The following is a 115,343-nucleotide window of genomic DNA, read 5'->3' as shown; positions in this document are numbered from 1 at the left end:
CTGACGGCGCCTGGCGCCGCCTGACGCCGCCTGACGCCGCCTGGCGCCGCCTGGCGCCGTCGCGATACGAAAAAAAAACGCTAACACAGGAATGAAGGCGCCTCTGCCCTGGTATTACAGGAGCGTACCGCCTCCTCGCTCGCGTCTTTGATGCCCTTCGAAGCGGCACGAGATCCCGGCGCCAACTGCGTGATTCGCGTGGCGTCGGGCATGTCATACACCATGCTGGAGAATACGATGAAAACTCTGACTTTGATCCCTATTGCCGCATTGGCGTTGTGCACCACGCTGGCCTATGCGGGCGACGACGCCGGCACATCCAGTACGGCAACCGACAGCAACGCAGCTATGACGTCGGACGCAGTCGGCGGTACGTCCGTGGGCAGTAGCGATAGCGGTGCCTTGCATGGCAAGACTCGCGCGGAGGTCAAACAGGAATTGCAGCGCGCCCAGAAGGACGGCACGCTGGACCGCCTGAACGCGCTCTACGGCGGGCAGTAAGCAGATGCGCCGGGATGCCTGACACTGATTGCTCACCGCAATGATGGTTATTGCCGGCTAGTGAACGAGTTCTGGCATCACGGCGTTCACAGACTTTGTCATGCTTCGCTGGTGGTTCAACGTGTAGGCGTCCGAATCGAAGGTTACCCGATGATCAAGACGTTCACTGTGCTTCTCGGCTATCAGTGCCTTGGGGAGTTGATCGCATACGCAGGAAACCTGCCGATTCCCGGGGCGGTGATAGGGATGGTCCTGTTGCTAGCCACCCTGAGCCTCCGCCCGGGATTTTCAGCAGCCATTGAAAGCGACGCTCTGGCCTTACTCAGGTTCTTGCCTCTTTTGTTCGTTCCAGCAGGCGTGGGCATCATGGTCTTTGCCGGCCGCGTGGCTCAAGACCTGCTCCCGATAGCCGTGTCCATTGTTGTGTGTACGGCGCTCACCATCGTCGTTACCGCGCTTGTCGGTCAAGGCTTGTGCGCTTTATGGCCCCCGAGCGCTGCTGCGCGTGCACCGCTGACAACACCATTTGCATCGCCGCTCCATGCCGACGAAAAGACAGCACCTGCGGCTGCCGACATTGCGAAGGTTGAGACACCGTGAACGCTCATCAGAACATCGCGTCCGCGTGGCGATTTCTCGGAACAACACCGCTTCTTTGGCTGACCCTCACGTTCCTCGCATACGCAATCGCGCAGGTCGTCCACGGTTCGCTAAGAAAAAATACCCTCGCGAATCCCGTGTTAATTGCAATAGCGCTTGTGATACTTGCCTTGCGTGAGTCGAATACATCGTATGTCACCTACATGCAAAGCGCCCAGCCCATTCAATTTTTGCTCGGACCGGCAATCGTCGCGCTCGCCATACCGATGCACCGACAATTGCCTAAATTGCGCCGGCTAGCCCCGCAACTGGCTGGCGCACTTATGGCGGGGTGTGCGACGGGCATCTCATCGGCCGTTTTGATCCCAAGGCTCCTGGGCGCCACGGGTCAGATACTTGCCACTATTGCTCCGAAGAGCGTTACGGCAGGAATCGCGATCCGTATTTCCGAGAAAATCGGCGGGTTGCCATCGCTGACGGCCGTCCTCGTGATCATGACCGGCATCACTGGCGCGGTGATTGGCAGCGGCCTTTTGAGGTTGATTCACGTGCCGAGGCATGATCTGGGTGGCTTCGCACTGGGTGTCGCGTCCCATGGAATCGGCACGGCTCGCGCGCTGCAGATGAGTGAAGAAGCCGGCGCATTTGCAGGTCTCGGGATGGGTTTGAACGGCATTCTGACGTCTTTTATCCTGCCAATCATTTATCCAATTCTGAGCGGTTTTTTTTGACGCGACGGACTCACCTCGCTGCGACATTGCGCGATATATTCTGGCAATGTCGGTTCCCTGAATGCTCCCATACGCAATACCTGCGGGACAGCGAACGAAATCATTCGGTCGGCCCGCCATCCTCAGCTTCAAAGGACAGGGTCATGAGTCAGCAGACGCTCTATTTCGACGACATCAAGGTCGGCGACACCTTCACCACCGGTACGCATGAAGTCAGCGCTGCCGATATCAAACGGTTCGCCGCGGAGTTCGATCCGCAGCCGTTCCATCTCGACGATGAAGCCGCGCGCGGCACGATGTTCGGCGGACTCGCCGCGAGCGGCTGGCATACCGCAGCGGTCACGATGCGTCTGCTCGTCTCCGGTGGCCCGAAGCTGGCCAACGGCGTGCTCGGCGCCGGCGCCGAGATCGAATGGAAGATGCCGACGCGCCCCGGCGACGTGCTGCATGTCGAAAGCGAAGTCGTGGAGCTGATCCCCTCTCGTTCGCGCACCGATCGCGGAATGCTGGTGCTGCGCTCCAGAACGATCAATCAGCATGGCGATGTCGTGCAGAACCTGAGCGCAAAGCTGATCGTCGCGCGCCGGTCCGCCTGACACCGAACACGCGGTACGAAGATCGCGGAAGGCAAGATCGCTCACGTGGCGATCCATCATCGCCCGCCCGGCGGCGCGCTGAAATTCCCGGCCGAACTCGGCCGTGTCCGGCAAGGGCAGATCGATGCAAGCGTCTTCTAACGTCTCTTCACGACAACGAGGCAAGCATGATCGACAATCTTCTGATATGAGCCTTGAACGCGTCGCTCGCTTGTCGATCGGTTGTCGGATTCAGGTGCGAAGTCCCGGCGAGTTCGACTTGTTCATGAAAATCGTTGGCGACCGTGCGTCGTATGTCCGGTGGTAACGACCGTACGATGGAGACCAGTAAAGCCTCTTCGGCGTGAATCATGCCCAGAATCGCATGAGTATCCATGGAAGAACCTCCGTTGAAGGCGTCGTAAGTACACTCTAGTACACGCCGGTCAATCGTTTCAGGCTACCTGGGAGGTTTCATACTGGTGGGGCGTCGGACAGTAAGCGAGTATCACCGCCCGACATCGTTACGGGGCGCGTAAGGTACCCTTTCCTCCTCGTACAACCGATAGATGAGTTCAAGCAGTTCCTGAAGGTCCCGCGACTCGTCGAGCATTCGCATGCTCATGATGATTGGGGATACCAGCGTGGGGTCGTCCAGTTCTTTGTAACTCACATCGTCTCGCTTCAGGCCATACACGCTGCTCGGAACGACAGAAATTCCCTCCCCCGCGGCGACGAGGCCTAGCGCAATCTGCAACTCCCGTACTTCATATATCCGGCGAGGCTTGAGGCCACGGTCTGCGAATGCCGACAGCACCTGGTCCGCATAACTGGGCCGCGGCGCCTTAGGGAAAATAATCAGTGTCTCGTTGACCAGGTCGCTGAGAGCGAGGACAGGCTTACCCAGTGAGAGTGCATGGCCCTCCGGGAACGCGACAATCATCTTCTCCTCGCGAAGAATCACCCGACGGATGTTTGCGTCCTCATGCCGGATACGGCCGAACCCGACATCAATCTGACCGTCTTTCAGCGCCCGAATCTGGTCCATCGTCGACATCTCATGGAGGCTGAGTTCGACGGTCGTGTTCTCGTCGCGAAAGCGCCGGATGATTTTTGGCAGCATTCCGTACAACGTCGAACCCACGAAACCGACAGAGAGACTGCGCTCGATGTTGCCCACGCGCCTCGTCATTGATTCGAGTTCGGACGTCTGAGCCAGCAGTTGGACGGCATGAGCATAGAAAAACTTACCCGTCTCCGTTAGCTTCAACGGGCGCGAGTCGCGCTGGAATAACTGCACCTCAAGAATCTCTTCAAGTTGCTGTATCTGACGGCTCAAAGGCGGTTGGGCCATGTTCAGCCGCTGTGCCGCGCGCGTGAAATTGCGTTCCTCGGCTACGGCGACGAAATAGCGAAGATGCCGCAACTCCATTTCAATACCTCGTGGATATAGACCGATACTAAATCAGTGTTGGACGGCGCCTTCCGGCGTCCATTATTCTGCATTCACACTCTTTTTCAGCACCCATTATACCTCTCAGGCATATTCAATCGGGCGCCAAACCAAGGGTTTACCCAGAGAAAATAGAGATTCAGGAGAAGACATGAGCGTCAAAGTGTTCGATACGAAGGAAGCGCAGGACCTGCTGAAGGCTGCTGCTAACGTCGGTAGCCAGGACGGCAGTGCTCGCGCCAGGCAGATCGTCCATCGCCTGCTGGGCGATCTGTTCAAGGCCATCGACGACCTCGACATGACGCCCGACGAAATCTGGGCCGGCGTTCATTATTTCAACAAGCTCGGCCAGGACGGCGAAGCGGCGTTGCTTGCCGCGGGTCTCGGTCTGGAGAAGTATCTCGACATTCGCATGGATGCCGCGGACCAGGCGGCCGACATCGGTGGCACGCCACGTACTATCGAAGGTCCACTGTATGTCGCCGGTGCGCCGGTGCGCGATGGGGTGTCCAAAATTGACATCGATCCCGACCCGGATGCAGGCCCGCTCGTCATCCGCGGCACCGTAACCGGCCCGGACGGCAAGCCCGTCGCAGGTGCGGTGGTCGAGTGCTGGCACGCCAATTCAAACGGCTTCTATTCGCACTTCGACCCGACCGGCGCGCAGAGCGAGTTCAATCTCCGCGGTGCGCTCAGCACGGGTGTCGACGGCAAGTACGAATTCCGTACGCTCATGCCGGTGGGCTACGGTTGCCCGCCGCAGGGCGCGACTCAGCAGTTGTTGAACGTGCTCGCCCGCCATGGCAACCGTCCGGCGCATGTGCACTTCTTCGTCACCAGCGACAAGTACCGCAAGCTGACGACGCAAATCAATATTGAGGGCGACCCGCTGATCTGGGATGACTTCGCCTACGCGACCCGCGAGGACTTGATTCCACCTGTCGTCGACAAGACCGGCGGCACTGCGTTGGGTATGAAGGCTGACGCGTACAAGGAAATCGAGTTCAACATCGAGTTGACTCCGCTGGTTCAGGGCAAGGATAACCAGGTCGTCCATCGTCTGCGTGCGTCTGCTACCACCTGACCGCTGAACGCGGCGGCTACGTCGTACCCCTGCTGCCGCTCAATCTTTCGCAAGAATCTTTCGACACCGATGCGCGTGCTCCATCACCTGGCGCACGCGTAGGGAGAGCACTCATGTCTGCAATTATCGACAAAGCCTCGCAACTGGATGAACTGCTGCATACCGCCGTTCAGGACGACAAGCAGAACGGTGTATTCCGTTGCCGCCGCGATATTTTCACCAACGCCGATTTGTTTGAGCTCGAGATGAAACACATCTTCGAGAGCAACTGGGTGTACCTGGCTCACGAAAGCCAGATTCCCGACAACAACGACTACTACACCACCTGGATCGGCCGTCAACCCATCGTGATCACGCGCGACAAAAACGGCGAACTGCACGCGGTCATTAACGCCTGCGCGCACAAAGGCGCGATGCTTTGCCGGAAAAAGCACGGCAACAAAGGCACTTTCACCTGTCCGTTCCACGGCTGGAGTTTCGCTAACACCGGCAAGCTACTGAAAGTGAAGGACGTGAAGACCACCGAATACCCGGTGCAGTTCAACACCAACGGCTCGCACGACCTGAAAAAAGTCGCACGCTTCCAGAGCTATCGCGGCTTCCTGTTCGGCAGTCTCAACGCGGACGCAATGCCGCTGGAGGACTACCTCGGCGAGACCAAAGTCATCATCGACCAGATCGTCGACCAGGCCGCGAACGGGCTGGAAGTATTGCGGGGCAACTCCTCGTACATCTACGACGGCAACTGGAAGATGCAGATGGAGAACGGCTGCGATGGCTACCACGTCAGCACCGTGCACTGGAACTACGCCGCGACGATGGACCGCCGCAAGGTCGATGGCACGAAGGCGGTGGACGCGAACAGCTGGAGCAAGTCGGTAGCCGGCGTGTACGGGTTCGACCACGGCCACATTCTGTTGTGGACCCAGACGATGAACCCGGACGTGCGACCGGTCTATCAGTACCGCGAAGAAATCAAGGCACGCGTCGGCGAAGTCAAGGCGGAATTTATCGTCAACCAGACTCGAAACCTGTGCCTGTATCCGAACGTGTTCCTGATGGACCAGTTCAGCACCCAGATTCGCGTGGTACGCCCGCTCGCCGTAGACAAGACCGAAGTCACCATCTTCTGCTTTGCCCCGAAGGGTGAGAGCGCAGCCGACCGGGCTACCCGCATTCGCCAATACGAGGATTTCTTTAACGTCACGGGCATGGGCACCGCAGATGACCTTGAAGAGTTCCGCGCTTGCCAGGCGGGCTATGCCGGCACCACCGCGTTGTGGAACGACCTTTCGCGCGGGGCGCCGTTGTGGGTCGATGGTCCGGACGAGAACGCGAAGACGATGGGTATCAAGCCGGTTATCTCAGGCGAGCGCAGCGAAGACGAAGGCCTGTTTGTATGCCAGCACGAATACTGGGTTCAGGTGATGCGCGACGGACTGAAAAAAGAACAAGAGGAGACCATGGCATGAGCTTCGACTACCAGACAATCTGCGCGGTGCTATACCGCGAAGCGCGCCTGCTCGATGACCGCCAGTGGGACGATTGGCTAGCCTGCTATGCCGAGGACGTCACCTACTGGATGCCGGCGTGGGATGACGACGACCAGCTCACCGATGACCACGAGAGTCAGATTTCGCTGATGTACTACCCGGACCGTGGCGGCCTGGAAGACCGGGTGTTCCGCATCAAGACCGAACGCAGCAGTGCTTCGATGCCAGAACCGCGGACCAGCCACAACGTCACCAATGTGGAAGTGCTGGCCGACCGCGGCAACGAAGTGGACGTGCGCTACAACTTCGACACGCTCAGCCACCGCTACAGAATCAACGACCATTTCTTCGGCACGATGTTCGTTACTTTGCGAAAGGTCGACGACGCCTTGTTGATCGCCAGCAAGAGAATTGTGCTGAAGAACGACTACATCCGCCAGGTGCTCGACATTTACCACGTTTGATGTCGGGCGGCGTGAGGAAACTGGAAGTAGAGGAGACAACATGTCCATGTACAACATTGCACTGAACTTCGAGGACGGCGTGACCCGCTTCGTCGCATGCAAGCCGGGCGAGAAGGTGCTTGATGCCGCCTTTCGCGCGAAAATTAACCTGCCAATGGATTGCTCCGATGGCGTGTGCGGTACCTGCAAATGCCGCGCCGAAAGCGGCAGCTATGACCTTGGCGACGACTACATCGAAGACGCGCTGAGCGACGACGAGAAAGACAGTGGCCTTGTACTCACCTGCCAGATGGTGCCGCAAAGCGATTGCGTGATTGCAGTGCCCGCCTCTTCCACTGCGTGCAAGACTGAACAGAGCAGGTTCGCCGCGACGGTATCGAAGGTGGAGCCGCACAACGATGCGGCCATCGTGCTCGAACTGGACGTGGATGCGACCGCGCCGGCCTTCCTGCCGGGTCAGTACGTCAACATTGACGTTCCGGGCAGCGGCCAGCATCGTTCGTATTCCTTCTCATCGGCACCGGGGCAATCGAAAGTCAGTTTTCTGATCAAGCGGATTCCTGGTGGCGTGATGAGTACCTGGCTCGACTCCGCACAGCCAGGCAACAAGTTGGAGCTGACTGGCCCGCTCGGTAGTTTCTATCTGCGCGCCGTGCAGCGGCCATTGCTGTTCCTCGCAGGCGGCACGGGCCTGGCTCCGTTCCTGTCGATGCTGGAAGTGCTGGCGCGTGCTGATTCGCAGCAGAAGGTCCACCTGATTTATGGCGTGACCCGGGACCTCGACCTGGTGCAGGTCGAGGCAATCGAAGCGTACCTGGCGAAGTTGCCGAATTTCACCTACACCACCGTCGTGGCCGACACGGATTCGACCCATCCCGCCAAGGGTTGGGTGACGCAGCACATGCCTGCCGAGGCCTTGAACGAGGGTGATGTCGACGTTTACCTGTGCGGGCCACCACCGATGGTCGATGCAGTGCGCAAGTATTTCGACGATAACGGCGTGAAGCCCAACAGCTTCCACTACGAGAAGTTCACGCCTAACGCAGCACCGAGGACCGCATGAGCACGCAACGATTTGCTGGCAAGGTCATGGTCGTCACCGGCGCGGCACAGGGCATTGGTCGCGCCGTAGCGCTTCGTGCGGCCACCGAAGGCGGCAAGGTGCTGTTCGTCGACCGCGCCGAGTTCGTCTGCGAAGTTGCTGCCGAAGCACGTGGCGCACAGACGGCAGGCTTCGTCGCCGACCTCGAGACGTACGAAGGCGCGGCATCGGCGATGGCTTTTGCCGTGCGCAAGTTTGGCGGCATCGACATACTCATCAATGGCGTCGGTGGCGCGATTCGCATGCGACCATTCGCTGAGTTCGAACCCGAGCAGATTGACGCGGAAATTCGACGCTCCCTGATGCCGACGTTGTATGCGTGCCATGCCGTCCTGCCTTACCTGCTAAAGCGCGGCGCCGGCACTATCGTCAACGTCTCCTCGAATGCCACGCGCGGTATCCGCCGCGTACCGTATTCGGCGGCCAAGGGTGGTGTCAACGCGATGACGCAGTCACTGGCGATGGAGTACGCGGAGCACAACATCCGTGTGGTCGCCACCGCGCCGGGCGGGACCGACGCACCGCCGCGACGCGTCCCTCGCAATACGGCCGGCGACAGCGAGCAGGAGAAGGTCTGGATGGGCGATGCGGTGAAGCAGGTCACCGAATCGGCCTTTTTCAAGCGTTATGGAAGCATCGACGAACAGGCCGCGCCGATTCTGTTCCTCGCTTCAGACGAGGCAAGCTATATCACGGGCACGGTGTTGCCGGTAGCCGGCGGTGACACCGGCTGACCCATGAATGAACATCCCAGCAAGCGGCATCAACACGGATGCACGCCGGCACAGAGGGTCGCTCTGGTATCGAACATGCGTTGGTGCCAAGGGATGAACGGCACCATCGCATCCAGCCATGAGTCGTCACCCTAACTGGCTGTAGCCGCTGCTTTAGCCCTCGCCTTGTGCAATTTTTGGTAGCTGTCGATCAGGCGGTGGTGCCTATCGAGACCCTCCAGTTTCATACTCGTTGGCGTTAGCCCAAAGAAGCGCACACTGCCGTCCACTGACCCCAGTACCGCGTCCATCCGGGCGTTACCAAACATCCGGCGGAAGTTGACCACGTAGTCGTCCAGTTCCAGGTCGTCATCGAGCATCACCTCCAGCACCACATTCAAGGCCTGGTAAAACAATCCGCGCTCGACCGTGTTGTCGTTGTACTGCAGGAAAGCGCCCACCAGCTCTTGCGCTTCCTCAAATTGCTTCAAGGCGAGATGAATCAGCAGTTTCAACTCGAGAACGGTTAGCTGCCCCCAGTCCGTATTCTCGTCAAATTCGATGCCGATCAACGTGGCAATATCGGCGTGCTCGTCCAGCTCATTGTTCTCCAACCGCTCAAGCAGTGCTGCCAAGGCGGCATCGTCCAGGCGATGCAAGTTCAAAATATCGGCGCGGAACAACAGCGCCTTGTTTGTGTTATCCCAGATCAAATCCTCAACCGGGTAAACTTCCGAATAACCAGGCACCAGAATCCGGCAGGCTACGGCGCCCAACTGGTCATACACCGCCGTGTACACCTCTTTGCCCATGTCTTCGAGAATACCGAACAAGGTTGCGGCTTCCTCGGCATTGGAGTTTTCACCCTGGCCGGAAAAATCCCACTCCACAAACTCGTGATCCGCTTTGGCGCTGAAAAAGCGCCACGACACCACGCCGCTGGAATCAATGAAGTGCTCAACAAAGTTGTTTGGTTCAGTCACGGCGTTACTGACAAAGGTGGGCTGAGGTAAATCGTTCAGGCCTTCAAAACTACGCCCCTGCAGCAATTCCGTCAGACTCCGTTCCAGCGCCACCTCGAAGCTTGGGTGCGCGCCGAACGAGGCAAAGACACCGCCTGTGCGCGGGTTCATCAAGGTGACGCACATCACCGGGTAGGTCCCACCCAGCGACGCATCCTTCACCAGCACGGGAAAGCCCTGCTCTTCCAATCCCTGAATCCCGGCCAGAATGCCAGGGTACTTCGCCAGCACTTCGTGCGGCACATCAGGCAAGGCGATTTCACCTTCCAGAATTTCGCGCTTCACCGCGCGCTCAAAGATTTCCGACAAGCATTGCACCTGGGCTTCGGTCAGCGTATTACCGGCACTCATGCCATTGCTGACGTACAGGTTCTCGATCAGGTTGGATGGGAAATACACCACCTCGCCATCCGACCGGCGCACATACGGCAGCGAACAGATACCGCGCTGCACGTTGCCGGAGTTGGTGTCGATCAGATGCGAGCCATGCAACTCGCCGTCGGGGTTGTAAATTTCCAGGCAGTACTCATCCAGAATCCCAGCCGGCAGTGCATCTTTAGGCCCAGGTTTGAACCAGCGCTCGTTCGGGTAATGGACAAACGCCGCGTTCGCGATGTCTTCGCCCCAAAACGTGCCGGCGTAGAAATGGTTGCAATTCAGTCGCTCGATATACTCTCCCAACGCCGACGCCAACGCGCTTTCTTTGGTCGCTCCCTTGCCATTGGTAAAACACATCGGGGAGTGCGCATCGCGGATATGCAGCGACCACACATTGGGAACAAGATTGCGCCACGAAGCGATTTCAATCTTGATGCCCAGGGCCGCCAGAATGCCCGACATATTGGCGATGGTTTGCTCTAGCGGCAGGTCCTTGCCCAGGATATAGGTGCGGGCATCGGAATCGGGATTTAGAGTCAGCAACGCCTGGGCATCGGCGTCCAGATTCTCCACCTCTTCAATCACAAACTCGGGCCCGGCTTGCACCACTTTTTTGACCGTACAACGGTCGATGGAACGCAAAATACCCTGGCGGTCTTTGTCGGAGATGTCCGCCGGCAACTCAACCTGAATCTTGAAAATCTGTTGGTACCGGTTTTCCGGATCAACAATATTATTCTGCGACAGGCGGATATTTTCGGTAGGAATATTGCGAGTTACGCAGTACAACTTCACAAAGTAAGCCGCACACAAGGCCGACGAGGCCAGAAAATAATCGAAGGGACCCGGCGCCGAGCCATCGCCCTTGTAACGGATAGGCTGGTCGCTCACTACCGTGAAGTCATCGAACTTGGCTTCAAGACGTAGCTTGTCGAGAAAGTTGACTTTAATTTCCATGGGGAAATTCCAAAAATGGTGCTCAGAACAAAATATAAAGCCCTGTAAAAGAACAGGGCTTTTTTAGTCAATCAACTAGCGAATGATGTTTCCTGGCGGGAATTCTATTCCCACTCGATCGTTGCCGGCGGCTTACCCGAGATGTCATAAACAACCCGGTTAATCCCACGCACTTCATTGATGATGCGGTTCGACACATGCCCCAGCAACTCGTGCGGCAGATGCGCCCAATGCGCGGTCATGAAGTCCAGCGTCTGCACGGCACGCAGCGCAACCACGTACTCGTAAGTCCGGCCGTCGCCCATCACGCCAACGCTCTTCACCGGCAGGAATACCGCGAACGCCTGGCTCGTCAGGTCGTACCACGACTTGCCGGTTTCCTTGTCGATGAAGGTGTGCAGCGTTTCGATGAAAATCGCATCCGCGCGACGCAGCAGGTCGGCAAAATCACGCTTCACTTCGCCGAGAATCCGCACGCCCAGACCCGGGCCCGGGAATGGGTGGCGATACACCATTGCCGGCGGCAAACCGAGCTTCACGCCGAGTTCGCGCACTTCGTCCTTGAACAGTTCGCGCAGCGGCTCGAGCAGCTTCAGATTCAGCGTCTCAGGCAGGCCGCCCACGTTGTGGTGGCTCTTGATAGTCTGCGTCGCCTTCTTGCCCTTGCCGGCCGATTCGATCACGTCCGGATAGATCGTGCCTTGCGCCAGCCACTTCGCATCAGTCAGCTTGTTGGCTTCGGTCTGGAACACTTCGACGAATTCCGCGCCGATGATCTTGCGCTTCGCTTCCGGATCGGTCACGCCGGCCAGCTTCGACAGGAACACTTCGCTCGCGTCGACGTGGATCACCTTCACGCCAAGGTGATCGGCGAACGTTGCCATCACCTGCTCGGCTTCGTTCAAACGCAAGAGGCCGTGATCGACGAACACGCAGGTCAGTTGATCGCCGATCGCGCGATGCAACAGCGCCGCCGCCACCGACGAGTCCACGCCGCCCGACAAGCCCAGAATCACTTGCTCGCTGCCGACCTGCTCGCGAATCTTCGCGACCGCTTCGTCGATGTAATGGCCCATTTCCCAGTCGGGATTCGCGCCGCAAATCTGCAGCACGAAACGTTCGAGCATCGCGCGGCCCTGCACGGTGTGCGTCACTTCCGGGTGCCATTGCAGGCCGTAGAAATGGCGCTGCTCGTCGGCCATCGCCGCGATCGGGCACGATTCCGTCGAGGCCATCAACTGGAAGCCCTCAGGCATTTCCAGCACCTTGTCGCCGTGGCTCATCCACACCTTCAGCATGCCGTGACCTTCCGGCGTGGTGAAGTCGCTGATGCCTTCGAGCAGGCTCGTATGGTTGCGCGCGCGCACTTCGGCATAACCGAACTCACGCAGGTGGCCGATATCGACCTTGCCGCCGAGCTGCTCGGCCATGGCCTGCATGCCGTAGCAAATGCCCAGCACGGGCACGCCGAGTTCGAACACTGCTTGCGGCACACGCGGTGCATCCGTTTCGGTCACCGAACTCGGGCCGCCGGAGAGGATCACGCCCTTCGGCGCGAAGTCGCGAATGAACGACGCGTCGACGTCGTGGGGATGAATTTCCGAATACACGTTGGCTTCGCGAACGCGACGTGCAATCAGTTGGGTGACTTGCGAACCGAAGTCGAGGATCAGGATCTTGTCATGCATGGCAGCGGACGGAGTCAAAAGTGAACGGATACGGGATGCCGCGCACGAAGCGCGGCGTTGAATTCAAAGCGGTCCACGTGGGGACGACCGTGCATGAAGCGTAACGATGAAGCGCGCTGAACCTGCGGGCGCCGTAGGCATTCACCGGCGGCGCGCACGAACGGAAAATCCGGTAGCTTCGGCGGGCGTTCTGGCGCTCGAGGCGTCAACCATGAATCAACCATGAATCAACCATGAAGCGGCGGCCGCGGCGCGCCAGGCGCATCGGCGGCGGCGTTACGGGCATCGTCGCGCGCGGCGGCAGCCTCACGCTCAGACGCCGTCAGCCCCGGTTCCTCAACGGCCGAAACAGAACTCACGGGCCGTGTGAGCGGCATGACGGGCTCGGCTACAGGGTCAACTACAGGGCGGCCCACTACAGGCTCGGCACGATAGGCAGGGAAGCCCGCTGTCACGCGGCCGGCGTCGCGCTTGTTAGCAGCCTCTTTGGCGGCATCTTTCGCGGCCTGCTTGTCGGCGCGCTCGGCGGCAGCGGCCTCAACCAGCCGCACCTTTTCGCGCCGCCGCACCGCGCCCGACAGACGCACACCGCCCAGGCCGACCACCAGCAGCACCACACCGGTCAGCACCGCGATGATCTGCCCGAAACCGGTCAGCGCCGGCGTATGCAGCCCGAGCAGCCAGACCAGCATCAGCACGCCGGTCAGCCAGTTCACATGACCGACGACCTTGGCGACCGTCGACGTGAGCGAACCGTCGATCGAAGCGTGCAAAGCGAGCCACGCGAGTCCGATCAGCGCCACGCCAAACCCCTGGCCGACCAGAGCCGGCTGGGTCTGCACCAACAGCAGCGCGTTGTACAGCGACGTCCAGGGCGTCAGCAGAAACAGCAGGCCGAACGCAAGCAGCAACAATGCATCGAGGATGAGTACAGCGCGCAGCAATGGCTTCATTGGCGTTTAGTCCACGTGGTAGTTGGGCGCTTCCTTGGTGATCTGCACGTCATGCACATGCGACTCGCGCAAGCCCGCGCCCGTGATCTGCACGAACTCGGCCTTGTCGTTCATCTCCGCGATCGTGCGGCAACCGCAGTAGCCCATGCTGGCGCGCACGCCGCCGATCAGCTGGAACAGGATCGCATTGACCGAGCCCTTATAGGCGACGCGGCCTTCGATCCCTTCCGGCACCAGCTTGTCGATGTTCGCGGAGTTGTCCTGGAAGTAGCGGTCTGCCGCGCCGTCCTTCATCGCGCCGACCGAACCCATGCCACGGTACGATTTGTACTGACGCCCTTGGAACAGGAACACGTCGCCCGGCGCTTCTTCGGTGCCGGCGAACATGCTGCCCATCATCACGGAATTCGCACCGGCGGCCAGCGCCTTGCTGACGTCACCGGAGAAGCGCACGCCACCGTCGGCGATGACCGGCACGCCCGTGCCCTTCAGCGCTTCCGACACGTTGGCGATTGCCGTGACTTGCGGCACGCCAACGCCCGCGACGATACGCGTGGTACAGATCGAGCCCGGGCCGATACCGACCTTCACGCCGTCTGCACCGTATTCGACGAGCGCCTTGGCCGCCGCAGCGGTAGCGATATTGCCGCCGATCACTTCGACATGCGGGAATTTCTGTTTGACCCACTTGACGCGCTCGAGCACGCCCTTGCTGTGGCCGTGCGCCGTGTCGACGACGATCACGTCAACACCCGCCTGCACCAGCAGCTCAACACGCTCTTCGTTGTCTTCGCCCACGCCGACCGCAGCGCCTGCGCGCAGCTTGCCGTGTTCGTCTTTACACGCGTCCGGGTGTTCGGTTTGCTTGGTGATGTCCTTGACGGTCATCAGGCCGCGCAGTTCGAATGCGTCGTTGATGACCAGCACGCGCTCGAGGCGGTGGCTGTGCATCAGCGCCTTGGCTTCAGCGAGCGGCGTGCCTTCCTTGACGGTGACGAGGCGCTCGCGCGGCGTCATGATATTGCGCACCGGCTCGTCCAGACGCTCTTCGAAACGCAGGTCGCGGTTCGTGACGATACCGACCAGTTGCGCGCCTTCGACAACCGGGAAGCCTGAAATGCCATGCTGGCGCGACAGCGCGATGACGTCGCGCACCTTCATTTGCGGCGGCACGGTGATCGGATCGCGCACGACGCCCGATTCGAAGCGCTTGACCTTGGCAACTTCACGCGCCTGTTCGGCCGGCGTGAGGTTCTTGTGGATGATGCCCACGCCACCCATTTGCGCCATCGCGATAGCAAGGCGGGCTTCGGTGACGGTGTCCATGGCGGCGGACACGAGCGGCATATTCAGGGAGATGTTGCGGGTCAGCCGGGTCTTGAGGCTGGTGTCGCGCGGCAGAACATCAGAAAAGGCCGGGACGAGGAGCACGTCATCGAACGTGAGTGCTGTTTGGATCAGACGCATGGCAAATCCTATAGGCGCAAAAGCGAATTATACGCGATACCTCCCCGGTTTTCACTGCACTAACAGCAGCTTAGCGAATTTCCGGGGATTTTTTTCACGACTTTACCCCCCTCGATTTCGCTTCCACGTTCGCCTCGGGTTCGATCCGGTTTCGTTTGCGCGTTCGGGTGCATGGAGGCGCCGCCGGGTTCGTGCGCGGGCAATTCGGGCGGCTTCCACACCGTCGAGCCGCCAGGCGGGCGCAAATTGGTACCCGACACGCGGCATAAAACCGCTGGAATGCAGAATCAAACAAGACACCCTGCGCGCCTAACGGCTATTCTGCCGACCATTCCAGTTTTTTTCTTGCAGGGGCAGTCAATGCAGCGCGGTGTGGCATATGGAGTAATGGCCGGGGCCCTCTGGGGCATGGTATTTCTGGTGCCGCGCGTGCTGCCTGACTTCTCGCCGCTGCTGCTGAGCGCCGGCCGCTACACGATGTACGGCATCGTCTCGCTGGCCGCTGCGCTGCCGATGGCGCGTTCGCTCGTCAAACGACTGACCCGCGAAGATCTCGGCGCGCTGGTCAAACTGGCGCTGGCCGGCAACCTGCTCTACTACCTGCTGCTGACCGCAGCGGTCCATATGATCGGCATCGCGCCGGCATCGCTGATCGTGGGCGTCCTGCCGGTCACGGTGACGCTGCTTGGCCGGCGCGATCACGGCGCCGTGCCGCTCACCCGCCTCGTTTGGCCGCTTTCGCTGGTGGTGGCCGGTATCGCCTGCATCAATATTGACGTGTTCACGGTAGCGGACAGCACGCCTGTGAGTATCGCAACGAAGCTCCTCGGCCTCGCCTGCGCAGTGGGCGCGCTCGCCTGCTGGACCTGGTTCGCGGTCGAAAACGCCCGCTACCTGCAGCGCCAGACGCATTTCAGCGGTAACGAATGGTCGGTCCTGTGGGGTGTCGTGACAGGCGCGCTCGGCGCTTTGTTGTGGCTGGCGATCGGCGCCCTGCCGTCTGTCAGCCTGCAGGGGACGCTTGGCGACGCGCGCTGGCACACCTTCTGGATGCTGAATCTGGGCCTCGCAGTCGGCGCGTCGTGGCTCGGCAACGGGCTGTGGAATGCCGCGTCGAAACGGCTGCCGCTCACGCTCTCCGGCCAGATGATCGTGTTCGAGACGCTATTCGCGTTGCTCTACGCGTTCATCTACGACCAGCGCCTGCCGCGTCCGCTGGAAACGGCGGCGATCCTGCTGCTGGTGGCGGGGGTGTGCTGGTCGGTGCGCCAGCATGCGGATGACGATTCGTCCGGCGCGACCTCGATAGAGGAAAAGGCGCAGCCTTCGGCGCATTGAGCCGGCGGCCGGCCAGTGGCGCGATCGCCCCCGATTCGCCAGGGCCCGCCGCCTGCCAGCAGCAACCGCCGCAAGACAAGCCTAGCGTGAATCCTTGTTCTGCCAGCGGCGCCCTTCAATCGAGCCCGCCTTGCGGGTCTTCTCGACGCGCCGTTGCCGGGACAGTTTCGGATCCACCAGCAGCGGCCGGTAAATCTCGACGCGGTCGTGGTCGGCGAGCACCGCATCGAGCGGTTTGAGCTTGCCGAACACGCCGACCTTCTGCGTGCCCAGATCGATCTGCGGATAACGCTGCAAGATGCCGCTCGCCTCGATCGCCTGCCGCAGCGTGGCGCCTTCCTGCAATTCCACGGCGATCAGCGTCTGCTCGTTGGCGAGCGCGTAGCAGACTTCAATCGACAAGCGCGCGCTCATGCCTTACCGTAGCGCTGATCGGCGCGCTTCACGAACGATTCGACGAAGGTATTGGCAATGTGACTGAACACGGGCCCAATGATCTTCTCGAGAATGATGTTGGTGAATTCGTAGTGCAGCGCGAATTCGATCTTGCAGGCATCCGCGCGCAAGGGTGTGAAGCGCCAGAAACCGGTGAATTTGCGAAATGGGCCGTCCGCGAATTCCATATCGATGCGCGTGGGCCGCTCCATGGTGTTATGCGTCGCGAAGTGCTGCTTGATGCCCTTGAAGTTGATATCGATCTTCGCCTCCATGCCGGTTTCGTCCTGGCGGCGGATTTCGACACCCCCGCACCAAGGCAGGAAGTTGGGGTAATCGGCGACGTCGGTGACGAGGTCGAACATCTGTTCCGCCGAATGGCGGATCAACACGGTTTTCTGGACATCTGCCATAAATTGAACAGCGCGTGGCAAGGGTGGACAAGCGCCGCGGGCTTTCCTTGCCCCGCTTTGCTAAAATCGTGATTTTAAACGAGTTGGGCACTTTCCATTCATGAGCATCATCGACAACAGAAAAGCCTTCTACGACTACTCGGTCGAAGAACGCTATGAGGCAGGGCTCGTGCTCGAAGGATGGGAGGTCAAGGCGCTGCGCGCCGGGCGCGGCCAGATCAAGGAAGGTTACGTGGTCATCAAGAACAACGAACTGTTCCTGATCGGCACGCACATCAGCCCGCTGCCCGAAGCCTCGACCCACATCCATCCGGACCCGGTGCGCACGCGCAAGCTGCTGCTGCATAGCGAGGAAATCAGCAAACTGATCGGCAAAGTCGAGCAGCGCGGTTACACGCTCGTGCCGCTGAACTTCCACTACAAAGGCGGCCGGGTCAAATGCGAGATCGGGCTGGCCAAGGGTAAGAAGCAGCACGACAAGCGCGAGACCGAAAAGAAGCGCGACTGGGAGCGCGAGAAGGCGCGCTTGATGCGTTCGCCGTCGTGATCTGACGGGCGTCCGCGGCGTCGGCGTCAAGTCATGCGCGGATTTGCCGCGCCCGGCTTGACCACCAGCGTCACCGAAAGAAAAAGGCCCGCACAAGTCGCGGGCCATTTTTTTTTGGCAGTTCCAGGCAACGGACGGCTTAAGCAATGGAAATCGGGCTCAGGCCGCGTCAGCCAGCCTCGCCGCCATTTCAGCGCGCTTCGGTCGCGCCCTTTCCCTTGTTCACGATCGTCAGCGCCGAGGCGATCATCGAACTCATATCCGCCAGGTTACCCGGTACGATCAGCGTAGTGCCCTGCTTCGCAAGGTTGCCGAACGCGTTCACATACTGCTCGGCCACCTTCAGGTTCACGGCTTCCATCCCGCCGTTCGACTGGATTGCCGCGGCGATCTTCTGAATTGCCTGCGAGTTGGCCTCAGCCACCGCCAGAATCGCCGACGCCTGCCCCTGCGCCTGATTGATCGCCGCCTGCCGTTCGCCTTCCGACTTCTGGATGGCCGCCTCGCGGCCACCCGAGGCAATATTGATCTGCTCCTGCTTACGCCCTTCAGATGCCGCGATCAGCGCGCGCTTCTCGCGCTCGGCAGTGATCTGCGCTTGCATGGCGTGGAGAATTTCTTTGGGCGGCGTCAGGTCCTTGATCTCGTAACGCAGCACCTTGACGCCCCAATTCGACGCCGCTTCATCGAGCGATGAGACGATGCTGTGATTGATGAAGTCGCGCTCTTCGAAAGTCTTGTCGAGTTCGAGTTTGCCGATCACCGAGCGCAGCGTGGTCTGTGACAACTGCGTAATCGCGAACACGAAGTTGCTCGAACCGTACGACGCCTTCATGGGATCGGTGACCTGGAAATACAGCACGCCGTCTACCTGCAGTTGCGTGTTGTCGCGCGTAATACACACCTGGCTCGGCACTTCGAGCGGGATTTCCTTGAGGATGTGCTTGTACGCGATCCGGTCGACGAACGGAAACGCGAAGCTCAATCCCGGTGTCAGCGTACGGTGATAACGGCCGAGCCGCTCCAGCACCCACGCATGCTGCTGCGGCACGATCTTGAGCGTCTGTGCCGCCAGCACGATCACGATAATCAGAAGCACCGCCCCGACGATGGTTGAGTCCATTACTGCCCTCCGGTCCGTAGTTCGAATAGTTGTGCGTAATTCTGCGCACGCGCTGGTGCGCGCTCAGTCCGCGGTTATCCTGGCTTTAGCCTGCCGGCTGGCTACGACGACAAGACAACTGCCGCGCATCTCGGCGATTTCATAAAGCTGCGCATCCTCCGGCTCGCCAGCGGCCAATTCGACGTCCCATGCCGCCCCGCGGTAATTGGCGCGCGCCCGGCGCTCGTGCCACGCCGGCACACTCAACGTCTGGCCGATGTCCAGATTGACGTCCGGATTCTTCGACGCCTCCTTGCGCGTCTTGCGGCCAAAGCGCGAGCGCCTCAGCAACAGGACTGCCGCCAGCGCCACGACGGCGGCAATCGCGAACTGCAGGTCGGCGTTGACGCCCGCCATGTGCGCGATGGCAGCCGCGATGCAGCCCAACGCGATCATTAGCAAATAGAAGGTGCCGCTGATCAACTCCAGCACGACAAGCACACCCGCCCCGATCCACCAGAACAATCCACCTGGCGCCACGTCGACCTCCACAAAGCAAAACACCCCGGATCTACCGGGGTGTTTATAGCACGAAGCGGGTGCATTTATTGGGCGGTACAGCACGCTCTTATGTACTTTTTACATTCCATTGACGTACCGCACCACTCTTTATGCAAACCGCTTATCGGGCAACTGCCCGGCGCCGATTTACTTCGATTACTTCGCCAGCGATTTCGCCAGTTGCTGCCACGTCTCGATGATCGAATCCGGGTTCAGCGAGATCGACTTGATGCCTTCATCGGTCAGCCATTGCGCAAAGTCCGGGTGATCCGAAGGACCCTGCCCGCAGATACCGACGTACTTGTCCAGCCGCAAGCAGGTTTCAATCGCGCGCTTGAGCATGAACTTCACCGCCGGGTCGCGCTCGTCGAAATCGACTGCCAGCAGTTCCATGCCGGAGTCGCGGTCGAGGCCGAGCGTGAGCTGCGTCAGATCGTTCGAACCGATCGAGAAACCATCGAAGAATTGCAGGAATTCTTCGGCGAGAATCGCATTCGACGGCACCTCGCACATCATGATCAGGCGCAAGCCCTTCTCACCGCGCTTCAGGCCGAACTTCGCCAGCAGCCCGATCACGCGCTCCGCCTGCTTCAGCGTACGCACGAACGGCACCATGATCTCGACGTTGTCGAGGCCCATCTCTTCGCGCACCTTCTTCAGCGCGATACATTCCATCTGGAATGCTTCGGCGAAGTCGTCAGCGATGTAACGCGATGCACCACGGAAGCCCAGCATCGGGTTTTCTTCGTCCGGCTCGTAACGCGAACCGCCGATCAGCTTCTTGTACTCGTTCGACTTGAAGTCCGACAGACGCACGATCACCGGCTTCGGATAGAACGCCGCCGCGATCGTGGCGATACCTTCGGTCAGCTTGTCGACGTAGAAGGCGCGCGGCGATGCGTGACCACGTGCCACACTTTCCACCGCCTTCTTCAGGTCCTGATCGATGTTCGGGTACTCGAGAATCGCCTTCGGGTGAACGCCGATGTTGTTGTTGATGATGAACTCGAGCCGCGCCAGACCCACGCCTGCGTTCGGCAGTTGCGAGAAGTCGAACGCGAGTTGCGGGTTGCCGACGTTCATCATGATCTTCACCGGAATCGGCGGCAGTTCGCCGCGCTGCACTTCGGTGATTTCGGTTTCGAGCAGACCGTCGTAAATCTTGCCTTCGTCGCCTTCCGCGCACGACACCGTCACCAGCGCGCCTTCCTTCAGCACGTCGGTGGCGTCGCCGCAGCCGACCACGGCCGGCACGCCCAGCTCACGCGCGATAATTGCCGCGTGGCAGGTACGGCCGCCACGGTTCGTGACGATTGCGGCGGCGCGCTTCATCACCGGTTCCCAGTTCGGGTCGGTCATGTCGGCCACCAGCACGTCGCCCGGCTGCACACGGTCCATTTCCGACGGATCGTGGATCACGCGCACCGGACCCGCGCCGATCTTCTGGCCGATTGCACGGCCGGTAGCCAGCACGTTCGATTGACCCTTCAGCTTGAAGCGTTGCTCGGCCTTGCCCGCGGCCTGGCTCTTCACCGTTTCCGGACGGGCCTGCAAGATAAAGATCTTGCCGTCGCGGCCGTCCTTGCCCCACTCGATGTCCATCGGACGCTCGTAGTGCTTTTCGATAATGACGGCGTATTTCGCGAGCTCGATCACGTCTTCGTCGGTGATCGAGAAGCGGTTGCGCTGCTCGTGCGCGACGTCGACGGTCTTCACACGGCCTTGCTCGCCGGCCTTGGTGAATTCCATCTTGATGAGCTTCGAGCCGATCGAGCGGCGGATGATCGGGTACTTGCCTTGTGCGAGCGTGGTCTTGAAGACGTAGAACTCGTCCGGATTCACGGCGCCCTGCACGACCGTTTCGCCGAGACCGTAGCTCGACGTGATGAAGACGGCGTCCTTGAAGCCCGATTCCGTGTCCAGCGTGAACATCACGCCAGCCGCACCAACGTCCGAGCGCACCATGCGCTGCACGCCCGCCGACAACGCGACTTCAGCATGGGTGAAGCCCTTGTGGACGCGATAGGAGATGGCACGGTCGTTGTACAGCGACGCGAACACGTGCTTCATGCGATCGAGCACCTCGTCGATGCCGACCACGTTGAGGTAGCTTTCCTGCTGACCCGCGAACGATGCGTCCGGCAAGTCTTCTGCCGTTGCCGACGAACGCACGGCAAACGACAGCTCTTCAGGCGAGCTTTTTTGCAGGATGTCGAAACCTGCGCGGATATCCGCCTCGAGACGCGGCTGCATCGGCGCGTCGACGATCCATTGACGGATCTCTTTGCCCGCTTCGGCGAGCGCTTTCACGTCGTCGATATCGAGCGTTTCGAGACGTTTGGCGATGCGTTCAGTCAGATCGTTGTGATGCAGGAAGTCACGGAAAGCCAGCGCCGTGGTGGCGAAGCCGGTCGGCACGCGCACGCCGGCTTCGGCGAGCTGACTGATCATCTCGCCAAGCGACGCATTCTTGCCGCCGACAATCTCCACATCGGTCATCCGCAACTGCTCGAACGGAACTACATACGCCTCTTCCTTTGCGACGGTAACTGCGTTAGTCATACAAGCCCCTAAGTGTGAAAGAAATTCACGGCTGTGCAAGTGGGCTTGAACGCGAGACGCCCATTGGAAGCGTGACCTCGCGTCTTGCACAACCTGTTGGAGAAACAATCGCTACAAATGGCCGCGTGGGCCAAAAAAGCGCCGGATGCGCGACGTAGAAAGCGGTTGGACGAAATTACCGATCGATCCGCCCCAATCTCTCAATTTGCCGCAAGTTACCGGCTGAAAGCGTGGCGTTGACCGACCGTTCGCGGTAAGTTAGACGCCAATCGCCTGCAATTGCTTATCCAACAGGTTGCCGCTATTCTACCGTGCCGACTCTCAAAATGTGACAGTCGGACGAGAATTGCGCCTCGAATCGCGCCCCAGACCGGCTGACGGGCTTTTGCGAGGCCCCCGCCGTCATCCGGGCGCGGTTACGGTGTGCCCATGGCGCGCTGAAATGACGCCGCTGCAATCTCCGGTTAGCCACCGTGCAGCGACATCCATGCAGCGATGTTTCATTCGAGCGCTTTATCCTGCTCACGTTCCCCAGCCCCACTGATGCCGCCCACCGTATTCATCGTCTCCGACGGTACCGGGATCACTGCCGAAACCTTCGCGCATTCGATCCTCTCCCAGTTCGACCAGAAATTCCGCCTGGTTCGCGTGCCCTTCGTCGACTCGACGGACAAGGCCTACGCCACGCTCGAAAAGATCAACGAAGCGACCGAGCAGGACGGCCGTCGTCCGATCGTCTTCACGACGCTGGTGGACAGCGCCTCGAATCAGATCGTCAAAGGTTCGAATGCGCTTGTGCTGGATATGTTCCAGACCTTCGTCGAGCCGCTCGAACAGGAACTGGAACTCAAATCGAGCCACGCGATGGGCCGCGGCCACCAGAACGCCGACACCGAGGAATACAAGAACCGGATCGAGGCGATCAACTTCTCGCTCGCCCACGACGACGGTCAATCGAACCGGAATCTGGCCGATGCCGATGTGATTCTGGTGGGCGTATCGCGCAGTGGCAAGACACCGACGAGCCTGTATCTGGCCATGCAGTACGGTGTGAAAGCAGCCAACTATCCGCTGATTCCGGAAGACTTCGAGCGTGGCAAGCTGCCTACGCCACTATTGGCGCATCGGCAGAAGATGTTTGGATTGTCGATCGATCCGCAGCGGCTGTCGGAGATACGCAACGAGCGCCGACCGGGCAGCAAGTACGCCGCGCCGGAAAATTGCCGCTACGAAATCAATGAAGCCGAAGCCATGATGCGGCGTGAAGGAGTCAAGTGGTTATCGTCGACGCATAAGTCGATCGAAGAGATCGCGACGACGATCCTGCAGGAGATCAAGCTGGACCGGCCGGTTTATTGAGCGTGGCCTGTTTTGCATGCGCTGGTGGCGCTGAGGGGTCCGCGAAGGCCGCCTCAGTCCCAGATCAGTGCAATGTCACGCGCGGCGCTGCTGGCGGCATTGTTCGAACACGCAGACAGCCGCCGCGGCCGCCACATTGAGCGATTCCATGCCACCCGGCTGAGGAATCGTCACCCGCAACGAAACCGCATCGCGCCAGGTCTGCGATACGCCCGCCCCTTCATTGCCGAACACCCACGCGAGCGGCCCGCTCAGATCGCAGTCGTAGATCGCCTCGGCACCGTGCGAATCCGTAATGACGACGGGCACCGCGAGGCGCTCGATCAGTAGCGGCGCTTCGACATCCTCGTGGATTTGCAGCAGAAAATGCGCGCCCATGCCCGAGCGCAGTACCTTCGACGACCATGCGTAGGCGGTGCCCGGTGCGCAAAACACCTGCTGAATACCGGCGGCCGCCGCGCTGCGCAGAATCGAGCCGACGTTGCCCGCGTCCTGTACGCCATCGAGTACGAGGCACGTTTGCGCGACCTTCTCCGGCAGCGGCGTGTCGAGTTTCTCGACCAGCAGCAGGATCCCGACACCGTGCACGACGTTCGACAACTGTCCGAACAACGCGTCCGGCAGCGTGACTATACGATGCTCGTCGATGCGCGAGACGATGGCCTGCGCTTCGTCGTGGCGCAGCGCACCCTCGGTAACGATGCACATTTCCGGTTGCCCTGCGACGTCGAGATACGCGCTCGCGAGATGGAACCCTTCGAGCAGCGCGTGGCCACTGCGGCGCTGCTGATGCGTCGAGCCGGCCAGTGCCTTGAGACGCTTATAGAGCGGATTGTCCCGCGAGGTGATGGCTTTCACAGGCAGCGAAGACAGAAAAAATGAGGAAAGAGTGGACGATGCGCCAGGCCACACATGGCGCTCAGGCGCCGCTGCGTTCGCCGAAGGCGTCGTCGTCGAGCATGGCGCGGGAGAGCGCTCCGGAGACGACGATCACGTTGCCTGCCGGCAGTTGCTTCGACGCCGTGCCGAAACGCTGATGCGCTTCACGCACTGGCGCGAACGAACGACGATGATGCTCACAAGGTCCATGTTCGCGCAGCGCCGCGAGATGCTGCGGCGTGCCGTAGCCCGCATGCGCGTCAAAACCGTAGACCGGATAGGTTTGATGCAATTCGAGCAGCATTCTGTCGCGCGTGACTTTGGCAAGAATCGACGCCGCCGAAATGCTCTTGACGAGAGCATCGCCGCCGATTATCGCCTCGCTGCGAATGCTCAGCGTCGGGCAGCGATTGCCGTCGATTTTCACCAGGGTCGGCACGACTGACAGCCCTTCGACTGCCCGCTTCATCGCCAGCATGGTGGCGTGCAGGATGTTCAGCGTATCGATTTCTTCGACGGTAGCCGACGCGATGCAGTAAGCCAACGCCCGGTCGACGATCTTGTCGTACAGTTCGTCGCGCTTTCTGGCGGTGAGCGCTTTCGAATCGTCGAGGCCGCGAATCATCGGCTTCGACCGATCAAAAATCACTGCGGCGGCGACCACCGGACCGGCCAGAGGCCCGCGCCCGGCTTCGTCGACGCCACAGACAATGTCATCCGGCGTCTCGAAGTCCAGACCGACCTGCCGCCCCGCCACGCCTGCAGCGTTCGCAGCCTTGCGGCGTGATGAGCGCGCAGTGGTCACGGCCGCGCCTTCCGCTTCTCGATGACGCTCGCCACGACTTCCGCCGCACGCTGCGCGGTGTTCTGCTTCAGCACGTGATGCATCTCCGTGAAGATTTCCGTCAGCGTGCGCCGGTTGGCCTCGTCGCGCAACTGTTTCAGCGTGGCCTCGGCGAGCGCCTGGGGCGTTGCGAAGTGCTGCAGAATTTCGGGCACGACAAAACGCCCCGCCAGAATGTTCGGCAAACCGACATACGGCAGATAGCCTTGCCGGCGCATGATCTGGCCGGTCAGCCAGGGCACCTTGTACGAGATCACCATCGGCTTTTTCAGCAGCGCGGCTTCCAGCGTCACCGTGCCGCTCTTGACGAGGATCGCGTCGGCCGCCGTCATCGCGATTTGCGACTGGCCGTCGGTGATGGTCAGCGCGAGACCGGGATGCGAATCGACCAGCGGCCGCAGCATTTCCCGCAGTGCGGGCGTGGCCGCCGGCATCACGAAACGCAAACTCGGCTCCTGGTGCTGCATCATCTCCATCGCGGCAAAGAACGTCGGACCGATCAGATCGATCTCCGAGCGCCGGCTGCCCGGCAGAACCGCGATGATCGGACCGCTTTCAGCGAGGCCAAGCGTGCGGCGCGCACCGAGCGTATCGGGTTCGAGCGGGATCTCGTCAGCAAGCGGATGGCCCACGTAGGATGCCGGGACGCCAGCCTTTTCCAGCAGCGCCGTTTCGAACGGGAACACGCACAGCATGTGGTCGACCGCCTTGGCGATCTTCTTGATGCGCCCGCCCCGCCACGCCCAGATGGACGGACAGACGAAGTGAACAGTCGGAATGCCCGCGTCGCGCAACGGGTGCTCGAGGCCGAAGTTGAAATCGGGTGCATCCACGCCGACGAACACCGATGGCGGCTCAGCCAGCAGTTGGCGCTTCAGTTCGTTGCGGATGCCGAGGATCTCGGGAATATGCCGCAGCGCTTCGACATAGCCGCGCACCGTCAGCTTTTCCATCGGCCAGTGGGCGTCGAAGCCCGTGGCGATCATGCGTGGGCCGCCGATCCCGTAATACTGGGTACCGGCGGGCAGACGGCTCGCGAGGCCGTCCAGCAGCGATGCCGCCAGCAGGTCGCCGGACGGCTCGCCAGCCACCATCGCGACGCGCAGCGGACTCGGGTTCAAGGCCATCGGTTAGCGGATGATGCCGCGTTGCGACGCTTCGACAAACGCGAGCAGCGTTTGCACCGGCGCATCGCCATCGCCACCCGCGGACGCGAGTTCGCGCAACTGCACCTTCGCTTCTTCGAGCGACAGGCCGTTCTTGTACAGCACGCGGTACGCCGAGCGCAGCGCCGAGATCGCGTCCGCCGAAAAACCGCGGCGGCGCAGACCTTCGACGTTGATACCGTGGGGCTCCGCCTTGTTGCCGGCGGCGATCACGAACGGCGGGATGTCCTGCACGAGCGCCGAAGCGCCGCCCAGCATCGAATGCTCGCCGATGCGCACGAACTGATGCACGCCCGACATGCCGCCGACGATCGCGTGGTCGCCGATGGTCACGTGGCCGGCCATCTGCGCATTGCTCGACAGAATGACGTTATTGCCGACGTGGCAGTCGTGACCGATGTGCACGTAGGCCATGATCCAGTTGTCGTCGCCCAGCGTGGTGACGCCCGCGTCCTGCACCGTGCCGGTGTGGATCGTGGTGAACTCACGGATCGTGTTGCGGTTGCCGATCACGAGCCGGGTCGGCTCGTCCCGGTACTTCATGTCCTGCGGACGGCCGCCGACCGATGCGTAGTGGCCGATCCGGTTGTCTTCGCCGATCGTGGTATGACCTTCGATCACGCTGTGCGAACCGACCGTGGTCCGTGCGCCGATCGTCACATGTGCGCCGATAACGGCATATGGTCCGATTTCGACGGATTCGTCGACTTGTGCGCCCGGTTCGACGATCGCAGTGGGATGAATCCTGCTCATGCGTCCTCGCTTCTGATTCTGTTGCGTTGTCTGGATGGACGTGGCCGGAGCTTGCAGGGCTCAGAGTAAGCCGCCGATTGCCCGGACATCGATCGTTAAGCGTCTTTGTCCGTGTGCCGCACCGCGCACATCAGGTCGGCCTCCGCCGCCACGACACCATCCACTTCGGCGCGCGCCTTGAACTTCCAGATGCCGCGCATGTGACGCTCGAACGTGCAGTTCAGGATCAGCTGATCGCCCGGTTCCACCACGCGTTTGAAACGCGCATTGTCGATGCCCACGAACAGATACAGCGTGTTCGACGGATCGCTCGGCTCTTCTGAAAACGTCAGCAAGGCTGCCGTTTGCGCGAGCGCTTCGAGGATCAGGACGCCGGGCATCACCGGACGGGTCGGAAAGTGACCCTGGAAATACGGCTCATTGATCGACACGTTCTTCAACGCTTTGATGCTCTTATGCGGCTCAAGTTCGAGCACCCGGTCAACCAGCAGGATCGGGTAGCGATGCGGCAGCAGCGTGAGAATCTTGTGAATGTCGAGATTGATTTTTTCGGTGCTCATGGTGTTTCTACTCACGCATTGACTGCGCGATGATGACTGCGGATGCTGGTGCAGGTGGGTTGGTAACGCGCGCTGCCGGCGCTTGCCGGGACCGGCGGCCATGCCACCCGGTCACGGCAACCGACTTTGCTTCCTGATGCTTGCCCGCCATTTTACGCGGTGCCGGCAGGTTGCCCTACGGATTGGCCCAATACCTCAGGTTTTGTCGTTTGCGGATTGGTTTGCTACGCCGGCCGGCTTGCCTGCCGACGCGGCGTTTTCCAGCGCCTTGATACGGTCACGGAGTTTGTCGATGTTACGCAGCAAAGCGGCGCTCTTGTTCCAGTCCAGGTGATTCACTGCCGGGAACGCGCTGGTGTACATGCCGGGCTTCAACAACGACTTCGACACGCCCGACTTCGCCGTGACGATCACATAGTCAGCCAGCGTCACGTGACCGGCAATCCCGACCGCCCCGCCGATCATGCAGTGACGGCCAATCGTCGTGCTGCCCGCGATGCCCGCGCAGCCGGCGATCACCGTGTAAGCGCCAACCTTGCAGTTGTGACCGATCTGCACGAGATTGTCGATCTTCACGCACTCTTCGATGATCGTGTCGGCCATCGCGCCACGGTCGATCGTCGTGTTCGCGCCGATTTCGACGTCTGCCGCGATCGACACACCGCCGACCTGCGGAATCTTCACCCAGCTGCCGGTACGCGCATCGCCTTCGCCCACGAAGTCCGGCGCGAAGCCAAAACCGTCCGAACCGATCACCGCACCCGCATGCACGATCACGCGCTCGCCGAGCTTGCAGCCGTAGTACACCGCGACATTCGGATACAGGTGCGAGTCCGCGCCGATCCGTGTGCCGCGGCCGATCACCACGTTGGCATCGAGGCGCACGTTTTCGCCGATCACCGCGCCCGCTTCCACCGTGACGTGCGGACCGATCACCGCGCTCGCGGCAATCTGCGCGGACGGGTCGATGGTTGCGCTCGGATGCACGCCGGGCACCGGCTTCGGCGCGGCCATGTCGATGAAGGTCTGCGCGACGCGCGCGAAGTAAGCGTACGGATTCGGCGTGACGATGAAGTTACGCGCGGCATGCAAATGCGCGGCATGCAAATCACTCTCGCCCGACGCGAGCTTCGCGAGATCGTCGGCGTTGATCAATACCGCGCCGGCACGGGTCGTCTCGACCTGCGACAGATACTTCGGATTGGCGAGGAACGCCAGCTGGTCCGGACCTGCCTGGTCAAGCGGCGCCAGACTGCCGACGCGCTGCGAACCATCTCCGACTACTTCACCGCCGAACCGATGGACGATGTCCTCGAGCGTAAATGCCATGCCTATCGTGTCTCCTATGTCGACCAGAGTTAGCGCTTCAGCGCTTACTCGGGTCCCATGCAACGCTGTCGACCAGAGTTAGCGCTTTAGCGCTTACTCGGGTCCCATGCAAGGCCGTCGACCAGAGTTAGCGCTTTAGCGCCTACTCCGGTCCCATGCAACGCCGTCGACCAGAGTTAGCACTTGCGGGCCTACTCCGGTCCCATGCAAGATGGTTGCTGCAACATCAGTCCAACTTGTCAGTTCTACGGCCTCATGCTGCGATCCGGCGACCCTGCGTGCGCGTTCAGTTGCCCGATGCCGCGAGGGCCTTGAGCACCTGATCGGTAATGTCGATGCGCGGGCTCACGTACACCGCTTCCTGAACGATCAGGTCGTAGTGCTGCTGCTCGGCGATCTGTTTGATGACCTTGTTGGCCCGGTCGAGCACCGCCGCCAGCTCTTCATTGCGGCGCTGGTTCAGGTCCTCGCGAAACTCGCGTTGTTTGCGCTGGAAATCCGTATCCAGCTGCGACAGGTCACGCTGCTTCTGCGCGCGATCGGCGGCCGACATCGACGCGCCGCTCTTGTCGAGCGAGTCGGACATCGACTTCAGCTTCTGCGCCATGTCGGCCAGGTCTTTGTCACGCTTGGCGAACTCCGCCTCGAGCTTGACCTGCGCAGCCTTCGCGGCAGCCGATTCACGCAGGATACGGTCCGAATTCACCGCAGCGATCCTGGCTTCCTGCGCGTGCGCTGCGCCCGCTACGCCGACACCCAGCGTCATTGCCAGCGCAAACGTACACGCCACACGTTTCGAAAACATACCGGTTAGCAAAGTCATCCTCTCGATACTGTAATTTGGCCGGGGCCGCCGCCGGGAGCCGCTCGTGGCCAGACCGGCAGCCGCCGGATCGCCGGCCGCCGGATCGCCAGCCGCCGGATCAGAATGCCGTGCCGATCTGGAACTGGAACTTCTGATACTGGTCGCCGGTGTGCTTCACAAGCGGGAAACCCAAGCTGAGCTTGAGCGGGCCGATCGGTGAGATCCACGCAAGACCGACACCGTAGCCGTAGCGCAAGCCGTTCGCGCCCGTCGACGTAGCGGCAGTGCTCGCGTCCGCCCAGACGTTACCCGCGTCAAGGAACGTAAACACCCGCAGCGTGCGGTCATATCCCGTGCCCGGCAACGGAAACGTTAACTCGATGTTACCCACCAACAGCTTCGAACCACCAATCGGGTCGTTCGTTGTCGCGTCACGCGGACCCAGCGAACTCGGCTCGTAGCCACGCACCGAACCGATACCGCCAGCGTAGTAGTTCTTGAAAATCGGATAGGGCTTGCCGCTCAGGCCGTTACCGTAACCACCCTGGAAATTGAAGCCCAGCACGAAGCCGCGCGCAAACGAATAATAGTACTGCGCGTTGATGTCGGCCTTGTAGTACTGCGTGCCGCCGATCGGTGTGCCGTATTCGGCATTGGCCTGCGCGAAATAACCGCGGCTCGGCACCAGTGCGCTGTCACGCGCGTCGCGCGACCACCCCACCGTGATCGGCACGTTGTTCGACACACGTCCGAAATCGGCAACGTACTGCTTATAGGACGCAGGCGTATTCGCGTCGACGTCCAGCTGGTTCTGCTCGAGGCCGGCACCGAAGTACACCGTATCGACTTCGGAGAACGGAATACCAAACTTCAGGTCGCCACCGATCGTGACGATCTTGAAGCTCGAATCCGTCGAGTAGTACAGCGGCTGGTACGTACGGTAGTAGACGTCGGTAATCCGCTTGATGCCGTCGACCGTGAAGTACGGGTCGACCTGCGTGACCGTCAAGGTACGGTACGTCTTCGCGGTATTGATGTTCACCGCGAGGCTCGTGCCCGAACCGAACACGTTGTCCTGCGACACGCCCGCGGAGAGCACCACCTTGTCGGTCGACGAGAAGCCCGCGCCCAGCGTGATCGCGCCGGTCGGCTTTTCGGCCACCTTGACGTCCACATCGACCTGGTCCGGCGTGCCTTCGACCGGCACCGTGGTCACGTCGACATCGGTAAAGTAGCCGAGACGGTTGATCCGGTCTTTCGACAGCGCGAGACGGTTCGAATCGAACCACGAGCTTTCGAGCTGACGCATTTCGCGGCGCACCACTTCGTCGCGAGTGCGCGTGTTGCCGACCACATTGATGCGGCGCACGTACACACGACGGCTCGGGTCCACTTGCAGCGTCAGGTCGACCTTGTGGTGTTCCTGATCGATCTGCGGCTGCGCGTTGACCGTGGCGAATGCATAACCATATTCGCCCAGCTTGTCGACGATCGCCTTGGTGGTGGCTTGCAGCTTTTCAGCCGAGAAGCGGTCACCCGGTTTGATCTTGATGAGCTTGGCCAGCTCCGGCTCGCGGTCGAGCAGGTTGCCGGCCAGCTTGATGCTGTTGATCGTGTACGGCTCGCCTTCGTGAAGCGTGACCGTCAGATACATGTCCTTCTTGTCCGGCGTGATCGACACCTGGGTCGATTCGATGTTGAACTCGAGGTAGCCGCGATTCAGGTAATACGAGCGGACGTTTTCGAGGTCGCCGGTGAGCTTGTCTTTCGCGTACAGGTCGTTCTTCGTGTACCACGAGAACCAGTTCGGCGTGGACAGCTGCATTTCGTCGCGCAGCGTACCCGTGCTGAACGCCTTGTTGCCGATGAAGTTGATCTGGCGGATCTTCGCGCTCGGACCTTCAGCCACCGAGAACAGCACCGACACGCGGTTGCGGTCGATCGGCGTGATCGTGGTGGTGACTTCGGCGGCATAGTAGCCACGCGTCAGGTACTGGCGCTTCAGTTCCTGCTCGGCCTTGTCGACGAGTGCCTTGTCGTAGTAACGGCCTTGCGACAACCCGACCGCGCGCAGCGCCTTGGTCAGGTTCTCCTTGTCGAACTCGTGAATGCCGGAGAAGTCGATCGTGCCGATGGCCGGACGTTCCAGCACCTGCACGATCACGACATTGCCTTCGGTCGCGATCTTGACGTCGTTGAAGAAGCCCGTGGCGTACAGCGCGCGAATGGCTTCAGAAGCCTTGTCGTCGCTAAAGGTGTCGCCTTGCTTGATGGGCAGGTACGCGAACACGGTACCAGGTTCGACGCGTTGCAATCCCTCGATCCGGATGTCTTGCACCACGAAGGGCGTCGTTGCGTGAGCAACCAGCCCATGCGCGGCGAATGCCGCGGCTATAACCGTCTTTGGAACAAAGCGATGAGGTTTAAACAACGTGCTTCCCCAGTGTGTATAGCTGCATCAGGTCAGACGGTCGCCATCGTGAACGCCGCCAGACACTTTAAAAATGGATTAAACGAGCCAGATCGTTGAACAGCGCAATCGCCGACAACGCGACGATGCAGGCGAGACCCGCCCTCTGAAAAACGAGTTGCCAGCGATCAGAGACAACTTTGCCGGTTACAGCTTCAACCAAATAATATAACAGATGACCCCCGTCCAATACCGGAATTGGTAACAGGTTCAGTACGCCGAGGCTAATACTGACAAGGGCCAGGAACGACAGGAATGCAGAAGGACCTAGACGTGCGCTCTTTCCTGCGTAATCGGCGATCGTGACAGGACCGGAAAGATTCTTCAGCGAAGCCTCGCCAACGATCATTCTTCCGAACATGCGCACCGAATAAACAGCCAGATCCCACGTACGGCGCGTGCCCAGCTGCAGACTTTCGAGCGGCCCATAGCGCACGTCGATCGAGGGCACCTGGGTGGCGAGTTCCGCACCGATACGGCCGATCTGCTGACCCGTTGTGTCATCGCGCTGCGACTGCGGAACGATGCGAACGTCTTCCAGCTTGCTTGCCGTTTGTCCGCCACGCTCCACCTGCAGCGTCACGGGCACACCGGCGTGCGATTTTACATAAGCGATGAAGGCTGTGGCATTGTCGGTAGGAACACCGTCGACCGCGCGCAGACGGTCACCCACTGCAATACCCGCCTTTTGCGCTGCGCTACCCGGCTGTATGCCCGCAACCGTCAGCTTGCCGCCACCCGGTTCGAAGCCGAGATGCGACATAAAGTCGTCGTCGACGTCTTTCTCGGTGATACCGCGCAGGTCCAACTGGAAATCCGACGTACCGTGGGCATCTTTTGCGCTCAGCACGACGCGCTTGTGATCGAATGCCGCACCCAGCAGTTTCCAGCGCAGGTCGGACCAGGAGCGCACATGCTCGGATTCACTGGCATTCTCGGCACGCACCGCGACGATAGTTTCGCCGCCGTCGAAACCGGCCAATGCCGCCGGCGTATTCGGAGCAGGCGCAGCCACCACGGCCGCCGGCTCCGTCACGCCAGTGGCGAATACAAGGGCGAACAGCACGATGGCGAGCAGGAAGTTCGCGACCGGACCGGCCGCGACAATCGCGATACGGCGCCACACCGACTGCCGGTTGAATGCATACGGCAAGGACTCAGCGGGAATCGGCGCGCCGCCGGTCTCGCGCTCGTCGAGCATCTTCACGTAGCCGCCCAGCGGCAGCGCGGCAATCGTCCATTCGGTGCCCGTCTTCGGGCTCACCCGCTGGAACAGCGGCTTGCCGAAGCCGATCGAAAAGCGCAACACCTTGACGCCGCACAAACGCGCCACGCTGTAATGTCCGTACTCGTGGACGACCACGAGTACGCCAATCGCGACCGCGAAGGCAAGCAGTTCGATCAGCAGGTTCATAGGCGCCTCACTGGACGGCGCGTTCCGTGCGACGGGCGCCGTCCGGCAGACGCGCGATGAAGTCGGCAGCGGCGCGACGCGCGGCGGCGTCGGCCTCGATCACGTCTTCGAGGGCATGCGCACTGCTGTTCGGCAATGCGTTGAGTACGCTATCGACGACCTGAGCGATCGCCATGAAGCCGATCTGGCGCGACAGGAACGCTTCAACCGCGACTTCGTTCGCCGCGTTCAGAGCCGCGCTTGCCAACCCACCTTCGGCCAACGCCTTCACCGCGAGCGCGAGACACGGGAAGCGCGTGTAATCGGGTTTTTCGAACGAGAGCGACGCGACCTGCAGAAGATCGAGTTGCGCCACGCCCGAATCGACGCGATCCGGAAACGCCAGCGCGTGCGCCATCGGCGTGCGCATGTCGGGGTTCCCCAATTGCGCGAGCACCGAGCCGTCGACGTACGACACCATCGAATGAATCACGCTTTGCGGGTGAATCAGCACTTCAATGCGCTCGCCTGGCAGATTGAAGAGCCAATGCGCCTCGATCACTTCGAGGCCTTTATTCATCATCGTGGCCGAGTCGACCGAGATCTTACGGCCCATGACCCAGTTCGGATGCTTGCAGGCCTCGTCAGGCGTGACGTCGACCAGCGTGGCCGGTTCGCGCGTGCGGAACGGACCGCCCGACGCGGTCAGGATGATCTTCGAGACACCGCCGTGCAGTTCGGCTTCGCGCGGCAGGCATTGGAAAATAGCGTTGTGTTCGCTGTCGACCGGCAGCAGCACGGCGCCGTTGTCACGCACCGCGTCCATGAAGATCGCGCCGGACATCACCAGCGCTTCCTTGTTGGCGAGCAGAATGCGCTTGCCGGCGCGCGCGGCGGCCAGGCTGGGCGCGAGGCCCGCGGCACCGACGATTGCCGCCACCACCGTATCGCAGCCATCGCTCTTCGACACGTCGACAAGCGCTTGCGGCCCGTACATGACTTCGGTCTTGCAGCCCGCTTCGCGCAATTTCGCCGCGACCCGCGCGGCGGTCCCGGCGTCGCCGACTACCGCGACTTCCGGCCGAAAGCGCAGGCATTGCTCGACGAGCTTGTCGCCATTGCGATGCGCCGTGAGCGCATACACCGAAAAGCGCTCGGGATGACGCGCGACGACGTCGAGCGTGCTGTCTCCAATCGAGCCCGTGGAACCGAGCAATGTCAGACGTTTTTGCATATCTCTTTCTCTAGCCTAGCAGCAGCATGGCAAGCGGCAGCACCGGCAACAATGCGTCGATGCGGTCGAGTACGCCACCGTGCCCAGGCAACAGGCCGCTTGAATCCTTCACTCCGGCCTGGCGTTTCATCATCGATTCGAACAGGTCGCCCACCACGCTGAATGCCACCAGCAGGGTCAAAGCGAGCAGCGTGCGTACGGCGCCTAATTGCGCCAGCAGCGCAGAATACAGGGTCGGCTCGAACGCATGTAAAAAAACCGCAGCAGCGGCAACGATCATCACGACCAGCCAGCCGCCGATCGCGCCCTCCCAGGTCTTGCCCGGGCTGATGGCAGGCGCCAGCTTGTGTTTCCCGAAAGCCTTTCCAGAGAAGTATGCGCCGATATCGGCCAGCCATACGAGGAGGAGCAGCGACAGCACGAACGGCACGCCCTTCATACGCGCGGCGACGAGAGCATGCCAGCACGCGACGAATACCACAATGCCGGCAAGGAATAGAAAAGCGCGCCAGGCGCCTTGCGCGAGGGTCGGCTTGCGCAGAAGCACATACGGACCCGCGATCACCCAGAAAATAGCGGCCGCCTGAAACAGCGGCCGGGGCCCTTCGACGCCGGTACCGAGACGTGTACTCGCAACCAGCGCAACGGCGGCCACCAGCGCATAAATGACCGGGCCCGCGCCGCCTAGCTTCAGCAGGCGCGCCCATTCCCACGCGGCGAACACGACGACGAAGGCGATCAGCGCGCCGAACGCGCCCACCGGCGCGAACAACGTGACCGGCAGGAAGATCGCCAGCAGGATGATCGCCGTGATGACACGGGTTTTTAGCATGGAAGCGAATCGACGTTTTGCGATTGCGGCTCGAGTTGAGCACTGGTGCGGCCGAAGCGGCGTTCACGCTCCGCGTAGGAAGCGATAGCGTGGCCGAGCGCGTCGGCGTCGAAATCCGGCCAGAACGTGTCGGTGAAGTAGAACTCGGTGTAGGCGAGTTGCCACAGCAGGAAGTTGCTGACGCGGCGCTCGCCGCCGGTGCGGATAAAGAGGTCCGGCTCCGGCGCATAGGCCATCGACAGGTGTTCGGCGAACGAGTCTTCGTTCACCTCGACCGCCTTGCCCGCCAGTGCCGACTGCTCGGCGAGCTTGCGGGTGGCCTGCATGATGTCCCACCGGCCGCCATAGTTGGCAGCGATGGTGAGCGTGAGACGGGTATTGCGCGCGGTTTTGGTTTCCGCGCGCTTGATCAGATCGCGAATACGCGTATCGAATCGGGACAGATCGCCGACCACACGCAGACGGATGCCGTTCGCGTGCAGTTTGCCGATCTCGCGCTCCAGCGCGGTGACGAACAGGCGCATCAGGAACGACACTTCGTCGTTCGGGCGGCGCCAGTTTTCCGAGCTGAAGGCAAACAGCGTCAGATATTCGACGCCCTGCCGGGCGCAGGCCTCGACGGCCGCACGCACCGCGTCCACGCCGCGCGTATGACCGGCCACGCGCGGCAGACGGCGCTGGGTCGCCCAACGGCCGTTGCCGTCCATGATGATCGCGATATGTCGCGGCACCGTGGCGACATCAGGCACGCGCACGGTTGAGCTGGTATAGGTCATGGCCGTCGGGACAGTGACTGCAAAAAAAGAAGTGGAAATCTTGAAGGTGCTGAGCGAGCGGCCTCAGACCGTCATGATCTCGGCTTCTTTGGTCACGACCAGTTTGTCGATTTCCGTGACGAACTTGTCCGTCAGCTTCTGAACGTCGTCACCTGCACGGCGTTCGTCATCTTCCGAAATTTCCTTGTCTTTCACGAGCTTTTTCAGTTGCTCGTTTGCGTCACGGCGCAGGTTACGAACCGCGACCTTGGCCGTTTCCGCTTCGCTCTTGACCACTTTGGTCAGTTCGCGGCGGCGTTCTTCGGTCAGCGCGGGCATTGGCACGCGGATCACGTCGCCTTGCGTAGCCGGGTTCAGACCGAGGTCCGACTCGCGGATCGCCTTTTCGACGACCTGGACCATCTTCTTTTCCCACGGCTGCACGCCGATCGTGCGTGCGTCGATCAGCGTCAGGTTCGCAACCTGCGAAATCGGCACCGGCGAACCGTAGTAATCGCACTGGATGTGATCGAGCAGGCCCGTGTGTGCACGGCCCGTGCGGATCTTCGACAGGTCGTTCTTGAACGCGTCGATGGAACGCTGCATTTTTTGTTCAGCGCCCTTCCTGATATCAGCCACAGACATTTTTAAACCTCCGAACCTTCAAAACGGTGCGAACCGGCCAGCGCGCGCACTATGCGGCGGCCAGGGCTCGCGTTAAAGCCCACGTTATGTGAACGAGAGTTTACACGTGGACGAGGGTGCCCTCGTCCTCGCCCAATACGATGCGCTTGAGCGCACCCGGCTTGACGATCGAAAACACCCGGATCGGCAGCTTCTGGTCGCGGCACAGCGCGAACGCCGTGGCGTCCATCACCTGCAGATTGCGGCCGATCGCTTCGTCGAAGCTGATCGTGGCGTAACGGGTCGCGCTCGGATCCTTCTTGGGATCGGCCGAATACACGCCGTCTACCTTGGTGGCCTTCAGCACGACTTCCGCGCCGACTTCCGAACCGCGCAGCGCGGCGGCCGTATCCGTCGTAAAGAACGGATTGCCGGTGCCGGCCGCGAAAATCACGACTTTGCCTTCTTCGAGCTGGCGAATCGCGCGGGGCCGGATGTACGGCTCGACCACCTGGTCCATGCGCAGCGCGGATTGCACGCGCGCTTCGATACCGGCGTGGCGCATTGCGTCCTGCAGCGCCAACGCATTCATCATGGTGGCCAGCATGCCCATGTAGTCAGCCGTGGCGCGATCCATACCGGCCGCGCCGCCCGCGACGCCGCGGAAAATATTGCCGCCGCCGATCACCACGGCCAGCTGCGTTCCGAGACGGACCACTTCGGCCACGTCCGCTACCATTCGTTCGATGGTTGCGCGATTGATGCCGAAGGCATCGTCGCCCATCAGAGCTTCACCGGAGAGTTTGAGCAGGACGCGTTTATAGGCAGTGGGCATAGGGGTATCCAGATCGCGCAGAACAGGGCAACAACAAGGGACTAATGTAGGGGTGAAATACTGATTCGGGCAAGCGCCGCCAAATTGACGAACCCTGGGGTTCGCCAGCGGCGTGCGCCACGAGGATCAACCCGCGCGCAGCCTTGCGGCGCCGCCGACCGCGGCAAAGTCTTGCTCCGCCGCGGGTCCAACGGTACTAACTGAAGCTTAAGCGAGACTTATTGTTGCTTTGCAGCAGCGACTTGAGCGGCCACTTCAGCTGCGAAGTCGTCCTGCTTCTTCTCAATGCCTTCGCCGACCACGAACAGCGCGAACTTCTGCACGCTCGCATTGCCAGCCTTCAGCATCTGTTCGATCGTCTGCTTGTCGTTCTTAACGAACGTCTGGTTCAGCAGCGACACTTCCTTCAGGTACTTCTGCACGCTGCCGTCGACCATCTTGGCGACGATTTCAGCCGGCTTGCCCGATTCGGCAGCCTTCTGCTCAGCAATGCTGCGTTCCTTGGCGATCAGATCCGCCGGCACGTCGTCCGACGACAGCGAGACCGGCTTCATTGCGGCAATGTGCATGGCCACGTCCTTGCCGACCTGCTCGTCCGCGCCGGTGTACTCGACCAGCACGCCGATACGCGTGCCGTGGAGGTACGCCGCCACCTTGTTCGCGGTCTCGAAACGCACGAAACGGCGGATCGACAGGTTTTCACCGATCTTGCCGACCAGTGCCAGACGCACTGCGTCGACCGTCGAGCCGTCCAGCGGCAGTGCCGACAGAGCCGCGACGTCAGCCGGGTTTTGCGTAGCGACCAGTTCAGCGACCGTCTTCGAGAAAGCCAGGAAGTCGTCGTTCTTCGAAACGAAGTCGGTTTCGCAGTTCAGTTCGACCAGCGAACCCGCGTTGCCGCCGATGAACGATGCGACCACGCCTTCAGCCGTCACGCGCGACGCTGCCTTGCTGGCCTTGTTGCCCAGCTTCACGCGCAGCAGCTCTTCAGCGCGCTCCATGTCGCCTTCGGCTTCCGTCAGCGCCTTCTTGCATTCCATCATCGGCGCGTCGGTCTTTGCGCGCAGTTCTGCAACCATGCTTGCGGTAATTGCCGCCATCATTTGCTCCTTGAGTTCCGTCTGTCACACGCCGCCCGGACTTCGATACCGGCGGCAAGAATTCGTTTCAACGTCGCACGTATTTTTTACGAACTACGTTTCAGCACTGCACACAGCACATCACTACTTTGTCGCGGCTTAAAAAAAGGGGGCCTGTAGAAAGCCCCCTTTTTTGCCGGACACGGGGCAGCTTTACGCTTCCGGGTTGACCTCGACGAACTCGTCGCTGTCGCCGCCACGTGCAGCTTGCACCACTTCGTTGACCGCATTGGCACGGCCTTCGACGATCGCGTCAGCCACGCCAGCCGTGTACAGAGCGACAGCCTTCGAAGCGTCGTCGTTACCCGGGATCACGTAGTCGATGCCTTCCGGCGAGTGGTTCGTGTCGACCACGGCGATGACCGGAATGCCGAGCTTGTTAGCTTCGGTCACGGCAATCTTGTGGTAACCGACGTCGACCACGAAGATCGCGTCCGGAATGCCACCCATGTCTTTCACGCCGCCGATCGACTTTTGCAGCTTGGTCATTTCGCGTTCGAACAGGAGCGCTTCTTTCTTGCTCATGCGTTCGGTTTCGCCTGCTTCCAGCGCTGCTTCCATGTCCTTCAGGCGCTTGATCGAGACCTTCAGCGTCTTGAAGTTGGTCAGCATACCGCCGAGCCAGCGTGCGTTGACGAAAGGCATGCCAGCGCGTTGCGCTTCTTCAGCGATCGTGTCGCGCGATTGACGCTTCGTGCCGACGAACAGGATCGTGCCGCGATTCGCTGCCAGTTGACGCGCGTACTTCAGCGCGTCGTTGTACATCGGCAGCGTCTTTTCGAGGTTGATGATGTGAATCTTGTTGCGATGACCGAAAATGAAGGGGGCCATCTTCGGGTTCCAGAAGCGCGTTTGGTGACCGAAGTGGACACCGGCTTCCAGCATTTGACGCATGGTAACTGCCATGAAATTCTCCGCGAGGGTTAGGTCTTAAGCCGGCTGCCGTATCTGCCGCGCCGCCAGTGGTGCTCATTGCACCCTCTCTGGCTGGAACGCGACGGACACCCTGGGTGCGCCGGCTTGCGAGTCTGCTGCCTTGGTGCTGCTCTATCCCGTAGCGCAGGCAACTATCGCCACGAGAAGCCTTCCCGCCAGAGTTTGTGCCCATTCCGCCATCGGAACTTATTAGAACAGCGGATAGAGCAACAAAATAAGACAGAGATCGACTTAGCCAAAGATTATAGCACGTGACTATTGCCCGACTCAACCCGCCCGGTAGCTCCTGCTTGCCGCAGGCGGTTGCACCCGGGCGCTTGCCGGCGCCCTCGCCAAGGCACCTGCGGGCGCCCGCAACCCGCCGTAAACACAAGGGCAAAAGGCGCCGCCCCTCTCGCAAAACCCTGCGGCAGGTGGAATATGGTGCGATAATCTTGCAATAAATTGCATTTCAGGCCCGACTCATGGCTATTACGCTCAAAAACGAACACGATATCGCGCAGATGCGCGTCGCCTGCAAGCTCGCCAGCGAAGTGCTCGATTACATTACGCCGTTCGTCACGGCCGGCATCACGACCGGCGAACTCGACCGGCTGTGTCACGAGTACATGCTCAAGGAGCAAGGCACGATTCCGGCGCCGCTGAATTATCAGCCGCCCGGCTATCCGCCATACCCAAAAGCCACCTGCATTTCGGTCAACGACGTGATCTGCCACGGCATCCCGGGCGATAAGACGGTGAAGAACGGCGACGCGTTGAATATCGACGTCACGGTGATCAAGGAAGGCTATTTCGGCGACACCAGCCGGATGTTCATCGTCGGCGAAGGCTCGATCATGGCCAGGCGCCTCGTGCAGACCACCTTCGAATGCATGTGGCTCGGCATCGATCAGGTGCGCCCGGGCGCCCATCTCGGCGATATCGGCTACGCCATCCAGAAACACGCCGAAGGGCAAGGCTACAGCGTGGTACGCGAATATTGCGGCCACGGCATCGGCACGGTGTTCCACGAAGACCCGCAGATTCTGCACTACGGCCGTCCCGGCACTGGGCTCGAGCTGCAGACCGGCATGATCTTCACGATCGAACCGATGATCAACGCCGGTCGGCGCGACATCCGCACCATGCCGGACCAGTGGACCGTCAAGACCAAAGACCGCAGCCTGTCGGCACAGTGGGAGCACACCATCCTCGTCACCGAAACCGGCTACGACGTGCTGACTGTCTCGGCCGGCACGCCCGCGCGTCCGCCGGTTGTCGCAGCCACGGCCTGACCGACTTCCGACCTCACCCGCCCGCCTGCCAATGAGTAGTGTTCCAGCCGTCGCCCAATCCCATGCCTCGTCGCTCAAGGCGGACTATAAAGTGGCCAAAGCCCAGTTGCTGGAACGCTTCAGGACCGCCTCCAACGTCGACTCGCTGATGGCCGCGCTCGCGCACGTCACGGACGAGTCGCTACGCGCCGCCTGGAACACCTGTCAGCTGCCGCCCGAACTGGCGCTACTGGCCGTCGGCGGTTACGGGCGGGGCGAACTCGCGCCCCACTCCGACATCGACATTCTGGTCCTGCTGCCCGACGCGCCAATCGAGCATCTCGAAGCGCGCATCGAACGCTTTATCAGCCTCGCGTGGGATTTGGGGCTCGAACTCGGCAGCAGCGTGCGCAGCGTCGCGCAGTGCGTCGAAGAGGCCGCCAACGACGTCACCGTGCGCACCTCGCTGCTTGAAGCGCGGTGCATAACGGGCAGCGCGTCGCTTTTCGACGACTTTGTTGCGCGCTACCGCGAAACGCTCGACCCGCGCGCATTCTTCCAGGCCAAAGTGCTGGAAATGCGTCAGCGGCACGCCAAGTTTCAGGACACGCCGTATTCGCTCGAACCGAACATCAAGGAAAGCCCGGGTGGTCTGCGCGATCTGCAACTGATTTTGTGGATTACACAGGCGGCCGGTTTCGGCAGCAGCTGGCGCGAGCTCGAAGCACGCGGCCTGATCACCCAGCGTGAAGCGCGCGAACTGCGCCGCAACGAAGGCTTCCTGAAAACGCTGCGTGCCCGGCTGCATGTGATCGCCGGCCGCCGCCAGGACATCCTGGTATTCGACCTGCAAACGCCCGTAGCCGAAAGCTTCGACTACAAGCCGACGGCCACCAAGCGCGCCAGCGAACAACTGATGCGCCGCTATTACTGGTCCGCCAAAGCCGTTACGCAGCTTGCCACCATCCTGATCCAGAACATCGAGGCGCAGCTTTTCCCCAACACGAGCGGCATCACACGCGTGCTGTCGGAGCGTTTCGTCGAGAAGCAGGGCATGCTGGAGATCGCCAGCGACGACGTATTCCAGCGCGAGCCGAACGCGATCCTCGAGGCTTTCCTGCTCTATGAGCAGACGCCGGGCGTGAAAGGTTTGTCGGCGCGCACGCTGCGCGCGATTTACAACGCCCGCGACGTGATGGATCAGCATTGGCGGCGCGACCCGGAAAACCGGCGCCTGTTCATGGACATTCTGAAGCAGCCGGCCGGCATCACGCACGCACTGCGGCTGATGAACCAGACCAGCGTGCTCGGCCGTTATCTGCTGAATTTCCGGCGCATTGTCGGACAGATGCAGCACGACCTGTACCACGTCTACACCGTCGATCAGCACATCCTCATGGTGTTGCGCAATCTGCGCCGCTTCGCGGTAGCCGAGCATGCGCACGAATATCCGTTCTGCAGCCAGTTGATCGCCAATTTCGACCGGCCGTGGGTGTTGTACGTGGCGGCGCTGTTTCACGACATCGCCAAGGGCCGAGGCGGCGACCATTCCACGCTCGGCATGGCGGACGCGCGGCGCTTCTGCCGTACCCATGGCATCGAGGGCGAGGACGGCGAACTGGTCGTCTGGCTGGTTCAGCAGCATCTGACCATGAGCCAGGTCGCGCAGAAACAGGACACCAGCGACCCCGAGGTCATCAAGCGGTTTGCCGAACAGGTCGGCAACGAGCGCCGGCTGACGGCGCTTTACCTGCTGACCGTGGCCGACATTCGCGGCACCAGCCCGAAAGTCTGGAACACCTGGAAAGGCAAGCTGCTCGAGGACCTCTACCGCGCAACGTTGGCGGTGCTCGGCGGCGCACGGCCTGACGCGCACTCCGAACTGAAGTCGCGCCAGGAAGAGGCGTTGGCCCTGCTGCGCCTCGAAACCGTGCCGGAAGGCGCGCAGAAGGCGCTGTGGGACAAGCTGGACATCGGCTACTTCCTGCGCCACGACGCGGCGGATATCGCCTGGCAGACCCGCGTCCTGTACCGGCACGTCGAGACCGCGACGCCGATCGTGCGTGCGCGTCCTTCGCCGATCGGCGAAGCGCTTCAGGTGCTGGTGTACGTGAAAGATCAGCCCGATCTGTTCGCCGGCATTTGTGCGTATTTCGACCGCAATGGCTTGTCAGTGCTCGATGCGCGGGTCAGCACGACCCGTCACGGATACGCGCTCGATAATTTCCTCGTCGCGCATACCGAAGAAGACGTGCATTATCGCGATATTGCCAATCTGGTCGAACAGGAACTGACCGCACGCCTCACGGGCGACGGCACCCTGCTCCCGGGACCGTCGAAAGGCCGTTTGTCACGGCTGTCGCGGACCTTCCCTGTTACGCCGCGCGTCGATCTTCGGGCCGACGAGCGCGGCCAATACTACATCCTGTCCGTGTCGGCGAACGACCGGCCAGGCCTTCTTTATTCGATCGCGCGCGTGCTGGCCGAGCATCGGGTCGGCGTCGCTTCGGCGCGGATCAATACGCTCGGCGAACGCGTCGAAGACGTGTTCCTGCTGGATGGACACGGCCTGTCTGACAACCGTCTGCAAATTCAGGTCGAGACCGAACTGCTGCGCGCGATTGCAGTGTGAGATTTCATGCGAGTCAAATTAACAGCCAAGCACCCGCGGCCGGCTTCGTCCGAACGCGCCCCTGTCCGTACCGGAAGCACCTCGGCGCGTAAGCCGACGCGCCCGGCCGGGCCGAAGCCGTCCACGTCGACGGCGGGTTTTAGCGGGGCACGGGGTGAAGGCGCTGGTGCAGCCGGTGGCGGCAAGCGGCCGGCGGGCGCGGGTAAGCCGGCGGGCGCCGGTGCGCGTGCACCGCGGGCTGAAGGATCGTTTTCCCGCGAGCGGGATGCGGGCGGTGCTGGCGCTGCGCGCCGCGCGCCGTCGGATCGGCCGCCACGGCGTGAAGGGGCCGGCGGTGCGCCGCGCCGCTTCGAGGGCAGCGGTGATCGTGCACCCCGTCGGGACGAGGGTGCTCGTGCGCCCCGTAAATTTGAAGGTGGCGGCGACCGCAGCGAACGCGCTCCGCGCCGGTTTGAGGGCGATCGTCCGCCGCGTCGGGACGATGGTGAGCGCGCACCCCGTAAGTTTGAAGGTGGTGGTGATCGTAGCGAACGCGCTCCGCGTCGCGCTGACGGTGAACGCAGCCAGGGTGCTCCGCGTCGATTCGAAGGCAGTGGCGATCGTGGTCCGCGTCGTGATGATGGTGAGCGTGCACCTCGCAGGTTTGAAGGCGGTGGTGATCGTAGCGAACGCGCTCCGCGTCGTGCTGACGGTGAGCGCAGCCAAGGCGCTCCGCGTCGATTTGAAGGCAGCGGCGATCGTGCGCCGCGCCGCTTTGAAGGCGGTGCGGATCGTGGCGAGCGCAGTCAAGGCGCACCCCGCCGGTTCGAAGGAAGTTCGGACCGAAGCGAACGCGCACCCCGCCGCTTCGAAGGCAGCGCAGATCGCAGCGAACGTGCACCACGAAGTTTTGAAGGCAACCGCGCCCCGCGTCGCGACGACGGCGAACGCCGCCCGTTCAGTGGTCCGCGCCCGGGCGCAGGCCGCCCGTCGGAAGACCGCCCGCGTGGCGAGCGTCCGGCGCGCGACGCCTCGGATCGGTCTCGCTTCGGCAGCGATCGCGGCGCACCGCAAGAACGCCGTAGCGGCGAGCGCGGGCCGCGCAGCGACAGCGCACCGCGCCGTTTTGAAGGCGAGCGCGGCGCGTCCGAGCGTGGCGAGCGCACTTTCGCGAAGCCCGTCAAGAGTGGCTACGGTGACCGCACGGACCGTCCGGCGCGCGCGCCGCGCGACGAGCGCGGCGAACGAGCACCGGCCAGGCGTGAATTTGGCGATCGTCCGGCGCGTGCCGGCGAGCGTAGTGAACGTAATGACCGTGGCGAACGCCCAGCTCGCAGCTTCGACAAGGCGCTGCCGGCCGCAGGCCGCCGCTTTGGCGATGACAACCGCCCGGCCCGCGCCGACAAGCCGCGTGGCCCCGCACCGGCAGCCAGAGCCGAACGCGACACCGATGCCGCCCCGCGCACGCCGCGCCGCGATTACGAAGACGCACCGGGCACCGTGCGCCTGTCCAAACTGATGTCGGAACTCGGCATGTGCTCGCGCCGCGAAGCCGACGAGTGGATCGAAAAAGGCTGGGTGCTGGTCGACGGCGAGCGGATCGACACGCTCGGTACCAAGATTCGCCCGGACCAGCGCATCGAGATCGACCCGGCCGCCGAAGCCGCCCAAGCGAGCCAGGTGACGGTCCTGATCCACAAGCCCGTGGGCCTTGTATCGGGCCAGGCGGAAGACGGCTACCAACCGGCGATCACGCTGGTCACGCCGGAAAATCGCTGGGAAGGCGACAGTTCTGACATCCGCTTCTCGGTCTCGCATCTGCGCCAGCTCGCGCCGGCCGGTCGCCTGGACATCGATTCGACGGGCTTGCTGGTGCTGACGCAAGACGGCCGCATCGCCAAGCAGTTGATCGGCGGCCATTCGGAGATCGACAAGGAGTATCTGGTGCGCGTGGCGTTCGGCGAGCACACCACCGACGTCGAAAGCCACTTCCCGCCGGAAAGCCTCGCGCTCTTGTGCCACGGCCTCTCGCTCGACGACGTGCCGCTGAAACCCGCACAGGTCAATTGGCAAAACGGCGAGCAACTGCGTTTCGTGCTGCGCGAAGGCAAGAAGCGCCAGATCCGCCGGATGTGCGAGCTGGTCGGCCTCGATGTGATCGGCCTGAAGCGCGTGCGGATGGGCCAGGTGATGCTGGGTGCGCTGCCGCCGGGCCAATGGCGCTATCTGTCGGCGGACGAGTCGTTTTGATGCCGAGGGCCTGAAGCCCAAACAGCGAAACATTCACGGTGCCTGCGCCGTAATGTTCGCCCAACAAAAAACCCACACCGCGAGGTGTGGGTTTTTTGTTTCCAGCGGCACTCGCGACAAGGCAACCGCCGCAGCCCCCAAGATTGACCGTCAGTCGTCGCTACCCAGGTCCATATCCGGAAACAGGACTTCCGTGAAGCCAAACTTCGCGAAATCGTTGATCCGCATCGGGTACAGCTTGCCGATCAGATGGTCGCACTCATGTTGCACGACACGCGCGTGGAAACCTTCGGCGACGCGGTCGATCGGTTTGCCGAATTGATCGAAGCCGTGATACTTGATCATTGAAAACCGGCTCACCGCGCCTCGCAGGCCCGGCACGGACAGGCAGCCTTCCCAGCCCTCTTCCATATCCAGCGACACCGGCGTGATAGTCGGATTGATCAACACCGTCTCCGGCACCGGCGGCGCATCCGGATAGCGCTCGTTGTGCCCGAAACCGAAGATCACGACCTGCAGATTGACGCCGATCTGCGGCGCGGCGAGCCCCGCACCGTCCGCGTCGTGCATGGTTTCGAACATGTCTTTGACGAGTTCATGCAGTTCGGGCGTGTCGAAGTGATCGACCGGATCGGCAATGCGCAAAAGACGCGGATCGCCCATCTTGAGAATTTCGCGAATCATAGATGCCCCTCCAGGAGCTTACGCATACCATCTTCGTCGAGTACCGGGATGCCGAGTTCCTCGGCTTTCGCCAACTTGCTGCCCGCTTCGGCCCCCGCCACCACGTAATCGGTTTTCTTCGACACCGAACCTGCCACTTTCGCGCCAGCCGCTTCGAGCATTTCTTTCGCCTCTTCGCGGGCAAGCGTCGGCATGGTACCGGTCAATACGACCGTCTTGCCGGCCAGCACGCCCTGCGGCGCCTTGGGAGCGGGCGGTCCTTCCGGCCATGTGACCTTGCCCGGCGCGCGGAGTTGCTCGATCACCGTCCGATTGTGCTCTTCGGCGAAAAACTGATGAATCGACTCGGCCACCACAGGACCCACGTCGTTCACCTCAAGCAATTCTTCGACCGAGGCATCCATGATCGGATTCAGCGAGCCGAAATGTTTGGCCAGATCTTTCGCCGTCGATTCGCCCACATGCCGGATACCAAGCGCGTAAATGAAGCGCGCGAGCGTGGTGTGCTTGCCTTTTTCGAGCGAGTCGAGCAGATTCTGCGCGGACTTTTCGGCGAAGCGGTCGAGTTCAGCAAGTGTCGCAAAGCCAAGGTTGAACAGATCGGCCGGCGTGCGCACCAGATTCTGCTCGACGAGTTGATCGATGATCTTTTCGCCGAGCCCGTCGATATCCAGCGCCCGCCTCTGCGCGAAGTGCCACAGCGCCTGCTTGCGCTGTGCCGGGCAGAACAGGCCGCCCGTGCAGCGCGCAATTGCCTCGTCCGGCAGCCGTTCGATGCTCGAACCGCACACCGGGCAATGCGTGGGCATGACGAACTCGCGGGCGTCGTCCGGGCGGCGGTCGAGCAGCGCGCTCACCACCTCGGGGATCACGTCGCCGGCACGCCGCACGATCACCGTGTCGCCGATGCGGATATCTTTGCGGCGCACTTCGTCTTCATTGTGCAACGTGGCGTTCGTCACCGTCGCGCCACCGACGAACACCGGTTCCAGCCGCGCAACCGGCGTGATTGCGCCGGTGCGGCCGACCTGCACGTCGATCGCGACCAGTTTGGTCAGGGCTTCCTGCGCGGGAAATTTGTGCGCCAACGCGAAACGCGGCGCGCGCGAGACAAAGCCGAGCGCGTCCTGCTCATCGCGCCGGTTGACCTTGTAGACGACGCCGTCGATATCGTAAGGCAGCGTATCGCGCTTCTCGCCTACAGCGTGAAAAAATCCCAGCAAGCCCTCGGCGCCTTGCACCACCGCCCGCTCGCCATTCACCGGCAAGCCCAGTTCCTTGTACCAGTCGAGCAGTTCGCTATGCGTGGCCGGCATCTCGCCGCCTTCGAGCACACCGATTCCATAAGCGAAGAAGGACAGCGGACGCTGTGCGGTGATCTTCGAATCGAGCTGGCGCAGGCTGCCCGCGGCAGCGTTACGCGGATTGGCGAATTCCTTCTGCTCAGCCGCCCGCTGGCGCTCGTTCAGGCGTTCAAAATCGCGCTTGAACATGAGCACTTCGCCGCGCACGTCGAGCACATTCGGCACACGTTTGCCCTTGAGCTTGAGCGGAATGGAACGGATCGTGCGGACGTTCTCGGTGACATTTTCGCCGGTGGCGCCGTCGCCGCGCGTGGATGCCTGGACGAACACGCCGTCGACGTAACGCAGCGAGATGGCTAGGCCGTCGAATTTCAGTTCAGCCGCGTACTCCACCGGCACCGGCGGTTCGCTCGCGTTCTTGCCGAGCGCGTCGCCAACGCGCTTGTCGAACGCGACGATGTCTTCGTCCGCGAAGCCATTGTTCAGCGAGAGCATGGGTTGATCGTGCACGACCGGCTCGAAGCCACTTGAGGCCTCGCCGCCCACGCGCTGGGTGGGCGAATCCGGCGCGATCAGATCCGGATGCTCCGTCTCGATTCGCTCCAGCTCCTTGAAGAGCTTGTCGTATTCCGCGTCCGGCAGGTCCGGCTGGTCGAGCACGTAGTACGCGTAATTGGCGCGTTCGAGTTCCGCGCGCAGCCACGCGGCCCGCTCTGCCGGAGCGCTGGTTGCAGGGTTTGAGGCGGGGGTTCGGGCCATGCTGTCGGAAGCTTCTTCAATGAAATTCAGACATAGGATTATCGCAGGAAAGCGTGCCCCTTTACATCGGCCGAATGGCCAGTTTCGTGGGTTCGATGCACACGCCGAAACGCTGCCCCAAATGCCAACGGCCGCACAATGTGCGGCCGTCGAATCCAGCATAACAAGGCGGTGCCCTTACTGGCTGAACAAACGCCGGGTGGCCGGCGAACCCGCCGGAATACCCGCCTGTTCGAGCTTCGCGTAGAGCGTCATCAACTGCTTTTCGATCGCCAGCAGCGCGGTTTCCGGCAACGGACGGCGCCCATCGTCGACCACCCGTCCGCCAATACGCTCAGCCAACGATTTCGCGTAGTCGCACATCAGGCGGAACGGCAGGATGTCTTCGTCCGCGACCGGCACGTCGAGCACCAGCGTGATCATCTGGCCGCCCTTGTAGGTCAGGTCGTCACGCAGGAAATTGGTGTCGCCGAATTGCAGCATGAACACCGGGCTCTGCTTCGCGTCGAGCTTGACGAAGCGCGTGCCGTCGCGCGAAAGCAGCAAACCGTCCTGCGACGCGACGGCCTGGACATAGTTGGCCGACCACGGCGCGCCGTCGGAGAGTACGTTGATCGACAGTTGCGCATCGCACTGCGCGGCGAAGCCGTCGAGCTCGCGCGCCATGGCAACCGTTTCGAGCATGTCGGGAAATTCCGGCGACGCGTCAAGCGCATCGGCAAACTGCTGCACGCCCGTCACGAACTCCGAAAACTCCAGTTCGTTGAGCGCCCCGCTGCGATTGGCCAACTGCGCGGCCGCGCGCAGCTCTTCATAGCGTGCGCCGTTTTGCAATAATTCCCACGCACCGCCTTCGAGCTTGCCTTCGATATGCACGGGCTTGCTGCCGGCGCGGCGCAGACGCTGCGCAAGCGGAATCACCTTGTCGCCGGCCACCGGGCCGTTCAACCGAATCGGCACGATGCAGTCGATGCGCCGATCGACGATAGCCGGCGGCGCCGACGAAATCGTCGTGGCAGCGGGCAGGATCGGCTCGGCCGGTTCGGCGGCCTTCGCAGCCTGGCCGCCTTCGGCTTCAGAAATGCCTTCGGCTTCGGGATAGCCGTTCGGCGTCGTCATCTCGGCCTGAATATCGGCCGGCGTATCGAGCGGCGCGGCAGTCGCGCCAAAAGTCGGCTCAACGCGCGCCGCTGCGCTTTCCGCCGCCGCCTCCGAACCCACTACCGGCTCGCGCCGTGTGGTCGGCCGGGCCGGCTCGATAAACGGGCTCTGTTCTTCCTGATCGTCGCGCGCGAAACTTTCGGCGGTATCGGCCGGCATCGGGCGTGGCATCTTGCGGCGCACTTTCGCGCCCTGCCATGCGTTGTACACGACCACGCCCCCGACCACCACGGCACCCGCGCCGATCAAACCGAGTGTCAACTCGTCCATGCATGCTCCATCAGCAATTCTTTTGTCTGCGCGGCTATGCGCCCACCCCACGTGTCGCGCGGCCGATGGCCGCTGCGCTGAACGCGGGCGCCCGCGATGATCAATCTAAACGAAAACTTAAACGATATTCTGGGCGAAACCAGCCGCCGATTCCATGTCGACCGCAACGATCCGCGATACGCCCTGCTCCTGCATGGTCACGCCGATCAGTTGCTGCGCCATTTCCATCGCGATCTTGTTGTGCGAAATGAACAGGAACTGCGTCTTGTCCGACATCGCGCGTACGAGGTTCGCAAAACGTTCCGTATTGGCGTCGTCGAGCGGCGCGTCCACTTCGTCGAGCAGACAGAACGGCGCGGGATTCAACTGGAACATCGCGAACACCAGCGCGGTGGCGGTCAGTGCCTTTTCGCCGCCCGACAGCAGGTGAATCGTCGAATTCTTTTTGCCCGGCGGTTGCGCCATCACCTGCACGCCGGCGTCGAGAATCTCGTCGCCGGTCATGATCAGCCTGGCCTGGCCACCGCCAAAGAGACGCGGGAACAGCTCGCCGAAATGACGGTTCACTTCGTCGAAAGTGCCTTGCAGCAACGTACGCGTTTCGCCGTCGATCTTGCGGATCGCGTCTTCCAGCGTTTCGATCGCGTTGGTCAGGTCGGCCGATTGCGAATCGAGGAACGTTTTGCGCTCGCTCGCCGCCTTCAGCTCGTCCAGTGCGGCCATGTTGACCGGGCCGAGCGCCGTGATCGCGTTGTTGATCCGCGTGACTTCGCCTTGCAGGTAGGACGGCTTCATGTCCGGCGTGAGCTTGGCCTGCAATTGCGCCTCATCGACACCGGCCGCGGCCAGTTGCTCGATGAACTGCTCGCCGTTCAGGCGCGCGGCCTGTTCCTTCAGCTGCAATTCGTTGATGCGGTCGCGCAGCGGTTGCAGCGCACGTTCGGCGGTCAAACGGGTTTCGTCGGCGGCACGCAGCTTGGCGGTCAGGTCGTCCAGTTCGAGACGTGCGGCGTGCAGCGCTTCTTCCTTGACCGCGCGGATATCGAGCGCGTCCTGCAAGCCGGTATGCGCGGTTTGCTCGTTGATCGTTTCCAGCTCGGCGCGCGCGTCTTCCAGCGACGCGGCGACGCGCTCGCTCTGCTCATGCGAGACCTGGATGCTGCGCTTCAATTCGTCGATACGGTTCGCCATATTGCGCGCGGCGAAACGCGCGTCGGTGGCGGCCCGGTCGAGATCACGCGATTGCGCGCGCGCGGCGGTCAGCGATTCGTCGAGTGCTTCGAAGGCCAGTTGATGATCTTCGAAACGCGCTTGCAATTCCGCGAGTTCGGCGTCGTGACGCTCGAAGTTCGCTTCCGATTCGGCGCGCAAAGCGCGCTGCTCTTCGATCTGCGCGGTGATTTCTTCAAGCTCTTCGCGGATCTGCGTGCTGCGCTGCGTGTAGCGTTCATGTGCCTGTGCGAGCTTCAGCACGTCCATCTGCAATGCGTGCACGCGTTGCGTCGCGCGCTCCGACTGTTGACGCACATCGGTCAACACTTGTGCAGCCTGCGTATGCGCGGCTTCGGCGCGGATCGCGGCGGACTTGGCCTCATCGGCGAGCAGGGCTTGCGCACGCACCTGACGCGTCAGGTTTTCAATTTCCTGCTGACGGGCCAGCATGCCGGCCTGTTCGGAGTCGGCGGCATACAGCTGGACGCCGACCCGCGTCACTACGTGGCCGGCCTTCACGACGAACGATCCGCCTTCCGGCAGTTGCGCGCGCATGGCGAGCGCCTGCTGCAGATCGTCAGCGGCGAAGGCGAGGCCGAGCCATTCGTTCAGCACGGCGCGAATGCCCGCGTCGTCGATACGAACCAGCGACAGCAGCGGACGCAAAGCCGGCGGTGCGGCGACCGGCTGACCGGCTGCCGGCGGTGCGTAGAACGCGAGCTTGGCGGGCGGCGCATCGGTGGCGAATGCCTTGACCCAGTCGAGGTTCGACACCTCCAGCGCAGCGAGCCGCTCGCGCAGCACCGCTTCGAGCGCGGCTTCCCAGCCTGCTTCGACGTGCAGCTTCTTCCACAGACGCGGCAAGCCGCTCAGCTCGTGCTTTTCAAGCCACGGCTGAATCTTGCCTTCGGTCTGAACGTTTTCCTGCAATTGCTTGAGCGCGGCAAGGCGAGCGTCAAGCTGATGAATCTGTGCACTTTCCGACTGCACGCGTTCCTGGGCCGCACGCCGTTCGCCGTCGAGACGCGGCAGCGTTTCCTGCGCGTCGGCGAGACCGGCCTGCGCGTCGTGCAGGATTTCTTCGTGCTCGGCGAGCTGCATGCGCAGGTCTTCGAGTTGCGCTTCGTCGGGCGCGTCGAGACCGCCCGCTTCCAACTTCAGCCGCTCGTGACGCTGCTGCAGTTGCTGCAATTGCTGATCCGCATTGCGCTGATGCGCGGCTTCGAGCTTGATGGCCTGTTCGGTCTGCGCGATCCCGCCGCGCTCGGCGTTCAGTTCGGTCTGCGCGTCGCGCCAGCGCGCTTCCAGCGCCGGCATCGCATCGTGCTTCGCGGCGGCTTCGTCTTCGGCCAGCGCGGCTTTTTCTTCGGCGACTGCGAGTTGTTCTTCGGCGTCTTCGAGATCGCCTTGCGCTTTCTGGGCTTGCGATTGCCACTGTTCACGCTGCGCGGTCAACGCGGCGATCTGCGCCTGCACGCGGTTGCGCGATTCGACGATGAACTTGATCTCGGCCTCGAGGCGGCTGACTTCGGCATTCGCCTCGTACAACGCGCCCTGCGCACCCTGCATTGCGTCACTGGCGGAATAATGCGCGACGCGCAGCGTTTCGAGCTGCGCTTCGACTTCGCGCAGCTTCGCGGTTTGCGCTTCGAGGTCGATCTGCGCCTGTTCGATGGCGCGTTGCTGGCGCTCCTGCTCGCCGCCGGCTTCGTTCTTGCGCAACAGCCACAACAGACGTTGCTTCTCTTCGCCGTCGGCCTGCAAATCCTTGTATTTGGTCGCGACGATTGCCTGCGCCTCGAGCTTCTCGAGGTTCGCACTGAGTTCGCGGACGATGTCTTCGACGCGGATCAGATTCTCGCGCGTGTCGTGCAGACGGTTCTCCGTCTCGCGGCGGCGTTCCTTGTACTTCGACACGCCCGCGGCTTCTTCGAGGAACACGCGCAGCTCTTCGGGCTTCGCCTCGATCAGGCGCGCGATCATGCCCTGCCCGATGATCGCGTACGCACGCGGCCCGAGGCCGGTACCGAGGAAGATGTCCTGAATGTCGCGGCGGCGAGCCGGCAGGTTGTTGATGTAGTAGCTCGAGGTGCCGTCGCGCGTGAGCACGCGCTTGACGGCGATTTCGGCATACTGCCCCCACTGCCCGGCGGCCCGGCCGTCGGCGTTGTCGAACACGAGTTCGACGCTGGCGCGGCTACCCGGCTTGCGCGCGGTCGAGCCATTGAAGATCACGTCCTGCATCGACTCGCCGCGCAGCTCGGAAGCGCGCGATTCGCCGAGCACCCAGCGCACGGCGTCGATGATATTGGACTTGCCGCACCCATTCGGTCCGACCACGCCGACAAGCTGGCCCGGGACCTGGAAATGCGTGGGATCGACGAATGACTTGAAGCCAGCGAGTTTGATCGAGGTCAGACGCACGGCGATTTCGCTGTTTGAAAAGGGAAAATAAAAGGTGGCTCGTGAAGTTCGCGCCAGCCGTTCGCCGATGCAGCGAAACGGCCCGCGAAACCCCGCGACACGGGCGCCAATCGCACGCGGTGAAGCATGCGCCGGCTAATGAGGGGCAATCATACCATCGCGCGCGAGCGGTTCTTAGCGTCCTTACGGTCTGTGCTGTCGCCGGTGTCGAGACCCGTGTCCTGATTGGCCGGATCAGGCGGCAAAGCCTTGGTCCGGTGCACCCAGCTGGATAGCGCCGACGCCAGCACGATGCACGCGCCGCCGGCCCATTCGCGCGGGCCCGGCGTCTCGCCGGCAAAGAGCCACGCGGACAAGGCCGTGACCACGATCTCGAACAGCATGATGATCGAGGCCCGATTGGCCGGCACGCGCGAAAGTCCATACTGCACGAGCATATTGTTCGACGCGAGCAGAAAACCGAGGCCGAGCACCAATAGCGCGGCCGTGCCGAGATGCGCGCCGGTGGGCGGTGCGGGCATTGCCTCGAACAGCGATGCAAAGGCGCTGAAAATCGCCGCGCCGCCGAAGATCGTCGCGGTGCGCATTTCCGGTTTCATCTCAGGCAGCACCCGGCTTGTCTTGAGAATCAGCACGTTGCTCATCGCGAAGCCCATGCCGCCCGCAAGCCCGGCCCATTCGGCCAGGTTGCCGGGCACCGGGATGCCCAGTTGCGGCGACCACAGCATGGTCATCGCGCCAGCGAGCGATAGCGCGGCGAGGCCGGCGCCCGCCCAGGTGAGCCGTTCATGCAGGATGAAGTGCGCAAAGAGCGCGGTCCAGGCAGGGGTGAGATAGAACAGCAACAGAACGCGCATCACCTCGCCATGGATCGAACCCCACACGAAGCCGAGATTGGTGATGCCTGCGGCCAGCGCCAAGGCCGGCAGCAGCCAGTGCCAGCGCACGGTCCTGAGCGCGCGATAGCGCACCAGCAGGACGAACAGGCAACCGGCGCCGCTAGTGAGCGCGCTCGCGGCCGTACCGGTTACGCCGAGCGCATTCAGCATGCGCAGCGGGTACCAGATCATGCCCCACACCGAGGCGCCCAGCATGATCGCGAGGGTAGGCCAACCCGTCGGCCAGCTATTGCGAAGCCAGTTGCTCATTGCGCGGTCCTCCCGCGGCCGTGGCTGCGCTTGCGGCTAGTGCTGCCGAAGGCGGCGTCCTCGCGCCCGCTTCGTCCGGATGTGTCCATTGCTGCTACGACCATTACTGCTCCTGCTTATTTTTTACGCGCACCGTCCGCGGTTCGCGTCGTTTCCGCTGCGTCGCATTGCCTGCGCCGCCTGGCGGGTTGCGCCGCGCCGGTCCGCGAACGGCTGCGCGCCACGCTATAATCATCCGCTCGCCGCCGCTGCCACCCTTTTCGCGTCATTTCGCGTCATTCATGCGTTTTGCGATCAGCGCGCGTGCCCAGCGTCTCCCTGCATCCGTCTGCGCCCATCCTCGATCAGGCTCGATCCGCCCAGTGAACCCTCTACTCGACTCCCTTCAGCCCTATCCGTTCGAAAAGCTGCGTGCGCTTTTCAAGGACGTCACGCCGCCGGCCGGCCTCGCGCATATCAGCTTCGGCATCGGCGAACCGAAACATCCCACGCCCTCGCTGATTCGCGACGCGGTGATTGCCTCGCTCGGCGGTTTGTCGTCGTATCCGGCCACCATCGGAACGCCTGCCCTGCGCGAGTCGATCGCGAAATGGGTGACGCAGCGCTACACCCTGCCCCCGGTCGATCCGGCTACCCAGGTGCTGCCGGTGGCGGGCTCGCGCGAGGCGCTTTTTGCGCTCGCACAAACGGTCATCGCCCCCAGACAGAATGCTGACGGCGAGCCTGCGATCGTACTCTGTCCGAACCCGTTCTACCAAATCTACGAAGGCGCGGCGATTCTCGCCGGCGCGCAGCCGTACTTCGTCAATAGCGACCCGGCGCGCAACTTTGCCTGCGACTATTCGGCGGTCCCGGCCGACATCTGGGCGCGCACTCAGCTGTTGTACGTGTGCTCGCCGGGCAATCCCACCGGCGCCGTGCTCACGCTCGACGACTGGCGCGAACTGTTCGCGCTGTCGGACCGTTACGGCTTCGTGATCGCCTCGGACGAGTGCTACTCGGAAATCTACTTCGACGAAGCCCATCCGCCGCTCGGCGGCCTGGAAGCGGCCCACAAGCTCGGTCGCGGCTTCGAGCGCCTTGTCATGCTGTCGAGCCTGTCCAAGCGCTCGAACGTGCCAGGCATGCGCTCGGGCTTCGTGGCGGGCGACGCGGCGATCCTGAAAGACTTCCTGCTATACCGGACATACCACGGCGCGGCCTTGTCGACCGTGTTCCAGAGTGCCAGCATCGCGGCCTGGAATGACGAAACGCACGTGCGCGAGAACCGCGCGAAGTATGTGCAGAAGTTTTCCACCGTGACGCCGATGCTCGCCGAGGTGCTCGACGTACGCCTGCCGGACGCGGCGTTCTACCTGTGGGCGGACGTCTCGCGCACGGGCCTGTCGGACACCGAGTTCGCCCAGCGCCTCTACGCCGACTATAATGTGACGGTTCTGCCGGGCTCCTTCCTCGCGCGCACTGCGCACGGTGTGAACCCCGGCCGCAATTTCGTGCGCATGGCGCTCGTCGCCGATGTCGACGAATGCACGCAAGGCGCACAACGGATCGTCGATTTTTGCCGCGCGCTCGCGGGCTGAGTTTTTCGTGCGTTTTTCGTGCGTTTTTCGTGCGTTTTTCGTATTCGGCAGCCCCGCGCACCGCATTCCCTTCTTCAGACTTCAACTCTTCAGAAAAGCACGCATATGTCGCAACAACTTCAGCAGATCATTGATACCGCCTGGGAAAACCGCGCCGACCTGTCGCCGAAGGCCGCTCCGGCCGACGTGCGTGAAGCCGTCGCCCATGCGATCGAGCAACTGGACAAGGGCGCGCTGCGCGTGGCCGAAAAGAAGGACGGCGACTGGGTCGTCAATCAATGGCTGAAGAAGGCCGTTCTGCTGTCGTTCCGATTGGAAGACAACGTGGTGCAAGCGGCCGGTGGCTACTCGCAGTTCTACGACAAGGTGCCGTCGAAGTTCGCCAACTACACCGCTGAAGACTTCGCCGCCGGCGGCTTCCGCGTGGTGCCGCCCGCCATCGCGCGCCGCGGCTCGTTCATCGCGAAGAACGTGGTGCTGATGCCGTCGTACACCAACATCGGCGCTTACGTGGACGAAGGCTCGATGGTCGACACGTGGGCCACGGTCGGTTCGTGCGCGCAGATCGGCAAGAACGTCCACCTGTCGGGTGGCGTGGGCATTGGCGGCGTGCTGGAGCCGCTGCAGGCCAACCCGGTCATCATCGAAGACAACTGCTTCATCGGCGCGCGCTCGGAAGTGGTGGAAGGCGTGATCGTCGAAGAAAACTCGGTGATCTCGATGGGCGTGTACCTCGGCCAGAGCACCAAGATTTACGACCGCGAAACCGGTGAAGTCACGTACGGCCGCATTCCGGCGGGCTCGGTGGTGGTGGCGGGCAACCTGCCGTCGAAAGACGGCTCGCACAGCCTCTACTGCGCCGTGATCGTCAAGAAGGTCGACGCCAAGACACGCGCGAAGGTCGGCCTGAACGAGCTGCTGCGAGGCGACTGATGGCACGCGGCACCAAAACCGTGGTCTACGGCATTCCGAATTGCGACACCGTGAAGAAGGCCCGTGTGTGGCTGGAAGAGCATGACGTCGAGTTCGAATTCCACGACTTCAAGAAACACGGTGTGACCGAGCCGCTCGTGCAGGACTGGCTGAAGGACGTGAAGCTCGACGCGTTGCTGAACCGTCGCGGCACGACCTGGCGCGGCCTGTCCGACGACATGAAGGCGGCGGCGGACACGCAGTCCGGCGCGATCGCGTTGATGATCCACAAGCCGTCGGTGATCAAACGGCCGGTGCTCGTGGTCAATGGAAAGGTCAAGTCGCTCGGTTTCTCCGCGGACGAATACACGGCGTTGTTTGCCTGATTGCCGGTTCTGAAGCCTAACGCCCAGGGTTGGAAGCAAAAATCGAACGCAACAAGCAGTAAAACGTGGCCTCGCCGCGTTGCTTAAAAAAGCTGTTGCCGGCTGCGGTGTCCAACCGCCAGCCGGCATTTTTTCATTTCAAAGTGGCTTGTACTGAATCCATGTCCGGCACCCTCGCCCTTACCGAACAACTGATCGCGCGCGCCTCTGTCACGCCCGACGACCAGCATTGCCAGCGCCTGCTGATCGAACGCCTGTCCGCGCTCGGCTTCGAGCACGAGACGATCGAATCGAACGGCGTGACCAACCTGTGGGCCGTCAAACGCGGCGCCGACGGCACGCGCGGCAAGCTGCTCGCATTCGCCGGCCACACGGACGTCGTACCGACCGGGCCGCTCGAACAATGGCACTCGGCGCCGTTCGAGCCGACCCATCGTGACGGCAAGCTCTACGGCCGCGGTGCGGCGGACATGAAGGCCTCGATCGCCGGCTTCGTGGTGGCAAGCGAGGAGTTCGTCGCGGCGCACCCCGCGCATCGCGGCTCGATCGCTTTCCTGATTACGAGCGACGAAGAAGGCCCCGCTACCGACGGCACCGTCAAGGTCGTCGAAGCGCTGCAGGCGCGCGGCGAGCGCATGGACTACTGCCTCGTCGGCGAACCGACCTCAAGCGCGCAGTTCGGCGATATGGTCAAGAATGGCCGTCGCGGTTCAATGTCGGGCAAGCTGATCGTCAAGGGCGTGCAAGGCCATATCGCCTACCCGCATCTGGCGAAAAACCCGGTGCATCTGCTCGCGCCCGCGTTGGCCGAGCTGGTTGCCGAAAGCTGGGACGACGGCAACGAGTACTTCCCGCCCACCACCTGGCAGGTGTCGAACCTCCATAGCGGCACCGGCGCGACGAACGTGATTCCCGGCCATGCGGATGTGATGTTCAATTTCCGCTTCTCCACGGCCAGCACGGTGGAAGGCCTGCAGGCTCGCGTCCACGCGATCCTCGACAAGCACAATCTCGAATACGACCTGCAATGGACCGTGAGCGGCCTGCCGTTCCTCACGCCGCGCGGCGATCTGTCGAACGCGCTGGCTCAGGCGATCAAGGACGAAACCGGCGTCACGGCAGAACTGTCGACCACCGGCGGCACTTCGGATGGCCGCTTCATTGCCCGCATCTGCGAGCAGGTGATCGAATTCGGTCCGCTGAACGCCAGCATCCACAAGATCGACGAACATATCGAAGTCGCACACATCGAGCCGCTGAAGAACGTGTATCGCCGCGTGCTCGAACAACTGATCGCCTGACCAAGGAATTTCCGCGATGACGCTCCCGTTTTCAACTGTCCGCGACCTGCTGCGTTTTGCGGTGTCGCGCTTCAATCAGGCCGAGTTGTCGTTCGGCCACGGCTCGGCCAACGCCTACGACGAAGCCGCCTATCTGATCCTGCAGACGCTGCACCTGCCGCTCGATCTGCTGGAGCCATTCCTCGACGCGCGTCTCTCCGCCGCAGAAATCGACGCCGTACTGAACGTGATCGAGCGCCGCGCCGGTCTGCGCGTGCCGGCGGCCTACATCACGCAGGAAGCGTGGATGCACGGCTTCCGCTTCTACGTGGATGAACGCGTGATCGTGCCGCGCTCGTTCATCGGCGAGTTGCTGCAGGACGGCCTGCAACCGTACGTCGAAGATCCCGAACAGGTGGCCGCCGTGCTGGAACTGTGCACGGGCTCCGGCTGCCTCGCGATCCTCGCGGCGCACGCATTCCCGAATGCGGATATCGACGCAGTCGATCTCTCCGCACCCGCGCTGGAAGTCGCCACACGCAACGTGACGGATTACCGGCTCGACGACCGCGTCGCCCTCTTCGAAGGCGATCTGTACGCGCCGCTCGCCGAGCGCCGCTACGACGTGATCATCAGCAATCCGCCGTATGTGAACGCCGCCTCGATGAAGGAACTGCCCGCCGAATACAAGCACGAGCCCGACATGGCTCTGGCAGGCGGCGCGGACGGCATGGATATCGTGCGCCGGATCATCGCCGAAGCACGCAACTGGCTGACCGAAGACGGCGTGCTGGTGGTCGAGATCGGTAACGAGCGCGCGAACGTCGAAGCGGCATTCGGCGGTCTCGATCTGGTGTGGCTGTCGACGAGTGCCGGCGACGACAACGTGTTCCTGATCCAGGCCGCGGATCTGCCAGTCTGACGTTTTCTTGCTGGATCCTCGAGGCGTGCGGCAGGCATTCAGTGCTTGCGGCGCGCTTCGTCCGTGGGTCGCCTGTGAATTATCCGGGGGCCGCCCACGTGTCTTCTGCCTCTGGCCCGTGAGTCAGGCCACCTCAACGCACTCACGTTCGGTAAGATGGGCGCGGTCTGCTGTCCGCGGCGCCGTCAGGCAGCCGCGGCGGCGCTCTGCCAACCCTTCGCCTGCCTATGGAATTCGACCTGCTTCATGTCGGCCCGCTGGTCGCCCTCGCCCATATTCTCGGCGTGGTTGCGGCGTGCCACGCGATTCTGTACACCCGCACGTCGCAAGGCGCGATCGCATGGGCCGTGTCGCTGGTCGCCATGCCGTATCTGACGCTGGTGCCCTACCTGTTTCTCGGCCGCAGCAAATTCCAGGGTTACGCGGACGCTCGCCGCATCGAAAACGAATTGCTGCGCACACGCGCCCATCCTCGGGAATGGGATACGCGGGCCTCTTCCGCAGGACTGCCCACGCAGGAGCTGGGCGCCAGGCTTGTGCACTCGCTTACGCGCCTGAGTGGCATGCCGTTCCTGCCAGGCAATTCCGTGCGCACGCTCGTGAACGGAGCCGCGACTTTCGAAGCGATCTTCGAAGCGATCGAAGGCGCACGCAATTACGTGATCGTGCAGTTCTTCATCGTGCGCGACGACGCGCTCGGCGAAATGCTCAAAGACGCACTGATCGCGAAAGCGCAGCAAGGCGTGCGCGTCTACTTTCTGTACGACAGCATCGGCAGTTTCGATCTGCCCCACCGCTACGTGGCGGCGCTGCGCGCGGCCGGCGTGGAGACGCACCCGTTCGCCACCAATCGCCGCTTCGTCAATCGACTGCAGTTGAACTTCCGCAATCACCGCAAAATCGTCTCGGTGGACGGTGAGCGCGCGTTTGTCGGCGGACACAACGTCGGTGTCGAATATCTCGGCAGCAAGCCGCCGCTATCGCCGTGGCGCGATACGCATATCGAAGTGCGCGGCCCGGCCGTCGCCAGCATCCAGTTCGTGTTCACCGAAGACTGGCACTGGGCGACCCAGGAGTTGCCCGAGTTCGCCATGCCGGCCGCCGAGCCGGCCGACCAGGGCATGCACTGTCTCGTCGTGCCGAGCGGCCCGGCCGACAAGCAGGAGACCTGCTCGCTCTTCTTCGTGGAGGCGATCAACGCGGCTCGCGAGCGGATCTGGATCACGACGCCTTATCTTGTGCCCGACGAAGCCGTTTTCGCCGCGCTGCGACTGGCGGTGTTGCGCGGCGTGGATGTGCGCATTCTGATTCCGTGCCGGCGCGATCATCGTGTGGTGTTCGCCGCCTCGAAACTGTATGCATACGACTCGCTGCGCGCGGGCATCCGGATGTTCCGCTACCAGCCGGGTTTCCTGCATCAGAAGGTCGTGCTGATCGACAGCGTCGCGGCGGCAATCGGCAGCGCGAATCTCGACAACCGTTCGTTCCGCCTGAACTTCGAGATCATGGTGCTCACTGTGGACCGCGGCTTCGCCAAAGAGGTCGAAGCCATGCTGCTCAAGGACTTCGCGGAGTCGCTCGAAATCGACCGCACCGAGTATCGCAAAGCGGGCGCGCTGCGGCGCGTGCTGATGCACGTGGCGCGGTTGTTCTCGCCGATCCTGTAGCGGCAGCCGCGTCCCGGCCGCTGCCGACTTCGCGTGCCGCCTTGCTGCGTTGCTGCCTTGCTGCGTTGCTGCGTTTTACAGCAGCTTTTCGACGTCCTCGACAATCGCCTCGGGCTTGGTCAGCGGCGCATAGCGCTTCACCACTTTGCCGTCGCGGCCGATCAGGAACTTGGTGAAGTTCCATTTGATCGCTTCGAGGCCCAGCAAGCCTGGCGCCTCGCCCGTCAGAAAGCGGAACAGCGGATGCGCGTTGGCACCGTTCACGTCGATCTTGTCGAACATCGGAAAGGTCACGCCGTAGTTCTTTTCGCAGAAGCTGCCGATCTGCGCAGCGTCACCCGGTTCCTGCTTGCCGAACTGGTTGCACGGAAAACCGAGCACCGCGAGTCCGCGCGCAGCATAGGTGTCATAGACCTTTTGCAGGCCGGCATACTGCGGCGTGAACCCGCATTCGCTCGCCGTATTGACGATCAGCAAGACCTTGCCTTGATAGCGCTCGAGGCTCACTTCCTCGCCGCCGAGCGTACGTGCAGAAAACGAATAAATCGATGTCATGTGCTCTCCCCGTGAAAGCCGTCAGTCTATGCCAAAAGCCTCGCCGGTACAGTCGGCCGAATGGCCGATCCCGGCTGAGCGCCCGGTGTCAGCCCCGGCGGTCTAAAATAGCGTTTTTCTTCAGCCGGCCTCTTCGTGATCCGCTTTAACCAGTTCAGCCTTGCGCGCGGCACCAAGCCGCTCTTTGAAAACACCACGTTCACCCTCAACCCAGGCGAGAAGGCAGGCCTGGTGGGGGCGAACGGCGCGGGCAAGTCGACGCTGTTTGCCGTGCTGCTCGGCGAACTGCATGCGGACGGCGGCGATTTTTCGATCCCGCCGACCTGGCAGATCGCCCACGTCGCGCAGGAAACGCCCGCCGCGGACAAGACCGCCCTCGCCTACACGCTCGACGGCGACGCCGCCTTGCGCACCATCGAAGCACGCATCGCCGAAGCCTCGGCCGCGCATGACGGCGCCGCCGAAGGCGAAGCGCACGCCGCGTTCGCGGACGCCGACGGCTACACCGCGCCGGCCCGCGCCGAAGCTTTGCTGCTCGGCCTCGGCTTCACGCTCGAACAAACGCGCGAGCCGGTCAGCAGTTTCTCCGGCGGCTGGCGCATGCGACTGAATCTGGCGCAAGCGCTGATGTGCCGCTCCGACCTGCTGCTGCTCGACGAACCGACCAACCACCTGGATCTCGACGCGATCGTCTGGCTCGAAGACTGGCTGCACCGTTATCCGGGCACGCTGATCGTGATCTCGCACGACCGCGAATTTCTCGATTCCGTCTGCAACGTCACGCTGCATCTGGAATATCAGCAGATCAAGCGTTACGGCGGCAACTATTCGCAGTTCGAAATCCTGCGCGCGCAACAAATCGCGTTGCAGCAAAGTGCGTATGAGAAGCAGCAGCGCACGGTCGAGCATCTGCAGAGCTACATCAACCGGTTCAAGGCGCAGGCCACCAAGGCGCGTCAGGCGCAGAGCCGCGTGAAAGCGCTCGAGAAGATGGAAATGATCGCGCCGGCGCATGCGTCCTCGCCGTTCACGTTCGAATTCCGCACACCCGATTCCGCACCGAATCCGATGATGGTGATGGAAGACGTGCGCTGCGGCTATCACGGCGAAGACGGCGAAATTCCCATCGTCGACCATGTGATGCTGTCGATCCAGAACGGTCAGCGCATCGGCCTGCTTGGCGCGAACGGTCAGGGCAAATCGACGCTGATCAAAACGCTCGCCGGCACGCTCGAAGCCCTCGGCGGCCATGTGCGCGAAGGCAAGGGACTGCGCATCGGCTACTTCGCGCAGCATCAGCTTGAAACCCTGCGTCCGGACGATACCCCGCTTCAGCATCTGGCGCGTCTTGCGCCCGATACGCGCGAGCAGGAATTGCGCGACTTCCTCGGCAGTTTCAACTTTTCCGGCGAGATGGCGACGGCGAAAATCGCGCCCTTCTCGGGCGGCGAAAAAGCACGTCTGGCACTCGCACTGATTATCTGGCAAAAGCCGAATCTGCTGCTGCTCGACGAGCCGACCAATCACCTGGATCTCGAAACGCGTCATGCGCTGACTATGGCGCTCGCGCAATTCGAGGGCACGCTGATTCTGGTGTCGCACGACCGGCACCTGCTGCGCGCCACCACCGACGTATTCATGCTGGTCGCGAAGCACCGTCTGCAGGAGTTCGACGGCGATCTCGACGACTACCGCGACTGGCTGCTTCAACATGCCGCGGAACAACGTGTGGCGCTCAAGGCGGGCACGACGTCGAGCGGCGCGGATAGCGCGGACAATGGCGTCAATCGCAAGGAGCAACGCCGCCTCGAAGCGGAAACGCGCCAGAAGCTCGCGCACCTGAAAAAGCCGCTGCAAAGCCGCATCACGAAGATCGAAAAGGAAATGGACGCGCTCAACGCGGAAAAGGCGACGCTCGAAACGTTCGTCGTCGATCTGGCCAGTTACGAGCCCGGGCAGAAGAGCAAACTGACGGAGGCGATCCGCCGTCAGGCAGATGTGAACGCGCGCCTCGAAACGCTCGAAGCCGAATGGCTCGAGACTCATGAGGAACTCGAACAAATCGGCTAGCGGCAGGCTGTTCCCGAACCGCGCCGGCATCGATCGGAGGTAGTCCTTGTCACCCGTGAGCCCGTCCGCGTCCTCATCTGAGCCGTTACCTGAGTCCTTGTCTGCGTCCTCGTCTGCGTCCTCGTCTGCGTCCTCGTCTGCGTCTTCAGCCGCGCCATCAGTTGCGTCCTCGCCAGTGGCAGCGCCTGCTCCGCTGCAGGGCCTGCGTGTGCTGGACCTGACCCGGCTGCTGCCGGGTCCGGTTGCCGCTCTGCGACTTGCAGAACTCGGCGCCGACGTGCTGAAGATTGAGGCGCCCGGCGCGGGCGACCCCACCCGCACCATGATGCAGTCGTCGAGCGACCGCGTGGCAGGCCGCCCTGGCGCGTTTTACCGGCTGGTCAATCGCGGCAAGCGCGAAACGCGCCTCGACCTCAAATCGGAAGCGGGACGCAACGTGTTACGCGCACTCGCGGCCGAAGCGGATGTGCTGATCGAGAGTTTCCGGCCCGGCGTGATGGAACGCCTCGGTGTCGGTTACGAAACCCTGCGTGCGGTCAATCCCAGGCTGGTCTACTGCGCGATCAGTGGTTACGGTGCGAGCGGTCCGTTTGTCGACCATCCCGGTCACGATCTGAATTACATCAGCTACGCGGGCGTGCTCGATCAACTGGCGGGCCGCGACGGCGCGCCGATCCTGCCGAATTTCCAGATCGCCGACCTGCTCGGCGGCGCGTTAAGCGCCGTGACGCAAATTCTCGCCGCGTTGTGGCACGTGTCGCGCGGTGGCGCCGGCCGCTTCGTCGACGTATCCATGACGCATGCCACGCATGCGCACAATGTCGTCGCGCAAGTAACGCTCGCCAATGAGGGTGCCGCGCGGGCCGCCGGCGCCGGTCTGCTGAACGGCGGCGTGCCCTGCTACAACCTGTATCGGACGCTCGACAACCGCTGGCTCGCGGTCGGCGCGCTCGAACTCAAATTCTGGGAAACGCTGTGCATGGCGCTGGACCGCCCCGAATGGGCGACGCGTCACTGGAGCCTCGGCCAGGCGATCGGCGGCCCGGACGCCGCCGCGCTGACGCAGGAGTTGGCCGGCCTGATCGGCAAGCGTCCGCTGGAGGAATGGGTGTTGCTGCTGGAATCGCTAGACTGCTGCGTCTCGCCGGTGCTGACCCCGGCGGAAGCCGCGCGGCATCCGCTGTTCAACCTGCAACCGTACGCCGCGATGGGCGAAGACCAGAACGGAGACGAAGCTGGGGACTAAGCTGGAGACTAAGGTGGCCACACCAGTCACGCGCCACTGAAACGCGGCTAAGGTTGAGCAAAGGCCAAGCTCAGATTTGGCCAGACACGCTGCGGCGCGGTCTCATGCCCCCACCGCCCTGAAACCTCAGCGCCGCACCGCCGTCTGCCGCGGCAAAACCTGGCGCGGCGTTTTTTCGTCGTCGTACAGGAAATGCTTGCGGCCTTCCACGTGACGGCTGATTGTCGCGCGCACTTCGGCAGCCGTGACGTCTTCGGCCACCACCCGGCGCGAAATCTGCCCGGTCGTATCGATCCACTCGACAATCCGGCAAGCGCCGCCCCACGGCTGGCGAATGGGCTCGGAGACACGGCAGCCGCGCACCTGCATCGGCCGCTCGTGCGCGGTTTCATATGACTGTTTCAAGGCGCGATCCTTTTTCCGGCATCACAGGAGATGCAATACCTTCGCAGCTTAGGAAAAAGGAATGTCGGGTAGGTTACAGCCAATATGGAGATATTTACCGCGCATTACGGCGGCGACAGCGCCCACAGTCGCCGGAGCCCCGTCTATTCGAGCGTGCGGACCTGGTCGATGGCCTGCTCGATCCTTTCAACGGCAACAACCTGTAAGCCTTCAATCGGCTGTTTGGGTGCATTGGCCTTCGGAATGACAGCGACCGAAAAGCCCAGTTTGGCTGCTTCCTTGAGACGATCCTGACCGCGCGGCGATGGCCGGATTTCGCCGGCGAGGCCCACTTCGCCGAATACGACCAGCCCCTTGGGCAGCGGCTTGTTGCGCATTGAAGAATGAATCGCGAGCAGCACGGCCAGGTCGGCCGCGGGCTCGGTAATCTTCACGCCACCCACCGCGTTAAGGAACACGTCCTGGTCGAAACAGGCGATGCCGGCGTGCCGATGCAGCACCGCCAGCAGCATCGCCAGACGGTTCTGTTCCAGCCCCACTGCCAGGCGCCGTGGATTCGGCGCGTTGGCCGCGTCGACCAGCGCCTGCACTTCGACCAGCAGCGGCCGCGTGCCTTCCTGCGTCACCAGCACGCAGGACCCCGGCACGGACTGCTCGTGCTGCGACAAAAACAACGCCGACGGATTGGCGACACCGCGCAGGCCGCGCTCGGTCATCGCGAACACGCCGAGTTCGTTGACCGCGCCGAAGCGGTTCTTGATCGCGCGCACCAACCGGAACGACGAATGCGTGTCGCCCTCGAAGTACAGCACCGTATCGACGATGTGCTCCAGCACGCGCGGCCCGGCGAGCGCCCCTTCCTTGGTCACGTGGCCGACCATGATGATCGTGGTACCCGACTGTTTGGCGATGCGCGTCAATTGCGCCGCGCACTCGCGCACCTGCGCGACCGAACCGGGTGCGGAGGTCAGCGCGTCGGAATAAACGGTTTGAATCGAATCGATCACCGCGACGTCCGGCCGCTGCTCGGCGATCGTCGCCTGAATTTTCTCGAGCTGGATTTCCGCCAGCAGTTGCAGCTCGCTCGCCTTCGAGCCAGGCTCCAGCAACGAAAGTCGTTGCGCGCGCAACGCGATCTGCGCGGCCGACTCTTCGCCGCTGATATAAAGCGCGCGTTTGTCCGCGGCAATTTCCGCAAGCGACTGCAGCAGCAGCGTCGATTTGCCGATGCCTGGGTCCCCGCCGATCAGTACCACGCCACCCGGCACGAGACCGCCGCCCAGCACGCGGTCGAACTCGCTCACACCGGTCGAAAAGCGCGGCACGTCGGACGCATCGATATCGGCAAGACGCCGCACCGGTGCGCTCTTTGCGAGCGACTGGAAGCGATGCGTGGAGGGCGTCTCCGCGACCGACTCCACCAGCGTGTTCCACGCATTGCATGACGGGCACTGTCCGGCCCACTTCGGCGATTGGCCGCCGCATTCACTGCAGATGTACAACGTCTTCTGTTTAGCCACGCGCCCTTGCCTGTGTTGCTGTTCTTTGAATTCATACGCTCGCAGAGGCTCCTCATCGAGGAGCTCGCTTCGACCGTCATGGGGATCCCGCCGCGCAACAACCGCCATCGAGGCCGCCATCGAAGGTGCTCTCCCGGCCTGTCAGCGCCCCGCTTTACTCCGCACGCACTGGCACGCGCGGCGCCACTGCGCACATCAGCTCGTAGCCGATCGTGCCGCACGCCTGCGCGACGTCGTCGATCGGCAGCGATGTGCCCCACAGCTCGACTCGCGAGCCGACGTTGGCCGTCGGGATCGGCGTCAGGTCGACGGTCAGCATGTCCATCGACACCCGGCCGACAATCCGCGTACGCACGCCGTCGACGATCACCGGCGTGCCTTCCGGCGCGACCCGCGGATAACCGTCCGCGTAGCCGCAGGCCACCACGCCGATCCGCATCGACGCGCGCGCCTTGAACGCCGAACCATAGCCGACCGTATTGCCTTCGACGAGCGTCTGCACGGCGATCAGTTCGGAGGCAAGCGTCATGGCCGGTTGCAGGCCGGTGCCTGCGATCGCGGCCGTCACGCCCGAGGGCGACGCACCATACAGCATGATGCCCGGGCGCACCCAGTCGAAGTGCGCTGCGGGATGCCACAGCGTCGCCGCCGAATTCGAGAGGCTGCGCGCGCCGGCAATGCCTTGCGCGCCGCGCTCGAACGCTTCCATTTGATGGGTGACGCCGCGTTCGCCATCGGCATCCGAGAAATGGGTCATCAGCGTGATCTGGCCGACGCCCTGGCAGGCCCGCGCACGCTCCCACGCGGAGCGGAATTTTTCCACCGTGTAACCGAGGCGGTTCATGCCGGTGTTCATCTTCAACTGGATATTGACGGGCTTGGACAGGCGCGCCATCTCGAGCATGCGCAACTGTTCGTCCGAGTGCAGCGCCGTGGTCAGGCTGTAGCGGTCGATCACGTCGATATCGGTTGGACGGAAGAAGCCTTCGAGCAACAGAATCGGCCCGGCCCAGCCCAATTCACGCAGTTTCACGGCTTCTTCGAGGTCCAGCAGACCAAAACCGTCGGTTGCGCGCAAACCGGGAAAAGCGCGCGCGAGGCCGTGTCCGTATGCATTCGCCTTGACGACGGCCCAGATCTTGGATTTCGGTGCGTAACGCCGGGCGACGGCGAGATTATTGGCGAGTGCGGCAGTATGAATCGTGGCTGAGAGCGGGCGCGGCATAGGTAATTTTCGTAAAGACGCTTGCGAATCAGGAGCTTACAGGGCGTTTTCAGTGCTCGGCAGCCCGCTGGGCGGTGCGGTCAAGGATTTTGCTAGTCCGAATCCAGCTATTTTCGTGATATAAAGCCGTGCGCACAACCCATTTCGAACGGCATAAGCCCGGACGCTTTGCACACGGCCGGGGCGGATAGACCGCAGCGAGGACAGCATCGCATCAGATGAAAAAAGGTTTTTACACCATCATGGCCGCGCAGTTTTTTTCGTCGCTGGCCGACAATGCGCTTCTGATCGCTGCTATCGCACTGCTGAAAGATCTCCACGCCCCGAACTGGATGACGCCGCTGCTCAAGCTGTTCTTTGTGCTGTCGTACGTCGTTCTGGCCGCCTTCGTGGGCGCCTTTGCCGACTCCCGTCCGAAAGGGCGCGTGATGTTCGTCACCAACACCATCAAGGTAGTCGGCTGCGTCACGATGCTGGTCGGCGCGCACCCGTTGATCGCCTATGGCATCGTGGGTTTCGGCGCGGCGGCCTACTCGCCCGCCAAGTATGGCATTCTTACCGAACTGCTGCCGCCTGACCGGCTGGTCGCGGCGAACGGCTGGATCGAAGGCACCACGGTCGGCTCGATCATTCTCGGCACCGTGCTAGGCGGCGCGCTCATCAGCCCGCATATCGCCGCCCCGATCCTCAGGCATCACATCCCCACGGTCAACACGCCCGCTGAAGCGGCGATGCTGGTGATCATGGCAATTTACGTGATCGCCGCGCTGTTCAATCTGCGCATTCCCGACACCGGCGCGCGCTATCCGAAACAGGAACGCGGCCCGATCAAGCTGATCACCGATTTCGCCGACTGCTTTCTCGTGCTGTGGCGTGACAAGCTCGGCCAGATCTCGCTCGCCGTCACCACGCTTTTTTGGGGTGCCGGCGCGACACTGCAATTCATCGTGCTGAAATGGGCCGAAGTGTCGCTGAACATGTCGCTGTCGGAAGCCGCGATTCTGCAGGCGGTGGTCGCAGTGGGCGTAGCGGCCGGCGCGATTTTCGCGGCCTCGCGCGTGCCATTGAAGAAATCGCTGTCGGTGCTTCCGGTGGGCATCATGATGGGTATCGCCGTGATGCTGATGGCCTTTTACACACGCGATCTGTTCCCCACGCATTGGGGTCTGTATTTTGGCCGTGTGCATGTGCCGGGCTATCTGATCGTCGCGTATATTTTCCTGATGATCGTGGGCGGCCTGTCGGGCTTTTTCGTCGTGCCGATGAATGCGCTGCTCCAGCATCGCGGCCACGTGCTGCTGTCGGCGGGTCACTCGATCGCCGTGCAGAACTTCAACGAAAATCTCTCGGTGCTCGTGATGCTGTGCCTGTACGCCGTGCTGGTCTGGCTCGACGTGCCGGTCTCGGCGGTGATCGTGCTATTCGGCACCTTCGTCTGCCTGATGATGTGGCTCGTGATGCGGCGCCACCAGGCGAACCAACGTGCGTTCGACTCGGTCGCGCTGATCGGCGAAGCCAAGCACTGACCCGCGGCGGGCACCGCACTTACTGCCGGCGCTGCCCGCGCCTTCCCCCTTTCCTCGCGTTGCCATGACTCAACCCATTCCCAATGTGCTGACGATCGCCGGTTCCGATTCCGGCGGCGGCGCCGGCATTCAGGCCGATCTGAAGGCTTTCTCGGCGCTCGGCGCCTACGGCGCGAGCGTGATCACCGCGCTCACCGCGCAGAACACGCGCGGCGTCACGGCGATTCATACGCCTGAGCCGGCCTTCATTACCGCGCAACTCGATGCCGTGTTCGACGATATCCGTATCGATGCCGTGAAGATCGGCATGCTGGCAAATGCGCAGATCGCGCGCGCGGTCGCCGAGGCGCTGCGGCGGCACAAGCCGAAGCACATCGTGCTCGACACGGTGATGATCTCGAAGAGCAATCACGCGCTGCTGCTGCCCGATGCGGTTGCGGCCGTACGTGACGAACTGCTGCCGCTCGCCGATCTGCTGACGCCCAATCTGCCGGAGGCTGCAGCCCTGCTAGGCGTAGAAGCCGCCACCGACGAAGCCGGCATGGTCGAACAAGGCGAAGCGCTGCGTGCGCTTGGCGCACGGGCGGTGCTGATGAAGGGTGGCCATTTGAGCGCGGCGGACAGTCCCGACTGGCTCGTCCAGGATAGCGGCACGCTACGCCTCGGCGGCCCGCGCGTGCCGGTGAAGAATACGCATGGGACGGGCTGCACGCTGTCGTCGGCGATCGCGGCACTGATTCCGCAGCGCGCCGATCTGGCGAGCGCGGTCGCCGACGCCAAGCTGTATCTGACCGGCGCGTTGCAGGCGAGCGATCGGCTCGACGTCGGCAGCGGCGTTGGGCCGGTGCATCATTTTTACCGGTGGTGGTGAGAGACACAGGCGCCTCGGCATCGCCACGGTCCTGGCCGCTGCGTTGCACGGCTCCACGCCGCTATTGCTTGCGCCCGCGCGATTGTTCGCGCGATTGCCGCGCGTAGGCCTGCGCCAGCTCAGGCCATTCGTTGGGCACGATAAAGCCACGCGAACGTTCGATACGGTTACCTGCGCTGTCATCGACGAACGCCGCGACCATCGTCGGTCCGTGCTGATGTGAGGTTTGCGCGGCGAGCGTTCGGGCATCGACAAAAGCGAATCCCGCGCCTTCCGACTCACCTGGTGTGCCCACGGCACCCGCGTCACCTACTGCACCACCTACTGCACCTACTGCACTCGCGGCACCTGGCTCGTGTCGTCGCGGTGCAAGCCATTCCAGCCGTGGCAGCGCGCGCCAGGTCTGCGCATGCGCGGCGGCAAAATCCGGCCAGTCGTCGCGCGTGACCCACCAGCCCCGTCCGTGCGACGGATCGAGTTCGACAGGATCGGCGGGCGTTTCGCCCGCGCGGTAGAACAGCCAGCCCTTGATGAACATCTGCGGCGTCCACGGCCCTGCATAGCCGACCGATGCGAACTCTTCACGCGCGCTCAACGGCAGTTGATGATTCAGCACATGCGCGAGCTTCAGATCAAAGCGGTCCTTCAGATTCGGGCCGACGTAATCGGCTAGTCCTGCCACCGACTGTGCCACCGACCGTGCGGCCGGCTGTGCGCGGCTTTCGCCCGCATGCAGATAGCACTTCACCGCCAACTCCCAATGCAGGCGCGCGCCCTGCTGCGTCTGCACCAGAAAATCGCATTCGCCGAGCGTCACGCCCGCGCGCCGCAACGGCACACCGGCCGCGACCAGCCGCGCCGCAGGTCCATCTTGCAGGAACCATCCGAGCAGGCGTTCAGCGTAACGGCCAAGACGGGTGATACGCGTCGCGGCGAGCTCACGCTGCAAGCCGGCCGGATCGGCTTCCAACGCGCGTAGCCAGTCGACTGTAGCCGCAGCTTCCTGCGGCGAGTCGAAAGGACGGGCGAGCGCGCCCACCGGTGGTTGCGCTCGCAACAAATCGGCGCTCAGCAGCAACCACGCAAGATCGCGCACTGCCGGTACGCGCAATGTATCGAGCAAGTTCCCGAGAGTCGCAGCGGATGGGTCGGGCGCGACGGCGCGGTGCGCCGCCGGCCCGCTTGCGTCCGTCACTTTGCCGCGCTGGGCGGCACGCCGCACGCCGCGAGCCACGTGTCACGCGCGAGGCACAGATCTGCCCAGGCCTTCGCCTTGTCGGGCAGGCTGCGCAGCAGATACGCCGGGTGATAGGTGACGATTACCGGCACCCCTTCATATTCGTGCACGCGGCCGCGCAGGGACGAAATGCTCGCCTCGGTCTTGAGCAGGCTCTGCGCGGCAAAGCGGCCCAGCGCGACGATCAGCTTCGGCTTGACCAGCGCGACCTGCCGTTGCAGATAAGGCTCGCACCGTGCGACTTCGTCCGCTTCGGGATTGCGGTTGCCAGGCGGGCGGCACTTGATCACGTTGGCGATATAGACGTTGCTGTCGCGCGCGAGCGTCAGTGAACGCAGCATATTGTCGAGCAGCTTGCCGGCCTGGCCGACGAACGGTTCGCCGAGGCGATCTTCGTTCTCGCCAGGTGCTTCGCCGATCAGCATCCAGTCGGCATTGCGATCGCCGACGCCGAATACCGTATTGGTACGCTTCTCGCACAGACGGCAGCGTCGGCAGGTGGCGACCTGCTCGCTCAACGCGTCCCAGTCGAGCGTCTGAATCGAGGCGGGCTCGGGCGCCTCGTGGCGCGCTTCAACGGGAGCGTGGGCCGGCTGATCGTCGAACCATGCGAAATCGTCGTCGGGCGGAGACTCGAACGCCGGTGGCTCGGGTGCGCGCGACTGGGACGACGGGTGCCGTGTGTCGGCAGGCGCTTGCATCCGCTCCTGCGACCGTTCCTGCGCGGGTGGCGGCGTGCGACGCTCGCCCTGCGCTGGCGCGGCATCGGCTTGCCGCGCTTCGCCCGCAGGCGCCGCGGGCCGCGGCGTGTCCGTCACGGACGCTACCTGCCGCCTATCCGGCGCTTGTGCAGCCGACGACGCGTCACACGCCGCCACACGCGGATCGTCGAGCCGCGCCGCCTGATCCGCTAACGCGCCGGCGTCCTGCCCGACCCCGGTTTCAACCGTGGTTTCCGACGCCGCCGACATGCCGCGCCGCACCCACAGCGGAGAAAGTCCAAACTCTTCCAGTACCGATTCATGCACGGCCATCTGCGCCCTCCATGGCAAACGAGAAACGCATCACGATGGCGTCCTCCCGGCTGCGATGCCGCGCCGGATAATAATTTTTGCGCCGGCCGATCGACGCAAAGCCGAAACGCTCATAAAGTCGGATAGCCCGATGATTCGACGGCCGCACTTCGAGCAGAAGGCCTTCGAGTTTTTCGGCGCGCGTAATGCGCACCGCTTCTCGCAACAGCGCGAGCCCCGCACCGGCGCCTTGCGCGGCGGGCGTCACGCACAAATTGAGCAGATGCATTTCATCAACCACCGGCATCAGCACGCAATAACCGATCAGCGTGCCCGTGACGTGACGCAGGCAGATGCCGAAATAGCCATTGCGCAGCGAATCGCCAAAATTGCCGCGGCTCCAGGGGAATTCGTAGGCGACCTTTTCAATGGCCGCGACCTCGTCCAGATCGGCTTCGGTCATCGGCGACATGTAGCGGTCCGCCAGCAACACGCCGCTCATTGCCGGCCCTCGCCTTGATGCGCGTCGTGCGCCAACCTCGCGGCCTGCTCGGCCTTGGCGGCTTTTTCGGCCATGCGCTCCGCCGTGGTCTGGGCGACCTTGTCGCGAATGTACTCCGGCGCGGCCTGGTCAGCGGCTACGGTGCGGCCGGCGCGAAACGCGCGCAGCGCCGCGTGCGCGAGCGGCACCGCATGCGGCAGCGCTTCGCTGTCGACGATCTGCGCAGCCGCGACGGCGGGCAGCCGCGCACCGAAGGCGGCAGCAGCATTACCGGCCAGCGTGAAGGGGACGTCAGGCAACACGAGCCGTTCCGGCGCGTCGAGCGACGCCGGCTGAAGCGTGCGCCATTCGCCAAGGGCCGGGTCCCATGCGTAGTCGGCCCAATAGATTTCGTCCATCCGGGCATCGAGCGCGGCGAGCACGCGGGTCGCCGACGGATCGCGCAGCCGTGCGCTTTCCGCGCAGGCCAGCAGCGTGCTGACCGGCACGACCGGCAGGTTCAAACCGAACGCGAGGCCTTGAGCGACGCCCGTCGCGGTGCGAAGACCGGTAAATGAACCGGGGCCTGAACCGAATGCGATCGCATGGCAGTCCGCTAGCGTAAGGCCCGCTTCGTCGAAAAGTTCGCGAATCGCGGGCAGCAGGCGCGTGCTGGAGACTGCGCCGGTTTGCTCGTGGCGCGCCCAGATTCTGGGTTCGGTGCGGCCTGGGTCCGCTGCCTGGCTCGCGGCGCCGCCAACGGCGGACAGGAGCGCTACCGAGCAGAATTCGGTCGAGGTATCGAGGGCAAGAAGCACAGTTTGAGTCATGGACCGTATTGTAATCGGCACGGCGCATGCAGATGCGGTTTTGGCTGTGCCCGCCCGGCGGGGATGGGTGTTTGGAATAAGCCCTCGGCCCTGCGGCAGCACGCAGTTGTTATGATCATCGGCCCAGCCAAAACCAACCCCGCCAGCCGGGCAAAACCACCATGACAGACATCAACGCGCAATTCGTCCAGGCCCAGGAAGATGCAAAGCAACTGCCCGAGCGTCCGGGCAACCTGACCCTTCTGCGCCTCTACGCCCTCTTCAAGCAGGGCACTGAGGGCGACGTCCACGGCGACAAGCCTGGCTTTACCGACATCGTCGGCAAGTACAAGTACGACGCATGGGCTGCGCTCAAAGGCACCGCGCAGGACGCGGCAAAGCAGCAATATGTCGAACTGATCGAAGGCCTCAAGAGCGGCACCGCAGCCTGAATCTGCCCGCGTGTCTGACCCCACGGCGAAATCCGCCGTCGGGACGGCATTCCGGGAACGCCGTCTCGGAATGGCCACGGCAAAGCAGGCCGCCTCGGCTGCTCCTTAGGGCGCTACATGGGGTACCACATAGGCAGACCCGTGGGGCAGCGCCTTAAGCCCATTCGCGCAGCCAAACGAAAGTTTTCCGCCAGGAAACTTCTTAATGGTGGCGCAGTGCAGCAAAACTCTATATAATGCGGCCTGCGCTTCACTGCTTTGCCCGGCTTTCCCCTAGCGGCCTTTGCGGCGCAGCGCCTCGTAGCGTTTAGCTCCAATCCAGTTTAGAACCTGTCCCCTCCTGCCTAGCCCCCTACGGGCGATCATGTCCCAGGCTGGCGGCACGCCGTGTTGGCATGTCGCATCCGATACAGCTTCTAACGAAAAGCTCGCCTTCATTGTCGCGAGCTGCCCCCGTTTTTCGATTTGCTCGCTGCTTCTTTGCTCGCTGAATCCGACGACTTGGGTATGCCGATTGGCGCCGACGTTTTAATTCCCTGTGTTTCAAGGATTCTCATGACTTCGAGCAATACCCCCAGCAGCCCGTTGAACGCCATCGCCGATCAAGCCCTCGGTCTTGCCGACGCACCCGCACAAGCCGCAGCCGTCGCTGCCGCTCCGGAAGCTGTCGTCGCAGAAGCCGCAGCGCCGACCGGCCCGTCGTTCGCGTCGCTCGGTCTCTCCGCGGATGTCGTCTCCGCGCTGACCGCCGCTGGTTATCAAAACCCGACTCCGGTTCAGCAACGCGCGATCCCCGCTGGCATCGCCGGCCGCGATCTGATGGTCTCGAGCCCGACCGGTTCGGGCAAGACCGCCGCGTTCATGCTGCCCGCCATCGAGCGTTTCTCGCAACTGCAAAAAGCACAAGCCAGCCAGCCGCGCGAGCCGCGTCCGGCGGACGGCGCCCGCACGCGCCGTCCGCAACCGGTTGCCCGTCCGACCATGCTGGTTCTGACGCCGACCCGCGAACTCGCGATGCAGGTCACCACCGCCGCTGCCACGTACGGCAAGCACCTCAAGCGTCTGCGCACCGTCAGCATTCTGGGCGGCGTCGCTTACGGTCAACAATTGATGCTGCTGGCAAAGAACCCGGAAATCCTGGTTGCTACGCCGGGCCGTCTGATCGACCACCTGGAACGCGGCCGTATTGATCTGTCGCAACTGCAGATCCTCGTGCTCGACGAAGCTGACCGCATGCTCGACATGGGCTTCATCGAAGACATCGAGACGATCGTTGCCGCTACGCCGGCCACGCGTCAAACCATGCTCTTCTCGGCCACGCTCGACGGCAAGATCAGTTCGTTGACCGGCCGCCTGCTGAAGGATCCGGAACGCATCGAGATCGTTCAACGCCTCGAACAACGCACCAACATCGCGCAAACCGTCCACTATGTGGACGACCGCGATCACAAGGATCGTCTGCTCGACCATCTGCTGCGCGACGAAGGCCTCGACCAGGCTATCGTCTTCACGGCAACCAAGATGGACGCTGACCAACTGGCTGGCCGTCTGGCCGACGCCGGTTTCGAATCGGCTGCCCTGCACGGCGATCTGCCGCAAGGCGCGCGTAATCGCACGATCAAGGCCCTGCGCGAGCGCCGTGTGCGCGTGCTGGTGGCAACGGACGTCGCCGCTCGCGGTATCGACATCCCGGGCATCACGCACGTGTTCAACTACGATCTGCCGAAGTTCGCTGAAGACTACGTGCACCGTATCGGCCGTACCGGCCGTGCTGGCCGCTCGGGTATCGCAGTGAGCCTCGTGCACCACGCGGAACAAGGCGCGCTGAAGCGCATCGAGCGTTTCGTGCGCACCCCGCTGCCGGTCAACGTCGTCGAAGGCTTCGAGCCGCGCAAGTCGGCTCCGTCGGGCGGTGGCCGTCCTGGCTTTGGCGGCCGTGGCCGTCCGGGCGGTGGCAATGGCGGTGGCCGTCGCTTCGGTAGCGGCAGCGGCGCAGGCAAGCCGGCCGGTAACGGCGGCGGTTCGCGCAGCGGTAGCGGTAGCGGCAATGGCGGCGGCTGGGCAGGTAAGTCGGCTGGTGGTGGTTCGCGTGAAGGCGGCTTCGGCGGCGGTTCGCGTGAAGGCTACGGCGGTTCGCGTGACGGCGGCTACGGCGCACGCCGCAACGACGGCCCGCGTACGGCGCGTCGCGGCAGCTAAGCAGCGACTCAACAGTCATCAGGCAAACGCTATTTACGTGGCTCGTTCAGTACGTAAGGCGGCCTGAAAAGACCCGGACGGCTTCACGCTGTCCGTCAGTCGAAAGAAACCGGTGCTCAGGCGCCGGTTTTTTTTCGCCCGTACTTTAGCGATCATCGATATTTCACGATGTGAAAAATTTTTTTGCGTCGTAAAAAATCGTGCTGCACGGCACAACACACTCTATTGCAACATGGAAAAAGGCGTTTCTTAATGTGAAATGTGATACATAACCATTTGATTTTTAAACACAATTAATATTCGAAAAACGCTCCTTCGCGACTATTGCGCCGCCATCGATTTGCCTAGACTCTTATACAAGACTTCACGAAACGAAACGCCTAAAAGGGCCAGCCGCTTCGACAAGGACCGCAAGTTTCTTGCATAGGACCAGAGTAAGTGCTTGGCACCAACTCCGGTCGACAGAGTCACCCATCCATTACATGGCAACCAAGGAGCACACCATGTCGCGCGAACAACAAGCCAAGCAACTCCAACAGCAATGGGAAACCGATCCGCGCTGGAAAGGCGTGAAGCGCACGTACACCGCTGAAGACGTCATCCGTCTGCGCGGTTCGCTGCAAGTGGAGCACACGCTTGCCAAGCGCGGCGCGGAAAAGCTGTGGGAAAGCGTCAACAACGAGCCGTTCGTGAACTCGCTCGGCGCGCTGACGGGCAACCAGGCGATGCAACAGGTCAAAGCTGGCCTGAAGGCCATCTATCTGTCGGGCTGGCAAGTGGCGGGCGACGCGAACGTGGCCGGTGAAATGTACCCGGACCAGTCGCTGTATCCGGCGAACTCGGTGCCGCTCGTCGTGAAGCGCATCAACAATACGCTGACGCGCGCTGACCAGATCCAATGGTCGGAAGGCAAGAATCCGGGCGATGAAGGTTATATCGACTACTTCGCACCGATCGTGGCCGACGCGGAAGCCGGTTTCGGTGGCGTGCTGAACGCATTCGAACTGATGAAAGCGATGATCGAAGCCGGCGCCGCAGGCGTGCACTTCGAAGACCAGCTTGCTTCGGTGAAGAAGTGTGGCCACATGGGCGGCAAGGTGCTCGTGCCGACCCGCGAAAACATCGCGAAGCTGACTGCCGCGCGTCTGGCCGCCGACGTCTCGGGCGCGCCGACTGTGCTACTGGCTCGTACCGACGCCGAAGCCGCCGACCTGATCACCTCGGATGTGGATGACAACGACAAGCCGTTCCTGACGGGCGAACGCACGGTGGAAGGTTTCTATCGCACGAAGCCGGGTCTGGAACAGGCGATCTCGCGTGGCCTCGCCTACGCACCGTACGCCGACATGATCTGGTGCGAAACCGGCAAGCCGGACCTCGAGTTCGCGAAGAAATTCGCTGACGCGATCCACAAGGAATTCCCGGATCAACTGCTGTCGTACAACTGCTCGCCTTCGTTCAACTGGAAGAAGAACCTGGACGACGCAACCATCGCCAAGTTCCAGCGCGAACTCGGCGCAATGGGCTACAAGTTCCAGTTCATCACGCTGGCCGGCTTCCACGCGCTGAACTACTCGATGTTCAACCTGGCGCACGGCTATGCCCGCAACCAGATGACCGCGTTCGTCGAAATGCAGCAGGCCGAATTTGCGGCGGCCGAAAAGGGCTTCACCGCGGTCAAGCACCAGCGCGAAGTCGGCACCGGCTACTTCGACGCCGTGACGCAAACGGTCGAGCGCGACGCATCGACGACCGCCCTGCACGGTTCGACGGAAGACGAACAGTTCTTCGACAAGAAGGTCGCTTAAGTAACCCGAGGTCTGATCGCGGGAAAGGCAAGGCAGACGAAAAAGCGGCCCCGCTAGAGGGCCGCCGTCAGGGAGGAGCAAGCCATCAGGGCAGGCGCACACCGGTTGCCCTGATGGCTCGAATCTGGGAGGGCGGATGCAGCGCAGACAAAGCCAGCACAATGCATTGTGCGGCGAACATGGGACGCGCCGGCCTCATCGCCGGCGCGTTTTTTTGCTATGCCGTGCCTGTTTGCGACGCTAATCGCCGGTAGGCGCCTCAGCGGTACACGATCACTGGAATCTTCGTATGGGTCAGGACTCGCTGCGTCTCGCTGCCGATCAGCAGGCTGCCAAGACCGCGCCGCCCATGCGAAGCCATGAAAATCACGTCGCAGCCGCCCTGCTCCGCGGCTTCGATGATGCCGAGATATGGCGCCGGATGCACGCTGGTGCGGCTGTCGAACGCGACGCCGACACGACGCGCGGCCAGTTCCACTTCTCTTAGGTGCACGTGCGCTTCGCGCTCGCTGCGCTGCAGAAACTCGACCGGCGGCTCGATGACCACGTCGGAGAACGGCGAGTACGGATATTGCGGCAGACACGCGTAGGCGGTGACGCGAGCGCCGACGGCCTGCGCGAGGTCAATGGCGCCGTCGATTGCCTTGCGTGACAGGTCTGAACCATCGGTCGGAACCAGGATGTGCCTGAACATGATGCCCTCCGTCGCCGGCTGTGCGCAGCGCGGCGTCAGCGTTCCACGAGGCTCGGCGTAAAGCCGCTCCAATCGATTGTAGTTCGCAGAAATGCGGTGAAAGCCATCGTGCGGGTCTGTCCGCATATCGGAAACCCGCTGCACGGCGATTGTGCAAGGCGGTATTGCGCGGGGGGCAGGGGCGACGGACGTCAGTCGTACCTGAGCTGCACCTGAGCTGCACCCGAGTTGCATCTGAGCCGCGCCTCAGCCTGCATCAGTTCCAGTAATCAGGATGGCCGTACGTATGCTTGAGAAAGTCCAGAAACAGCCGAACCCGCAGCGGCAAATGCCGGCGCTGCGGAAAAACCGCATGGATGCCGATCGGGGGCGCGGCGAACTCATCGAGCACGCTAACCAGCCGGCCCGCCGCGATATCCGTGCCGACCTCCCACCACGAGCGCCATGCGAGCCCATAGCCCTCGAGGCACCACTCGTGCAGCACGGCACCGTCCGAACATTCCATGGTGCCGGACACTTTGATCGACACGACCTTGTCGCCCTGCTGGAACATCCAGCCGCGCTGCTGATTGGCGCTCGCGCCGAGCGCAAGGCAGTTGTGGTGCGCGAGATCGGCCAGCGTGTGCGGCGATCCACGCCGGTTCAGATAGGAGGGCGAGGCCACGCACACGCGGCGGTTCTCCCCGAGCTTGAGCGACACCAGCGACGAATCCGGCAGTTCGCCGAGCCGCACCGCACAGTCGAACCCCTCGTTGACGAGATCGACCAGCCGGTCGGACAGGTCGAGCGTAATGGACACGTCCGGATGCGCAACGGTGAACGCGGGCACCAAGGGCGCAACATGCCTGCGTCCAAACCCGGCCGGCGCCGACAGCCGCAAATGGCCGCTCGCCTTCACGCCCCCTGCCGACACGCTGGCCTCGGCATTCTGCATGTCGTGGATGACGCGCTGGCAATCCTCGAGAAACGCCGAGCCTTCAAAGGTCAACGTGATCTTGCGCGTGGTGCGCACCAGCAATTTGACGCCGAGGCGCTCTTCGAGCGCATCGATGCGGCGGCCGATGATGGCGGGCGCGACGCCTTCGGCGAGCGCGGCGGCGGACAGGCTGCCCTTGGCCGCAACGGCAACGAAAGTCTCGATCTGCTTGAAACGGTCCATGGGGAGCGGAGCCGCACATGCGCGGGAAAGTGGTCGGTGCGCGTCAGATTAGGTGCATGAAAGTAAAAGATCAAGTGATCTTTAGCCTCTTTTTTAGCGTGGATCATCACTAATACAATCCACCCTGACCTCTGATAGGAGTGCACGGCAATGTCGGCCACAACGACACCTTTCCCTAAAGCAGTGATTTTCGACGCGTACGGCACGCTTTTCGACGTGCATTCGGTGATCGCTGCCGCAGAGCAGATGTTCCCCGGCCACGGCGATGCGCTCTCTCAGTTGTGGCGCCAAAAACAGATCGAATACACGCAACTGCGCACGCTGGCCGATCCGGCCGGCGCACCCGGCGCGCATTACCGGCCGTTCTGGGACATCACGCTCGACGCCTTGCGCTTCGCCGCCAAGAAACTGCATCTCACGCTGGGCCGCGCGGCAGAGAAGCGTCTGATGGACGAATACGCGTGCCTGTCCGCTTTTCCCGATGCCGTGCCCGCGCTGCGCCAGTTGCGCGACGCGCCTTCGGCGTCGTCCGGGTCCACCTCTGCGCCCGCGGGCGGCAAAGCCGTGGCAGGGACAGCAGCAAGGGCAAGGCCCGGTCTCGCGATCCTCTCGAACGGCAATCCGCAGATGCTCGACATCGCCGTGAAAAGCGCCGGCATGACAGGCCTGTTCGACCATGTTCTATCCGTCGACACGGTACGCGCCTACAAACCCTCGCCAGCAGCCTACTCGCTCGGCACACAAGCCTTCGATGCAGAACCGCGCGAAATCGTCTTCGTGTCGTCGAACGGCTGGGACGTGGCAGGCGCGAGCTGGTTTGGCTTCAAGACTTTCTGGCTTAACCGGCAAAACGCACCAGCCGAAGAACTGGGCGTCACGCCGCATGGCGCGGGTGGAGGCATGAACGATCTGCTCGTTTTTTTGAAGTCCCTTGCGTCGCCCGACCGCAATAGCGGCACTGGCAGCACCGGCAATCCCGGCGGCAGCCGTACGCGCCACAGCCCTGGCGCATAACAGCTCCCCCCTGGATCCCACGACGCAATTTAACCGCACCTCAACATTTGCACCTTTGCAATCTGACCGACCAAGGAGAAACCATGGCGAATCCGCTGTCATCGCAATCATCGCTGCAGCTGCCTCAGGGCATGGAAATCACGGCTGAGATCAAGCTGGGCTACGAAGCGATCCTCACCCGCGAAGCACTCGAGCTCGTCGCCGCGCTGCATCGCACGTTCGAACCGCGCCGTCAGGCGCTACTGCAGGCACGTGTCGAGCGCACCAAGCGGCTCGATGCCGGCGAGCGCCCCGATTTTCTCGCCGAAACGAAGAACGTGCGCGAAGGCGACTGGAAGATCGCGCCGCTGCCGCAAGATCTGCAATGCCGCCGCGTGGAAATTACCGGACCGGTCGAGCGCAAGATGATCATCAACGCGCTGAATTCGGGCGCGGATTCGTACATGACCGACTTCGAAGATTCGAATGCGCCGAGCTGGGATAACCAGATTACCGGCCACATCAATCTGAAAGACGCGGTGCGCCGTACGATTTCGCTCGAACAGAACGGCAAGTCGTACACGCTGAACGACAAGGTCGCCACGCTGATCGTGCGGCCGCGCGGCTGGCATCTGGACGAAAAGCATGTGACAGTGGACGGCAAGCGCGTCTCGGGCGGCATCTTCGATTTCGCGCTCTTCATGGTTCACAACGCCAAGGAGCAGGTCGCGCGCGGCACGGCGCCCTACTTCTATCTGCCGAAGATGGAGAGCCATTTGGAAGCGCGGTTGTGGAACGAGATTTTCCTCGCCGCACAGGAAGCCGTCGGCGTGCCGCGCGGCACGATCCGCGCGACCGTGCTGATCGAAACGATCGTCGCCGCGTTCGAAATGGACGAAATCCTGTACGAGCTGCGCGAACATAGCTCGGGTCTGAATGCCGGCCGCTGGGATTACATCTTCTCGGCAATCAAGAAGTTCAAGAGCGACCGCGACTTCTGTCTCGCCGACCGCTCGCAGATCACCATGACCTCGCCGTTCATGCGTGCGTACGCGCTGCTGCTGCTGAAGACCTGCCATCGCCGCAACGCGCCGGCGATCGGCGGCATGAGCGCGCTGATTCCGATCAAGAACGATCCGGCGGCGAACGAAAAGGCCATGGGCGGTGTGCGCTCGGACAAGGCACGCGATGCCGGCGACGGTTACGACGGCGGCTGGGTCGCCCATCCGGGTCTCGTGCCGATCGCGATGGAAGAATTCGTCAAGGTGCTCGGCGACAAGCCGAATCAGATCGGCAAGCAACGCGAAGACGTGCTCGTCACGGCCTCCGACCTGATGGACTTCCGCCCGGAAGCGCCGATCACCGAAGGCGGTCTGCGCAACAACATCAACGTCGGCATTCACTACCTGGGTTCGTGGCTCGCTGGCAATGGTTGCGTGCCGATTCACAATCTGATGGAAGACGCCGCCACCGCGGAAATCTCGCGCTCGCAGGTGTGGCAGTGGATTCGCTCGCCGAAGGGCAAGCTCGAAGACGGCCGCAAGGTCACGGCCGAACTGGTGCGCGAGTTGTCGGCGCAAGAGCTCGACAAGGTGAAGCAGGCAGTCGGCGGCGATACGAAGCCGTATGATCGCGCTGCACAAATTTTCGACGAGATGTCGACGTCGGAGCAATTCACCGACTTCCTGACGCTGCCGCTCTACGAAGAAATCTGAGGCACTTGCACTGCCTCATTCATCAGCAATAACGACGTCGTACCGGGCCCGCTTTCACCAGCCACACAAGATGAAAGAGCGGCCCGGGTCGCAAGGCTGACCGACCGGACGGCCCGACAGGCGCATGCCTGCCGGGCCGTTTTTTTATGCGCTCGCGACGGTCGAGTGATGCGTTCATGGTGCTTCCGCCGTGGACTCGTGGTGCGCTCGCCTTGGGACAGTTATCGACCTCTCAGCGCGTGCTGCGATACTCGACCCAATCGCCCGACCTGATTTCCGGGAGCCCCTTCACCGCGTTGGGCGTGACGGGATAGAAGCGGCAGTTCACAACGTTACCGTCTACTTTCACCATCACTTCTCGCGCGAGGAAACGATCTTCGACGCCGGGATACACCGCTTCGATTTCGTCGAGCACCGTAATCAGTTCATCGTCGATTTCGTAGACGTCGCCTGTGACGTCCACGCCCGCTTCGTCGACCACCAGGCCCGGATATAAGCCGAAGTCGAATAGATGGCCGCGCACCGTGGCCGTGCCGAGCAGATTCGGCGCGCCAATGTCGTTGCGGGCCGCAGCCTCTCTGAGGTCGTTCACTTCACCGGCACGCAACGTGCCGTATACGAAAACAGTCTGCATCGTCGTTTGCTCTCCTTGATGATGGGTCCGGCTTGCCCCGGCTGTTGCCGGGGGTTCAGTTCAGCGGCGCGCTCGCCACCAGCACGCCGTCGATATCCGCATAGATCCATTCGCCCGGACGTACGATTGCGCCCGGCAATTGCACCGGCACGCCGCGCTCACCCGTGCCAAGCTTCTGGCCACGCCGCGGGCAGGTCGCCAACGCCGCGACGCCGACATTGATTTCATTGAGCTCCAGCGTATCGCGCACGCAGCCGTTCAGCACGATGCCCGCCCAGCCGTTCTGCTCGGCGATTTGCGCGAGATTGCCGCCTACCAGCGCACAACGCAGGCTGCCACCGCCATCAACCACCAGCACTCGGCCCGCGCCCTTCTCCTCGAGCGTAGCGCGCACGAGCGCGTTGTCTTCGAACACCTTTAGCGTGACCGCCTCACCGCTGAAACACTCGGCGCGACTGAAGAGATGAAAGACCGGCTCGAGTACACGCAGCGTGCCCAGCGCCAGTTGGTCCTCGTGTGCATCGCACAAGTCTGCGGTTGCAAAGCTCATGGGGGTCTCCTCGGTGTCGGTGTAATCGGGACATTATGCAACGTTGATTCCGATGTAACACCTACAATGAGAAACCCGCGGTGGTTTTGGGTCCGCACCGTCGGGTCCGCGTTCCCGAGGTCCACGCCTGAAGGCGCCGTGTTTAAGCGCCTCATGCTCATGGGTCCCGTGTTTCCACGCGCTGCGTTTTTGGGTTTCATCCATTGGATCGATCTTCAACATGAATTCGTCCGCTGACTCAGACCCGTCGAGCGAGACCCGCTTCGTCGACATCCCGCCCGAATTCCAGCCGACGCAATCGCACCCGATTCGCGTGCGCTCGCGGCCGATACCGTCGGGCTGGCGTATCGCGCGGCACACGCATGCGTGGGCCCAGGTGGCCTATGCGTCGCGCGGCGTGCTGCGAGTCGCGACGACCGGCACGACGTGGATGGTGCCGCCGTCCCGGGCGATCTGGGTGCCGCCGCACGTGACACACGAAGTGGTCGCCGTCGAAGATGCATTTCTACGCACGCTCTACATTACCGAAAGCACCGTCCCGGCAGGACTGGATACGCCGCGCGTGGTCGAGGTGTCGGATCTGCTGCGCGAAGTCATCGCCGCGCTCGATACGCCGGGCATCTCATCGACGCGCGAACAATTGCTGGGCGCGCTTGCGCTCGACGAATTGACGCGCTCGGAGCCGCTACCGCTGTCCGTGCCGATGCCCAACGAGAAGCGTTTGCGCGCGTTGTGCGAGGCCGTGATCGCGGACCCGACGCACGGCGATTCGCTCGAGCAATGGGCATCGAGCGTCGGTGCGAGTACGCGCACGATTGCGCGGCTGTTTCGTCAGGAGTTGGGCGTGAGCTTTTCGCAATGGCGTCAGCAGGCCATTCTCGCGCGCGCCATTCCGCTATTGAGTCAGGGGCGGCCGCTTTCACATGTCGCGCAAGAACTGGGTTATCAAAGTCAGAGTGCGTTCTCGGCGATGTTCCGGCGGGCTTTCGGCGAAAGTCCGCGTGCGTTCATCGAGCGCGGCTCTGAACATCGTGTGGAGAACGGGGATCGGAGTGATACAGAGGCGGACGAAGAGACCGCCCAAAAGTGACAGCGCAAGGGCCTGAAGGCTGAAGCGTAACCGCTAGCCGCAGCGTGTCAGACGCGCCGTGCCAGATGGCGAATCGCCCCTAGCTGGGCCAGACGCGGCCCGGTCAGCTTGTACCCCTTGCGCTGATATAGCCGCGCGGCAGGATTGTCGACGAACACGCGCAGCTGCAATTCGTGCAACCCGCGCTCGCGCGCCCACTGATGCGACATGTCGAGCAGATACGTGCCGGCGCCAAGCCGCCGATGCCCTTCGGCAATCTGCACGTCGCGGATATGCAGCGAATCGCCTTCCTGGGTGATGCGTAGCACGCCGATCGGCTCGCCGTCCACTTCGAGAATGAAATTTTCCGACTCGCGCCAGCTGCCGAGAAACAGATCGCCACGCCAGACCAGATGATGCCGGCGATAGTAGCCGCCCATGTTGTTGCGAGTCAGCGCCTCGGCGAACTCGAAATCGTCCATGCTGGCGCGGCGCAGATGAAACGGTGACGGAGCTTCGGTTGGATCGAACATGGTGGAACGGCGAAGATGGGTCGGGTCAACGGTAAAACAGGCCGCGCGCGCTGGCAATGGCTGTTTGTCCCGAGCATACCCGGACGCTACCCAGGCGGACCGGCTGCGGAAATAAAAAAAGCCCACTTCTTTCGAAGTGGGCTTCTTAAAATCTGGCGGAGCGGACGGGACTCGAACCCGCGACCCCCGGCGTGACAGGCCGGTATTCTAACCAACTGAACTACCGCTCCAGATTTTTGCAACGCGGCTTGTGAGCTCTGCTCATTCGCCAACTGCACCGCTCATGCTACTAACTCATCGTGCTCACTGAGCGACGCCGATGTTCTGGCGTCCCCTAGGGGATTCGAACCCCTGTACTCACCGTGAAAGGGTGATGTCCTAGGCCTCTAGACGAAGGGGACAACGTACTGCTTACACCTTTAATGAAAAAGCCCGTTCAGGTTTGTATGAACGGGCTTTGTCTGGCGGAGTGGACGGGACTCGAACCCGCGACCCCCGGCGTGACAGGCCGGTATTCTAACCAACTGAACTACCACTCCAGTTTGCCTATCATGACTTGCGAGCGTTGGTTTTTTCTCTGCAAGCTGCGCTGCTTTATGACTTTCAAGCGACGCTGATATTTGGCGTCCCCTAGGGGATTCGAACCCCTGTACTCACCGTGAAAGGGTGATGTCCTAGGCCTCTAGACGAAGGGGACATAATCTTTTCAGATCTGTCTTTATCTTGCTGCTAACTTAGCTTAACTTTCCGCTAAGTTTGTTTCGTCAGCAGCAAAGACCGATATTCTAACTACGTTACAGCCGTTTGTGAAGTCTTTTTTGCTACAAGCTCCAGACTTCGGAACCACTTCACTCTGCTCTGATGGTGGAGGTAAGCGGGATCGAACCGCTGACCTCTTGCATGCCATGCAAGCGCTCTCCCAGCTGAGCTATACCCCCCTTGCAGAACAGAAACGAGATTCTAGAGGCCAATTTGCGCTTTGTAAATACCCTTTGAGCAATTGCATGCGACTTTTTTCGCAAGTCGCATGCAATCCCTCTCAATACAAGCGCGAACGTGCTCAGGCCAGCACTTTTTCAATACGGCTCACGACGACATCGCGGCCAAACAGCATCAGCACGCTGTCGATCGACGGCGTATGCGTAGTGCCCGCCACCAGCAGACGAACCGGCATAGCCAGTTGCGGCATCTTCAGCTTGTGCGCGCCGAGCGTTGCCTTCAATGTCGCGGCGATCGCTTCCTTGGTCCACTCCACCGTCCTGAGCGCTGCAGCCAGATCGGCCAGCGCCGGACGCACAATATCCGTGACGTGCTGCGCGAGCGCCTCGGCTTCCGGGGCCGGCGTGCGATAGAACATCGCAGCGTTTTCGGCGATTTCCTTCACCGTCGACGCGCGGTCCTTCAGCAAGCCCACCACCGACGTCAGATCGGCGCCTTGCGCGATGGCGGCTTCGTCGATACCCAGTTCAGCGAAGAAAGGCAGGGCGAGCTCCGCGAGGCGCGTGTTGTCCGCTTCCTTGATGTAGTGCGCGTTGAGCCAGTTCAGCTTGTCGTGGTCGTACTGGGCCGGCGACTTGCCCAGATGCTCCAGATCGAACCATTCGACGAACTGCTCACGCGTGAAAATTTCCGCATCGCCATGCGACCAGCCCAGACGCGCCAGATAGTTGACCACCGCTTCCGGCAGAAAGCCGGCGTCGCGATAACCCATCACACTCATTGCGCCGTGACGCTTGCTCATCTTCTCGCCCTGCTCGTTCAGCACGGTCGGCAGGTGGGCATACACCGGCGGCTCGGCGCCGAGCGCACGCAGAATGTTGATCTGACGCGGCGTGTTGTTCACGTGATCGTCGCCGCGAATCACGTGGGTAATGCGCATATCCAGGTCGTCGACCACCACGCAGAAGTTGTAGGTCGGCGTACCGTCCGGGCGCGCGATCACGAGATCGTCGAGCTCTTCGTTCGAAATTTCGATGCGGCCTTTCACGGCGTCGTCCCATGCGACGACACCCGTGAGCGGATTGCGAAAGCGCAGAACGGGCTGCACGCCCGCCGGCGGCTCAGGCAGAACCTTGCCCGGTTCCGGGCGCCACGTGCCGTCATAGCGCGGCTTTTCGCCGGCCTCGCGTTGACGCTCGCGCAGTGCGTCCAGTTCTTCCGTCGACATATAGCACGGGTACACGAGCCCCGCGTCCTGCATCTGCCCGAGCACTTCGCGGTAACGGTCCATGCGCTGCATCTGGTAGAACGGGCCTTCGTCGACATCGAGGCCGAGCCACGCCATGCCTTCGAGAATGGCGTCGACGGATTCAGACGTGGAACGCTCGACGTCGGTGTCCTCGATCCGCAGCACGAAGGTCCCTTTCATCTTGCGCGCGAACGCCCACGGATAAAGCGCGGAGCGAATGTTGCCGAGGTGGATGAAGCCGGTGGGACTCGGTGCGAAACGGGTACGGACAGAGGTGGTCATTAGCGGTTACTCGGAAGACAGGCGCCGGCGCCGTGGCGAACATTGCCAGTGAAGCGCGGCAGCGGACCGCGCCCGTGCGGCAGACAACGCCTTGCACGGACACGAGGGAAATAAATATGAGAGCCGAATTATACCTTCCGAACCCGTGTTGCCCGCCCTCGTCCGAATGGCCAATCACAGTGGACAAGACGCGCGAGAAGCGCGCCTCAGGAGGCCCGAGCGTTTCCTCTGCAACGTTTCATTACCACGCCGACGCGCGCCCGGAGCTTTGATTTATGATGTGCGCGCGCTGCGGGTGGGGATAGAACCACAGCGCTTGGAATCGCCGCTGGCGGTCCTACCCGTTTGACTATCCGCCTGATCGCGGCACAGGTCGCGCCGATTTGCACCGATTGCGCCGCCGCTGCCGCTGCTGGAGAACCCGTTGAAACCGTCATCCCCTCGCCTCGCCCGCCGCAACTTCTCATTGGCGGCCGCCTCCGCGGTGCTGGCCGCCTGCACCACGACCGGTGCCAGCAAAACCGACAGCACGCCGGTTGCCGCCACGCCCCCGGTCAACACGCCGCCGCTTGATAAGCCGCAGCGGCCGATCCGCGTCGGGCTCGCGCTAGGCGGCGGCGCCGCTCGCGGCTTCGCGCACATCGGCGTGATCAAGGCGCTGGAGGCACGCAATATCCAGGTCGACCTGGTGGCCGGCACAAGCGCGGGTTCGGTGGTCGGTGCGCTGTACGCGTCGGGGATGAACGGCTTTGCGCTGAACAAGCTCGCGCTGACCATGGACGAAGCCTCGATCAGCGACTGGGCCATGCCGTTTCGCACGCGCGGCTTTCTGCAAGGCGTTGCGCTGCAGAACTACCTGAATACGACCCTCAACAACCGTCCGATCGAGAAAATGGTCAAGCCGCTCGGCGTGGTCGCCACCGACCTGAAAACCGGCCAGCCCATCCTGTTCCAGCGCGGCAACACCGGCATTGCGGTGCGCGCATCGTGCAGCGTGCCGTCGATTTTCGAACCGGTGAAAATTGGCGGCCACGAATATGTGGACGGCGGTCTGGTGAGTCCGGTGCCCGCCTCGTTTGCGCGCAAGATGGGCGCGGATTTCGTGATCGCCGTTGACATCTCGCAGCGCCCGGAAAGCGGCCTCACCGCCAGTTCGTTCGATGTGCTCATGCAGACGTTCACGATCATGGGCCAGACGATCAAGGCCTACGAACTCGAGAAGTACGCCGACATTGTGATCCGGCCGAATCTGGCCGCCATGAGCGGCAGCGATTTCTCCCAGCGCAACGCGGCGATCCTGGCCGGGGAAGAAGCGGTGGCGAAGATGATGCCGGAGCTGCAGCGCAAGCTGGCCGCAAGCCGCGCCGCGGTTTAACCCGTCGGGAGGGCGCCGGTTGCACCGACCGGCGCGCTGCGCCCGCCGTCACGCACGCACGCACGCACGCAACGCCGATAAAGTCCGGGATCCCGCAACGACAATCCGCGACACATCGGCCAAACGCTCAAACGCAAAAAGCCTGCTTCGAACGAAGCAGGCTTTTTTTCACACCCCAACTACCGGTGCGGGCTGAATCAGTTACTGATTACCGCCAATCGAAGCATTCACGCGCTTGCGCAGATCTTCACCATCCTGATACGACGTCTCGATCCGGCGTGCGCCCGTGAAACGCTTTTCCCAATAGCCGCTATCCATGTCGTCGACGCGGATCGTGCTGCCCGTGGAAGGCGAATGCACGAACTTGTTGTCGCCGATGTAGATGCCGACGTGCGAGAACGTACGGCGCATCGTATTGAAGAACACCAGATCGCCCGGCTTCAGGTCGCTGACGCGCACCTTCTCGCCGACACGGCTCATTTCCTCAGCGCGGCGCGGCAGCGCCATTCCGAGCGTGTCCTGGAACACGTAGCGAACGAAGCCGCTGCAATCGAGCCCCGAATCGGGTGTGTTACCACCCCAACGGTAGCGAACGCCGATCATGTTCAGCGCGCCGACCACCACGTCGCCCGCTTTACCGGCCATGCCGGAGAGGAACGATTTGGCGCCGCCGTCGCTGCCAGGAGCGGCCGATTGCGAATTGAGGGGGGACAAAGAATTCGACCCGCTGGGGGTCGAATATGAGGCATTCTGATTAAAACCGCTTACTTCGTCGGCGAACGCGCCGGGAGCTGCTGCCATCAAGACGCCAATGAACATCCCGGCGACGACGCGCGTGCAAGCCTGGGTTAGGTTTCTGTGCTGCATTGGTCGGTATTCTTTGCCTAAAAATCAGTGGGCTACGGAAAAAAGTTTGGTCGATACTAGCCAGTAAGTATTCGTGTGTCAAAACAAATAGAAAAATACAATCGAGACACGCACCCAATTGGTGAAAGAGTGCAAAATCAGTAGTCAAGCGCCGCTTTCAGCAGCTTTCGGGTGTAAGGGTGCGCCGGTGTCGCAAAAATCTGCTCAACGTCCCCGCTTTCGACGATTGAACCGTTTTGCATCACTGCGACACGATGCGCCATTGCCCCGATCACGGCCAGATCATGACTGATGAAAACGAAGCCGAGGTTGTACTTCTGTTGCAACCCGGCAAGCAGTTTCAGCACCTGCTGCTGGATCGACACATCGAGCGCACTGGTCGGTTCGTCGAGGATCAGGATGCGCGGCTCCAGCACCAGCGCCCGCGCGATCGCGATCCGCTGGCGCTGGCCGCCGGAAAACTCATGCGGATAGCGGTACAACACCGTGCGGTCCAAACCGACTTCGCGCAGAACCGACACCACCTTGTCGCGTCGCGCCTCCTGGCTCATTTGCGGCCGATGCAGCGCGAGCCCTTCGCCCACGATCCGCTCGATAGTCTGACGCGGCGAAAGCGAACTGAACGGATCCTGAAAGACAACTTGCATATTCGATCGCAAGGCGGTCTGTTCGGTGCCGCGATAGCTGCCGAGCGCCCTGCCCTGAAACTCGATCTCGCCGTGCGCGGTGCGTTGCAGACCGAGCAGCGCCATCGCCAGTGTCGATTTGCCCGAACCCGATTCGCCGACGATCCCCAGCGTCTCGCCTTGGCGCACCGACACGTTCGCCTCGGCGACCGCGCGAAAGTGCCCTGAGCGGAACCAGCCGCTCCAGCCCGGCAGTTTCGTTTTGAAATCGACCGAGACATCGCGCGCTTCGAGCAGCACGGGTGAAATCGGCAGCACGGGGACCACCGTGCGTTGCGGACGGCTCGCCAGCAGTCGTTGCGTGTACGGATGCTGCGGCGACTCGAACACCTGCTCGACCGTCCCGCTCTCCACGAGTACGCCCTCCTCCATCACCGCGATGCGTTGCGCGAAATGGCGCACCAGATTCAGGTCGTGTGTGATCAGCAGCACAGCCATGCCGCGTTTCTCGGCTTCGTCGCGCTGCAGTTCGAGCAGCAGGTCGACGATCTGCGCGCGGATCGTCACGTCGAGCGCCGTTGTCGGCTCATCGGCCAGCAGCAGGCGTGGGCGGCACGCAAGCGCCATCGCGATCATCGCGCGCTGCCGCTGACCGCCCGAGAGCTGATGCGGATAGCTGTTCACGCGCTTGCCGGGCTCGGCGATGCCGGTGCGCCCCAGCAACGCCACGGCGCGCTTACGCGCTTCGTTCGCCGTCACGCCGTCATGCACGACGATCGTCTCCGCAATCTGGTCACCGACCGTATAGAGCGGATTGAGGGCCGTCATCGGCTCCTGGAAGATCATCGCGATGTCCGAGCCGCGCATGCCGCGCATCTCACGCTCGCTTTTGGCGAGCAGATCCTGGCCGTCGAAACGGATCGCGCCGCTCACCTGCGCGTCGCTCAACAGACGCAGAATCGACAGCGCGGTCACACTCTTGCCCGAGCCCGATTCGCCGACCAGCGCGACCCGCTCGCCGCGCTGGATCGCGAGCGTCACGTCGTTCACCGCGACCGTATCGCCGAAGGTCACATGCAGACGATCGAGCTCCAGCAGCGGCGGCGTCGTGCCGTGTTTTGCGTTGTTCTCCACGGTGGCGCTCACTGGTTGCCTCCCGCGCGCATGGCGTCGGCAATGCGGGTGTCCAGCGCGTTGCGCAGCGCATCGCCCATGAACGTCAGCAGCAACAGCATCGCGACCAGCACGCCGAACGTGGACAACGAGATCCACCACGCGTCGAGATTCGCTTTGCCTTGCGCAAGCAGTTCGCCCAGGCTTGGCGTCGGCGACGGCACGCCGAGGCCGAGAAAGTCGAGACTGGTGAGCGCAAGAATCGCACCGCTCATGCGGAACGGCAGAAACGTGATCACAGGCGTCAAGCTGTTGGGCAATACGTGCCGCCACATGATCTGCCAGTTCGAGAGCCCCATGGCCCGCGCCGCGCGCACATAGTCCTGGTGACGGTTGCGAAGGAACTCCGCGCGCACGTAATCGGACAAGCCGATCCAGCCGAACAACGAGAGCAGCACGATCAGCAGAATGAACCCCGGCTCGAAGATCGACGAGAAAATGATCAACAGGTAAAGCTCCGGCATGGCACTCCAGATTTCAATCAGACGCTGCCCGATGATATCGATACGTCCTCCGAAGTAACCCTGCACGGCGCCCGCGGCAATCCCGAGTACGGTACCGATCAGGGTCAGCACCAGCCCGAATTCCACCGACACGCGAAAACCGTACAGAAGACGCGCAAAGAGATCGCGCCCCCGGTCGTCGGTGCCGAGCCAGTTATCGCGTGACGGCGGCGCCGGGTTTGGTGCCTTCGAGAAGTAATTCAGCGTGTCGTAGTAGTACCGGTTCGGCGGATACACCGCGAAGTTACCCGGCGTGTCGAAACGATGCTTGATATACGGATCGAGGTAATCGGCGGGCGTCGGGAAGTCACCGCCGAAGGTGGTCTCCGCGTAGGTCTTGAACATCGGAAAATAAAACTGCCCCTCGTAGCGCACCACAAGCGGCTTGTCGTTCGACCACAGCGGCCCGGCGAGGCTCGCTGCAAATGCAACGACGAATATGATCAGGCTCCAGTAGCCAAGGCGCTGCTGGCGAAAACGCTGCCAGACGCGACGCGCCGGCGTTGGCGACACGAACGCGCGAACCGGTTCGGTGCGCGCCGCCGCATCGGCTGAAAGGCGGGCTCGATTCATCAGCGCTCCAGTTGTTCGAATTGGATGCGGGGATCGACCCACACGTAACAGAGATCGGAAATCAGCTTGGTCGCAAGGCCGATCAGCGTGAACAGATACAGCGTGCCGAGCACCACCGGATAGTCGCGACGCACCACGGATTCATACGACAGCAGGCCGAGTCCGTCGAGTGAAAACAGCGTCTCGATCAGCAGACTGCCGGTGAAAAACGCACCGATAAATGCCGCGGGAAAACCGACGATCAAAGGCAGCAACGCATTGCGAAACACGTGCTTCCACAGCACGCGCTTTTCCGACAACCCTTTGGCACGCGCGGTCAGCACGTATTGCTTGCGGATTTCGTCGAGGAATGCGTTCTTCGTCAGCATCGTGACGACCGCGAAGCTGCCGACCACCGAGGCCGTGATCGGCAGCGTGATATGCCACAGGTAGTCGACGATCTTGCCGCCGATACTCAATTGCGCCCAGTTGTCCGAAGTGAGATTGCGCAGCGGGAAGAGCTGCAGGAAGCTGCCGCCACCGAACAGCACCAGCAACAGCACGCCCAATACGAAACCCGGAATTGCATAGCCGACCAGCACGACGAGACTCGTCGCAATATCGAAGCGCGAGCCGTTGCGCACTGCCTTGGCGATACCCAGAGGCACCGATATCAGGTACGTCAGAAAGAAGGTCCATAAGCCGATGCTGATCGACACCGGCAACTTCGAGACGATCAGCGACCACACGCTCTGGTGGCGGAAATAGCTCTGGCCAAGGTCGAATGTCGAGAAGCGTTTGAGCATCAGGACGTAGCGTTCGAGCGGCGGTTTGTCGAAGCCATACAGCACTTTCAGTTGCGCGATCTGCTGTGCGTCGACGCCGGTATGCGTGCGCAGACCGAACGGCGCGCCGTTCTCCGCGCCTTTGCGCAGTTCGTGCTGCATCTGTTCGACCGGGCCGCCCGGAACGAACTGGATCACGACGAAGGTCAGCGTCAGCACGCCGAGCAAGGTCGGGATCATCAACAGCAGGCGTTTGAGAATGTAGCTCCACATGGCGTCGTTTCCGGTGCGAAGGCGGTGAGTGAATGACGCTTTAGCGCGATTGAGCTGGCGGCTGCGGCTGCGATGACTGCGACTGGGCAAACCACCACATCGACGTGATCCAGCCTTCCGCCCCATAGTACAGAGGCAGGGTCTTCGGCCACGCAAGGCCGCGTTTGAACGCCACGCGATGCGTCGCGCTATACCAATGCGGCACCACATAGTAGCCATGCATCAGCACGCGGTCGAGCGCGTGTGTCGCGTCGATCAGTTGCTCGCGCGTCTGCGCATGCACAAGCGCGTTCAGAATCGCATCGACGGCCGGCGACTTCAGCCCGATCATGTTGTCCGAGCCTGGCGTATCCGCGGCTTTGCTGCCGAAGCGGTCGATCTCCTCCGAGCCTGGCACCTGCACGTCCGGCATGCGGATGGTGGTCGTGTCGAAATCGAACGCATCGAGACGCTTTTGATAGACGGCGAAATCGGACACACGAAACGTGGCGGTAATGCCGAGCTTCTGCAGATTGCGGATGAACGTCGCGACAATCGGCTCCATTTGCGCGGCCGAACCGGAATCGTCGAGGATCTCGAACTGGAACGGCTCGCCCTTGGCGTTACGCAACGCGTTGTCGCGATAGGTCCACCCTGCCTGCTGCAACAAGGCACGCGCCTGCAGCAGATTGGCGCGCAGCGAACCCGGCGGATCCGTGTCCGGCTGCTTCGGCGGCGGACCGAATACCGCCGGATCGAGTTTTGCGCGCCATGGTTCGAGCAGCGCGAGCTCGCCAGGCGTCGGTAGACCCTTCGCCTGCAAATCCGTATTGGCGAAGAAGCTGTCGATGCGGGTGTACTGATTGAAGAACAGCTGGCGGTCCAGCCACTGAAAGTCGAGCGCGAGATCGAGCGCCTTGCGCACCCGTACGTCCTGGAACAACGGCCGGCGCAGATTGAGCATGAAGCCCTGCATGCCGGTGCCGTTATGCTGCGGAAACTCGCGCTTGATCAACTCGTCGCTGTCGAACTTCTTGCCGACGTCGCGCCGCACCCAATTGCGCGCGACGTATTCGACCATCGCATCGTATTCGCCCGCCTTGAATGCTTCCAATCGCGCGACGTTATCCGAATACAGCTTATAGACAATGCGATCGAAGTTATTCATACCGACTCGTACCGGCAGCGCCGCGCCCCAGTAATTCGGGTCGCGCCGAAAGGTGATCGTGCGGCCGTTGTCGTACTGTTCGATCAGGTAAGGTCCGCTGGCAATGGGCTTTTCGAACGCCAGCTGGTCGAACGGAATCCGGCTGCCGTCCGGCTTCATCCCCCACTTGTGCGAGAACACCGGCATGCTGCCCACGAGCAGCGGCAACTCGCGATTGCGTTGATGAAACTCGAAGCGGATCGTGTGCGGATCGACCACCACCGCGCGCGTGATCTCGCCGAAGATCGACGCGAATTGCGGCGCGGCTTGCGGGCTCTTCAGCGTGTCGAGCGAAAACTTGACGTCGTCGGCGGTAACCGGATCGCCGTTCGAAAAGCGCGCGCGCGGGTTGATGTGGAAGGTGGTCGACAGGCCGTCGGGCGCGATACTAATGTCATCGGCGAGCAGGCCATAGGCGGAGGCCGCTTCGTCGCTGCTGCCGATGGTCAGGCTTTCGAACAGCAGATCGATGCCCGGTGCGGTATTGCCGCGCAACGTGAACGGATTGAATTTATCGAAGCTCGTCAGCCGGCTCGGATTGGCCAACACCAGCGTGCCGCCCTTCGGCGCATCCGGGTTGACGTAGTCGAAGTGCTTGAAATCGGCCGGATATTTCGGCTCGCCGTATTGCGCGATCGCATAGACGGCGTGGGCTTCAGGCGCCACGAGCAAACCGGCCAGGGCGGACACGCCGCCCAGCGCGATCGCGCACGCCGAGCGCCAGGAGCGCGGCACAACCGGTAGACCGACACGCGATAGCCTGTGAATCACGCTGCACCGAAGTGCACGAGGCGTTCGAACCCATCGCGAGCCAATTGTCATAGGGGCCTTGCTGGTCAGTGGGCAAATTCAATGTGAGAGAATTCTACCCAATAAACCCGCGCAATCCGCACGTCTGGTTCGCACGTCTGGTTCGCACGTCTGGTTCGCACGTCTGGTTCGCACGACGTTCGCATGCGTGGTGCGCGGACCTCAATGGTCGCATTGTGCTTGCTGCGTTGACCCGGCGCTTTCAGCTCAGCCTGCCGGTTTAGCGAGCGCAATAAAAAACCGCCCGTTCCGGGGCGGTTTTTCGACACCACTGCTGAATCGACCGTGGCTTGACGGCTTAGTGCCAGCCGCGACGATTGTCATAGTGGTCACGGCCGTAATCGTAGCGGCCCGGGGGATGATGGCGATACCAGTCGTCACGCGCCCAGTAGCGGCGGCCATCCCAGTAGCGGTCGCCGTGCCAGCCGATCACGATCGCCGGGCCGCCGTAGTACACCGGCGCCGGTTGGTAGATGACGGGCGGCGGCGGCGGTGGCGGTGCATAGACCGGAACCGGGGCCACGTAGACCGGCGCGGGAATGCCGATGTTGACGCCAATGTTGACCCCGCCGGCCATTGCAGCACCCGACACAGCCAACCCGAGAACCCCGATCAGAAGTGGAACAAGACGTGCGGACTTCATCGATCACCCTTTTGAAGAATGTGTTGTTGGCCGAAATATAGCGCAAGGCAGCCCTCCGCGTATTTCAACTTTGTAATAACTGATGCATAACATCGCGCCGCTGGCCGCCCGGTTACGTCTCGTTACATTGGACTCAGTTTTGGTGAAAAAGTAGTGGCGGCGTAGTCGAGCCGGCTCGCTGCTAGCCGCCCATTTGTCGGCAAGTTAGCCTTCTTTTACTGCCCTCGCCGCTGCTGGGCAATTCTGGCCGCCGCCTACGCAGGCGCCAGTCAATCCAGCCGCCGGCTCCACGATCAGCCTTGCGGCCGTTGTGTTGTCGACGCACCCAGATCAGTAGGATATCGAAGTATTATTTTGCGGCGCGTAGCGGACCTGGCCGGACGCCAGATCCCGTCCGGCTCCATTCGCCTCAATCGCTCTTACCCTCCCTCCCATCCGCGCTCGCCTCTGTAACCAACGCGCATCGGATCACAAGGCGGCATGGGGTGGTCTACCTCCCCAGCCACTCCGCCGCTGCGATTGCCGCGACGTCTCGCGGCATCCATTCGCAAAACCGCAAAATCGAACATTTGATGTTCGAAAGAACATTTTCGCGTTATTTCAATGTCACCGGTCGTCCGACTTCACTGTCTTCGCAACACTCCACGGGAAGCCATATTCAGCACATATTCCAAGAAACTCAATCACTTAAAGCATGGTTTTCCCTAGTACCCCGCGACGCATCCAGTGATACGATGACTGACACTAAACGCCGATAAATGTTCGAATTCGCGCATGCCTGCCGTCCAACGGACAGTCAGCGGACACATTGGGTACGGAGACAGATTTTGAAAACAATCATGGGTTTGCGCTGGTGGATCATCGCGCTCGTGTGCGCCGGGACGATCGTCAACTATCTGTCGCGCAACGCCCTCGGCGTGATGGCGCCGCAGTTGACGACACTCCTGCACATGAGCACCAAGCAGTACTCGTACGTCGTCGGCGCATTCCAGGTCGGCTATACGATCATGCAGCCCGTATGCGGCCTGATCATCGATCTGATCGGCTTGCGCCTCGGCTTTGCGCTGTTCGCCTGCCTCTGGTCGCTGACGGGCGTACTGCACGGTTTCGCGAGCGGCTGGCTCTCACTGGCGGCTTTGCGCGGACTCATGGGGTTGACGGAAGCCGTCGCCATTCCGGCCGGCATGAAAGTGGTCGCCGAGTGGTTTCCCAATCGCGAGAAGTCCGTGGCGGTGGGCTACTTCAACGCGGGCACGTCGCTCGGTTCGCTGCTGGCCCCGCCGCTCGTCGTCTTCCTGTCGCTGAGATATGGCTGGCAAAGCGCGTTTGCGGTCACAGGTGCGCTCGGTTTCGTCTGGGCCGCCTTCTGGTATGTGTTGTACCGCTCGCCGGCCGATCACGCGCGTATCAGCGAGGCAGAGCGCGAGGTGATCGTCAGCGGCCAAACGCCGGGCGCGCCGCAGCGGCACAGCATCCGCGAAGTACTTCGTACGCGGCGGTTCTGGGCGATCGCTCAAGCGCGTTTCTTCGCGGAACCCGCGTGGCAAACCTTCAGCTTCTGGATTCCGCTTTACCTCGCGACGCAACGCCACATGGATCTGAAGCAGATCGCACTGTTCGCGTGGCTGCCCTTTCTCGCCGCCGACCTCGGCGGCCTCTTCGGCGGCTACCTGTCGCCGTTCCTGATGAAGCATTTGCGCATGCCGCTGATTGCCTCGCGCATCGCGGGTGTCGTGCTCGGCGCTTTCATGATGCTCGGACCGGCATGTATTGGCCTCGTCGCCTCGCCGTATCAGGCGATCGCGCTCTTCTGCGTAGGCGGCTTCGCGCATCAGATGATCTCGGCACTCGTCAATACGCTGGCAGCCGACGTGTTCGACCCCAGCGAAGTCGGCACCGTCGCCGGATTTGCAGGGATGTCCGCGTGGATCGGCGGCCTGGGCTTCTCGCTGCTGGTCGGCGCGCTGGCCGATTCGATCGGCTACACGCCGCTATTCGGCGCCCTCGGCGCTTTCGACCTCATCGGCGCCACCTTGCTGATCATTCTGATGCGCGGCGTCACTCGCGACGCGCGTCCGCGCCAAGTCGACAACAACGCCAGCACGGCTGCGTGACCTCACTCGAAGACACATCATGCGTTCACTGACGAATCTGAAACACCCGCCGCGTTTTTCACTGTCGTCCCATACCGGCAACCACATCGTTCTCACCGCGCAGGAAAACTGCCGGATGGAACTGTTCGTTCTCGCCGAAGACATCATCCGGGTACTCGTGCTGCCGGACGGCGAAACGCACGGTCCGCGGACCTGGTCCATCGCGCCGGGCGCGGATGACGTTGCGCTCGAAGGCCGCGATCGCCGGGACATGAGCGATTTCACGCCCCCCAGGTTCGACGTATCGGCCAACGCTGAACAGGTTGTCGTTGAAACGGCACGCATCCGTTTGACGCTCGCACTGGACGGTGGATTCTGCGCGTGGGACATCCTGCACGATGCGACGTGGCACCGCGTGATGAGCGATCGGAAGACCCAGGCGTATAACTTCGGCTGGTGGGACAAGCGCGTGTATCACTACATCGAGCGTCGCCGGGGCGAGATGTATGTCGGCCTGGGCGAGCGCGCCGGTTCGCTCAACCGCGCGGAGCAGTCCTACGAAATGCGCAACATCGACGCGATGGGTTATAGCGCACGCACTACGGACCCGCTCTACAAGCACATCCCCTTCTACGTGACGTGGCAACCGCAAACGTCGACAGGATTCGGCCTGTTCTATGACACGCTCGCCGATTGCCGTTTCGACATGGGCCGCGAGCTCGACAACTATCACGGCCACTACCGGCACTTTGTCGCCGAGCATGGCGATCTCGACTATTACTTCATCGCCTCCGCGGGCACGCCCTTGCATGCGGTGCGCCGCTTTACGTGGCTGACCGGCCGTCCGGCCTGGATGCCGAAATGGGGCCTCGGCTACTCGGGCTCGACAATGAGCTATACCGACGCGCCCGATGCGCAGCAGCGCATGGGCGAATTCATCGAACGATGCAGCGAGCACGACGTGTTGTGCGATTCGTTCCACCTGTCGTCGGGCTACACGTCGATGGGTCCGAAGCGCTATGTGTTCAACTGGAACCACGAGAAGTTTCCGGATATCGACGGCTTCGTGCAGAGCTATCTCGAACGTGGCGTGCGTCTGTGCGCGAACATCAAACCGTGCCTCTTGCAGGATCACCCGGCGTTCGACGAAGTGGCGCGCGCCGGCTTGCTGATCGAGTCGCGTGATGGCGATCCGGCGTGGGTCCAGTTCTGGGACGAAGTGGGCGCGTATCTGGACTTCACGAATCTCGCCACCATCGACTGGTGGAAAGCGCGCGTGAAAGACAGCCTGTTGAAACACGGCATCGCCGCGACGTGGAACGACAACAACGAGTTCGAGATCTGGTCGCCTGACGCGATTGCCCAGGGCTTCGGCCAACCGTATCCGGCGCGCGAAGCGAAAGTGCTGCAAACGCAGTTGATGATGCGTGCGTCGCACGACGCGCAGCGTGAATACGCCCCCGACTGCCGGCCGTTCCTTGTCTCCCGCTCGGGTGGCGTCGGCATGCAACGCTATGTGCAAACCTGGTCCGGCGACAACTACACCTCGTGGGAAACGCTGCGCTTCAATCTGAAGATGGGGCTCGGGCTCGCCATGTCCGGCGTGTCGAACAGCGGTCACGATATTGGCGGATTCTCAGGTCCGGCGCCGGGTCCGGAGTTGTTCGTCCGCTGGGTCGCCTTCGGCATCTTCCTGCCGCGTTTCAGCATTCATTCCTGGAACGACGACGGTACGGTCAACGAACCGTGGATGCATCCCGAAGTCACGCAGCAGGTGGCGGCGCTGATCAAGCTGCGCTACCGCCTGATCCCCTACCTGTACGAGTTGCTATGGCAATCGCACAGCGCGTACGAGCCGGTACTGCGTCCGATGTTCGCCGAGTTTCCGCACGATCCGCGCTGTCTCGCCGACGGCGACGACATGATGCTGGGCGCGTCGATGCTGGTTGCACCGGTGGTCGAGGCGGGACAGTCGACGCGCGATGTCTATCTGCCGGCCGGCGCGCGATGGGTGTCGTACTGGAGTGGCGAGGTGTTCGAAGGTGGTCAGACTGTGACCCTGCCCGCCCCATTCGAGCAGCCGGCGACGCTGCTGCGTGAGGGCAGCGTGATTCCGATAAACATCGCTGAACAACACTTCGGCCGTCCCGCCGACGAACGCGCGTTCATCGCTGTGCCGCACGCCGGCGCAGGCATCGCTCGCGGCGGCTGCGTCGAAGACGATGGCGAAAGCGAAGCGTGGCGCACAGGTGCGCAGGGGCGTTGGAACGTCTCGATTACGAGCGATGCGAGCACGTTGCGCATTTCAATCGTGCGGGAAGGCTGGATCCAGCAGCCGCAGCAGGAAGTTCGCCTGTTCGTGCCAAAGGGCGAAGTGCGCACCGCAGTCTGCGTTGACGGCGCGCTGATGCAAGACCATACGGTCGACGGCTGGCGATGTCTGACGATTTCCATCGCCCACTAACCGGGCACGTATCACCGACGTGAAGAGCAACGATCACATATTCAATCCGGAGACACGCAACCCATGAACTCATTCAAGCGCTCGCGTACACGCACATTCGTCCTTTCATGCCTGCCGTTTGCGGGCGCGGTGCTGTCAACCGGCGCGTCGGCGCAAAGCAGCGTGACGCTGTATGGCGTCGTCGATAACGCCTTTGCCTATGCCAGCAACCAGAAGGGGCACGCCAACTTCTACATGAGCCAGGGCAACCTGCAGGCGAGCAAGTTCGGGCTGCTCGGCGCGGAAGATATTGGCGGTGGCACAAAGGCGATCTTTCGGCTCGAAAGCGGTTTCAACTCGCTGACGGGCGCGCAAAGTAGCGCGGGCTTCATTTTCAATCGGCAGGCGTATGTCGGGCTGACCAATGACAAGTATGGGACGGTGACACTCGGCCGCCAGTACACGCCGTACTTCCAGATGGTCGGCGCACTCGGGCCAACGGGCGTATTGACGGGCGCAACAGGCGCTCACCCTGGCGACCTCGACGCGCTCGACACCACGCTGCGCCTCAATAATTCGGTTACCTACCTATCACCGAACCTCGCCGGTTTGCAATTCAGTGCGCAGTACGGCCTGGGCGGCGTGCCCGGAAGCGTGGCCAGCGGCAGCCAGTTCAGCGCGGCAGCTCGCTACGACTACCAGCCGTTTGCGATCGCGGTGGGCTATGTGAAACTGAAAGACATTGCGACCAGCCAGGCGCTCGGCACCTACGCCGTCAACTCGCCGGTGAATAGCGGCTACGCGACGGCACGCAGCGCGCAATTGCTCGCCGCGGCGGCCCGCTACACGCACCAGGACCTGATGATCGGCGTGAACTATTCGAACGTGCAATACGCGCCGGGCTCCGGTTCGCTGTTCACCGACGAAGGTGTGTTCAATACATATGGTGTGATTTCCACGTACAGGATCACGCCGGCCGTGACTATCGGCGCCGGTTACAGCTATACGCAGGCAAGCAAAGCGAATGGCATCAGCGATGCTGCGCGCTATCAGCAGATCTCGCTCGAGCAGACGTACAACCTCTCCACTCGCACCACGTTGTACGCACTGGAGGCGTATCAGCATGCGCGGGGCAAGACGCTGGTGGCGGCAGGCAGCACTGGGACGAGCATCACTGACGCCGTGGCTGTGGTCGGCGACTCGCAGAATACGACGCCGTCGTCAGGGCCGTCGCAATTCGTCGGCATGGTGGGGTTGCGGCACGCGTTTTGATGCTGAAAGCAGGTCGAACGTCCCGCTCCTGAATTGCGAGAATTCGGGAGCGGAAAAATACATTTCGCGAGCCTGAAAAACAAAACCCCGCAGAGCCTAGACTCTGCGGGGTTCTCTCTACCACTTCTGGCGGAGACGGAGGGATTCGAACCCTCGATCCAGGTTTTGGCCCAGATGCTCCCTTAGCAGGGGAGTGCCTTCGACCTCTCGGCCACGTCTCCCAAACTTTCGGTTGCGCAGGGAGTCAGCGCAACGAAGCCAAGATAATAGCGGGCCGAACCGCGAAGGTCAATGTCTAGCACACATTTTTTGTGCCAGTTTTGTCACCGGCGACGCAATTTATTCACATCGGCCGAGCGTTCAGTCACGCATTCGGAGATGAGGCGCGCCTGTTCACCCAACCGAGCACCCAACCCCACCCCGCGCAGCCAATCAGGCTTGATCCAGTTCGAACGCCTTATGCAGCGCGCGCACGGCGAGCTCCATGTACTTCTCGTCGATCAGCACCGAAATCTTGATTTCCGAAGTGGAGATCATCTGGATATTGATGCCCTCTTCCGACAACGTGCGGAACATCGTGCTCGCGATACCCACATGCGAACGCATGCCGACGCCGACCACCGAGACCTTCGACACCTTCGGATCGCCCAGTACCTGCTCAGCCTGCACATGACCCTTCACCTGCCCGGTGAGAATGTCCATGGCGCGCTGATAGTCGCCGCGGCCGACCGTGAACGTGAAAGCGGTTTTACCTTCGACGCTTTGGTTCTGGATGATCATGTCGACGTCGATATTCGCGTCCGCCACCGGGCCGAGAATCTGATACGCGATGCCCGGCTTGTCGGGCACACCCATCACGGCAATACGAGCTTCGTCGCGCTGGAACGCGATGCCCGAGATGACTGCTTTTTCCATGGTCTCGTCTTCTTCAAAAGTAATCAGGGTGCCCGACTTCATTTCAGCGTCGAGCGGGATGAGCGGATCGGTCAGGCTCGACAGGACGCGTGTCTTCACCTGATATTTGCCGGCGAATTCCACCGAGCGGATCTGCAGCACCTTGGACCCCAGGCTCGCCATTTCCAGCATTTCTTCGAACGTCACGCGATCGAGGCGGCGCGCTTCTTCCACCACGCGCGGGTCGGTCGTGTAGACACCGTCGACGTCCGTGTAAATCAGGCACTCGTCGGCTTTCAGCGCGGCGGCGACCGCGACCGCCGACGTATCCGAACCGCCGCGGCCGAGCGTGGTGATGTGGCCGTCAGGATCGATGCCCTGGAAGCCCGTGATCACCACCACTTTGCCCGCGTCGAGATCGCGCAGCACGCGCTCGCCGTCGATTTCGCTGATACGTGCTTTCGTGAATGCGCTATCCGTTTTGACCGGCACTTGCCAGCCGGCATAGCTGACCGCGTCGACGCCGGCTTCCTGCAGCGCGATGGCGAGCAGTCCCGAGCTGACCTGCTCGCCCGTGGCGGCGATCATATCGAGTTCGCGCGGGCTCGGCTGACTCGTGATTTCTTTCGCGAGACCAAGCAAGCGGTTAGTTTCGCCGGACATCGCCGACGGCACGACGACCATCTTGTGGCCGGCCTTGTGCCATTTCGCGACGCGCTTGGCGACGTTCTTGATGCGCTCGACCGAGCCCATCGAGGTGCCGCCGTATTTATGTACGATGAGTGCCATTGTCGTTCTGAACTGGAGGATAAACCGCGCTGGCGCGCTGGAGACGACCGCACAAAAGCACAGGAGCGCAACGTCTTGTGAACGGCGGCAAAGTGTGTGGCGGCGTAGATGCAGCGCGCGTGCAGCACGCGCGGATTTGCCCGGGAATGATCGCTAGTGGCTTGCTTACCGGAGACGACGGATCGCGCTCGGAAACCGGCAACGGCGACGACAGCGACGGCGAAATCGGGTCGGGCAAACAAGCTAAATTACCCGATCGGGCGCAAAAAGACAAGCCAAAATACCCGTCGAATGGCCCATATTAGGGGCTGAAAAGGCTTATCCGATGCGGTTTTGCGCCCTATTTCGAAGAATCGGCGGATAGCTAATCCGCTTGGCCGACTGGACGGTCAGGCCATCAGCAGATCGTCGCGCCAGACGATCCTGACGCGTTGTTCGGCCGCATTGACCTGCTCGGACAACACTGCGTGGTTCAGGCCGAGCAAGGGCACGAACAGCAGGTCGTCACCTACGTAAAGCAGCGGCACGTCGCGCTTCCATGCAGGAATGCCGCGCTCCTGAAACAGGTTTTTCAGCGTGCGGCTCGGGCTGCCAGGCGCCGTGCTGGTGCGCATCCGCTCGCCGCCGCTGCGCGAGCGCACGCTCAACAATGCGCGCCGTAAAACGCTGACGGGAAGCGTATCCGGATCGCCCTGCCCGGCATCGGCGTCGACATCGGAATCCGCGGCGGCGTGCCCGCCCAGATTTGCCTCCACAGCAACAAAGACAAAAGTGCCCCGCCATTGCGGCAAACGCCAGATCGCTTCACCCTGCCATGCGAGTTCGCTGACTGCGCGCTCGACGAGCGCGGTTTCGTCGGCGGGTTCGCTGCTATCGCCCGCTTCCCAGTAGACAAGACCGCGATAACTGCGCAACGCCTGCCCAGCATGATCAATACGCAGACTATGGCCCTCGCCGGCTTCCCCGACTTCGCGCAACTGGCGCAAAGCATCCGTAAGGCGCGCGGCTGATGCCGCAATCAGACCCCGTGTACGCATCCAGTAGCGCAGCAGGTTGAGCGCACGATCGTCGTCGAGGGCGAGCAGCGCGTCATGCGATAGCGCGCGGCCTTCATCACGTACGGCTGCGTCCAGATCGATGCGCGCGAGTGCGTCGAGCAGACGTTGCGCCGATGCCGCATGTGCGGCTGTGCGCGCAAGTGCGTCGCGAAAACCAGGAAAGTGCACGGCCAACGCCGGTGTCACCTCGTGGCGCAATGCGTTGCGAGCGTAACGTGTGTCCGCGTTCGATTCGTCGTCGATCCAGCGCAGACCGCGAGCGTTCGCATACTGCTCGAGTTGCGCACGCAGCAGGTGCAGCAACGGCCTCACGCGCACCGCGCAGGCACCCGCCGGCAAGTACTCGGGCGCCATCGCAGCAAGGCCCGCGAGGCCCGCGCCGCGCAGCAGTTGCAACAACACCGTCTCCGCCTGGTCGTCAGCATGTTGCGCGAGCCATAGTGTGTGAACGGCGCGTGTTGCGCACATTGCGTCCAGCGCGCGATAGCGCGCATCGCGCGCCGCGGCCTCGACACTGACGCCCGCGTCACGCGGCACCTCGACGCGCTCAACCGCGAATTCGACACCCCGTTCCCGTGCAAACGCTTCGCAGCGTGCAAGCCACTCGTCGGCGTGAGCGCTGAGGCCATGATGCACATGCAGCGCGACACAACGCGCGGCACCCGCGACCCGCACGGCCGCATCGAGCAACACACTCGAATCGACGCCGCCACTGAACGCCACCGCAATGCGCACGTTCGCATGCAGTGCGGACAGCGCCACGCCGACCGCCTCGATAACGAGGCGGTCGGCGGGCGAATCAGCTGTGGGAGTCACGTCGCTAGCGCGTAAAGCGCCGATGGACGAAAGAGAACGCGCGCGGGCTTAAGCACCCGGCGTCGTTTCCTTGAACTTGCCGTACGACATCAACCGTTCGAAACGGCGTTGACGCAGGTCGTTGATGCTCATGCCCTGGAACTGGCGCAGCGAATCGGCGAGCGCACGGCGCAGCATGGCGGCCATGCCCTTCGGATCGCGATGCGCGCCGCCAAGCGGCTCATTGACGATCTTGTCGATCAGACCGAGCGCTTTCAGCCGATGCGCGGTCAGGCCGAGTGCTTCCGCGGCTTCCGGCGCTTTCGCGGCGCTCTTCCACAGAATCGACGCGCAACCTTCCGGCGAAATCACCGAATAGGTCGAGAACTGCAGCATCAGTACACTATCGCCGACGGCAATCGCGAGCGCGCCGCCCGAGCCGCCTTCGCCGATGATCGTGGCGATCAGCGGCGTCTTGAGTTCAGCCATCACATACAGATTGCGGCCGATCGCTTCCGACTGACCGCGCTCTTCCGCGCCGATACCAGGGTACGCGCCCGGCGTATCGATGAACGTGAAGATCGGCAAGCCGAACTTCTCGGCAAGACGCATCAGGCGTTCGGCCTTGCGATAGCCTTCCGGACGCGGCATGCCGAAGTTGCGCAGCGCGCGCTCCTTGGTGTCGCGGCCCTTCTGATGGCCGATCACCATGCAGGCCTGCCCGTTGAAACGCGCGAGGCCGCCGACGATCGACAGGTCGTCCGCATAGTTGCGGTCGCCGTGCAGCTCGTGGAAATCGGTGAACAGTTCGCTCACGTAATCGAACGTGTACGGGCGTTGCGGGTGACGGGCGATTTGCGAAACCTGCCACGGAGTGAGGTTCGCGTACAGATCTTTGGTGAGCTGTTGACTCTTCTTGGACAGCCGCTCGATCTCTTCCGAAATATCGACGGCCGAATCGTCCTGCACGAAGCGCAATTCTTCGATCTTCGCTTCGAGTTCAGCGATCGGCTGTTCGAAATCCAGAAAGGTGGTCTTCATTGGTTGTAATCCTTGGACTTACCGGCAGCGCGTATTCTAACCGCGCTCGCCGATGTCAAAACCATCTCTCAACTATCAATTTTTAACAATCGATAGCTTTTGAAACGGTCTGGCTTCTTGTTGTTCAGTAGTCGACCGGCAACGGATCGAGACTACGCCACATATACCAGGTGGCGACGGTGCGCCACGGCTCCCAGTTTGCCGCAACCTCACGCGCTTCACTGCGCGTAACCGGCTCGCCGCTAAAGTAATTGACACTGATCGCGCGGATCAGGCCGAGGTCGTCGAGTGGCAGCACGTCTGGGCGGGACAGATTGAAGATCAGGAACATTTCCGCGGTCCAGCGGCCGATGCCGCGAATCTGCGTGAGTTCGGCGATCACCGCTTCGTCGTCCATCGACGTCCACTTGCCGACGTGCAAGGCGCCCGATACGAAGTGCTGCGCGAGATCGAGCACGTATTCGGCCTTGCGCTTCGAGAGCCCGCACGCGGTCAGCTTGTCCTGACCGAGCTTGATGAACTGCTGCGGCACGAGCTTCGGACAGGCCGCCTCGACTTTCGCCCAGACTGCTTGCGCGGACGCCACCGAAATCTGCTGCCCGACCACCGAACGCGCGAGCGTGACGAACGGATCGCCACGGCTCAGCAGATGCACCGGACCGAATTTCGGAATCAGCTTCTTCAGAATACGATCGCGCTTGACGAGGTCCGCACACGCCTTGTCCCAATACGCCGGACGGGTGACTTCAGGCGTAAGCCCGCCGATCTGCACCGGCACCGCGAGTTCAGCGGAACCCGCTGCTTCGCCGCCGGCACTCGACGACGTACGCGTCTTGCGCACGACTTCGCCTTCGTTCGTATCGCGCGCGAGTTCCTGCACGTCGCCGCCGAGTTCGGCTGGCAACGCGCCATTGCTTTTTGCTCGCGGTGCTTTGGTACGCTTCGAAGCGGGTACGGGTGCCGACGCGCCGTTCAGCGCGCGCTTGGCCGCAGCCTTCTTCACGGCACTCGCTACCGCCGCAGTGGCTGCACCCGCGCCGGTCTTCGCCGCCACCCCGGCGGCTTTCGACGATGCTTTCTTTACCGCGCCGCTGGCCGCACGAGCCGGCGTTCGTGCCGACTTTGCTGCCGCTGCCGCGTTTGTTTGAGACGTGGCTCGTTTAGCCGGCGTCTTCGTGGCCGTTGCCATCCTGCCTCCTGCCTGGCGAGTCGATCAGAGGGAAGTACGCGGTGCGCTCACACGCGCCGCCACTCGGTCAACCCGCCGGGTTTGTCTTCAAGTGCAACGCCGGCCTCAAGCAATTCTGCCCGGATCCGGTCTGCTGCCGCATAGTCTTTCGCCTGCTTGGCGGCCACGCGCGCGGCGATCTTCGCTTCGATCGCGGCGGCGTCGAGCGCGCCTTCCGCGGCGGCGCCCGCAGCCTGCTGCAGGTATGCACGCGGCTCTCGGCCGAGCAACCCGAGCACTTGCGCGAGGGAGCGCAATTGACGGGCCAGCGCGGGGTCGCGCGTGCGGTTCACTTCAGTTGCCAACTCGAACAACACCGACACTGCAACCGGTGTGTTGAAGTCGTCGTTCATTGCTGCCTGGAAACGCTGCGCATGCGCTTCGTTCCAGTCAAGCTCCGCGCCGTCCGGCGTGACGTCTTTCAGCGCAGTGTACAAACGTGCTAGCGCATTGCGGGCGTCATCGATATGGACGTCGCTGTAATTCAACGGCGAACGGTAATGCGCACGCGCGATAAAAAACCGCACGACCTCAGCATCGTACTGCGCCAATACTTCGCGGATCGTAAAGAAATTGTTCAACGACTTCGACATCTTCTCATTGTCGATCTGCACGTAGCCGTTGTGCATCCAGTAATTGACGAAAGTTTGTCCGGTCGCAGCTTCGCTTTGGGCAATCTCGTTCTCGTGGTGCGGAAACTGCAGGTCCTGACCGCCGCCATGAATGTCGAAATGATCGCCGAGCAATGTGCAGCCCATGGCCGAGCATTCGATATGCCAGCCCGGCCGGCCGCGCCCGTATTTCGACTCCCAGCCGGTGTCCGCCGGTTCGTCCGGTTTTGCCTGCTTCCACAGCACGAAATCGAGCGGGTCCTGTTTCGCGTCGTTCGCGGCAACGCGTTCGCCGGCGCGCAGATCTTCGAGCGACTTGCCCGACAGCTTGCCGTAGCCCGCGAACTTGCGCACCGCGTAATTCACGTCGCCGTCGCCCGCCTGATACGCGTAGCCGTTCGCCTCGAGCTTCTCGATCATGCCGAGCATCTGCGGGATGAAATCGGTAGCGCGCGGCTCAAGATCGGGCCGCTCGATGCCGAGCGCGTCCGCGTCTTCATGCAAGGCCTTGATGAAGCGATCGGTCAGCGATTTGATCGTTTCGCCGTTCTCGACTGCGCGCCGGATGATCTTGTCGTCAATATCCGTGATATTGCGCACGTAGGTCACGTCGTAACCGAGCGTGCGCAACCACCGCTGCACGATGTCGAACACGACCATCACGCGCGCATGACCGACGTGACAATAGTCGTATACGGTCATCCCGCAGACGTACATCCGCACGACGCCATCTTGCCGCGGCACGAAAGTTTGCTTGTCACGCGCGAGCGTGTTGTAGATGCGCAGTGATTCCATAGAGAACGGTGCGTGGGCCGAAAGAAATCCGCAATGTGTTTCGTGCTGTTTTCGAGCATGAGGCACCCCGCGAGAAGACGGCGGGTGTGTCCTGTACTGCCGCTCTGTACTGCAGCACGCACAGCAAAACCGGTGCACCTGGTGCGGCGGTCAGGCTGCGATCAAGGCGGAGACGACCACGAGTGGCGAAAAGACAGTTTGCGGTTCGACGGAACGCGCAGACCTTTTGTTAGAATGGGTCGGAGTATAACATCCAGACCTGAGCCTATGAAACCTTCCAGCGGCCGCGCGCGCAGCGCTGCGACCCTCGCCGCGACGGCCTTTAGTGGCGTCTCGCTGGCCATCGCCCTCACGGTCTTGCCGGCCGCCTCTGCTTACGCGCAGAAGGCCCCCACGATGCCGCAAGGTCCCGCCGTGCGCGACAACACGCCGGAGATCGACGCGTCGATTGCGCAAAAGAACTGGCAAGCCTCGCTCACCCAACTCGACGCGCGCATCGCCTCGAATCCGCACGACGCGCAAGCAAAATTCAAGCGCGCTACGGTGCTGGCCCATCTGAATCGCGACGACGAAGCGATCACCGCCTTCACCGAACTCACGCAACTGTATCCGGAACTGCCGGAACCGTATAACAACCTGGCTGCGCTCTATGCGAAGCACGGTCGTTATGACGAAGCGCGTGCTGCACTCGAAACCGCGACCAAGGTGAATCCGAGCTACGGTCTCGCGTACGAGAATCTCGGCGACCTGTATCTGCGCATGGCCGACGCAGCGTACCGGCGCGCGCAGGGCCTCGGTAAAGCGAGCGCCACGACCACGCAACGCCTCGTCGACATCCAGAAGATCGTCTCGCCGCCCAAGGGCTCCGCGCCGGTGAAAAAAGCCGCCGCGCCTGTCGAGGCCAGCGCCCCGCGCGCTACCTCGGACATGACGCAAACACCGAGCTTCCAGTTCGGCGGTGCAAATGGCTCGCTCGCCATGCCACCCTATATGGCGCCGTCGCAGTAAGGCTGCCGCTATTTTCGCCCATACTTTTTTCCAACCCTGAGGATCTTCATGAAATGGTTGATGTTGGCGCTCGGCAGCGCCGCCCTGATCGCAAACGCCCCCGCTTTTGCCCAGTCCGGTTCGCAGGCCGCGCATCCGTCCGTCCTCTTCAAGACCACGGAAGGCGACATCCGCGTCGAGCTGTATCCTGAGAAAGCGCCGAAAACCGTCGCCAACTTCCTCGACTACGTGAAATCCGGCCAGTACAGCGGCACGATTTTCCATCGCGTGATTCGCGGCTTTATGATTCAGGGCGGCGGTTATACGCAAAGCTTCGCCGAGAAGCCCACGCGCGCGCCAATTCCGCTCGAAAGCCGTAGCGGTCTGAAGAACACCGCCGGCACGCTCGCCATGGCACGCACCAGCGATCCGAATTCGGCTACCGCGCAGTTCTTCATCAACACGGTGGACAATGCCGGCCTCGACTATCCGAATCCGGACGGCAACGGTTATGCGGTGTTCGGCAAGGTCACAAGCGGCATGGATGTGGTGAAGAAGATCGAAGGCACGCCTACCACCTCGCGTGGGCCGATGAGCGACGTGCCGCAAAAGGCGATCGTGATCGAATCGGCCACGGTTGTCGGCAAGTAACCGATCAAAGCAGATCAAAAGCAGAACAAAAAAGCAGCACCTGGCACACTGCACAAGAAGTCAACATTAACTCTATGCCCCGGCGCGGCCCGCCGTCATCGCAACTCGCATGACGGGCGGCCACGCCTTTTACCCACCCCGTTCATCAAAGGATTCCATCATGGTTGAACTGCACACGAACCACGGCGTCATCAAACTCGAACTGGACGCCGAGAAGGCGCCGAAGTCGGTTGAGAACTTCCTCAACTACGTGAAGGCCGGTCACTACGACAACACGGTGTTCCACCGCGTGATCGACGGCTTCATGATCCAGGGCGGCGGCTTCGAACCCGGCATGAAGCAGAAGCCGACGGCTGAGCCGATCACCAACGAAGCGAACAACGGCCTGAAGAATGTCAACGGCTCGGTCGCGATGGCTCGTACGAACGACCCGCATTCGGCAACCGCGCAATTCTTCATCAACGTGAACGACAACGACTTCCTGAACCACTCCTCGCCGACGCCGCAGGGCTGGGGTTACGCCGTGTTCGGCAAGGTGGTCGATGGCATGGACATCGTCGAGAAGATCAAGAAGGTCAAGACGGGTTCGAAGGGCTTCCATCAGGACGTGCCGGCCGACGACGTCGTGATCGAAAAAGCTGTGATCGTCGACTAAGCGTCCGAAAAGGGCAAACCCGTTCGAACTGACATCAGGCACCTTCAATGCTGCAAGAAACGCCGCTGCGAAGCGTCGCCGCGGGCGTGCCTGGCGAGGGCAAACGCCCGCACGCCGCACGCCCGTTTTTTCTCCTCTCCGATATTCATCTGAGCGAGGCGATTCCGCACACGGTCGCCGCGTTCGAGCACTTCATTCGTGTCACGGCCGAGCAGGCCGATTCGGTTTTCATTCTCGGCGATCTGTTCGAGTACTGGATCGGCGACGACATGCTCGTCGAGCCGTTCGTCGCGCGAATGGCGGCGTTGCTGCACACGTTGTCGGAGCGCGGCATCGCGCTCTACATCATGCACGGCAATCGCGATTTCCTGCTTGGCAAGCGCTTCATGAAAGCCGCCGGCGCGATCTGGCTGCCCGATCCGTTCGTGATCACCGCATTCGGCACGCGTATCACTCTCGCGCATGGGGACGGTCTCTGCACCGCGGATCGCGGCTATCAATTTTTCCGGTCATTTGCGCGCAACCGTTTGGCGCAGATGCTGTTTCTCGCGTGGCCGTTTCGCTGGCGTCAGGCGCTTGCGGAGAATATGCGTTCGAAAAGTGAGCAAGGCCGCTCGCGCCCGGTTTCGCCGAAGTATGACGTGACGAAGAAGGCCGTCGCCGCATTATTCAAGTCGTCGAAAACGGCCACGATCATTCACGGGCACACGCACCGGCCGGCGCGGCACCGCGAGCCGGGCGGCATGCGCTGGGTGTTGCCGGATTGGGATCTCGACCACGGCGAGCGCCGCGGCGGTTATCTGCGAATCGACGCGGAAGGGATTCGGGCGCTGCCGCTGGATTGATCGGCGCGCGCCAGGTGCCGGTGACTGGCGATGTGCATCGACCACGTCAGGTGACGGCGAATGGCTGTTTGCTCTGCCGGCACGCGCATCGACGTGGACGTGGACGTGGACGTGGACGTGGACGTGGACGTGGACGTGGACGTGGACGTGATTCGTCCGGCGTCGCGCGCGGGATGTTCCCGCGCATCCAATGGAGGATTAGCGCTCCGCCCCGACCCCTTCCACCTTTCCTGCAATCGCGGCCGACAGGCGCCGCAAGTCGAGCAGCGCCGCATCGGCGCCTTGCAGCCCTTCGAGACTCGTTCCCAGCCGCTCCAGCGCGTCGACGATTTCGTCGATGCGCTTCGACTGCGTGGCGGCGTGATCGATCAGGCCGTGAATCGCCAGCGACACCGGATCGTCCGCATTCGGTGTGATGCCGTATGCGCAGAACGCGCTGCGTCCGGACGCGCGTTTGGCGTCGCGCGCCGCGCCGCCGGACTGTGCCTCGGACGCAACGGCAGCCGCCGGAACGATGATCCGCGCAGGATTGCCCACCGCCGTGCCACCCGCCGGCACCGGCTTCGTCACCACCGCATTCGAGCCGATTTTCGCGTCCGCGCCAATCGTAAAGCCGCCGAGCACCTTCGCGCCTGCCCCGACGATCACGCCACGCTCGAGCGTCGGATGGCGCTTCGCACCCCGCGTGAGCGACGTGCCGCCGAGCGTCACGCCCTGGTAGATCGTGCAGTCGTCACCGATTTGCGCCGTCTCGCCAATCACGACGCCCATGCCGTGATCGATGAACACGCGGCGGCCCAGTGTTGCGCCTGGATGGATTTCGATGCCGGTCATGAAACGCGCCATCTGCGAGATGAACCGCGCGAGCCAGCGGCGTTTAGCCTGCCAGCATGCGTGCGCGAGCCGGTGCAGCACGAGCGCGTGCAGACCCGGGTAACACGTGAGGACTTCCCAGGCGCTGCGGGCGGCGGGATCGCGCTCGCGGATCGTGGCAATGTCTTCGCGAAGTCTCGTGAACATGGCAGGGACTGTGTCGTGGGGGAAAGGACCGCATGCGTGAAACACCACGCACGGCGGATGCTTGCCGCATAGCAGACCGGCAGCTTTGCTTAGAACGTTTCGAGCAATTGTAGGGTGATTGCGCAAAACCTGCCGGAAGCCCACGCTGCCGGCAAGGTCGTCGGCTGCGGCACGATTGGGGCGCCGGGGGGATCAAGCTGCGGAGGCAATGCCTCGCAGCCCGACGGCGGCTCGCCTCTGCCCGGTCTGCCGCCGGATCGCCTC

97 protein-coding genes, 6 tRNA genes and 1 pseudogene are annotated in these 115,343 nt (G+C 62.3%); 40 read left to right on the top strand and 64 right to left on the bottom strand.

The window, feature by feature from the left end; genetic code table 11:
- Positions 1 to 237 precede the first annotated feature (237 nt).
- From KHO23_RS07035 to KHO23_RS07020, 4 genes and pseudogenes are all read left to right on the top strand, one after another.
- The gene (locus KHO23_RS07035; RefSeq protein WP_211610291.1) at positions 238 to 501 is read left to right on the top strand and encodes a DUF4148 domain-containing protein; all 264 of its coding nucleotides are present in this window, start codon (positions 238 to 240) and stop codon (positions 499 to 501) included.
- Positions 502 to 651: 150 nt separating this feature from the next.
- A pseudogene (locus tag KHO23_RS07030) lies at positions 652 to 975 on the top strand (CidA/LrgA family protein); the annotation flags it as partial.
- Between the two features lie 122 nt (positions 976 to 1,097).
- Complete coding sequence (locus KHO23_RS07025; protein ID WP_211610289.1) at positions 1,098 to 1,832, top strand: LrgB family protein; 735 nt, start codon at positions 1,098 to 1,100, stop codon at positions 1,830 to 1,832.
- Positions 1,833 to 1,975: 143 nt separating this feature from the next.
- Complete coding sequence (locus KHO23_RS07020) at positions 1,976 to 2,428, top strand: MaoC family dehydratase (protein ID WP_211610288.1); 453 nt, start codon at positions 1,976 to 1,978, stop codon at positions 2,426 to 2,428.
- A 148-nt stretch (positions 2,429 to 2,576) separates the two neighbouring features.
- Here KHO23_RS07020 and KHO23_RS07015 read toward each other — a convergent pair whose 3' ends face one another.
- Positions 2,577 to 2,804, bottom strand: a complete 228-nt coding sequence (locus KHO23_RS07015; RefSeq protein WP_211610287.1) for a hypothetical protein — start codon at positions 2,802 to 2,804, stop codon at positions 2,577 to 2,579.
- A 111-nt stretch (positions 2,805 to 2,915) separates the two neighbouring features.
- A complete protein-coding gene (locus tag KHO23_RS07010; RefSeq protein ID WP_211610286.1) occupies positions 2,916 to 3,839 on the bottom strand; it encodes a LysR family transcriptional regulator in 924 nt (307 codons plus the stop codon).
- A gap of 172 nt (positions 3,840 to 4,011) precedes the next feature.
- Here KHO23_RS07010 and catA point away from each other — a divergent pair, with 172 nt between their 5' ends.
- From catA to benD, 5 genes are all read left to right on the top strand, one after another.
- Complete coding sequence (gene catA, locus KHO23_RS07005; protein WP_211610285.1) at positions 4,012 to 4,944, top strand: catechol 1,2-dioxygenase; 933 nt, start codon at positions 4,012 to 4,014, stop codon at positions 4,942 to 4,944.
- A 113-nt stretch (positions 4,945 to 5,057) separates the two neighbouring features.
- Positions 5,058 to 6,416, top strand: a complete 1,359-nt coding sequence (locus KHO23_RS07000) for a Rieske 2Fe-2S domain-containing protein (RefSeq protein ID WP_211610284.1) — start codon at positions 5,058 to 5,060, stop codon at positions 6,414 to 6,416.
- Entirely contained in the window at positions 6,413 to 6,901 is a 489-nt protein-coding gene (benB, locus tag KHO23_RS06995; protein ID WP_211610283.1) for a benzoate 1,2-dioxygenase small subunit, read from the top strand. The genes KHO23_RS07000 and benB overlap by 4 nt, the downstream gene beginning before the upstream one ends.
- A 40-nt stretch (positions 6,902 to 6,941) precedes the next feature.
- Entirely contained in the window at positions 6,942 to 7,964 is a 1,023-nt protein-coding gene (gene benC / locus KHO23_RS06990) for a benzoate 1,2-dioxygenase electron transfer component BenC (protein ID WP_211610282.1), read from the top strand.
- A complete protein-coding gene (benD, locus tag KHO23_RS06985; RefSeq protein ID WP_211610281.1) occupies positions 7,961 to 8,737 on the top strand; it encodes a benzoate diol dehydrogenase BenD in 777 nt (258 codons plus the stop codon). The genes benC and benD overlap by 4 nt, the downstream gene beginning before the upstream one ends.
- 131 nt (positions 8,738 to 8,868) lie before the next feature.
- Here the strand turns inward: benD and KHO23_RS06980 are convergent, their stop codons facing one another.
- The 4 genes from KHO23_RS06980 to guaB form a co-directional block, all read right to left on the bottom strand.
- The gene (locus tag KHO23_RS06980) at positions 8,869 to 11,073 is read right to left on the bottom strand and encodes an OsmC domain/YcaO domain-containing protein (protein ID WP_211610280.1); all 2,205 of its coding nucleotides are present in this window, start codon (positions 11,071 to 11,073) and stop codon (positions 8,869 to 8,871) included.
- A 104-nt stretch (positions 11,074 to 11,177) separates the two neighbouring features.
- Positions 11,178 to 12,761 (bottom strand): glutamine-hydrolyzing GMP synthase, encoded by a 1,584-nt coding sequence (gene guaA / locus KHO23_RS06975; RefSeq protein ID WP_211610279.1) that lies wholly within the window; start codon positions 12,759 to 12,761, stop codon positions 11,178 to 11,180.
- A 227-nt stretch (positions 12,762 to 12,988) separates the two neighbouring features.
- Positions 12,989 to 13,714: a hypothetical protein gene (locus KHO23_RS06970; RefSeq protein WP_211610278.1), complete on the bottom strand. Its 726-nt coding sequence runs from the start codon at positions 13,712 to 13,714 to the stop codon at positions 12,989 to 12,991.
- Positions 13,715 to 13,720: 6 nt separating this feature from the next.
- Entirely contained in the window at positions 13,721 to 15,181 is a 1,461-nt protein-coding gene (gene guaB, locus KHO23_RS06965; RefSeq protein WP_120291336.1) for an IMP dehydrogenase, read from the bottom strand.
- A gap of 360 nt (positions 15,182 to 15,541) precedes the next feature.
- Here guaB and KHO23_RS06960 point away from each other — a divergent pair, with 360 nt between their 5' ends.
- Positions 15,542 to 16,519, top strand: coding sequence for a DMT family transporter (locus tag KHO23_RS06960; RefSeq protein WP_211610277.1), 978 nt, complete (start codon positions 15,542 to 15,544; stop codon positions 16,517 to 16,519).
- Between the two features lie 81 nt (positions 16,520 to 16,600).
- Here KHO23_RS06960 and KHO23_RS06955 read toward each other — a convergent pair whose 3' ends face one another.
- Both KHO23_RS06955 and KHO23_RS06950 read right to left on the bottom strand, forming a co-directional pair.
- A complete protein-coding gene (locus KHO23_RS06955) occupies positions 16,601 to 16,933 on the bottom strand; it encodes an RnfH family protein (protein ID WP_211610276.1) in 333 nt (110 codons plus the stop codon).
- Entirely contained in the window at positions 16,930 to 17,367 is a 438-nt protein-coding gene (locus KHO23_RS06950) for a type II toxin-antitoxin system RatA family toxin (protein ID WP_115780217.1), read from the bottom strand. Before KHO23_RS06950 ends, KHO23_RS06955 begins: the two co-directional genes overlap by 4 nt.
- Before the next feature lie 100 nt (positions 17,368 to 17,467).
- Between KHO23_RS06950 and smpB the strand changes: the two genes are divergently transcribed.
- Complete coding sequence (gene smpB / locus KHO23_RS06945) at positions 17,468 to 17,914, top strand: SsrA-binding protein SmpB (protein WP_063496517.1); 447 nt, start codon at positions 17,468 to 17,470, stop codon at positions 17,912 to 17,914.
- A gap of 190 nt (positions 17,915 to 18,104) precedes the next feature.
- On the opposite strand, the gene KHO23_RS06940 is transcribed toward smpB, so the two are convergent.
- The 3 genes from KHO23_RS06940 to ppsA all read right to left on the bottom strand — a co-directional run bounded on the left by KHO23_RS06940 (position 18,105) and on the right by ppsA (position 22,139).
- Positions 18,105 to 19,037, bottom strand: a complete 933-nt coding sequence (locus tag KHO23_RS06940; protein ID WP_172175771.1) for an SPFH domain-containing protein — start codon at positions 19,035 to 19,037, stop codon at positions 18,105 to 18,107.
- Between the two features lie 63 nt (positions 19,038 to 19,100).
- Positions 19,101 to 19,556: an NfeD family protein gene (locus KHO23_RS06935; RefSeq protein WP_211610275.1), complete on the bottom strand. Its 456-nt coding sequence runs from the start codon at positions 19,554 to 19,556 to the stop codon at positions 19,101 to 19,103.
- A 177-nt stretch (positions 19,557 to 19,733) separates the two neighbouring features.
- Positions 19,734 to 22,139, bottom strand: a complete 2,406-nt coding sequence (gene ppsA / locus KHO23_RS06930) for a phosphoenolpyruvate synthase (RefSeq protein ID WP_211610274.1) — start codon at positions 22,137 to 22,139, stop codon at positions 19,734 to 19,736.
- A 543-nt stretch (positions 22,140 to 22,682) separates the two neighbouring features.
- Between ppsA and ppsR the strand changes: the two genes are divergently transcribed.
- Entirely contained in the window at positions 22,683 to 23,498 is an 816-nt protein-coding gene (gene ppsR, locus KHO23_RS06925) for a posphoenolpyruvate synthetase regulatory kinase/phosphorylase PpsR (RefSeq protein ID WP_211610273.1), read from the top strand.
- Between the two features lie 75 nt (positions 23,499 to 23,573).
- Here the strand turns inward: ppsR and KHO23_RS06920 are convergent, their stop codons facing one another.
- From KHO23_RS06920 to rpsB, 16 genes are all read right to left on the bottom strand, one after another.
- The gene (locus tag KHO23_RS06920; protein WP_211610272.1) at positions 23,574 to 24,356 is read right to left on the bottom strand and encodes a TrmH family RNA methyltransferase; all 783 of its coding nucleotides are present in this window, start codon (positions 24,354 to 24,356) and stop codon (positions 23,574 to 23,576) included.
- A gap of 61 nt (positions 24,357 to 24,417) precedes the next feature.
- Positions 24,418 to 25,182: a ribonuclease HII gene (rnhB, locus tag KHO23_RS06915; protein WP_211610271.1), complete on the bottom strand. Its 765-nt coding sequence runs from the start codon at positions 25,180 to 25,182 to the stop codon at positions 24,418 to 24,420.
- Positions 25,179 to 26,348, bottom strand: a complete 1,170-nt coding sequence (gene lpxB / locus KHO23_RS06910; RefSeq protein ID WP_211610270.1) for a lipid-A-disaccharide synthase — start codon at positions 26,346 to 26,348, stop codon at positions 25,179 to 25,181. The genes rnhB and lpxB overlap by 4 nt, the downstream gene beginning before the upstream one ends.
- Positions 26,349 to 26,351: 3 nt before the next feature.
- The gene (gene lpxA, locus KHO23_RS06905; RefSeq protein ID WP_211610269.1) at positions 26,352 to 27,140 is read right to left on the bottom strand and encodes an acyl-ACP--UDP-N-acetylglucosamine O-acyltransferase; all 789 of its coding nucleotides are present in this window, start codon (positions 27,138 to 27,140) and stop codon (positions 26,352 to 26,354) included.
- A 95-nt stretch (positions 27,141 to 27,235) separates the two neighbouring features.
- Positions 27,236 to 27,700: a 3-hydroxyacyl-ACP dehydratase FabZ gene (gene fabZ, locus KHO23_RS06900; RefSeq protein ID WP_006048683.1), complete on the bottom strand. Its 465-nt coding sequence runs from the start codon at positions 27,698 to 27,700 to the stop codon at positions 27,236 to 27,238.
- A gap of 195 nt (positions 27,701 to 27,895) precedes the next feature.
- On the bottom strand, positions 27,896 to 29,029 hold the full coding sequence (lpxD, locus tag KHO23_RS06895; RefSeq protein WP_211610268.1) for a UDP-3-O-(3-hydroxymyristoyl)glucosamine N-acyltransferase: 1,134 nt from the start codon (positions 29,027 to 29,029) through the stop codon (positions 27,896 to 27,898).
- Between the two features lie 286 nt (positions 29,030 to 29,315).
- Positions 29,316 to 29,852, bottom strand: a complete 537-nt coding sequence (locus KHO23_RS06890) for an OmpH family outer membrane protein (protein WP_211610267.1) — start codon at positions 29,850 to 29,852, stop codon at positions 29,316 to 29,318.
- A 100-nt stretch (positions 29,853 to 29,952) separates the two neighbouring features.
- Positions 29,953 to 32,265 (bottom strand): outer membrane protein assembly factor BamA, encoded by a 2,313-nt coding sequence (gene bamA, locus KHO23_RS06885; protein ID WP_211610266.1) that lies wholly within the window; start codon positions 32,263 to 32,265, stop codon positions 29,953 to 29,955.
- 67 nt (positions 32,266 to 32,332) lie between these two features.
- Positions 32,333 to 33,718, bottom strand: coding sequence for an RIP metalloprotease RseP (gene rseP, locus KHO23_RS06880; RefSeq protein WP_211610265.1), 1,386 nt, complete (start codon positions 33,716 to 33,718; stop codon positions 32,333 to 32,335).
- 7 nt (positions 33,719 to 33,725) lie between these two features.
- On the bottom strand, positions 33,726 to 34,931 hold the full coding sequence (locus tag KHO23_RS06875) for a 1-deoxy-D-xylulose-5-phosphate reductoisomerase (protein WP_211610264.1): 1,206 nt from the start codon (positions 34,929 to 34,931) through the stop codon (positions 33,726 to 33,728).
- A gap of 10 nt (positions 34,932 to 34,941) precedes the next feature.
- Positions 34,942 to 35,763 carry a phosphatidate cytidylyltransferase gene (locus KHO23_RS06870; RefSeq protein WP_211610263.1) on the bottom strand — a complete coding sequence of 274 codons (822 nt, stop codon included), beginning with the start codon at positions 35,761 to 35,763 and terminating at the stop codon, positions 34,942 to 34,944.
- Positions 35,757 to 36,539 (bottom strand): polyprenyl diphosphate synthase, encoded by a 783-nt coding sequence (gene uppS, locus KHO23_RS06865; protein ID WP_211610262.1) that lies wholly within the window; start codon positions 36,537 to 36,539, stop codon positions 35,757 to 35,759. Before uppS ends, KHO23_RS06870 begins: the two co-directional genes overlap by 7 nt.
- Before the next feature lie 63 nt (positions 36,540 to 36,602).
- Positions 36,603 to 37,163 carry a ribosome recycling factor gene (frr, locus tag KHO23_RS06860; protein WP_054035184.1) on the bottom strand — a complete coding sequence of 187 codons (561 nt, stop codon included), beginning with the start codon at positions 37,161 to 37,163 and terminating at the stop codon, positions 36,603 to 36,605.
- Between the two features lie 100 nt (positions 37,164 to 37,263).
- Entirely contained in the window at positions 37,264 to 37,977 is a 714-nt protein-coding gene (pyrH, locus tag KHO23_RS06855) for a UMP kinase (protein WP_028199371.1), read from the bottom strand.
- A gap of 218 nt (positions 37,978 to 38,195) precedes the next feature.
- Positions 38,196 to 39,077 carry a translation elongation factor Ts gene (gene tsf, locus KHO23_RS06850; RefSeq protein WP_211610356.1) on the bottom strand — a complete coding sequence of 294 codons (882 nt, stop codon included), beginning with the start codon at positions 39,075 to 39,077 and terminating at the stop codon, positions 38,196 to 38,198.
- Positions 39,078 to 39,269: 192 nt separating this feature from the next.
- Positions 39,270 to 40,022 carry a 30S ribosomal protein S2 gene (gene rpsB / locus KHO23_RS06845; RefSeq protein WP_211610261.1) on the bottom strand — a complete coding sequence of 251 codons (753 nt, stop codon included), beginning with the start codon at positions 40,020 to 40,022 and terminating at the stop codon, positions 39,270 to 39,272.
- Between the two features lie 494 nt (positions 40,023 to 40,516).
- Between rpsB and map the strand changes: the two genes are divergently transcribed.
- From map to KHO23_RS06830, 3 genes are read left to right on the top strand one after another with little or no spacing between them, the layout of a single operon-like run.
- Complete coding sequence (gene map, locus KHO23_RS06840) at positions 40,517 to 41,326, top strand: type I methionyl aminopeptidase (protein WP_211610260.1); 810 nt, start codon at positions 40,517 to 40,519, stop codon at positions 41,324 to 41,326.
- Positions 41,327 to 41,357: 31 nt separating this feature from the next.
- Positions 41,358 to 43,937, top strand: a complete 2,580-nt coding sequence (locus tag KHO23_RS06835; RefSeq protein WP_211610259.1) for a [protein-PII] uridylyltransferase — start codon at positions 41,358 to 41,360, stop codon at positions 43,935 to 43,937.
- 6 nt (positions 43,938 to 43,943) lie between these two features.
- Complete coding sequence (locus KHO23_RS06830; RefSeq protein ID WP_211610258.1) at positions 43,944 to 46,166, top strand: pseudouridine synthase; 2,223 nt, start codon at positions 43,944 to 43,946, stop codon at positions 46,164 to 46,166.
- Positions 46,167 to 46,316: 150 nt separating this feature from the next.
- Here KHO23_RS06830 and def read toward each other — a convergent pair whose 3' ends face one another.
- From def to KHO23_RS06805, 5 genes are all read right to left on the bottom strand, one after another.
- Positions 46,317 to 46,850 carry a peptide deformylase gene (gene def / locus KHO23_RS06825; protein WP_211610257.1) on the bottom strand — a complete coding sequence of 178 codons (534 nt, stop codon included), beginning with the start codon at positions 46,848 to 46,850 and terminating at the stop codon, positions 46,317 to 46,319.
- Entirely contained in the window at positions 46,847 to 48,913 is a 2,067-nt protein-coding gene (gene ligA, locus KHO23_RS06820; RefSeq protein ID WP_211610256.1) for an NAD-dependent DNA ligase LigA, read from the bottom strand. Before ligA ends, def begins: the two co-directional genes overlap by 4 nt.
- Positions 48,914 to 49,090: 177 nt before the next feature.
- Entirely contained in the window at positions 49,091 to 50,344 is a 1,254-nt protein-coding gene (locus KHO23_RS06815; RefSeq protein ID WP_211610255.1) for a cell division protein ZipA C-terminal FtsZ-binding domain-containing protein, read from the bottom strand.
- A 117-nt stretch (positions 50,345 to 50,461) separates the two neighbouring features.
- A complete protein-coding gene (gene smc / locus KHO23_RS06810) occupies positions 50,462 to 53,980 on the bottom strand; it encodes a chromosome segregation protein SMC (RefSeq protein ID WP_211610254.1) in 3,519 nt (1,172 codons plus the stop codon).
- Between the two features lie 149 nt (positions 53,981 to 54,129).
- Positions 54,130 to 55,128 (bottom strand): DMT family transporter, encoded by a 999-nt coding sequence (locus KHO23_RS06805; RefSeq protein WP_211610253.1) that lies wholly within the window; start codon positions 55,126 to 55,128, stop codon positions 54,130 to 54,132.
- A 362-nt stretch (positions 55,129 to 55,490) separates the two neighbouring features.
- Here KHO23_RS06805 and dapC point away from each other — a divergent pair, with 362 nt between their 5' ends.
- From dapC to cls, 6 genes are all read left to right on the top strand, one after another.
- The gene (gene dapC, locus KHO23_RS06800; protein ID WP_211610252.1) at positions 55,491 to 56,708 is read left to right on the top strand and encodes a succinyldiaminopimelate transaminase; all 1,218 of its coding nucleotides are present in this window, start codon (positions 55,491 to 55,493) and stop codon (positions 56,706 to 56,708) included.
- Positions 56,709 to 56,813: 105 nt separating this feature from the next.
- Positions 56,814 to 57,641: a 2,3,4,5-tetrahydropyridine-2,6-dicarboxylate N-succinyltransferase gene (gene dapD / locus KHO23_RS06795; protein WP_211610251.1), complete on the top strand. Its 828-nt coding sequence runs from the start codon at positions 56,814 to 56,816 to the stop codon at positions 57,639 to 57,641.
- On the top strand, positions 57,641 to 58,006 hold the full coding sequence (locus tag KHO23_RS06790; RefSeq protein ID WP_211610250.1) for an ArsC family reductase: 366 nt from the start codon (positions 57,641 to 57,643) through the stop codon (positions 58,004 to 58,006). The genes dapD and KHO23_RS06790 overlap by 1 nt, the downstream gene beginning before the upstream one ends.
- 161 nt (positions 58,007 to 58,167) lie before the next feature.
- Positions 58,168 to 59,307 (top strand): succinyl-diaminopimelate desuccinylase, encoded by a 1,140-nt coding sequence (dapE, locus tag KHO23_RS06785; protein ID WP_211610249.1) that lies wholly within the window; start codon positions 58,168 to 58,170, stop codon positions 59,305 to 59,307.
- Between the two features lie 16 nt (positions 59,308 to 59,323).
- Entirely contained in the window at positions 59,324 to 60,208 is an 885-nt protein-coding gene (gene prmB, locus KHO23_RS06780) for a 50S ribosomal protein L3 N(5)-glutamine methyltransferase (protein ID WP_211610248.1), read from the top strand.
- Positions 60,209 to 60,435: 227 nt separating this feature from the next.
- On the top strand, positions 60,436 to 61,875 hold the full coding sequence (gene cls, locus KHO23_RS06775; RefSeq protein ID WP_211610247.1) for a cardiolipin synthase: 1,440 nt from the start codon (positions 60,436 to 60,438) through the stop codon (positions 61,873 to 61,875).
- Positions 61,876 to 61,950: 75 nt separating this feature from the next.
- Here cls and KHO23_RS06770 read toward each other — a convergent pair whose 3' ends face one another.
- Entirely contained in the window at positions 61,951 to 62,430 is a 480-nt protein-coding gene (locus tag KHO23_RS06770; protein ID WP_211610246.1) for a glutathione peroxidase, read from the bottom strand.
- 135 nt (positions 62,431 to 62,565) lie between these two features.
- On the opposite strand from KHO23_RS06770, the gene KHO23_RS06765 reads away from it, so the two are divergent.
- Together KHO23_RS06765 and KHO23_RS06760 are read left to right on the top strand one after the other, a co-directional pair.
- Positions 62,566 to 64,500, top strand: coding sequence for an ATP-binding cassette domain-containing protein (locus KHO23_RS06765; protein ID WP_211610245.1), 1,935 nt, complete (start codon positions 62,566 to 62,568; stop codon positions 64,498 to 64,500).
- Positions 64,501 to 64,693: 193 nt separating this feature from the next.
- A complete protein-coding gene (locus KHO23_RS06760; RefSeq protein ID WP_211610355.1) occupies positions 64,694 to 65,746 on the top strand; it encodes a CaiB/BaiF CoA transferase family protein in 1,053 nt (350 codons plus the stop codon).
- Positions 65,747 to 65,872: 126 nt separating this feature from the next.
- Here the strand turns inward: KHO23_RS06760 and KHO23_RS06755 are convergent, their stop codons facing one another.
- The 3 genes from KHO23_RS06755 to alr all read right to left on the bottom strand — a co-directional run bounded on the left by KHO23_RS06755 (position 65,873) and on the right by alr (position 68,896).
- On the bottom strand, positions 65,873 to 66,151 hold the full coding sequence (locus KHO23_RS06755) for a DUF2866 domain-containing protein (protein ID WP_211610244.1): 279 nt from the start codon (positions 66,149 to 66,151) through the stop codon (positions 65,873 to 65,875).
- Positions 66,152 to 66,294: 143 nt separating this feature from the next.
- Positions 66,295 to 67,671 (bottom strand): DNA repair protein RadA, encoded by a 1,377-nt coding sequence (gene radA / locus KHO23_RS06750; RefSeq protein ID WP_211610243.1) that lies wholly within the window; start codon positions 67,669 to 67,671, stop codon positions 66,295 to 66,297.
- 154 nt (positions 67,672 to 67,825) lie between these two features.
- Positions 67,826 to 68,896 (bottom strand): alanine racemase, encoded by a 1,071-nt coding sequence (gene alr, locus KHO23_RS06745; RefSeq protein WP_211610242.1) that lies wholly within the window; start codon positions 68,894 to 68,896, stop codon positions 67,826 to 67,828.
- Between the two features lie 218 nt (positions 68,897 to 69,114).
- On the opposite strand from alr, the gene lplT reads away from it, so the two are divergent.
- Both lplT and thiD read left to right on the top strand, forming a co-directional pair.
- Positions 69,115 to 70,422 (top strand): lysophospholipid transporter LplT, encoded by a 1,308-nt coding sequence (lplT, locus tag KHO23_RS06740; RefSeq protein ID WP_211610241.1) that lies wholly within the window; start codon positions 69,115 to 69,117, stop codon positions 70,420 to 70,422.
- A gap of 64 nt (positions 70,423 to 70,486) precedes the next feature.
- Positions 70,487 to 71,293, top strand: a complete 807-nt coding sequence (thiD, locus tag KHO23_RS06735) for a bifunctional hydroxymethylpyrimidine kinase/phosphomethylpyrimidine kinase (RefSeq protein WP_211610240.1) — start codon at positions 70,487 to 70,489, stop codon at positions 71,291 to 71,293.
- Between the two features lie 61 nt (positions 71,294 to 71,354).
- Here the strand turns inward: thiD and KHO23_RS06730 are convergent, their stop codons facing one another.
- The 4 genes from KHO23_RS06730 to tsaB are packed head-to-tail and all read right to left on the bottom strand — an operon-like array spanning position 71,355 to position 74,854.
- Positions 71,355 to 72,488 carry a DUF1853 family protein gene (locus KHO23_RS06730; RefSeq protein WP_211610239.1) on the bottom strand — a complete coding sequence of 378 codons (1,134 nt, stop codon included), beginning with the start codon at positions 72,486 to 72,488 and terminating at the stop codon, positions 71,355 to 71,357.
- Complete coding sequence (locus KHO23_RS06725) at positions 72,485 to 73,564, bottom strand: uracil-DNA glycosylase (protein ID WP_211610238.1); 1,080 nt, start codon at positions 73,562 to 73,564, stop codon at positions 72,485 to 72,487. Before KHO23_RS06725 ends, KHO23_RS06730 begins: the two co-directional genes overlap by 4 nt.
- Positions 73,551 to 74,045, bottom strand: coding sequence for a ribosomal protein S18-alanine N-acetyltransferase (gene rimI, locus KHO23_RS06720; protein WP_211610237.1), 495 nt, complete (start codon positions 74,043 to 74,045; stop codon positions 73,551 to 73,553). Before rimI ends, KHO23_RS06725 begins: the two co-directional genes overlap by 14 nt.
- A complete protein-coding gene (tsaB, locus tag KHO23_RS06715) occupies positions 74,042 to 74,854 on the bottom strand; it encodes a tRNA (adenosine(37)-N6)-threonylcarbamoyltransferase complex dimerization subunit type 1 TsaB (RefSeq protein ID WP_211610236.1) in 813 nt (270 codons plus the stop codon). The genes rimI and tsaB overlap by 4 nt, the downstream gene beginning before the upstream one ends.
- Positions 74,855 to 75,015: 161 nt before the next feature.
- On the opposite strand from tsaB, the gene KHO23_RS06710 reads away from it, so the two are divergent.
- The 3 genes from KHO23_RS06710 (at position 75,016) to aceA (ending at position 79,292) form a co-directional block, all read left to right on the top strand.
- On the top strand, positions 75,016 to 75,285 hold the full coding sequence (locus tag KHO23_RS06710; RefSeq protein WP_211610235.1) for an acyl-CoA-binding protein: 270 nt from the start codon (positions 75,016 to 75,018) through the stop codon (positions 75,283 to 75,285).
- 555 nt (positions 75,286 to 75,840) lie between these two features.
- The gene (locus KHO23_RS06705; protein WP_211610234.1) at positions 75,841 to 77,484 is read left to right on the top strand and encodes a DEAD/DEAH box helicase; all 1,644 of its coding nucleotides are present in this window, start codon (positions 75,841 to 75,843) and stop codon (positions 77,482 to 77,484) included.
- 503 nt (positions 77,485 to 77,987) lie between these two features.
- Positions 77,988 to 79,292 carry an isocitrate lyase gene (gene aceA / locus KHO23_RS06700; protein WP_074283070.1) on the top strand — a complete coding sequence of 435 codons (1,305 nt, stop codon included), beginning with the start codon at positions 77,988 to 77,990 and terminating at the stop codon, positions 79,290 to 79,292.
- A gap of 259 nt (positions 79,293 to 79,551) precedes the next feature.
- Here the strand turns inward: aceA and KHO23_RS06695 are convergent, their stop codons facing one another.
- Positions 79,552 to 79,986 (bottom strand): universal stress protein, encoded by a 435-nt coding sequence (locus KHO23_RS06695; protein ID WP_063496563.1) that lies wholly within the window; start codon positions 79,984 to 79,986, stop codon positions 79,552 to 79,554.
- A 256-nt stretch (positions 79,987 to 80,242) separates the two neighbouring features.
- Complete coding sequence (locus tag KHO23_RS06690; protein WP_211610233.1) at positions 80,243 to 81,145, bottom strand: LysR family transcriptional regulator; 903 nt, start codon at positions 81,143 to 81,145, stop codon at positions 80,243 to 80,245.
- Positions 81,146 to 81,295: 150 nt separating this feature from the next.
- On the opposite strand from KHO23_RS06690, the gene KHO23_RS06685 reads away from it, so the two are divergent.
- Positions 81,296 to 82,159, top strand: a complete 864-nt coding sequence (locus tag KHO23_RS06685) for a (S)-2-haloacid dehalogenase (protein ID WP_211610232.1) — start codon at positions 81,296 to 81,298, stop codon at positions 82,157 to 82,159.
- An 83-nt stretch (positions 82,160 to 82,242) separates the two neighbouring features.
- Positions 82,243 to 83,853: a malate synthase A gene (aceB, locus tag KHO23_RS06680; protein WP_211610231.1), complete on the top strand. Its 1,611-nt coding sequence runs from the start codon at positions 82,243 to 82,245 to the stop codon at positions 83,851 to 83,853.
- Positions 83,854 to 84,085: 232 nt separating this feature from the next.
- On the opposite strand, the gene KHO23_RS06675 is transcribed toward aceB, so the two are convergent.
- The gene (locus KHO23_RS06675) at positions 84,086 to 84,487 is read right to left on the bottom strand and encodes a gamma-glutamylcyclotransferase family protein (RefSeq protein ID WP_211610230.1); all 402 of its coding nucleotides are present in this window, start codon (positions 84,485 to 84,487) and stop codon (positions 84,086 to 84,088) included.
- Between the two features lie 55 nt (positions 84,488 to 84,542).
- On the bottom strand, positions 84,543 to 85,037 hold the full coding sequence (rraA, locus tag KHO23_RS06670; RefSeq protein ID WP_211610229.1) for a ribonuclease E activity regulator RraA: 495 nt from the start codon (positions 85,035 to 85,037) through the stop codon (positions 84,543 to 84,545).
- Between the two features lie 220 nt (positions 85,038 to 85,257).
- On the opposite strand from rraA, the gene KHO23_RS06665 reads away from it, so the two are divergent.
- Positions 85,258 to 86,127, top strand: a complete 870-nt coding sequence (locus KHO23_RS06665) for an AraC family transcriptional regulator (RefSeq protein ID WP_211610228.1) — start codon at positions 85,258 to 85,260, stop codon at positions 86,125 to 86,127.
- A 47-nt stretch (positions 86,128 to 86,174) separates the two neighbouring features.
- On the opposite strand, the gene KHO23_RS06660 is transcribed toward KHO23_RS06665, so the two are convergent.
- The 7 genes from KHO23_RS06660 to gltX all read right to left on the bottom strand — a co-directional run bounded on the left by KHO23_RS06660 (position 86,175) and on the right by gltX (position 89,109).
- Positions 86,175 to 86,639 carry a GNAT family N-acetyltransferase gene (locus KHO23_RS06660; protein ID WP_172172694.1) on the bottom strand — a complete coding sequence of 155 codons (465 nt, stop codon included), beginning with the start codon at positions 86,637 to 86,639 and terminating at the stop codon, positions 86,175 to 86,177.
- 153 nt (positions 86,640 to 86,792) lie between these two features.
- Positions 86,793 to 86,869 (bottom strand) — tRNA-Asp (locus KHO23_RS06655).
- 95 nt (positions 86,870 to 86,964) lie between these two features.
- Positions 86,965 to 87,040: transfer RNA gene (locus KHO23_RS06650), tRNA-Glu, on the bottom strand.
- Between the two features lie 61 nt (positions 87,041 to 87,101).
- Positions 87,102 to 87,178: transfer RNA gene (locus tag KHO23_RS06645), tRNA-Asp, on the bottom strand.
- Between the two features lie 82 nt (positions 87,179 to 87,260).
- Positions 87,261 to 87,336: transfer RNA gene (locus KHO23_RS06640), tRNA-Glu, on the bottom strand.
- A 165-nt stretch (positions 87,337 to 87,501) separates the two neighbouring features.
- Positions 87,502 to 87,577: transfer RNA gene (locus KHO23_RS06635), tRNA-Ala, on the bottom strand.
- A 122-nt stretch (positions 87,578 to 87,699) separates the two neighbouring features.
- Positions 87,700 to 89,109 carry a glutamate--tRNA ligase gene (gene gltX / locus KHO23_RS06630; protein ID WP_211610227.1) on the bottom strand — a complete coding sequence of 470 codons (1,410 nt, stop codon included), beginning with the start codon at positions 89,107 to 89,109 and terminating at the stop codon, positions 87,700 to 87,702.
- 424 nt (positions 89,110 to 89,533) lie between these two features.
- On the opposite strand from gltX, the gene KHO23_RS06625 reads away from it, so the two are divergent.
- Positions 89,534 to 90,484 carry a patatin-like phospholipase family protein gene (locus tag KHO23_RS06625; RefSeq protein ID WP_211610226.1) on the top strand — a complete coding sequence of 317 codons (951 nt, stop codon included), beginning with the start codon at positions 89,534 to 89,536 and terminating at the stop codon, positions 90,482 to 90,484.
- Between the two features lie 201 nt (positions 90,485 to 90,685).
- Here the strand turns inward: KHO23_RS06625 and KHO23_RS06620 are convergent, their stop codons facing one another.
- The 6 genes from KHO23_RS06620 to KHO23_RS06595 all read right to left on the bottom strand — a co-directional run bounded on the left by KHO23_RS06620 (position 90,686) and on the right by KHO23_RS06595 (position 97,902).
- Entirely contained in the window at positions 90,686 to 91,351 is a 666-nt protein-coding gene (locus tag KHO23_RS06620; protein WP_211610225.1) for a C40 family peptidase, read from the bottom strand.
- A gap of 137 nt (positions 91,352 to 91,488) precedes the next feature.
- The gene (locus KHO23_RS06615) at positions 91,489 to 93,123 is read right to left on the bottom strand and encodes an ABC transporter ATP-binding protein (RefSeq protein WP_211610224.1); all 1,635 of its coding nucleotides are present in this window, start codon (positions 93,121 to 93,123) and stop codon (positions 91,489 to 91,491) included.
- Positions 93,120 to 94,226, bottom strand: coding sequence for an ABC transporter permease (locus tag KHO23_RS06610; protein WP_211610223.1), 1,107 nt, complete (start codon positions 94,224 to 94,226; stop codon positions 93,120 to 93,122). Before KHO23_RS06610 ends, KHO23_RS06615 begins: the two co-directional genes overlap by 4 nt.
- A complete protein-coding gene (locus KHO23_RS06605) occupies positions 94,226 to 95,263 on the bottom strand; it encodes a microcin C ABC transporter permease YejB (RefSeq protein ID WP_211610222.1) in 1,038 nt (345 codons plus the stop codon). Before KHO23_RS06605 ends, KHO23_RS06610 begins: the two co-directional genes overlap by 1 nt.
- Before the next feature lie 40 nt (positions 95,264 to 95,303).
- Positions 95,304 to 97,271 (bottom strand): extracellular solute-binding protein, encoded by a 1,968-nt coding sequence (locus tag KHO23_RS06600; protein ID WP_211610221.1) that lies wholly within the window; start codon positions 97,269 to 97,271, stop codon positions 95,304 to 95,306.
- 286 nt (positions 97,272 to 97,557) lie between these two features.
- Entirely contained in the window at positions 97,558 to 97,902 is a 345-nt protein-coding gene (locus KHO23_RS06595) for a hypothetical protein (RefSeq protein WP_211610220.1), read from the bottom strand.
- A gap of 827 nt (positions 97,903 to 98,729) precedes the next feature.
- On the opposite strand from KHO23_RS06595, the gene KHO23_RS06590 reads away from it, so the two are divergent.
- From KHO23_RS06590 to KHO23_RS06580, 3 genes are all read left to right on the top strand, one after another.
- Positions 98,730 to 100,016, top strand: coding sequence for an MFS transporter (locus tag KHO23_RS06590; RefSeq protein ID WP_211610219.1), 1,287 nt, complete (start codon positions 98,730 to 98,732; stop codon positions 100,014 to 100,016).
- A 19-nt stretch (positions 100,017 to 100,035) separates the two neighbouring features.
- A complete protein-coding gene (locus KHO23_RS06585; RefSeq protein WP_211610218.1) occupies positions 100,036 to 102,459 on the top strand; it encodes a glycoside hydrolase family 31 protein in 2,424 nt (807 codons plus the stop codon).
- A gap of 63 nt (positions 102,460 to 102,522) precedes the next feature.
- Positions 102,523 to 103,710, top strand: a complete 1,188-nt coding sequence (locus KHO23_RS06580; protein WP_211610217.1) for a porin — start codon at positions 102,523 to 102,525, stop codon at positions 103,708 to 103,710.
- Positions 103,711 to 103,837: 127 nt separating this feature from the next.
- On the opposite strand, the gene KHO23_RS06575 is transcribed toward KHO23_RS06580, so the two are convergent.
- Positions 103,838 to 103,931: transfer RNA gene (locus KHO23_RS06575), tRNA-Ser, on the bottom strand.
- Positions 103,932 to 104,142: 211 nt separating this feature from the next.
- On the bottom strand, positions 104,143 to 105,393 hold the full coding sequence (locus KHO23_RS06570; RefSeq protein ID WP_169483972.1) for an aspartate kinase: 1,251 nt from the start codon (positions 105,391 to 105,393) through the stop codon (positions 104,143 to 104,145).
- Between the two features lie 77 nt (positions 105,394 to 105,470).
- Here KHO23_RS06570 and KHO23_RS06565 point away from each other — a divergent pair, with 77 nt between their 5' ends.
- Positions 105,471 to 105,698 carry a hypothetical protein gene (locus tag KHO23_RS06565; protein ID WP_211610216.1) on the top strand — a complete coding sequence of 76 codons (228 nt, stop codon included), beginning with the start codon at positions 105,471 to 105,473 and terminating at the stop codon, positions 105,696 to 105,698.
- Between the two features lie 84 nt (positions 105,699 to 105,782).
- Here KHO23_RS06565 and tilS read toward each other — a convergent pair whose 3' ends face one another.
- The 4 genes from tilS to cysS form a co-directional block, all read right to left on the bottom strand.
- Entirely contained in the window at positions 105,783 to 107,267 is a 1,485-nt protein-coding gene (gene tilS / locus KHO23_RS06560) for a tRNA lysidine(34) synthetase TilS (RefSeq protein ID WP_211610215.1), read from the bottom strand.
- A gap of 48 nt (positions 107,268 to 107,315) precedes the next feature.
- Positions 107,316 to 108,287 (bottom strand): acetyl-CoA carboxylase carboxyltransferase subunit alpha, encoded by a 972-nt coding sequence (locus KHO23_RS06555; protein ID WP_074283028.1) that lies wholly within the window; start codon positions 108,285 to 108,287, stop codon positions 107,316 to 107,318.
- Positions 108,288 to 108,411: 124 nt separating this feature from the next.
- Entirely contained in the window at positions 108,412 to 109,476 is a 1,065-nt protein-coding gene (locus KHO23_RS06550; protein WP_211610214.1) for a DNA-3-methyladenine glycosylase family protein, read from the bottom strand.
- 47 nt (positions 109,477 to 109,523) lie between these two features.
- Positions 109,524 to 110,921 (bottom strand): cysteine--tRNA ligase, encoded by a 1,398-nt coding sequence (cysS, locus tag KHO23_RS06545; protein WP_211610213.1) that lies wholly within the window; start codon positions 110,919 to 110,921, stop codon positions 109,524 to 109,526.
- A 267-nt stretch (positions 110,922 to 111,188) separates the two neighbouring features.
- Here cysS and KHO23_RS06540 point away from each other — a divergent pair, with 267 nt between their 5' ends.
- The 4 genes from KHO23_RS06540 (at position 111,189) to KHO23_RS06525 (ending at position 114,059) form a co-directional block, all read left to right on the top strand.
- Positions 111,189 to 111,929: a tetratricopeptide repeat protein gene (locus tag KHO23_RS06540; protein WP_211610212.1), complete on the top strand. Its 741-nt coding sequence runs from the start codon at positions 111,189 to 111,191 to the stop codon at positions 111,927 to 111,929.
- Positions 111,930 to 111,977: 48 nt separating this feature from the next.
- The gene (locus KHO23_RS06535) at positions 111,978 to 112,559 is read left to right on the top strand and encodes a peptidylprolyl isomerase (RefSeq protein ID WP_211610211.1); all 582 of its coding nucleotides are present in this window, start codon (positions 111,978 to 111,980) and stop codon (positions 112,557 to 112,559) included.
- A 160-nt stretch (positions 112,560 to 112,719) separates the two neighbouring features.
- Positions 112,720 to 113,214, top strand: a complete 495-nt coding sequence (locus tag KHO23_RS06530; protein WP_074283023.1) for a peptidylprolyl isomerase — start codon at positions 112,720 to 112,722, stop codon at positions 113,212 to 113,214.
- A 47-nt stretch (positions 113,215 to 113,261) separates the two neighbouring features.
- Complete coding sequence (locus tag KHO23_RS06525; RefSeq protein WP_211610210.1) at positions 113,262 to 114,059, top strand: UDP-2,3-diacylglucosamine diphosphatase; 798 nt, start codon at positions 113,262 to 113,264, stop codon at positions 114,057 to 114,059.
- A 198-nt stretch (positions 114,060 to 114,257) separates the two neighbouring features.
- On the opposite strand, the gene cysE is transcribed toward KHO23_RS06525, so the two are convergent.
- Positions 114,258 to 115,079: a serine O-acetyltransferase gene (gene cysE / locus KHO23_RS06520; protein WP_211610209.1), complete on the bottom strand. Its 822-nt coding sequence runs from the start codon at positions 115,077 to 115,079 to the stop codon at positions 114,258 to 114,260.
- Positions 115,080 to 115,343 lie beyond the last annotated feature (264 nt).

It is taken from the genome of Paraburkholderia haematera, from assembly GCF_905220975.1.
Lineage (GTDB): Bacteria > Pseudomonadota > Gammaproteobacteria > Burkholderiales > Burkholderiaceae > Paraburkholderia > Paraburkholderia haematera.
The sequence above is the reverse complement of the archived record's forward strand: the minus strand, read 5'-3'. Positions and strand labels throughout refer to the sequence as shown.

Excerpts from the sequence above, each read along its gene's own strand:
- KHO23_RS07035 (WP_211610291.1), top strand. The coding sequence starts at position 238 with ATGAAAACTCTGACTTTGATCCCTATTGCCGCATTGGCGTTGTGCACC.
- KHO23_RS07020 (WP_211610288.1), top strand. The coding sequence starts at position 1,976 with ATGAGTCAGCAGACGCTCTATTTCGACGACATCAAGGTCGGCGACACC.
- KHO23_RS07015 (WP_211610287.1), bottom strand. The coding sequence starts at position 2,804 with ATGGATACTCATGCGATTCTGGGCATGATTCACGCCGAAGAGGCTTTA.
- KHO23_RS07010 (WP_211610286.1), bottom strand. The coding sequence starts at position 3,839 with ATGGAGTTGCGGCATCTTCGCTATTTCGTCGCCGTAGCCGAGGAACGC.
- catA (WP_211610285.1), top strand. The coding sequence starts at position 4,012 with ATGAGCGTCAAAGTGTTCGATACGAAGGAAGCGCAGGACCTGCTGAAG.
- KHO23_RS07000 (WP_211610284.1), top strand. The coding sequence starts at position 5,058 with ATGTCTGCAATTATCGACAAAGCCTCGCAACTGGATGAACTGCTGCAT.
- benB (WP_211610283.1), top strand. The coding sequence starts at position 6,413 with ATGAGCTTCGACTACCAGACAATCTGCGCGGTGCTATACCGCGAAGCG.
- benC (WP_211610282.1), top strand. The coding sequence starts at position 6,942 with ATGTCCATGTACAACATTGCACTGAACTTCGAGGACGGCGTGACCCGC.
- benD (WP_211610281.1), top strand. The coding sequence starts at position 7,961 with ATGAGCACGCAACGATTTGCTGGCAAGGTCATGGTCGTCACCGGCGCG.
- KHO23_RS06980 (WP_211610280.1), bottom strand. The coding sequence starts at position 11,073 with ATGGAAATTAAAGTCAACTTTCTCGACAAGCTACGTCTTGAAGCCAAG.
- guaA (WP_211610279.1), bottom strand. The coding sequence starts at position 12,761 with ATGCATGACAAGATCCTGATCCTCGACTTCGGTTCGCAAGTCACCCAA.
- KHO23_RS06970 (WP_211610278.1), bottom strand. The coding sequence starts at position 13,714 with ATGAAGCCATTGCTGCGCGCTGTACTCATCCTCGATGCATTGTTGCTG.
- guaB (WP_120291336.1), bottom strand. The coding sequence starts at position 15,181 with ATGCGTCTGATCCAAACAGCACTCACGTTCGATGACGTGCTCCTCGTC.
- KHO23_RS06960 (WP_211610277.1), top strand. The coding sequence starts at position 15,542 with ATGCAGCGCGGTGTGGCATATGGAGTAATGGCCGGGGCCCTCTGGGGC.
- KHO23_RS06955 (WP_211610276.1), bottom strand. The coding sequence starts at position 16,933 with ATGAGCGCGCGCTTGTCGATTGAAGTCTGCTACGCGCTCGCCAACGAG.
- KHO23_RS06950 (WP_115780217.1), bottom strand. The coding sequence starts at position 17,367 with ATGGCAGATGTCCAGAAAACCGTGTTGATCCGCCATTCGGCGGAACAG.
- smpB (WP_063496517.1), top strand. The coding sequence starts at position 17,468 with ATGAGCATCATCGACAACAGAAAAGCCTTCTACGACTACTCGGTCGAA.
- KHO23_RS06940 (WP_172175771.1), bottom strand. The coding sequence starts at position 19,037 with ATGGACTCAACCATCGTCGGGGCGGTGCTTCTGATTATCGTGATCGTG.
- ppsA (WP_211610274.1), bottom strand. The coding sequence starts at position 22,139 with ATGACTAACGCAGTTACCGTCGCAAAGGAAGAGGCGTATGTAGTTCCG.
- ppsR (WP_211610273.1), top strand. The coding sequence starts at position 22,683 with ATGCCGCCCACCGTATTCATCGTCTCCGACGGTACCGGGATCACTGCC.
- lpxB (WP_211610270.1), bottom strand. The coding sequence starts at position 26,348 with ATGGCCTTGAACCCGAGTCCGCTGCGCGTCGCGATGGTGGCTGGCGAG.
- lpxA (WP_211610269.1), bottom strand. The coding sequence starts at position 27,140 with ATGAGCAGGATTCATCCCACTGCGATCGTCGAACCGGGCGCACAAGTC.
- fabZ (WP_006048683.1), bottom strand. The coding sequence starts at position 27,700 with ATGAGCACCGAAAAAATCAATCTCGACATTCACAAGATTCTCACGCTG.
- lpxD (WP_211610268.1), bottom strand. The coding sequence starts at position 29,029 with ATGGCATTTACGCTCGAGGACATCGTCCATCGGTTCGGCGGTGAAGTA.
- KHO23_RS06890 (WP_211610267.1), bottom strand. The coding sequence starts at position 29,852 with ATGACTTTGCTAACCGGTATGTTTTCGAAACGTGTGGCGTGTACGTTT.
- rseP (WP_211610265.1), bottom strand. The coding sequence starts at position 33,718 with ATGAACCTGCTGATCGAACTGCTTGCCTTCGCGGTCGCGATTGGCGTA.
- KHO23_RS06875 (WP_211610264.1), bottom strand. The coding sequence starts at position 34,931 with ATGCAAAAACGTCTGACATTGCTCGGTTCCACGGGCTCGATTGGAGAC.
- KHO23_RS06870 (WP_211610263.1), bottom strand. The coding sequence starts at position 35,763 with ATGCTAAAAACCCGTGTCATCACGGCGATCATCCTGCTGGCGATCTTC.
- uppS (WP_211610262.1), bottom strand. The coding sequence starts at position 36,539 with ATGACCTATACCAGCTCAACCGTGCGCGTGCCTGATGTCGCCACGGTG.
- frr (WP_054035184.1), bottom strand. The coding sequence starts at position 37,163 with ATGTCTGTGGCTGATATCAGGAAGGGCGCTGAACAAAAAATGCAGCGT.
- pyrH (WP_028199371.1), bottom strand. The coding sequence starts at position 37,977 with ATGCCCACTGCCTATAAACGCGTCCTGCTCAAACTCTCCGGTGAAGCT.
- tsf (WP_211610356.1), bottom strand. The coding sequence starts at position 39,077 with ATGGCGGCAATTACCGCAAGCATGGTTGCAGAACTGCGCGCAAAGACC.
- rpsB (WP_211610261.1), bottom strand. The coding sequence starts at position 40,022 with ATGGCAGTTACCATGCGTCAAATGCTGGAAGCCGGTGTCCACTTCGGT.
- map (WP_211610260.1), top strand. The coding sequence starts at position 40,517 with ATGGCTATTACGCTCAAAAACGAACACGATATCGCGCAGATGCGCGTC.
- KHO23_RS06835 (WP_211610259.1), top strand. The coding sequence starts at position 41,358 with ATGAGTAGTGTTCCAGCCGTCGCCCAATCCCATGCCTCGTCGCTCAAG.
- KHO23_RS06830 (WP_211610258.1), top strand. The coding sequence starts at position 43,944 with ATGCGAGTCAAATTAACAGCCAAGCACCCGCGGCCGGCTTCGTCCGAA.
- def (WP_211610257.1), bottom strand. The coding sequence starts at position 46,850 with ATGATTCGCGAAATTCTCAAGATGGGCGATCCGCGTCTTTTGCGCATT.
- ligA (WP_211610256.1), bottom strand. The coding sequence starts at position 48,913 with ATGGCCCGAACCCCCGCCTCAAACCCTGCAACCAGCGCTCCGGCAGAG.
- KHO23_RS06815 (WP_211610255.1), bottom strand. The coding sequence starts at position 50,344 with ATGGACGAGTTGACACTCGGTTTGATCGGCGCGGGTGCCGTGGTGGTC.
- KHO23_RS06805 (WP_211610253.1), bottom strand. The coding sequence starts at position 55,128 with ATGAGCAACTGGCTTCGCAATAGCTGGCCGACGGGTTGGCCTACCCTC.
- dapD (WP_211610251.1), top strand. The coding sequence starts at position 56,814 with ATGTCGCAACAACTTCAGCAGATCATTGATACCGCCTGGGAAAACCGC.
- KHO23_RS06790 (WP_211610250.1), top strand. The coding sequence starts at position 57,641 with ATGGCACGCGGCACCAAAACCGTGGTCTACGGCATTCCGAATTGCGAC.
- dapE (WP_211610249.1), top strand. The coding sequence starts at position 58,168 with ATGTCCGGCACCCTCGCCCTTACCGAACAACTGATCGCGCGCGCCTCT.
- prmB (WP_211610248.1), top strand. The coding sequence starts at position 59,324 with ATGACGCTCCCGTTTTCAACTGTCCGCGACCTGCTGCGTTTTGCGGTG.
- cls (WP_211610247.1), top strand. The coding sequence starts at position 60,436 with ATGGAATTCGACCTGCTTCATGTCGGCCCGCTGGTCGCCCTCGCCCAT.
- KHO23_RS06770 (WP_211610246.1), bottom strand. The coding sequence starts at position 62,430 with ATGACATCGATTTATTCGTTTTCTGCACGTACGCTCGGCGGCGAGGAA.
- alr (WP_211610242.1), bottom strand. The coding sequence starts at position 68,896 with ATGCCGCGCCCGCTCTCAGCCACGATTCATACTGCCGCACTCGCCAAT.
- lplT (WP_211610241.1), top strand. The coding sequence starts at position 69,115 with ATGAAAAAAGGTTTTTACACCATCATGGCCGCGCAGTTTTTTTCGTCG.
- thiD (WP_211610240.1), top strand. The coding sequence starts at position 70,487 with ATGACTCAACCCATTCCCAATGTGCTGACGATCGCCGGTTCCGATTCC.
- KHO23_RS06725 (WP_211610238.1), bottom strand. The coding sequence starts at position 73,564 with ATGGCCGTGCATGAATCGGTACTGGAAGAGTTTGGACTTTCTCCGCTG.
- rimI (WP_211610237.1), bottom strand. The coding sequence starts at position 74,045 with ATGAGCGGCGTGTTGCTGGCGGACCGCTACATGTCGCCGATGACCGAA.
- tsaB (WP_211610236.1), bottom strand. The coding sequence starts at position 74,854 with ATGACTCAAACTGTGCTTCTTGCCCTCGATACCTCGACCGAATTCTGC.
- KHO23_RS06710 (WP_211610235.1), top strand. The coding sequence starts at position 75,016 with ATGACAGACATCAACGCGCAATTCGTCCAGGCCCAGGAAGATGCAAAG.
- KHO23_RS06705 (WP_211610234.1), top strand. The coding sequence starts at position 75,841 with ATGACTTCGAGCAATACCCCCAGCAGCCCGTTGAACGCCATCGCCGAT.
- aceA (WP_074283070.1), top strand. The coding sequence starts at position 77,988 with ATGTCGCGCGAACAACAAGCCAAGCAACTCCAACAGCAATGGGAAACC.
- KHO23_RS06695 (WP_063496563.1), bottom strand. The coding sequence starts at position 79,986 with ATGTTCAGGCACATCCTGGTTCCGACCGATGGTTCAGACCTGTCACGC.
- KHO23_RS06690 (WP_211610233.1), bottom strand. The coding sequence starts at position 81,145 with ATGGACCGTTTCAAGCAGATCGAGACTTTCGTTGCCGTTGCGGCCAAG.
- KHO23_RS06685 (WP_211610232.1), top strand. The coding sequence starts at position 81,296 with ATGTCGGCCACAACGACACCTTTCCCTAAAGCAGTGATTTTCGACGCG.
- aceB (WP_211610231.1), top strand. The coding sequence starts at position 82,243 with ATGGCGAATCCGCTGTCATCGCAATCATCGCTGCAGCTGCCTCAGGGC.
- KHO23_RS06675 (WP_211610230.1), bottom strand. The coding sequence starts at position 84,487 with ATGCAGACTGTTTTCGTATACGGCACGTTGCGTGCCGGTGAAGTGAAC.
- rraA (WP_211610229.1), bottom strand. The coding sequence starts at position 85,037 with ATGAGCTTTGCAACCGCAGACTTGTGCGATGCACACGAGGACCAACTG.
- KHO23_RS06665 (WP_211610228.1), top strand. The coding sequence starts at position 85,258 with ATGAATTCGTCCGCTGACTCAGACCCGTCGAGCGAGACCCGCTTCGTC.
- KHO23_RS06660 (WP_172172694.1), bottom strand. The coding sequence starts at position 86,639 with ATGTTCGATCCAACCGAAGCTCCGTCACCGTTTCATCTGCGCCGCGCC.
- gltX (WP_211610227.1), bottom strand. The coding sequence starts at position 89,109 with ATGACCACCTCTGTCCGTACCCGTTTCGCACCGAGTCCCACCGGCTTC.
- KHO23_RS06620 (WP_211610225.1), bottom strand. The coding sequence starts at position 91,351 with ATGCAGCACAGAAACCTAACCCAGGCTTGCACGCGCGTCGTCGCCGGG.
- KHO23_RS06610 (WP_211610223.1), bottom strand. The coding sequence starts at position 94,226 with ATGAATCGAGCCCGCCTTTCAGCCGATGCGGCGGCGCGCACCGAACCG.
- KHO23_RS06605 (WP_211610222.1), bottom strand. The coding sequence starts at position 95,263 with ATGTGGAGCTACATTCTCAAACGCCTGCTGTTGATGATCCCGACCTTG.
- KHO23_RS06600 (WP_211610221.1), bottom strand. The coding sequence starts at position 97,271 with ATGACAATTGGCTCGCGATGGGTTCGAACGCCTCGTGCACTTCGGTGC.
- KHO23_RS06595 (WP_211610220.1), bottom strand. The coding sequence starts at position 97,902 with ATGAAGTCCGCACGTCTTGTTCCACTTCTGATCGGGGTTCTCGGGTTG.
- KHO23_RS06585 (WP_211610218.1), top strand. The coding sequence starts at position 100,036 with ATGCGTTCACTGACGAATCTGAAACACCCGCCGCGTTTTTCACTGTCG.
- KHO23_RS06580 (WP_211610217.1), top strand. The coding sequence starts at position 102,523 with ATGAACTCATTCAAGCGCTCGCGTACACGCACATTCGTCCTTTCATGC.
- KHO23_RS06570 (WP_169483972.1), bottom strand. The coding sequence starts at position 105,393 with ATGGCACTCATCGTACATAAATACGGCGGCACCTCGATGGGCTCGGTC.
- KHO23_RS06555 (WP_074283028.1), bottom strand. The coding sequence starts at position 108,287 with ATGAAGACCACCTTTCTGGATTTCGAACAGCCGATCGCTGAACTCGAA.
- KHO23_RS06550 (WP_211610214.1), bottom strand. The coding sequence starts at position 109,476 with ATGGCAACGGCCACGAAGACGCCGGCTAAACGAGCCACGTCTCAAACA.
- cysS (WP_211610213.1), bottom strand. The coding sequence starts at position 110,921 with ATGGAATCACTGCGCATCTACAACACGCTCGCGCGTGACAAGCAAACT.
- KHO23_RS06540 (WP_211610212.1), top strand. The coding sequence starts at position 111,189 with ATGAAACCTTCCAGCGGCCGCGCGCGCAGCGCTGCGACCCTCGCCGCG.
- KHO23_RS06535 (WP_211610211.1), top strand. The coding sequence starts at position 111,978 with ATGAAATGGTTGATGTTGGCGCTCGGCAGCGCCGCCCTGATCGCAAAC.
- KHO23_RS06530 (WP_074283023.1), top strand. The coding sequence starts at position 112,720 with ATGGTTGAACTGCACACGAACCACGGCGTCATCAAACTCGAACTGGAC.
- KHO23_RS06525 (WP_211610210.1), top strand. The coding sequence starts at position 113,262 with ATGCTGCAAGAAACGCCGCTGCGAAGCGTCGCCGCGGGCGTGCCTGGC.
- cysE (WP_211610209.1), bottom strand. The coding sequence starts at position 115,079 with ATGTTCACGAGACTTCGCGAAGACATTGCCACGATCCGCGAGCGCGAT.